Raw genomic sequence first — 115,343 nt, forward strand, 5'->3', positions numbered from 1 at the left:
AAAAATAAACATTAGCAACAATTTTGTCCACATGGCATAGTTTTTGACGGTTCAGCAACAATTTTGTCTACTATGCCAAAATAAATCAAATCATACCGCTTGTATATGTGCTTTTTAAAAGATATATAAAAATTAAGGGAGTTGTCTTACACAACTCCCTTTTACTCATTACACATTAAAGCGGAAATGCATCACATCGCCATCTTGAACGATATATTCTTTTCCTTCTAAACGCCATTTACCGGCTTCTTTCGCACCATTTTCACCTTTATATTGGACGAAATCATCGTAAGCAATGACTTCAGCACGGATAAAACCACGTTCAAAATCAGTATGGATCACGGCAGCAGCTTTCGGAGCGGTTGCACCAATAGACACTGTCCAAGCACGCACTTCTTTTACACCAGCAGTGAAATAGGTCTGTAAATTCAATAACTTATAACCTGCACGAATCACACGGTTTAAACCCGGCTCTTCAATGCCTAAATCTTGTAAAAACTCAACTTTTTCATCATCGTCTAGTTCTGCGATTTCTGCTTCAATCGCCGCACAAACTGGAACTACCACCGCATTTTCTTTTGCCGCAATTTCACGTACTTGATCTAAATATGGGTTATTTTCAAAGCCATCTTCATTCACGTTTGCGATATACATTGTTGGTTTTAAGGTTAAGAAGTTGTAACCTTTGATAGCGTGTAGCTCATCTTTGTCTAATTCAACGGAACGAATCATTCCGCCAGCTTCCAATGTCGGTAGAATTTTCTCCATAATGGAAAGCTCGAATTTAGCGTCTTTATCGCCACCTTTAGCACGTTTTTGTAAACGTTGAATCGCACGCTCACAGCTGTCTAAGTCTGCTAAAGCAAGCTCAGTGTTAATCACTTCAATATCATCAAGCGGGTTGATTTTGCCTGCAACGTGCACGATATCATCATTTTCAAAACAACGCACCACGTGACCAATCGCATCGGTTTCACGAATGTTGGCTAAGAATTTATTGCCTAAGCCTTCGCCTTTGCTCGCTCCTGCTACTAAGCCTGCGATGTCCACAAATTCCATCGTGGTTGGCAATACACGTTCTGGTTTTACAATTTCTGCTAACGCATCTAAGCGTGGATCAGGCATTGGTACCACGCCTGTGTTTGGTTCGATAGTACAGAACGGATAGTTTGCCGCTTCGATACCTGCTTTCGTTAATGCATTAAAAAGTGTTGATTTACCTACGTTTGGTAAGCCGACAATACCACATTTAAATCCCATAATTTTTCCTATAAATAAAATGTTATGTAGGGACACACTGCGTGTGTCCACTTATCCATTTCTCCGTATTATTTTGAGAAACATATATTTTTCGGACACACGCAGTGTGTCCCTACTGTAATTGTGAATAGATACTTATGCCTTAAACCCATTCAAGCGATTTGTCGCTTTCACAATGCCTTCTTTAAACAGCAATTCCACACAACGACTGGCTTCATCAACGGCTGCATCAATTAACGGCTGATCGGTTGGCGATGGTTTGCCGAGTACATAGCCTGCGACTAAATCTTTATGTCCGGGGTGTCCAATACCAATACGCACACGGTAGAAATTATTGCTATTGCCAAGTGCTGCGATAATATCTTTTAAGCCGTTATGCCCACCGTGTCCACCGCCTTGCTTGATTTTTGCTACACCAGGAGGTAAATCCAATTCATCGTGAGCGACTAAAATTTCTTCGGGTTTGATACGGTAAAAATTCGCCAAAGATCCGACCGCTTTCCCACTTAAATTCATAAAGGTGGTTGGTACAAGTAAACGCACTTCGCCTTGTGCTGTGTTGATCTTGGCGACTTTACCAAAATACTTCGCTTCCTCTTTTAAGGAAACGTTAAACATTCGAGCAAGTTCATTAATCAACCACTCGCCTGCATTGTGGCGGGTGTCTTCATATTTTGTGCCGGGGTTAGCCAGCCCAACGATCAATTTAATTTGCGACATAGTTTCTGCTTAATAAATAAAAGGCGGTATTGTAGGCAAAAAGGGCTAATTTCACAAGGAATAAGCCCCTTTTTATGAAAATATCCCGTTAAACTGTTGCAGAATAAACCTTAAACTTCGTCGATTTAGCTAACACTTGATGCTGACCAAAGGCTTTATCCAATAAATCAGGATAAGGCAAGAAAGCATTTGCTACAATACGTAGCTCACCGCCTTTATTGAGATGCTGTTTAGCCTGTAAAATCAATTCTTCTACCGCTCGGTAAGCTGTATCAACACCATCATGGAATGGCGGATTTGAGACGATCAAGTCAAAACGTCCATCAATGTGAGAAAAGACATCGCTTGCGACCACTTCGCCTTCAAGCTGATTTTCAGCAAGGGTGCGTTGGCTTGAGGCGATTGCCATAGCGTGAATATCGGACATGGTCAGCTTGATTTTCGGGAATTGTTGTTTTAAAAACGCCCCAATTACCCCTGCGCCACAGCCTAGATCTAACACTTTGCCTTTTAGCCGATCTGCTTTATCAAAGGTTGAAAGCAACAATTTTGAGCCGTTATCTAACTCCGCCGAGCTAAATACTGCAGGTAAAGCGAATATATTTAGCTCGTGCAAGCGGTAAGATTTCCAAAATTTTTTGCAATCAAATTCAGGCACTTGCGCTAATTTAAAATGATATAAACCACAGCGACGAGCAGAATCAATTTTGGCAATCTCGCCAAAGGGTTCAAGCAAGGTTTCGACAGAACGAATACCAACACGGTTTTCACCAATAATCAATACTTCTTGCCCAACAGGCGCAGTAGCCAACCATTGTAGCAGTTGAAATTGACACTCTTGTTTATTCTTTGTCCAATAAAAAACGGCTAAATCCGCAGATTGATGGCATTCCAAGCCAAACTCGACATTGGAATAATGGCGAGCATAATCAAAATAACTACTAAATACTGAGATAGATTTTGCCGATGGCGCAATCAAATCCGCAAAGCGATCTCGCACATCGCCAAATAACAATACATGCTTCTGTTCAAATTTTTCTAAGTGCCTTTCCAACACTTCACTTTCGAGTGATAACATAAATTTCCACGCTTTAATGCAAAATAATTTCTGCATTTTACCGATTTTTGTTACTATTCCCCAACTTTTTATGAGGAAAAATGATGAATCGGCGAGATTTGCTTTTAGCGGAAATGAATATTCCCCAATGGATGCTGACCAAACCGCAGGTGCTACAAGGCGATGCTCAAATTCGCTTAGATAGCGATGTAAAATTGGTGGTGATCTGCGAAGAAAACTATCAGCAGACAGGCTTATTTCAAGATATTCTGCGAGCATTGCAAGTAAATTACCAACAATATCAATGGCTTAGCTTTGAACAAGCAATGCGCCTGCAGTTTGAACATCAACCAATCTTTTGGTTAATTCAAGAAGAAGCACAAGCGGTACGATTTGCAAAAAAATTTACAAATCAGACCGCTTGGCATTGTTCTTCTTGGCAGTCACTCAGCAATTCAAAGCAAAAACGTCAATTTTGGCAACAGATGCAACCATTTTGTCAACATTTTGAGGATAATTCGTGATTTCCCCTATTTTAGAACCCGATTTCGACCGCTTGTTTGAGATTGAGCAGCAAGCCCATTTAGTGCCGTGGGCGAAAGGCACTTTATTAAATAGCCAAGGCGAACGTTATTTAAATTTGAAATTATCCGTTGAAAATCAAATTGTTGCCTTTGCGATTTGTCAGTTTGTATTAGATGAAGCAACGCTGTTTAATATCGCCGTTGATCCTGCTTATCAAGGTAAAGGCTATGGCAAACAGCTATTACAAGCGTTAGTTGAACAGCTAAAACAAAAACAAATCACGACATTATGGCTTGAAGTGCGGGTATCAAATACGAAAGCACTGCAACTTTATTCCGCCCTTGGCTTTAACGAAGTCACCATTCGCAAAAACTATTACCCAACGCAAGACGGTGGGCGAGAAGATGCGGTGGTAATGGCATTATATTTATAGTGAAAACACGAATACCGATTTATATCAACAGAGAATAATATGAACGAATTAACTACTTTTGAAGAACTTGATTTAAGCCCCGAGCTGTTACAGGCCTTGGAAAAGAAAGGCTACAAACGCCCGACAGCGATTCAACAAGAAGTCATTCCTCCTGCGTTAGAAGGGCGAGATGTGTTAGGCTCCGCCCCAACAGGAACAGGTAAGACAGCGGCATTTTTGTTGCCTGCGTTGCAACATTTGCTTGATCATCCACGCCGTAAACCTGGTCCGCCACGTATTTTGGTTCTAACCCCAACCCGTGAGCTTGCGATGCAAGTGGCTGAGCAAGCAGAAGAACTGGCTCAATTTACCAACTTGAAAATTGCTACAATCACAGGCGGTGTGGCGTATCAAAATCACGGGGAAGTGTTTAACACCAACCAAGATCTTGTGGTGGCGACTCCAGGACGTTTACAACAATATATCAACGAAGAGAATTTCGATTGTCGCTCTGTTGAAGTGCTGATTTTTGATGAAGCGGATCGTATGTTGCAAATGGGCTTTGGGCAAGATGCCGAAAAGATTGCGGCAGAAACCCGTTGGCGTAAATATACTTGGCTCTTTTCAGCGACTCTTGAAGGCGAATTGTTAGTGGATTTTGCTCAGCGGATTTTAAATGACCCTGTGCAGATCGATGCAGAACCAAGCCGCCGAGAGCGGAAGAAAATTCAGCAATGGTATTATCACGCCGACAGCCTTGAGCATAAAACTAAATTGTTGGCTCGTTTAATCAGCGAATTTGAGATTGAGCGAAGCATTGTGTTTGTCCGTCGCCGAGAAGCGGTACGTGAGTTGAGCGAAACCTTGCGTAAACGTGGTATTCGCTCAACCTACCTTGAAGGTGAAATGGCACAAACACAACGCAATCAAGCCATTGCTCGTTTAAAAGATGGCGTGGTGAATGTATTAGTCGCAACGGACGTGGCGGCACGGGGGATTGATATTGATGATGTCGATTTTGTGATTAACTTTGACTTGCCATACAGTGCCGATACCTATTTACACCGTATCGGGCGTACTGCTCGGGCTGGTAAAAAAGGCTCGGCAGTGTCGTTAGTGGAAGCTCACGACTACAAATTGCTCGGCAAAATCAAACGCTATACGGAAGAGCCGTTAAAGCCTCGAATTGTCGAAGGCTTAGAACCTCGCACCAAAGCCCCGAAAGATGGAGAAGTGAATACGGTGTCGAAAAAAGAAAAAGCGCGTATTCGTAAGAAGAAGGAAGAGAAAAAAGAGAGCTTGAAGAAGAAGGTCAAGGTTCGCCATAAAGATACGAAAAATATCGGGAAAAGACGTAAGCCTACTTCGGAAAAGGCAGAAAGTTAGAAGTCGTTAAAGTATCTATATCCTTATAACAAAAGACTTTATATCAAAAAATGGCTACTTAGGTAGCCATTTTATATTCGAGTAGCAGCATGAGCTTGAATTAAACTTAAAAAGGCTTCACCAAATCTTTCCAGTTTTCTCTCCCCAACGCCATTAATTGATAGCATTTCATCTTCTGTAGTAGGCATAAATTCTGCCATTTCTTGTAATGTTGCATCATTAAATACCACATAAGGCGGAATATTTTCTTTATCAGCAATCTGTTTACGTAAAAAACGCAAGCGAGCAAAGAGATCTTTATCATAACGCTTACTTGTTTGTTGCTTATGTACATAAGCTGTCGCAGAAAAGCTTAAGCGTGGATTAGCCAGGTTGAGCGGTTTTTCGCCACGTAAGATTGGGCGAGCCTCTTCAGTTAGTTGTAAAGCAGAGTGGTTTACAATGTTTTGGCGAATAAAGCCTAAATGAATTAACTGACGAGTAACACTGATCCAATATTCTTGAGACTTCTCTTTACCAATCCCATAAACAGAAAGTGTATCATGTTGATATTCTCGGATTTTTTGCTGGTTTAAACCACGAAGTACAGCAATGATATGATGTAATCCAAAGCGTTGCCCTGTACGATAAATGACAGACATTACTTTTTGAGCATCAATTAAACCATCATATTTTTTCGGTGGGTCAAGGCAAATATCACAGTTTTGGCACGCCGTTTGTCTTGTTTCGCCAAAATAGTTAAGTAGTACTAAACGGCGACAAGTTTGAGCTTCTGCAAAAGCGCCTATTGCCTGTAATTTATGCTGCTCAATTTGTCTCTGTTCAGTTTCAGGTTTTTCTAATAATACTTTATGTAACCAACCATAATCGGCAGGATCGTAAAATAAAACGGCTTCAGCGGGTAAATCATCTCGTCCTGCACGCCCTGTTTCTTGATAGTAGGATTCAATACTTCTTGGAAGATCAAAATGTACGACAAAGCGGACATTTGATTTGTTGATCCCCATTCCGAAAGCAACAGTGGCGACCACAATTTGAATGTTGTCGCATTGAAACGCATTTTGTACAGTTTCACGTTGTTGGACGGTCATACCCGCATGGTAACCCATTACAGAAAATCGACGAGCAGAGAGTTTTTCCGTCAGTTCTTCTACCTTTTTTCGGCTGTTGCAATAAACAATGCCACTTTTACCCTGTTGGCTACTGATAAATTTAATCAGTTGATCGACAGGTTTAAACTTCTCTTGTACGGTATAACGAATGTTAGGGCGATCAAAACTCCCTAAGTAAGTATGGGGATTATCCAACTTGAGATGATGAATAATATCAAAACGGGTTGTAGGATCTGCCGTAGCAGTTAGTGCTACAAGCGGTATGTTTGGGAAAGTTTTTCGCAAACCACCCAGTAAAGTATATTCTGGGCGAAAATCATGTCCCCATTGAGATACACAATGAGCTTCATCAACTGCAATTAAGCTAATTTTACATAAGGAAATAAACTGAAAGAAATTTGATGTCATCACCTTTTCAGGTGAAAGATAAAGTAATTTAAGCTGTCCAGAGATTGCTTTTTGTTCAACAGATTGTTGCTCTTCAAAGGTTTGCGTAGAGTTAATATAACCTGCTTCAACACCATTCGCTAAAAGTTGATCAACCTGATCTTTCATTAACGAAATTAATGGAGAAATAACGAGTGTAAGACCTTCCAAACAAAGAGCAGGAACTTGATAACAAAGGGATTTACCTCCCCCCGTTGTCATAATTACCAAACAATCTTTGCCCGACAAGATCGCGTCAATAACTTCGGATTGACCTTGTCGGAAAGATTGGTAGCCAAAGATGTTGTGTAATACTTCATTGGCTTTGGTAATGAGAGAGACTGACATTAGTTAAAAGAGACAGTTTCACCGTGACGAGCCACAGCCTCTTCTAAATGTGTCCAGAAAGAACGACCTTCCGCACTGACCCAATCATCATTTCGATAGGCAAAGTGGTAGCCACCAAGTTTACTTGCAAGCCAAAGTTCAAGCATCGCTTCTTGCTTATTAATGACAATTTGTGAATCATCATCAAAGGTGATCGTAAATACGGCACCTTGGGTTTCACAATCCACATCACATCCTTGCTCTTCTAATTGCTCTTCAATACGTTCCCATACTTGTTCAATAGCTTGGTGAAATTCAGCTAAATTCATAATAATCTCTTATTCAAATTAAAAGGTGAAGGCGTTATTTTGGATTCTTCTGAATGTTTTTTCAATCGAAATTTATTTTTGAAAGTGTTTACATCCAAGCGTTACTGCGGATCACTCCTACAGCAATTCCTTCTATTTCAATATAAGATTGGCTAGGATCGACGACAATCGCTTCTAATTCATCATTTTCAGGGTGAAGATAGATTAAATTGCCTTTTTTCTCTAAACGCTTAACGGTTACTTCGTCATCAACTCGAGCAACAACGACTTGTCCATTACGCACCGATTTTGTTTTATGCACAGCAAGTAAATCACCATCTAAGATGCCAATTTTTTCCATTGAGTTTCCATTAACTTTGAGTAAATAGTCTGCTGACGGTGTAAACATCGCTCCATTAACAGGATAATGTCTTTCAATATGTTCAATGGCTTCAATTGGTGTACCAGCAGCGACTTTGCCTATTAATGGTAATCCTTCTGCATCATTTGCTGCTTCATCTTCAACTAAGATACGAATACCACGAGAAGTGCCTGAAAGCATTTCAATATAGCCTTTACGAGCAAGGGCTTTTAAATGCTCTTCAGCAGCATTAGGCGATTTAAACCCAATATCTCGAGCAATTTCAACACGAGTTGGTGGCATACCTGTTGTTTCAATATAATTTTTAACGAAATCTAAGATTTCCTGCTGGCGAGCAGTTAAATGTTGTCTTTTCATAATTTCCCCACTGTCTTTATATACAGAAATTATTGACATTATATACAGTGAAATTTCATTTGCAACAAAATAATTTCAGATTTTTCTAAGAAATTTATGATAAACTGAGCATCGTTTTAATCCGATCATAATTATTAAAAGGATATAAAAATGTCTAGTCTATTAAACCTTTATCGTAAAGTGCTTAATTTGCCACTTTCTCTGCTTGTTAAATCTAGATCCATTCCGACAAATCCCGTGGATGAATTGGGATTGAATTTGGATCAACCTATTGTTTATGTCTTACCTTACACATCTCAATCGGATCTGCTCATTTTACAAAAAAATTGTGCGGTATTAGGTCTGCCAGATCCTTTATTAAATAATGAAATTCAAGGTCAATCTTTACCACGTTTCGTATTTTTGGATGAAGGGCGCCGTTTTTTCAAATCGAAAGGTGCAAAAACAGAAACAGAATCAGTATTCTACCGTTATCTAGATCTGAATCGTCAGGATGAAAATCTCAATATTCAGGTTATGCCTGTTTCAGTTTTATGGGGAAGAGCCCCTGGTAAGGAGAAAGGTTTACCTGTATTACGTTTGCTTGGCCCCTTCCAACGTTTAATTACGATGTTATGGTTTGGTCGAGATAATTTTATTCGTTTCTCACAAGCGGTCTCTTTACGCTATATGATTGCAAATTATGGATCGGATAACAATTTAGCGCAAAAATTAGCGCGTGTAGCGAAAATGCACTTTGCTAAACAACGTTATTCAGCAACAGGTCCACAATTACCTGATCGTCAAGCCATGTTCAATAAATTACTTCAATCTCCAGCTATTTTAGCGGCTATTGAAGACGAAGCGAAAAAGCCAAAGGGATCACCTGAAAAAGCGCGTAAAGAAGCAGAAAAAATTCTAGATGAAATTGCGGCTAATGTTCGTCATGATAGTTTGAGAACGGCTGATCGAGTACTTAGTTGGCTTTGGAATAAGCTCTACCAAGGAATTAATGTTCAGTATGCGGAACGTGTACGTAAATTAGCTTTAGAAGGTCACGAACTGGTTTATGTACCGTGTCATCGTAGCCACATGGACTATTTATTACTTTCCTACATTTTGTATCATCAAGGCTTAGTGCCGCCACATATTGCGGCAGGGATTAATCTTAACTTCTGGCCAGCGGGGCCTATTTTTAGAAGTTGGGGCGCTTTCTTTATCCGTCGTACTTTTAAAGGAAATCGTCTTTACTCTACGATTTTCAGAGAATATTTGGCCGAGCTCTTTTATCGTGGCTATTCGGTAGAATATTTTATTGAAGGCGGACGCTCACGTACAGGTCGTTTACTTGATCCGAAAACAGGTATGATGTCCATGACATTACAGGCTCTCCAACGTGGTTTAACAAGACCAATTAGTATTGTACCTGTGTATATTGGCTATGAGCATGTTTTAGAAGTCGACACTTATGAAAAAGAGCTTCGCGGTGCAGAAAAAGAAAAAGAAAATGCAGGGCTTGTACTTCGTGTCATTAAAAAATTACGTAATTTAGGGCAAGGTTTCGTTAATTTTGGTGAACCGATTCCATTAAATCATTACTTGAATCAACACTTTCCTGAATGGAAAGAACCCGTACAAGAAGATAGCCGACCTAAATGGTTAAATAGCGCTGTGGAATCTGTTTCTAAGCAAGTTATGGTGCATATCAATAATGCAGCGGCAGTAAATGCTAAAAACTTAATTGGTTCGGTATTATTAGCATCACGTCAGCGTTCACTTACCCGTGAGCAACTTATCGAACAAGTTGAAAGTTATATGCAGTTATTTAAGCATGTTCCTTACACAAATGATGTGACTTTGCCAACTGATTCCGCAGAGACAATGTTAGATCATGTAATTAAATTACCACGTTCAGGCGTGATTTCTGAAAAAGATAATTTTGGGGAAATTATTCGTTTAGAGCGTCAATCAGCTGTTCTGATGACTTATTATCGCAATAACATTCAACACTTGTTTGTATTGCCATCACTCGTTGCAAGTATTGTGTTACACCATGAAGCTGTAGCAAAAGATCTGATTATTCAAAGTGTTAATCGTATTTATCCGTTCTTACAAGCGGAGTTATTTATGCACTTTAAAACAGCAGATGTTCGTGGTCATATTGAAGCAATCTTAGCCGAATTTGTGGCTCAAAATCTGATTAAGAATGAAAGTGATATGTTTGTGATTAATCGCCAACGTATTCGTTCTTTACAGTTACATGCTTCGGGCGTACGTGAATTATTACAACGCTACTATATTAGCCTGAGTATTTTGATTGAACAGCCAGAAATGAGCCGTAATACCTTAGAAAAAGAAAGCCGTTCTATTGCACAACGTTTATCTGTTCTACATGGTATTAATGCACCGGAGTTTTTTGATAAAGCGCTTTTCTCAACATTCAGCAATACCTTAAAAGATCAAGGCTATTTCGATGAAGAAGGCAATACTGTAGTTGAAAAAGTAAAATCTACGGAAGAATTAATTCGAGGTTTGATTTCTATTGAAGTTCAGCACACTATCCAAGGAGCTATGGTTAAGTTGGATGAGACTGAAAAAGAAGAGAATACATCAGAATAAGAGTTAATATTTATCCAATTTCCTGCGGATCAATATCTACGCTAAACCAAACGTCATTGCGGAGATATTGATCCTTTTTTTCATCAAAGCGATCTAACAGCTGTTGGATCGTACTTCTTGTAGAATGTTGAAGCAGTAGCTGCCAGCGGTAGTGTCCTGCTTTTTTTGCCATTGGAGCATTAAACGGACCTAGCAGTTGGAAGCCTTGCCATTGGTTTTCGTTGATAATTTGTTGTAAACAAGCGGTTAGATCTTGCAAAAAATTTGCAACTTTGTCGTTGTCTCTGCCTGTGGCTCGGATCAGTACTTGCGATGAAAATGGCGGTAAGCTCATTATTTTTCGCATTGCTAACGCTTGTTTGGCAAAGGCGAGATAGCCGTCATTTAGTAGCGTAGTGAGCAGTGGGTGGTCGGGGTAATGGGTTTGGAGTACCACTTCGCCTTGCTTTTCCGCCCGTCCTGCTCGCCCTGAAACTTGCACATAAAGCTGTGCCAAGCGTTCTTCGGCTCGATAGTCGGTGGAAAACAGGCTACTATCCACATTGACAATCGCCACCAGTGTCACATTCGGGAAGTGATGCCCTTTCGCCAACATCTGTGTGCCGATCAAAATTTGGCTTTTGCCTGCTTGAATATCAGCGAGATGTTGCTCCAACGAACCTTTGCGGACGGTGCTGTCTCGGTCAATGCGAGTAATACGATATTGTGGAAAATGTTGAGCCAACACCTGCTCGAGCTGTTCCGTACCGATCCCTGTGGTAATCAGATTGACCGAACCGCAATGCCCACATTGGCGTGGAATGGCTTTTTGCGATGCACAGTGGTGGCAACGCAGTACCCGCTGTTTTTGGTGATAGGTAAACGGCTTGTCGCAAGACGGGCAGTCGGCGATCCAACCACATTCGTGGCAGAGTAGCACAGGGGCAAAACCACGACGGTTTAGGAACAACATCACTTGGTTGCCCTTTTCCAAATGGCTTTGCATCATCGCCAACAGCTTTTCCGATAAGCCCGAAAAGATTCGCTGTTTTTTTAGGTCGATCAGCGTCTGTGTGGAAAATTGAGCATTGCCAGCCCTTGCACTCAGTTGCAGTTCGGTAAATTTGCCGTTTTGCACATTTTGCAAACTTTCAAAACTTGGGGTAGCCGAGCCGAGAATAATCGGGATATTGTTATTTTTCGCCCGAAGCACCGCCAAATCCCGTGCGTGATAACGCCAGCCGTCTTGCTGTTTGAACGAGCTATCGTGTTCTTCATCAATAATAATTAAGCCAAGCTGATGAAATTGGCTGAATAACGCCGAACGCGTGCCGATCACAATGGCACTTTCGCCATTTTTCGCCCGTAGCCACGCATTGAGCCGTTGGCTGTCGTTGAGATTGGAGTGCAGAGCATCAATTTCCACATTAAAACGGGCTTGGAAACGCAAAATAGTTTGTGGCGTAAGACCGATTTCAGGCACGAGTACCAACACTTGCTTGCCCTGTTTCAGCACTTCTTCAATCACTTGTAGATAGACTTCCGTTTTGCCCGAGCCTGTTACACCATTGAGCAAAAACGCCCCGAAGCCTTGTTGATAATGCAAACGGCTGACCACAAGGGTTTGCTGTTTGTTTAGGGTTAAGCGGTTTTGGCTGTTGCAAATCGGCTTGTCACCCAGCTTTTCTTGCCACGATTGAACGGTAAAGGGCTGATAAAACGGCTCTACATAGCCTTTTTCAAGCAAGGCTTTCCACACCGCAGGGCTACAAGCGGTCGGTTTTTCAAAAAAATTTGCAATTTCAGCCAGTTGGCTCAATAGCTCTTGTTGCTTTTTGGCTTTTTGCACCACGCCGTTAGCAAGGGCTTTTCTGCCGTTTTCGCTCACCACAAAATAGTCAGGAGCGGTACGTTCACTGCTTTCCCCTTGTCGTAATTTAGTCGGCAAAGCGGTTTGTACCACTTCGCCCAAAGGGGCGTGATAGTAACGGCTTGCCCATTGCAACAGTTGCCAAATTTCATCATCGAATAGCGAATGTTCATCTAGCACTTGCTCTATCGGCTTGAGTTTTTCAGGGGGAATATCCGATGTTGTTGGAAAATCCACTACAATACCTAGCTTGCGTTGCCGCCCAAAAGGCACAACCACCCTAGCCCCTTTCGCCACATTATTAAATTGGGGCGGAAGCAGGTAATCAAAATAGCGTGCTAGTGGCACGGGCAGAGCAATGCGGATCAGTTTCATCTTAACGGTTAATTAAAATTTTTGGGTTTTGATTGTTATTTTTTAATAACTGAATTATCAATATTTTTACTAAAACTATCAATGGACAATAATAAAATGGATACCGCCAAACACGCCATTAAAATATAAGATTTCGCTTCTAATACTTCGCCGATAGCAAAAGAGATAAATAACATCACTAAAGGTTCTGCATAGCCTAATAAACCTAACACATTAATGGGTAACGTATTACTTGCTGCAATATATAAGATAAATGCCATTCCATTGACTAAACCTAATAACGCCAAATAAAAATAGAGATATTGGTTTTGACTTAAGATATAAGGTTGATCAACTTGGCTAATATAATAAATGGCAAAAGGGAGTAGTAATAGCAATTCAACAAAAAAAGTAGCGAGACTATTAATATTAAAATAACGGCGTAATGCTATATAAATAGGATAGCCAAAGCCTGCTACAAAGGTTGCCCACGAGATTGTGCCAGTTAAAAGGATATTAATCGTAACACCTAAAGTCGCAAAAATTAATGCCCACCATTTTAATCGGGTAAAATGTTCTTTAAAAATAATTTTACCTAATGCGACAGCGACTATTGGTAATAATAAATAGCCAATAGAGACTTGAATAGCTTGCCCGTTATTTGGTGCCCACAAAAAGAGCCAAAGTTGTACGCCAGTGTTTAAAGCGAGCAACAATAAAATAGCTATTAAGAATGGCTGTTTTTTTATTTTTAGATAGAGATCTTTAAAGGCTTTTTGTTGATGAAATAAAATAATCGCCAGTAAAATAAATGGCATTAATACCACAATACGAAAGCCGAAAATGCTATCGCTATCTAACGGGCGTAATAAAACCGCAAAATAATAGCCTGCCCCAAATAAGATATTCGCCGAGAGTGATAAGAGAATGCCTTTTAACATTTTAGCCACCCCGTTGTTTTCGGATCGCGACAATACCGTCAAAGAGTAATAATAAGATCGAAATAATCAAACAGCCCATTAAAATATAGGACGATTGATCTAATACTTCACCGATAATAAATGCAACCACTAACATTGATGCGGGTTCAATATAGCTTAATAATCCTAATACATTAATAGGTACAATACTGCTTGCCATAATGTAACTAATTAATGCGGTACCACTAACCACCCCTAATAACATTAACCAAGAGTAAAAATTCGGATTTTGTTCAGTAACAAATTCCATATCGGTATTTAGCATAAAATAGCTTGCAATAGGCAACATTAAGATAATTTCACACACAAAGCTTGATAAATGAGACATATCAAACTTTTTACGCAAACTAAAATAAACGGGGTAGCCAATTAATACCATTAAGGTTGCCCACGAAAGAGAACCTGTAGAGATTAAGGTAAATAAAACACCAATAGAGGCAAAAATAATCGACGCTATTTTTAAATAAGATAAGCTTTCTTTAAATAAAAAACGCCCAACGGCAACCATTGCAATTGGCATTAATAAATAACCGATAGAAACGTCAATGGCATAACCATTATTTGGAGCATATAAAAATAACCACATTTGCGAGCCTGTTACGGCGGTGGTAATTAATAAGACGAAAATTAAATGAGGTTGCTGTTTTAAGCGGATTAAATAGGCTTTAAATTCGTCCGTTTTTTTGAAAATAAAGAGAGCTGCAATCACAAAAGGCAAGCTCACCCACATTCTAAAGCCGTAAATTTCTTCACCAGAAAGCGGTTTTAAATGGGTAGATAAATAATAAAGTACACCGAATAACAGTGATGCGGTGATAGAAAATGTGATGCCTTTTATCATTTGGGTTTTGGGTAGAATTTGTTTCCCCTTGAAAATAAAATCATTAATTGTAGGGACACACTGCGTGTGTCCGCAAATATAGAAATGAAGCATTGATATGCGGACACACGCAGTGTGTCCCTACATTTTATTTTCAAAAGGAAAAATTAGTCCTGACGATACGTTTGCAAAAATTTCGCCAAACGTCCAATGGCCTCTTCCAACTGGTGAGTATGTGGTAGTGTTACCACACGGAAGTGGTCTGGTTTAGGCCAGTTAAAGCCAGATCCTTGAACAAGCAGCACTCTCTCCTGTTGTAAAAGATCGTAGATAAATTTCTGATCGTCTTTAATACCGTACATTTCCGTATCAATTTTCGGGAACATATACATAGCCCCCTTCGGTTTGACACAGCTGATACCCGGGATCTGCGTTAATAATTCATACGCTTTGTTGCGTTGTTCAAGCAAACGTCCACCCGGTAAAATAAATTCGTTAATGCTTTGATAACCGCCCAACGCTGTTTGAATGGCGTGTTGCATTGGCGTATTGGCACATAAACGCATTGATGTCAGCATATCCAAGCCTTCAATAAAGCCTTTCGCTTGGTTTTTCGGACCATTTAACACCATCCAACCTTGGCGGAAGCCCGCTACACGATAAGCTTTAGATAACCCATTATAAGTAACAGTGAGTAAGTCAGGGGCGAGCGCTGCCATATGGTGATGAACTGCACCATCGTAAACAATCTTCTCATAAATCTCATCAGAGAACACAATCAAGTTATGTTCACGAGCCACTTGTGCAATATCCAATAAAACTTGGCGACTATAAACCGCACCTGTTGGGTTATTTGGGTTAATCACCAAAATCGCCTTAGTTCTCGGGGTAATTTTTGATTTAATATCTTCAATATCAGGGAACCATTCGTTTTCTTCATCGCATAAATAATGTACCGCTTTACCGCCTGCAAGGGTTGCTGCCGCTGTCCAAAGTGGATAGTCTGGAGCAGGAATTAAAATTTCATCGCCATCATTTAATAGTGCTTGCATTGACATGGTAATGAGTTCAGATACACCATTACCGATATAAACATCGCCCACATCAAGCTCTAATAATCCTTTAAGTTGGTAGTATTGCACAATCGCTTTACGGGCAGAATATAAACCTTTGGAATCACAATAGCCTTGCGCAGTAGGCAAATTACGGATGACATCGACTAAAATTTCCGCAGGGGCATCAAAACCGAAAGGGGCAGGGTTGCCAATGTTGAGTTTTAAAATTTTATGCCCTTCTTCTTCAAGACGAAGAGCTTCTTTGTGAATTGGTCCACGAATATCATAACGAACGTGAGCTAATTTATCGGTTTTGGCAAAGCGTTCCATTGAGTCTTCCTAAATAGTAAATAGTTTGTTAAAAATTGCTCTACTCTACTCTGATTTTTTAGGAAAAAAAAGTAGAAATAGGCTAAAATGCAATTCTTTTTTTACAAGCGGTGAGATTTTTAGGATTTTTGGCAATGTCTCTGTTTAATCCATTACAGCAACAGCTTTTACAACAACTTCAACAAATGCCTTTGCAACAAGGTATCGTGCAGTTGCGAGCAGAGATAGCAGTAGATCTCGCCAATCATCAGCTTTTGGCGTGGCTCAAGGCGAAAAGCCTGTTTCCCCATTACTATTGGCAAAATCGAGACACGGCTCAAACCCTTGTGGCAGTAGGGGCGGTGCGAGCTTTTCATCAATTAGATGATGTAGAACAATTCCGCCAACAGAGCGATTTAATGATTGTCGGCGGCACGGAATTTGACGGACAGTGCCATTTCATTCTTCCCCGTCTGTTATTGGTAAAAGATGAAACCAAACTCACCGCTTGTTTAATAGTAGATTGCGACCATTTGGCTCAAGAGCAGGCGGAATGTATCGCATTGCTGGCTCAATTTGAGCAAGTGAGCGAATTATTACCTATTAAAAATCAATGGGTTAGAACACAATCTGCCTGTGAATTTGAACATTGGCAAGCCAACATTGCTTTAGCCATTGAACAAATTCAACAACAGCAGATGAATAAAGTGGTGCTTGCCAATGCCACTACAAAGACCTTTCAACAGCCGATTTCCCCTTATGATCTGCTTTTTGCGAGCCAACAGAAAAATCTCGGTTGCTACCATTTCTTGTGGTCGGAAGAGCGTGGGGAAGCCTTTATCGGCTCAAGCCCTGAACGGCTCTATTTGCGTCAAGGTCGCCACTTTTTCACCGAAGCCTTAGCTGGTACAGTGGCGGTGACCGCTGATCCTGAACAGACGGAGCAAAATGCCTTGTGGTTGCTCAACGATCAAAAAAATATCTACGAAAATTGGCTGGTGGTGGACGATATTTGTAGCCATCTTGCCGACTGTGCCGCCGATATTCAAGTGGGCGATGCGGAGATCAAGCGGTTGCATAATGTGCAACATTTACGCCGACAAATCCAAACGGTACTTGCCGAACAGGTGAGTGACGGCGATTGTCTCGCCCGTATTCACCCCACCGCCGCCGTTGCAGGATTGCCACGTCCAACGGCGAAGCAATTTATTCAACAGCACGAATGTTTTGAACGGGGTTGGTACGCAGGGGCTTTGGGCTATTTCACCCCCGAACAAGCGGAGTTTTGCGTAATGTTGCGTTCTGCGTTGATCAAGCAAAATCAGATTACGTTTTATGCAGGGGCAGGGATCGTGGAAAAATCCGATCCGCAATCGGAATGGCAAGAGATTGAGCGTAAGGCACAGGCAATGGCTGGGCTAATGAATTAGGGAGTGAAGATGATCAAACGCTATTTGTCGATTTTCTTATTGGGGCTATGTTTCGCTCTGCCCACATTCGCTAGCCTGTTCGGTTCACAACCGAAATTCTTGCCGAGTGAACAAGCCTTTGTGTTCAGCCCACAAAAGCAGGCGGAACGGCTGTTGCTAAACTGGCAGATCGCTGACGGCTATTATCTCTATAAAAAGGAGATCCGCATTACCGCCAATAATGCCAAATTGGGCGAGCCACAATTTCCCACCACAGAACGCTATCAAGATGAATTTTTCGGTGAAGTGGAAATTTACCGCAATCAGTTGCAGATCCCAATTCCGCTAGAACCGCAAGCACAGGGGCAGATAAGTGTGCGTTATCAAGGTTGCACCAAAGGCTTTTGCTATCCCCCTGAAGACGTTACGTTGGATTTACAAGCGGTGGCTTCGGCTACAAATGTTGCAAAAAATACAACGGAAAGCACCGCTTCTTCTACTACTCAGCCAAAAGCAGAACAAAATCAGCTTGCTCAAACCTTAGCGGAAAATCGTTTTTCGATCTTTTGGTTCTTTGTGTTAGGGCTAGGCTTGGCGTTTACCCCTTGCGTGCTGCCGATGTTACCGTTGCTGTCGGCGATAGTCATTGGCTCAAAGCAACGCCCGAACAGCGTTCGAGCCTTGTTGTTGAGCTTGAGTTATGTGCAAGGAATGGCTCTCACCTACACTTTGCTTGGCTTGCTTGTTTCTGCGATTGGTTTGCCGTTTCAAGTGGCATTGCAAAGTCCGCCAGTGTTGATTGGCTTGTCGGCGTTATTTGCAGTGCTGGCTCTCTCGATGTTTGGGCTGTTTAATTTGGAGCTTCCGCACAGTTGGCAACAAAAGCTGAACCAACTTAGCCAACAGCAACAGGGCGGTTCGCTGTTCAGCGTGTTTGTAATGGGAATGATCGCAGGTTTGGTGGCGTCCCCTTGTACATCAGCACCGCTCTCGGGGGCGTTGCTCTATGTGGCACAAAGTGGCGACTTGCTCACAGGGGGCGTGGCTCTCTATCTGTTGGCGTTGGGAATGGGTATTCCGTTGGTGCTAGTCACCCTGTTTGGCAACCGCATTTTACCGAAATCGGGAGATTGGTTGCTCAAAGTGAAAACCGTGTTTGGCTTTGTGATGTTAGCTCTGCCGGTGTTTTTGTTGAGCCGAGTGTTGCCAAGTGCCGAGCCGTTGATGTGGTCGGCGTTGGCGATAGCCTTTTTGATTTGGCTCAATGAGCAGTGCAACGGCTTGCGTGGTTGGAAAAAACTGTTTCGTCTGATTGTGTTGGCATTGTTGGTGTTGGCAAGTAAGCCTTGGCTAGATTTCGCTTGGCAATCATCAGCGGTAACGCAAACGCAGACAAACCATTTCACCCGAATTTCGTCCCTTGCAGAATTGGAGCAACAACTGACCGCTTCTAAAGGCAAAAAAGTGATGTTGGATCTCTATGCTGACTGGTGCGTTGCCTGTAAAGAGTTTGAAAAATATACCTTTACCGATCCGCAGGTAAAAGCGAAGTTTGCCGAAATGGTGGTGTTGCAAGTGGATATGACCCAAAACTCGCCAGATAACGATCAATTAATGAAACATTTTCAAATACTTGGCTTGCCGACCATTCTCTTTTTTGACGAGCAAGGCAAGGAATTGAGCCAATCTCGTGTCACGGGCTTTTTGCCAGCAAGCGATTTTCTACAGTGGTTAAATGGATTGAATCAATGAAACGGATCTTGATTACAGGTTGTTCGTCAGGGATTGGTTATGCCACCGCCCATTATCTCAAACAGAATGGCTGGAGCGTTGTGGCAAGCTGTCGCAAGGCAGAAGATGTGCAACGTTTACAATTTGAAGGCTTTGAATGTGTTGAGCTTGATGTCACAAATTCAGCCCAAATTGCTCAAGTGTTTGATTATCTTCAACAAAGCGGTGGCTTAGATGCGGTATTTTGCAACGCAGGCTACGGGCAACCGGGTACAGTTGAAGATATTCCAAGAGAAGCCTTGCGAGAGATTTTTGAAACTAACGTATTTGGGGCTTGGGAAGTGATGAACCACGCCCTTAAAATTTTCCGCCAACAAAATCGTGGGCGAATTTTAATCAATAGCAGTATTTTAGGCTTTGCGGCAATGCACTTTCGTGGAGCCTACAACAGCACCAAATATGCCCTAGAAGGAATGGCAGACACGCTTCGCCACGAGTTGCACGGCTCAAACATTTACGTCAGCTTGATTGAACCAGGTCCGATTCAGAGCAAATTTCGCCCTAATTCTGTGGTGAAACTTCATCAATATATTGATATGGAAAATTCCTTTCACCACGCCGCCTATCAAAAACAGCTTGAACGCTTGAACACCAAAGGCAACGCCAATCCGTTTACCTTACCTGCTATAGAATGTGCCAAAGCCTGTTTGCAAGCCTTAAACGCCAAACATCCAAAGGCTCGTTATCAAGTGACCTTTCCAACTAAACTTTTTTGGTGGCTAAGACGACTCCTTCCAACAGCATGGTTTGATTATTGCTGTCGGAAGGGTGGGGGATAATTACGCCAATCCAATAAAAAACGCCAATAAAATAGGGACAACTAAATTGATAATAAAGCCGAAGCTAATTGCCAATGGCACAATTTGAATCCCACCTGATTTTTGGATAATGGGTAAGGTTGCATCTAATGCCGTTGCGCCACCGAGTCCGACTGCGGTAGAAGGAAAGTGTCGCATAAAGAATGGGATCGCAAATAGACAGAAAATTTCTCGCGAGAGATCGTTAAAGAATGCAATGCTGCCATACATTGGCCCCCAAGCATCATTGACTAACACGCTAGAAAGAGAATACCAACCAAAGCCAGATGCAAAGGCAAGGGCTTTGATAACAGGTAAATCAAGCACATAGGCGCAAATGATTCCCCCAATCAGACCGCTTGTAATAAAGACAATGGAAGTCAAAATGCCTCTTTTATTTAAGAATACATCACGTAGCGGAATACCGCTGTTTCTTAGTTGAATCCCTATACAGAAAATCATCACTACCAATACATAAGTACTTGAGTGTAATGGAAAATCAATAATCCCTTTTGTCGTTAAGCCCAAAATGACCCCAATAAAAACCGCCGCACAGAGTTGCGCTGATTCTAGTAGCACTTTCCAACGCGATGGCAGTTCTTCTAAATTATGCTCCTGACGTTTAATTGGGTAGAGCTTATCAAAAATCACTAAGCCAATAATGTTGCATAGGTGCAAAATAGCACTGAGCCCAAAGGCGATAGCGCCAATTTGTGGTAGTTTGGTGGTCAGTTCATCTAGTTGCCCAAGGGAAATGCCCATAATCAACAAGATAAGATATAAGCAATAAAGGGTAATACGATTGACCCAGCCGAGTATCTTTTGATTGGTTGTTTTAAATAGATACCCTAAAAATAGTGGGACAAAGGCAATCATGAGTCCGTATAGCATAGTTTCTCCTTCTAAAATAATTTATAGAATGTAATAGATAATTTAATGAAGATAAACTGTTTTTATTTACAGTGCTTTGTTGTATTATTGTGGCTATATAAGCGGTTGGATTTTTCATATTTTTTGCAAATTAGGTGAGCGATGAATTACAACAAAAAAATCATTCATATTGATATGGATTGTTTTTATGCTTCTATTGAAATTCGCAACAATCCTGCTTTACAAGGTAAACCTGTTGCTGTCGGTGGAAAAGCAAATCAGCGTGGTGTACTAACGACCTGTAATTATGAAGCTCGCAAATTTGGGCTGCATAGCGCTATGGCAACATCTCAAGCGTTAAAACGTTGCCCAAATTTAATTTTGCTGCCTGTTAATATGCCGTTGTATAAGGAAGTCTCTGCGCAAATTCACCAAATTTTTCATCGTTATACCGATATTATTGAGCCATTATCTTTGGACGAAGCTTATCTTGATGTGACCGCTTGTGAGCAATACTCAGGCTCTGCAACTTGGATTGCACAGGCAATTCGCCATGACATTTGGCAAGAGTTAAAACTGACTGCATCAGCGGGCATTGCGCCGTTAAAATTTTTAGCCAAAATCGCTTCCGATCAAAATAAACCGAATGGGCAATTTGTGATTCGACCTGAAGATGTTGCTGATTTTGTCAAAACCTTGCCATTAAAGAAAATCCCTGGGGTTGGGAAGGTGACACAAGAAAAATTGGCACAATTAGGGTTTCAAACCTGTGGTGATATTCAACAAGCCGAACAACGTCTTATTTATCAGCAGTTTGGCAAATTTGGGCAACGGTTGTGGGATTTTAGTCATGGTATCGATCCAAGAGACGTTGAGACTGATCGCCCACGTAAATCGTTAGCGGTCGAAAATACGTTGCTTGAAGATATTGGCGAATTGTCTGATGCGGAAGAAATAGTGAGAGATCACTATCAAAAATTGTTATTTCGTTTACAACGGAATTGGGGAGATAAACCATTAAGTGATTTAAAGAAAATCGGCATTAAACTGAAATTTGATGATTTTACCCAAACAACCTTAGAACGCACCACTGACGGTATGGCAGAGCATCATTTTATGCAACTTTTAACGCAAATTTGGGAGAGAAGAAAAGGGCGGAAAGTACGTCTTATTGGGTTAAATGTTCATTTCCCTGAAGAAAAAATTACAAAACAGTTAAATTTATGGGAATAATTTTTGTCTAACGCTTGATTTTTATCAAATAATCATTATTTTAATCGCTCGGCATAGCCGAGTATAACAATTAACTTAATTAACTTTGGAGAATTATCTATATGATGCGTATTGCACTTTTCCTTGCGACAAACTTCGCTGTGATGATTGTACTTGGAATTATTTTAAGCGTAACAGGCATTGCAGGGAACAGCACTGGCGGGATTTTAATTATGTCTGTGCTTTTCGGTTTTGCAGGTTCATTAATTTCCTTATTTCTTTCAAAAACCATGGCGCTCAAATCTGTGGGAGCGGAAATTATTACTGAGCCACGTAATAATGCAGAGCGTTGGTTAGTAGAAACCGTTAAACGTCAATCACAACAAGCGGGCATTCCAATGCCAGATGTGGCAATTTATCACTCCGCAGATGTCAATGCGTTTGCAACAGGTGCAACAAAAAGTAATTCATTAGTTGCAGTGAGTACAGGCTTACTAAATACCATGACGCAAGATGAAGCAGAAGCGGTTGTGGCACACGAAGTAGCACATATTGCAAATGGTGATATGGTTACCATGACGTTATTACAAGGTGTTTTAAATACCTTTGTGATCTTCTTATCCCGTATGATTGCAACGGCTGTTTCAAGTACCCGTAATGATAATGGTGAAGAGAGCCAAAGTTCAGGAATTTATTTCTTAGTTTCGATGGTTCTTGAAGTGTTATTCGGCGTATTAGCAACAATGATTGCGATGTGGTTCTCACGTTACCGTGAATTCCGTGCTGATGCAGGATCCGCGCAGTTAGTGGGCAAAGAAAAAATGATTGCGGCGTTAGAGCGTTTACAACATGTTCATGCACCTGAAGAATTACCAGGTTCATTAAATGCAATGATGATCAACGGTAAAGCCAAAGAGTTCTTTATGAGCCACCCACCGTTAGAAAAACGTATTGCAGCGTTGAAAAGTTTATAATTTAAATTCAATCTTTTAACAATAAACGGACTCGATATTAGAGTCCGTTTTTTCTTCTATTCCCTTATTTTTATCTCAATATTTGAGCGTGATCTAGATCACGAAATCATGCTATTCATCGTAAAGATCATAGACCTTTTTGATTTTAGATCCATAATAACTTTTGTACAGTAAACCACACAATATGGAGGAAAATAGACGATGAAAAAAATGCTATTAATGAGTGGTTCAAAATATAAAAATACAGACTATTTAGTTCATACAATTCCTTGGCTAAAAGATTTTCTTGCTAACTATCAAGGAAAAAAAGTTGCTTTTGTACCTTATGCCGGTGTTCGGCAATCTTTTGATGACTATGAAAAGAAAGCCCAAAGTGCGCTTTCTGAACTCAATGTTGAAATTATTTCTGTACATCGTGGTATAAAACACGCTGATATTATTGCTCAAGCAGATGTCATTGCTGTGGGCGGTGGTAATACATTTTGTTTATTAAAACAAATGTATGAGCATCATTTAATTGAAGCTATTAGAGAAAAAGTGAATGGGGGAACACCTTATTTTGGTTGGAGTGCTGGTGCGAATGTGGCAAGTGCATCTATTATGACAACCAATGATATGCCGATTGTTTATCCGCCTTCTTTTACTGCCTTAAATCTTTTTCCTTATCAAATCAATCCACATTTTATCTCAGGTAAGATACAAGGGCATAATGGCGAAAGCCGAGAAGAGCGTTTATCTGAATTTTTAATTGCTAATCCGACCGCTTGTGTTTACGCCTTACCTGAAGGAACTGCGTTAAAAATTGAAGGTAATAAAGCAACGGTACTAGGCGAAAGTGCTATTTTGACCTTTGAAAAAGGAATGAAACAATCTGAATTTATTGCAGGCTCAACATTTATTTATTAGGAGGTAAGCATGGGTGAGTTAAAATCAATTGTTGCCATTTTAGGTATTATTGCAACTGTTTATTTATTGATTAAGAAGTATGAAACTCGCACTGTTTTAATTGGTGTAGGTTTATTGATGTCTATTTTGACATTAAATCTAATGGGTGCTTTAGATGCATTTGCTAAGAGCATGACTTCTGGCGGATTGATTATGGCAATCTGTTCAAGTATGGGCTTTGCTTATGTGATGAAGTATACGCAATGTGATACGCATTTAGTTCATTTACTGACTAAGCCATTGAGTGGGTTGAAATTTTTCTTAATCCCAATTGCGACGATTATTACCTTTTTTATTAATATTGCCATTCCTTCTGCAGCAGGCTGTGCAGCAGCAGTAGGGGCAACATTAATTCCTGTATTAAAAAGCTCAGGCGTTCGCCCATCAATGGCGGGTGCAGCGATTCTTGCAGGAACGTTTGGATCAATGATGAGCCCAGGATCATCCCATTCAGCCATGATCAGCGAAATGTCAGGTTTAACTATTACCCAAGTGAATCTTTCTCATGCACCTTATACGATTATTGCGGGCGCAATTGGTGCCGTGGTACTTACGTTATTAGCCATTGTATTTAAAGATTATGGGCAAGAACATCGTGATGCTTATATTGCTGAAAATAAAGCATCGGAAAATAGCTTTCAAAAAGTGAATATTTTGTATGCTTTCGCACCGCTTGTTCCGTTAATTATCTTGGTGATTGGAGGGACGTCATTACAACAAACACCTGGACTAGAGTGGACGAAAATGGGTGTGCCACAAGCGATGTTAATTGGTGCTATTTACAGTATTTTAGTGACTCGTAAATCGCCAGTAAAAATTACGGAAGAGTTTTTCAATGGTATGGGGAATTCTTATGCTAACGTGCTTGGCATTATCATTGCAGCAAGTGTTTTTGTTGCAGGGTTAAAATCCACAGGAGCGATTGATTCTGCGATTGAATTTTTGAAACACTCAAATGAATTTGTTCGTTGGGGGGCAACCATTGGACCATTCCTAATGGGCGTAATTACGGGTTCAGGTGATGCGGCTGCAATAGCCTTTAATACAGCGGTAACACCACACGCTGTTGAGCTTGGCTATACTCATGTCAATCTTGGTATGGGGGCAGCTATTGCAGGAGCAATTGGACGAACAGCATCACCAATTGCTGGAGTAACAATTGTCTGTGCGGGATTGGCTATGGTAAATCCTATTGAAATGGTTAAACGGACAGCACCAGGGATGATACTTGCAGTATTATTCCTTGCATTGTTTATGCTTTAACGGAGAAAACCACACATTTGTGTGGTTTTTTCTTTGAAAAACAAGGAGATAAATGATGAGTATTACATTAGAAAGATTGGTAGATTGGCGTAGAGAGTTCCACCGTTTCCCTGAAACAGGTTGGTCTGAATTTTGGACAACAAGCCGTATAGCAGATTATTTAGAGGAAATGGGCTTTGAAATTTTGATGGGCAAGCAAATTATCCATGAAGACTTTGTGAGAGGGCGTCAAAAAACAGTCGTTGAAAAAGGTTTAGCGAATGCCAAAGCCTATGGTGCAAATCCAAAATGGTTAGAAAAAATGGAAGGCTATACAGGTTGTGTGGCGGTATTTGATTCAGGTAAGCCTGGGAATACTGTCGCCTTACGCTTTGACATTGATTGTGTTAATGTGACAGAAACCAAAGATCCTAATCATTTGCCTAATAAATTAGGCTTTTGTTCCCTTAATGATGGTTTTATGCACGCTTGTGGGCATGATGCCCATATCACCATTGGGTTGGGGACAGCCCTTTGGATTGCTCAAAATCGAGATAAACTCACCGGTAAAGTAAAAATTGTTTTCCAACCAGCTGAAGAAGGTGTTCGTGGTGCTGCAGCTATTGCTGCAAGCGGTGTGATTGACGATGCAAATTACTTTGCAAGTTCCCATATCAGTTTTTGTGCTAGCTCAGGTACAGTCATTTCAGACTTACAAAATTTCCTATCTACAACCAAAATTGATATTCGCTACCAAGGCAAGCCAGCTCATGCAGGCGCAGCTCCACATCTAGGCAGAAATGCACTCCTTGCAGCTGCTCATGCAGTTACTCAACTTCATGGTATTTCACGTCATGGTGAAGGGATGACAAGGATTAATGTTGGTGTACTTAATGCGGGGGAGGGGCGAAATGTCATTCCTTCGAAAGCGACAATCCAATTAGAAGTTCGTGGTGAAAATAAAGCGATTAATCAATATATGGTCGATCAAGTGATGCAAATCGCCAAAGGTATTGCGCTGAGTTTTGATGTTGAATATGAAACTGAAATTGTTGGCGAAGCGGTAGATATGGTAAATGATCAGGAGCTTATCCAATTAATTGAAAAAATTGCTATGCAGCAACCGCAAATTCAGCATGTTGAGCCGACTTATGCGTTTAATGCGAGTGAAGATGCGACAATTTTAGGGCGTCGAGTACAAGATAATGGCGGTAAAGCGATCTATTTTATTCTTGGTGCAGATAGAACAGCGGGTCATCATGAAGCTGAATTTGATATAGATGAAAATCAACTGCTCACAGGCGTGAATATTTACACATCATTATTAGAAAATTTATTATAAAACCAAATAAAAAAGCAGGATTCATGGTTGAATCCTGCTTCCTTTTATACGTTTTGTGTTGGTTTTACTTCAATCTCTTTTTCTTCTTCTACATCACCGAGTAACCCTGCGTAGCGAATGGTTCTTGGGCTAGATTCTAGGGCAATTTTTAATGCCATGGTTAAAGGCACAGAGAGTAGCATACCGACAGTACCGAGTAGCCATCCCCAAAAGAGTAAGGATAAGAACACAACGAGTGTGGAGAGTCCTAAGGTTCTTCCCATCATTCTTGGTTCAAGGATATTGCCAATCACCATATTAATGGCGATAACGCCTACGGAAACCCCCATACCAATGGAAAAACCATTTAATAAGAAGGCTTGAACAACAATAGGCACTCCTGCAACAATGGAACCAATATTAGGGATATAGTTGAGTAGGAAACTTAATGTTGCCCATAATACCGCATATTGAACCCCTGTTATTTCAAGCAAAATCCAAATACAGATCCCTGTAAGTAAGCTGACAATCGTTTTTACACCTAAGTAGCTAATCACACCTTGTAAAATACGGTTAATTTGATTTTCTTCAGCTTGAATATCTTTGTTTCCACGTAATGCAACGGCGAGTTTATGTTTAGCGGTTGGCGCTTCAAAAAGCATAAAGACAACAACCAGTAAAAGTACAAAAATATTAGTGACAACACCTGAAAAACTCAGTAGCAAACGGCTAACGAAGTTCATGATAATACTTGGGTCGAACTGCTCTAAAATTTGTTCTTTTGAAATGGAAATCGGCAGATTCCATTTTTGAGCGAGTTGCACAACTGTCGTAATTCTTTCAGAGAGTAAAATTTTGTATTGTGGAATAGATGCCGTAAATTCTCTGACGGTACTATTAATTAAGCCTGCAAGGAAGAAGAAGGCGAGTACAAATAAAATAAAGAGTAAGGTTATTGCAAGCCATAATGGCACTTTGCGATCTGTCATAAATTTAATGACAGGCGAGCAGATAATGGCAATAAAAAGTGAAAGAAGAAAAGGAATCACAATTTCCACAGAAAGTTTGATTCCAGCAAGAATAACGATAATGGCTGCTGTTGCCACTAAAATTCGAGTTAAGGAGGAGCTTTGTTCCATAAAAATCCTTACAAGCGGTCAGATTACTCTCTTGTTTGCAAAAATCGACTGAAATCAGACCGCTTGTTAATTATTTAATTTTTGTATTCGCTATGATATTGTTTTTTCAAGCTTTCTAGGCGTTCAACAACCGTTTTAGCTTCTGTTAGATTACCTTGGCTTGCTAACGTTTTCGCTTGTGCAACGACATCGATCACTTCTTGCATACCTTGTTGATAGCCTTTAAATTTTTCTTGATCACCATCTAAGCTATTTGGCATTGTTTCTTGCGCTTTTTTAGATACTTCAATAAATTTATCTGCATTGTGCGTAAACTCTTCCACTGTTTGAGCATTCATCAGTAAATTAATTTGGCGTTTCATTTGGAACATTTCCATTGAGACACCGCTTGCCACCACATTCGCTGTAAAAACTAATAATACGATAGATAATAAATGTTTAATTTTTAACATTGTTCACTCCAAATAAATAAAAAAACGTGGGAAAATTCCCACGTCCTTATATCAGATTTCAAAAATTAAGCAAGATTAGCCTTGATATTTTTGGAAGACTAAACAAGCGTTTGTCCCACCGAAGCCAAAGCTGTTTGACATTACTGTTGTTAAGGCTTTGTCTTGACGCTCGGTTACGATATTTAAGCCTTGAGCTTGCTCATCTAATGTTTCGATATTAATGCTTGGAGCGATAAAGCCGTTATCTAACATTAATAATGAATAGATTGCTTCATGAGCTCCTGCTGCACCTAATGAGTGACCCGTCATTGATTTTGTTGAAGAGATTGCTGGTGTTTTGTCGCCAAAGACGTTTTTGATTGCACCTAACTCTTTCACATCGCCCACTGGCGTTGATGTACCGTGTACGTTGATGTATTCGATTTCGCCTTTAACCGTTGCCATTGCTTGTTTCATACAACGTTCAGCACCTTCACCGCTTGGCGCAACCATGTCATAACCATCAGATGTCGCTCCATAGCCAACGATTTCCGCATAAATTTTTGCACCACGAGCTAAAGCGTGTTCAAGTTCTTCTACAACAACAACAGCACCACCACCAGCGATAACGAAGCCATCACGGTTTGCATCATAAGCACGGCTTGCTTTGGTTGGGGTTTCGTTGTATTTAGTTGAAACCGCACCCATTGCGTCAAATTCGGTTGCACATTCCCAAGAAAGTTCTTCCGCACCACCTGCAAATACCACATCTTGTTTGCCTAATTGGATTAACTCCATTGCGTGACCGATACAGTGAGCAGAAGTTGCACAAGCAGAACTGATAGAGTAGTTTACGCCACGAATTTTATAAGGGGTTGCTAAACAAGCAGAAACACTTGAAGCCATTGTTTTGGTTACGGCATAAGGACCCACTGCTTTTACTCCACGCGGACTACGAACGGCATCACATGCAACTAGCTGACTATGGGCAGAACCAGTACCTGCTCCGATCACTAAACCTGTGCGATCATTTGAGACTTGTTCTTCAGTTAAACCAGAATCTTCAATCGCTTCTTTCATCGAAAGATAAGCATACGCCGCCGCATCGCCCATAAAACGATAAACCTTACGATCAATGAGTTCTGCAGGATTGAGTTTAATTGTACCAGCTACTTGGCTACGCATACCCACTTCTGCGAACTCAGGCACAAACTCAATCCCTGATTTGCCTTCTTTTAATGAAGCTAACACTTCTTCTTTGTTATTACCGATACTGGAAATAATGCCGATACCTGTGATGACGACTCTTTTCATTCTTTTTTCCTCTATGAATACTAATCACGAAAACTAAGCTATTTTACACTACTTTCGTCATAAGATTGTAAGATAAATATAAACAAGCGGTCAGATCCGAGCTGTTTTATACAAAAATCCCCTAATTCGCATAAAATTAGGGGATTTCTTATGTATATGTGTTAATTATGCCGCAAATGGATCACGTAAAATCATGGTTTCCACACGGTCTGGACCTGTCGAGAGAATATCTACAGGGACACCTAACACTTCTTCAACACGTTTGATGTAGTTGATTGCATTTTGCGGTAAGTCTTCCAGTTTGGTGACACGGAAGGTATTCTCTTTCCAACCAGGTAAAGTTTCGTAAATTGGCTCTACGCCTTCCCAATCGGCTGCTGCAAGCGGTGAGTATTCCACGATTTCGCCGTTTGGTAGTTTGTATGCTACACAAATTTTTAATTCATCAAAGCCGTCAAGTACGTCTAATTTAGTCATACAGAAGCCTGAAATAGAGTTGATTTGGATTGCACGGCGAACAGCTACTGCATCAAACCAACCACAACGGCGTGGGCGACCTGTTACTGCACCAAATTCGTTCCCTTTGCGTGCGATTTCTGCACCGACTTCGTCAAACAATTCGGTAGTGAATGGACCTGAACCAACACGAGTACAGTAGGCTTTGATGATACCTAACACATAATCAAGGTTACGTGGTCCAAAGCCTGAACCTGTCGCTACGCCACCTGCGGTGGTGTTTGAGCTAGTCACGAATGGGTAAGTTCCGTGATCGATATCTAACATTGTGCCTTGAGCACCCTCAAACAAAATGTTGTCGCCATTTGCACGGGCTTTGTGAAGTAGGGTAGTGATGTCAGCAACCATGCTAGTGATGACGTCAGCTACGGCAAACACTTCATCTAATGTTTTTTGATAGTCCACTGGTTCTACTTTGTAGTAGTGAACCAGCTGGAAATTGTAGTATTCAAGGATATTTTTGAGTTTTTCCGCAAAAGTTTCACGGTTGAACAAATCGCTGACACGCAAGCCACGGCGAGCGACTTTATCTTCATAAGCAGGTCCGATACCACGCCCAGTTGTACCAATTTTGTTTTTGCCTAAAGCCGCTTCACGAGCGTGATCCATTGCAACGTGGTAAGGTAGAATTAGTGGGCAAGCCTCTGAAATTTTTAAGCGATCACGCACATTAATGCCACGAGATTCTAATTCGCCCATTTCTTGCATTAACGCTGATGGCGAAAGCACCACACCGTTACCAATTAAACAGGTAACATTTTCACGTAAAATACCTGATGGAATAAGGCGAAGTACGGTTTTTTCACCATTAATAATTAAGGTATGACCTGCATTGTGCCCGCCTTGATAGCGAACCACATATTTTACGCGATCGGTTAATAAATCAACGATTTTTCCTTTACCTTCATCGCCCCATTGAGCGCCAAGGATGGTAACACTTTTACCCATAATAAATTGCCTCTTTAGTTAGGTTTAGTGAATGTAAAAGCGACAAGCGGTTAGATTTTGCTAAAATTTTGCAAATTAGGCTGTTGCTTTCTTTTGTGAACATAAAAAGACCCGATTTCACGGGTCTTTGGATATAGCTATTTTGTCGGTGCTTTCATAAAGCGGAAGAATTCACTGTCCGGTTTAAGTAGCATGATGTTGTTTGAGCCTGCAGCGAAGCTCTCTTCGTAAGCTTTTAAGCTACGTACAAAGCTATAAAATTCAGGCTCTTGTTTAAATGCATCTGCATAGATTTTAGCGGCATCCGCATCACCTTGACCTTTCAGCTCTTCAGCGGTTTTATTCGCATTGGCTAAAATTAAGATGACTTTTCTATCCACATCAGCACGGATAAATTCTGCTTTCTCTTCCCCTTGTGAACGGTGTTCACGAGCCACTGCAGCACGTTCTGCTTGCATACGTTGATAAATAGATGCAGAGACTTCATTTGGTAAGTTGATCTGTTTTACACGCACATCAACGACTTCAATCCCTAAACGTTCCGCTCCATCTTCACCATCATTTAAGGCTTTTTGAGCACCAGCCATTAATTCGCCACGAGATCCTGAAACAATGTCTTTAATGGTGCGAGAACCGATTTCAGAACGTAAACGGTCATTGACTTTACGTTGTAACAACGCAGATGCTTTTTGAGTATCACCGCCTGTTGAAGTATAAAATTGACCAAAATCGCTGATTTTCCATTTTACATAAGAATCCACAAGTAAGTCTTTTTTCTCAACAGTAACAAAGCGATCTTCTTGTCCATCAAGGGTTTGAATACGAGCATCTAAGGTTTTTAGCTGATCAATCACAGGCACTTTAAAGTGTAAGCCCGGTTCATAGATAATCACTTTGTTATCTGCATCACGATGGACTTTGTTAAAACGTAACATAATGCCACGTTGACCTTCTTGCACCACAATCACTGATTGAAAGAGAACAAATGCGATGACGGCTAGAACGGGTAACAATAATTTACGCATTATTAAAATCTCCCTTTACGCACAGGTTCACCTTGTTCTACGGTTGGCTGAACAGGTTGTGGCTGTTGAATCACAGGCTGACTCGGCTGAACCACTGGCGTTTGTACCGTTTCATTTGTCGGTTTAGCCATTAATTTATCAATCGGCAATACGGTTAAGTTATTACTGTTTGAACTATCAACCATCAACTTCGGTGTATTTTTCATCACCTTTTCCATCGTTTGAATATACAAACGATCACGAGTCACTTCAGGCGCTGCTTTATACTCAGGAAGTAATTTCACAAAACGTTCTACTTCACCGCGAGCATTTAACACGACCTGTTCTTTATAAGCGTTTGCTTGCTCTAAAATACGTTGAGCTTGACCACGAGCAATCGGTTCTTGACCTCTTGCATAGGCTTCTGCTTCACGGATTAAACGTTGCTCATCTTCTTGAGCTTTAATCGCATCGTCAAATGCTGCTTTCACCTCTTCAGGCGGACGGGCATATTGGAAGTTTACATCGGTAATGACTAAGCCCATATCGTAGTTTTTGATGATGTCACGCAAGGTGTTCCATGTTCTTTCACGCACAATGGCACGACCTGTGGTTAAAATATCGTCCATGGTCATATGACCAATTACATAGCGCAAAGCACTGTCTGTCGCTTGTTTTAAGCTGTCGTCAGGCTTAGTCACACTAAAGAGATATTTTGCAGGATCTTCAATACGATATTGCACGGTCATTTCGACAAGGACCATATTTTCATCTTGTGTAAGCATAGAACCGTTCGTTCTTAGCTCTAAAACTCGCTCAATATTGACAGGGGTTACATTGTCAATAAAGGTTGGTTTCCAGTTTAAACCCGGCAATACGATCTCGTTTAATTTACCAAAACGAGTGACGACACCACGTTCTGCCTCTTGGACAGTATAAAAACCAGAAGCCGCCCAAACGACCGTACCTAAGCCAAGAATCACGGGTAAAACTTTCCCAGCAGAAACAGATGGACGGTTATTTTGGTTTGAGCCATTCCCTTTATTTCCACCGCCCATTTTTTTCAATAGGCTATTAAATACTTCTTCTAAATCAGGCGGTTGCTGCTGATTTGATTGTTTATTCGGCTCTTGCTGTTGCCCTGAGCCTTGTTGTTCTTGCTCAGGCTTTTTTTGCCCTGGTTTACCCCAAGGATCTTGCTGATTGCCTGATTCGTTCCACGACATAACGTTCTCCAAAGTCAATTTTTCTTCGCAAATGTTAATAAAATGCAAGCGTTTGATTGTACCCATTTACAAAACTTTTGGCTAGGTTGAATATGTAAATTATTTCATATCTTGTTTAACTAATTTATAAATAAAATGAATCAGCAATGTGAGAGAACGATAGGCTTATTTCAAGGGAGAAAAGCTAAACTTGCAAAAGTTTACAAAAATCGCACCGCTTGTGGTGCGCAAACGTTTGCGTAAGTGTTAAAAATCCGTATAATGCACGCCAATTCTACCCTTTCCTTTAACTCACTTATATTTATTTTATATGCAAAACATCATCTATCCTGTTGATTCTAAACCGCCTTTTGGCTTGACTCTTTTACTTGCTACACAGCATTTATTAGCTGCTTTAGGGGGCATTATTGCTGTACCTCTCGTATTAGGTGCCGTGCTTAAATTACCAACGGAAGACACCATTGTCTTAGTGAATGCAGCACTACTCATTTCAGGCGTTGTAACCATTGTTCAATGTCAAGGAGTTGGGCCTATCGGCTTACGTTTACCAAGCGTGATGGGAACGAGCTTTACCTTTGTCGCAGCAGCAATTGCAATTGGCTTTGAACATGGCGTGGCTGGAATTTTAGGTTCTTCCCTTGTTGGCTCTTTAGTGATGATTATTGGTAGTTTCTTTATGCCTTATGTGCGTAAATTATTCCCACCGATCGTAACGGGCGTAGTTGTGATGATGATTGGCTTAAGCCTTGTTCCTGTGGCAGTGGATTGGTTTGCGGGCGGTCAGCGTGGTGATGCGCATTATGCTGACCCTGCTAATCTTGCCATGGCAACCTTTGTATTAATCGTTGTGGTGGGCTTAGTACAATGGGGTAAAGGCATTTTCTCTGCGGCGGCGATTGTCATCGGGATTATGGTTGGTTATGTCGTTGCACTAGCTTTAGGTTGGATCAACTTTGATAGCGTTAAAAATGCGGATATTGTTGCTGTTCCACAACCACTTCATTTCGGTTTATCTTTCCCATTGGCCGGTATTATTGGCATGAGCATTGCCTATCTTGTGACCATTGTGGAATCAAGTGGTAACTTCCTTGCATTAGGTAACGCAACTCAAACGGAAATTACCGGTAAACATTTGCGTGGCGGCGTATTATGCGATGGTTTAGGCTCTGCGTTAGCGGCGATTATGTCAACAACACCGTTCTCATCTTTCTCACAAAATATCGGTGTGATTTCTTTAACAGGCGTGGCGAGTCGTTATGTTGTGACCATTATGGGCGTATTACTTGTGCTTGCGGGTATTTTCCCTGTCTTTGGTGCGTTAATTGTTTCTATTCCAATGCCAGTATTAGGCGGTGCAGGCTTGATGATGTTTGCGATGATTATTGCTGCAGGTATTCAAATGCTTGATAAAGTAGAACGTAGCAAACGCAACGGCTTAATTATTGCGATTTCTATTGGCTGTGGTTTAGCCGTGACAACTCGCCCAGAGCTACTTGATAAATTACCAAGTTTCGTAAAAGAAATCTTTGGCTCTGGTATTACTGTCGGTTCATTATTAGCACTTATTTTGAATTTAGTGCTTCCACAAGATAAAGAAGAGCATAAATCTGAACATTAATTGATGTAATCGGCAAAATCTTGCTTGAAATTTTGTTGATTTATCCCTATCTTGTGCAACATCTTAACGTCTCAGCGAATCTGAGACGTTTCTCTTTTCATTTAATAAGGAAACCATTATGACAACTGTAATTCATACTACTGACGCAACCTTTGAGCAAGACGTATTAAAATCTGATGTGCCTGTCTTATTAGACTTTTGGGCACCTTGGTGTGGTCCATGCCGTGCGATTGGTCCGGTTTTAGATGATTTAGCGGCACAATTAGGTGATAAAGCACGTATCGTAAAAATGAACGTGGATGAAAACCAACAAGTACCAGCAGAGTTTGGTGTACGTAGCATCCCATATTTACTTATTTTCAAAAATGGTGAAGTGGTTGCTCAACAAGTTGGTGCACAAAACTTACCAGCATTTTTAGAAAAACTTGCTTAATCCAGGAACATAAAACAAAAAGTGAATTGAACAGCAATGTCAATTCACTTTTTTGTTTATACAAGCGGTATGATCTGTTAGAAATTTTACCAATAATATCGCTTAAAAGAGTTTACTTAGCCAACCCAATTTAGAGCCTAACACATTAAAATAGTTATAGTCTTTCAAATGTAATAGTTTTAGGGTATCAGGGCTTTTTTGAACAATAATGCGTTCTTCTGAGCTAAAAGGAAGTAAACGCTGACTATCGCAACTCACCACTAAATTTGGTTGATTATATTGCGCAAATCGCATCGAAATATGACTGTCTCCATCTACAACGAGAGGACGTGATGACAGACTATGTGGATTCATTGGTACTAATGCAATCGCATTAAGATTTGGCGTTAGAATTGGACCGCCTGCAGAAAGAGAATAAGCCGTAGAACCTGTTGGTGTTGCAATAATTAATCCATCAGAGCGTTGTGAAAAGGCGAATTTCCCATCAATACTGACTTCAAAATCAATGGTTCGAGCTATTTGGCTAGAGTGCACTACCACTTCATTAAGTGCATTATTGGTTTCAATGATTTTTCCATTTTGTTCAATTTTAACGTCTAATAAAAAACGATCTTCAATAAAAAATTCACCACGTTCTAAGCAACTGTGAAGCTGTTCAAAGGCAGTTTGTGGCGCAATATCTGTCAAAAAACCAAGATTTCCACGATTGATACCAATTAGCGGAACATGGTATTTGGCAAGTTGACGAGCCATGCCCAACATATTGCCATCTCCCCCAATGACAATAACTAAATCGGCCCACTCCCCAATATCAGAAATCGTGACTGCATTAGGAAGATTGAGTTGTTTTGCGATATTACTTTCAACAAGAACGTTATATTGTCTGTCTTTTAGCCAATTATAGACAGCTAAATGGGTTTCTAAAGCAATATCATGGCGAGGTTTGCCAACGATCGCAATGGTTTGAAATTTTCGTTGAATCATATAAATTTTGTATAACAGCTAGGGAGTGCATATGGTAGTACGCAATAGTGATTTTGTCATCTTTCCAAAACGTTATTTAAAGAGAAATTTTTTAAAGAAAAGGTAGCTTTTAAAAGCTACCTTTGTGTTGAGATTAGTAGAGTAGTTCAATGATTAACCATACCCAAGCAATACTTAAGGCAGGTCCGAGTAATCCAATGACGGTACCACCCAAACGAAATTCTGATTGTTGAATCAATCCTGTACTAAATGCAATCGCATTTGGCGGAGTAGATACAGGTAGAAATAAGGCACAAGATGCACTTAAACCGATTACAAGCGGTAAGATGATTGGGTTTGCATCGCTACCAAATACCGTTAAAAGTGATAATGCAACAGGAATTAAAATCGTCGTTGCTGCTGTGTTGCTCATAAAATTAGAGAGCAACACAGTAACAAAGCCAAATATGTGGGGTAGTGATCTATTTTACATAGATAAAGATAAAAAAATTTGGCGCTAAAAAATGCGGAGAGGCTAATAAAATCAAGGCTCTCCGCATTTTTGTTATGGGAAACTATGCAAAAAACAAAATGAGCAAAAATAGTGAAAAAATGAAAAAAATTGCACTATTTTTTGCATAGTAATGATCGGTTTTAAACTAGTTTTAAAAACATTTTAAAAATTTTGGTTTTGGTTTTTTTGCTCAAGCGAATGAATCAAGTCGTGTACTCGCTGTTTATCGTCATCTGTTAAGCCTTGGTTAGCATTAATCGAACATCCCGTAGTTGCCGTGGCGTAGTCTCCGCTTTGCACCACAACGTTTCCGCCGTAATTGATTATCTGCACTTTGTCGCTGTCATCATTGCAAGTGCTGTCTGCATGCTCTTCAAATAGTTTTAAAATACTTTTCTTGTCCATATCAACCTCTAAGCTACCAGTTTGAGTACGCCTACCATTTTTTCTTTTTCACTAACGGGCTTGGTAAGCAGTTCATAAATGCCAAATATCATATTTGCACGCCCTGTTGCATCCATTGTCTTGTTTGTCATTGCTAGAATCTCTTCTAGCGTTTCTATCGCTTCCTTGAATTTTTCTATATCCACAATCATTTCGCCTTCTAGCGGCTTTCTCGTTGCCTTATAAGGTGCTGATGGCTCTGTAATAGCGTTGCTTGCAGATTCCTCGCCTGTGGCAAGCCATAGCAGGCTTACGCCACAAGCTTTGGAAACCCTTACTAAATTTGTTCTTGATGGATCCGCTTCACCGCTTATCCATCTATTTAATGATGTAACAGCTACGCCAACGGTTCTAGCAAACTCGCTGTTGTTATTGTTGAAATTTTCTCTTAATAACTTTTGCATCCTTGTTGCAAAAGCATGGTCATTAATTTTTTCTTTGCTCATATTTAGTCCTTTATTGCGTAAAACTTAATTTGATGTAAGTTTTACGCTAGTGATACATTTTCTTTTACGGTAAAAGAAAGATTTAACTCATTGTTTTTATTGGTTTATTTGTGTAAACAATAAATTTTTATGAAAAATTTAAGTTTTACGTTTGATTTGCTTTAAGTTTTACGCTTTAATACGCTCACTTGATACAGCATTGGAGGTATAGCAAGTGAGCGTATTAGATAGCTTAAAAAAATCCGCCTTCGACTGGGAACGAGCGGACATAGTTTATGTTTTGAAAAAAAATGGTTGGACTTTGCGATCTCTAGCGAAAGCAAACAACGTGAGTTATAGCACATTGCGGTCAGCTTTAGATAAGTCTTACCCCAAAATGGAAGGCGTAATCGCACGAGCTATTGGGGTTGAGCCACAAGTGATTTGGGCAGAACGTTACGCAAAGCGTGATTTTAAACCAGTAGTTAATCAATCATAAGCGATCTGATTAGCGTAAGCAAAGGATAAATTATGAGTGATTTAACTTTAAAAACGCATTATTCGGCGACTGAGTTAGTTAATCTTAAACTTAAAAGTTTGCCAAGTGCAGTAAAAAATGTGATTGAAAAAGCTAAGCGTGAAAGCTGGCAATCACAAAAACGAACAGGCAGAGGCGGTGGATATGAATATGCCCTTAGCTCAATGCCGGAAGAAGTTCAAAAAGAGCTACGCACCAAATTGTTAAAACTGCTACCGACTGAAACGACAAAAGGTGAGTTAAGCATAAAACGACAAGAGCTCAATCTTGAAAAAGTTACAGACAACCAATTAAGTACATCTGATGGCAGAGCCAAAGTGGTTAGATGGTACTTAATGCAGGAACAAGTGCAGGGATTACCAAGAACAATAATGCTAGATAGTGTTATTGAGGCAATCAAAGCAAGAGAAATTCCTGATGAAATTGCTAAAGCCATTATCAATGGTAACGGCAAAAGTGGTGGAAAACTCAAGTTATCAAAACGCACTTTATATAGTTGGGTTCTAGCTTACGAAGCGGGTGAAACCTCTGCCGAAAAGTTGAAGCAGTTAATACCGCTAAAAAAAGAAAAAAGTGCCGTACCAGAGCGTTGCCCTTGGTTACAAGCCTTTTTAAGTTTTTACCAAACTTTCTCTAATGTTGCGATCACACAGGCTTACGCCCAGTTTGTTATGCAGTATGAGGGGGAAGATTTACCGAGCCTTCATCAAGTTCGGTATGCGCTTAAACAATTACCAAGTTATGTAACGCAACAAGGTAGAAAAACAGGTGCAGAAATGCGTGCCTTACAGCCATTTATCAGACGTGATGATCAGATTATGGGCTTGAACGAATGTTGGGTAGGCGATGGACACAGTTTTAAAGCGTACGTGAAGAATTTACAGGGTATGCCTTATGTGCCAGAAGTTACAGCGATTATTGATGTCCGTACACACCGAACCGTGGGCTGGTCAATCGCAGGCAGTGAGTCAGTAATGGCAGTCGGGGACGCATTTCGACACGGTGTAAAGAATGTGGGGTTGCCAAATATTTATTACTCGGATAACGGCGGTGGTCAAGCAAACAAGGTGTTAGACACCGAAGTAACAGGGATTTTTGACCGCTTGGGCGTGCATCACGAAACCGGTGAAGCAGGTAATCCACAAGGTCGTGGGATTATTGAAAGACTGTGGCAAAGCACGTTAATTCCATTAGCCAAAAGTTATGAAAGCTATGGCGGTAAAGATGGAGACGGCGCAACGAAACATCTTAACTATCGCAAGATTCGCAGTGCAATGAAAGCGAAAGCAAAAGATAAATTGCTAACGACGGAACAGAAGCGTTACCTCGGCAAAATCCCTGATTTTGCAGATTTTGTGGCAGATGTAACCGCTTGCTTTGAGGATTACAACAACCGACCACACCGCAGTTTGCCAAAAAATCCTGAAACGGGATTGCGTTTTAGCCCGAATGAGTTTTGGGAGTATTTAGCAAGACAAACGAACTGGCAAGCGAATTTAATTACGGAAGAAGAAAGCAAATTACTATTCCGACCTGAAGTTGAAAGAACCGTGGCGAGAGGGGAAATTAACTTCGATAACAAAATCTACTTCCACCTCGATCTTGCTGATTTTGACGGTAAGAAAGTACGAGTTTGTTATGACATTCACGACCCACAAACGGTACTAGTAAAACAGATGAGTGGCGAGATTATTTGCCAAGCCGTGTTAGACGGAAACAAAGTGGCGTACTTCCCTGAGTCAGTACGAGAAAGTGCAGCTCGTAAATCACTTGAAGCGAAAGTGAGACGTAAACAAGACGCTATCGACATTCTTAAAGCACAAGACAAACAAGTGTACACCATTGAACACGCACCTGATTTCAGTTTTATCACAACAGATAAAGCGAAAAATGCAAAAGCCGTTACTTATGCTTTTACGCAAGCAGAAAAAGACGAGCAAGATAAACAAAGAGCCTTTGGCTAGGAGTATTTTATGAAAGTAAAACGTTGCGAGATTTATATTATTGATAGCTGTTCAGCAATTACGAACGGTTCTCTTGCTTCTCTTTTGCAAGTTTGCGAATCCGCTCAATGTCAGCAAAGTCAGAATCGTGAGCAAAGAGATCAAACAACTCAATCAGTAGAACGCGCTCTGCGACCGTACATTCGCCGAGATTGCTCATCGTTGAATGGCGAGCTCTCTTCAAAGCATCTTGAAACTGCACTTTTGAAATTTGCCCCGTTGATATGGAAAGAAGCGATAGCTCTAGCAGCAGATACGTCATTGCTCGATGTTGAGCTTCCAGTAGATTGACACGCTCTTCAAGGCTAAGTTTAAACATAATTTACTCCTTATTTAAACCGTATTTAATGAATACCGCATTATAACGAGGTTAAAAATGAAAAACCAAGAATTAAAAATTTTTATGGAAAACCGTGGCTTACAACAAAAGCAAACGGCACAAATGTTAGACATCTCTATCGCTACCCTCAGCCTTTATCTAAAAGGCACTTATGCCGGTAACGTGCAACAGATTGACGAAAAAGTAGAAGCCTTAATCGCTCGTCATAAAGAAAAAGTAACGGAAGCAAAATACAGCACGGATTTTGTTAAAACCCTCACGGCTCGCCGTGGAATGGATGTAATCAAATACGCACACGTTGAAGGAGAATTAAACGTGATTTTCGGCGGGGCTGGTTTAGGCAAAACGCAAATGTTGAAACAGTATGCGAAAGAAAACAGCGGTGCGGTGTTGATTGAAGTTGATCCAAGTTGTGTGCCAAAAACATTACTAAAACGTATCGCAAAAGCCATCGGCACAACCGACACAGGCACAAATGACACGTTACTTGAAGCGATTACTGCAAAGCTAAAAGGCTCGGAACGTGTGTTACTCGTCGATGAAGCCGAGTTGTTATCTACTCGCTCCCTCGAATTTATCCGCCGCATCCACGATTTGACAGGTGTAGGCGTAGTGTTGGCAGGTATGCCGAGATTACTTATCAATCTTAAAGGTAAAAACAACGAACTGGCACAGTTATATAGCCGAGTAAGTTTTGCATTAGACCTCGGCAACCAGTTACTAGAAAGCGATTTAGCGTTATTAGCTGAAAGAGCTTTAGGAACAAGTGAATATAACGACACGCTACTAAAAGCGGCAAAAGGCAACGCAAGACGATTAAGTAAGTTGATGCGAGGTGTTGTGAGAACGGCAGAAATTAATGGTGCTGAAATCAATGCTGAGATGATTAAGCAATATGCAGGAATGTTAATCAATTAATTTGGAGATGACAATATGACTTGTTTTAAACATTGGACAAATAGAGTAACTGATGGCACAGGTGATTTATTTTGGCTTGGTCGTTTATTAATCAGTAAAAATGAACGAGATAATACTTTTTCTATTTCGGTTTTTGATAGTGATGGTGAGTTTTTAATGGATGAATCCTTTAAAACACGTGCTGATTGGAAGCGAGTATATCGTTCGGCAAGAAACATTATAAAGGATGAATGTATAGATTGCCGTAGTTTTGTGAACTAAGGAGCTAAAAATGGCAGTAAAGCAAATTTATGCAGCTTATGCCGGCGAAAGATACATTATGGACGGCACGGCAATAGAGGTTGCTTTGGGAATGAAAATCTCAGTAGAAACCGTTAGAAAACTCGCCACACCGAGTTATGCAGAGCGTACCGGAAAAGGTTTAAGCATTGTAAAACTCGGTCGTGAAGAAGTTGGAGATAGAAAATGAGTAAGGAATACAGCGAAGTAGCCGGCAGAGAAATGAACAAGGAAACCAAAGCAGTCTATGAAGCGGCGGTAAAACTTGAATTAGCAATGTTGGAATGTGAAGAGATGGATTTGGAAGTAACCGGTGTGGAATGGGGAGGAGGTTATCAACCACGAATTATTTTAAGAGAAAACTATAAAACAAAACGCTTTGTAAAAAGCGGTGCAGCACAAGTATTCGGTATGAAAACAAGAGCCGGTGTGCGTTACGACTTTTACCAAATGCAAGTGCGAGGCGTGAAGTGTATTTGGGAAGGCGAACGCAATTACCCGAATAAAGTTAAACATAAATACAAACATTAGGAGTTAAAAATGACAGAAATGGATAGACGTGAAAGCGTATTAGTAGGTAGTTATGCAGTCGTCCCACCTCTTCTCTGGGACGAAATTGAAGACGGCAAAGAATATGCCGTTATTGATACTACAGATGCAGGTGACTGGTGCGTAAAAATGCAAACAATCGACAAATCAAACCGCTATTACTTTGTTTTAGCACAGTCTGCACGAGTGTTTGATAACACAGTCGATGCTGGGGAGTTTATTGAAGCGTTGGAATATTTAGGAGGAAAAAATGCGAAAAATGGCAGCAATATTGATTAGTTTGATGTGTTTAGCTGGTTGTGAAAAATCTGGGCAATTAGAAAACGGTCTAAAGTTTTATAACTACAACCAAATTAGAGAGGTTTGTATTGATGGCGTTATCTACCTAATTTATGACAGCGATAGAGAAGGTGGGATTACCCCGAAAATTAACGCTGAACATTACCCTTACACTTGCCCGAAATTAAAACAATAGGAGTTAGAAATGAGCAAAGTAGAAATCGGTGGCGAGCTTTATTGGAAAGACGCAAACGGTAATTTAAAGCCAGATAGCTTAGTAAAAGAAGTCGATAAAGTGCGTGATGAATTAGTGCGCGGTTTTGCACAAAAAGCGATTGAGCAAAGCACGGCATTAGCAAAATTTAAGTGCTCAGTATTTGATGATATTGGTGCGTTTATCAGCCTCTCAGCTGAGAAATACGGTGTAAAAATCGGCGGAGCGAAAGGCAACGTAAGCCTATTTACTTATGACGGCGAGTACAAAATGCAGTTAGCTGTACAAGACCATATCCGCTTTGATGAACGTATCCACGCGGCTAAAGCCTTGATTGATGAATGTTTGCACGACTGGTCGGAAGGTGCAAAACCGGAACTAAAAGCATTAATTGAAAATGCGTTTGAAGTGGATAAAGAAGGCAACTTATCAACCGCTAAGATTTTATCGCTCCGCCGTGTAGAAATTGATGATGAGCGTTGGAATCAAGCAATGACTGCGATTTCAGATAGTGTGCAAGTTGTCGGCAGTAAAGATTATGTGCGTTTTTATAAGCGAAACCAAGACGGCAAATATGTGCCGATTGCATTAGATGTAGCGGCAGCTTAAAGCATATTTAAAGCCTCTTTAAACCAAATTTAAGGGGGCTTGATAATGTGTTTTAAACAGGAGAAACAAAATGACAATCACAGAAAATCAAGACCTTCGTCAGGAGATGGCGAACTGTATTGAGCTTTTGAAGAAGCGATTAAATACGTACGAGAAGGCGATTTTAAAGGCGCTGGTGTGCTTTGGGATAATGGCAGAAAGTTAGCGTTTGAACTCAAATCGAAGATTACAACGCAAGAATCGAAACAGCGATTTGATGAAATTCAGCAGGTGATTAATTAGGGGGATAAAAATGACTATTTCAACAGAGCAATGGAAAGAAATTAAGGAGGCACTAGATGGCATCGTGGGCAGAGTTAAATTCCGATACAAAGAACATCAACTTACCGTAGATGTTGTACAAGTTAAGCGAGCTTTGGAATTGTGTGTGTATGTTGATGGCAAAATTGATGGGGCTTGGTTAAGTGAAACGCACGAACTACGCCCTTATTTAGAAGAGGTTTGGTATCGTAAAGAACGCTCTCTTTTTAGTGCTAAACAAAAAAAAGAATACAGAGGCTTAGTGAGTAAAAAGCAACTAAACCAAAAAGCAGTAGCTTTTGTTCCTACATTTCCGTCCCCAACGGCTCTTATTTGCCAATATAAGAAACTCAAAGGGTTAGAGTTAGTAAAGATAATTTGATGAAACAGTTAAGTTAGGAGTAAGTAATGGAATTTAAATTTTACAAAGGTGATTTAACGCAAGAGCCGTTAAAAACAATTCACAAGAGTTGGCTTGATAGTCGTAAAAAAAGAAATGAGAAGCTAAAGGTCATTTTTGACACAATACCTTTTTATGATGCTTGGTTTGGGTCAGAAACAAGTATTTGGGGAATTGTTTGCAATGATGATAACCATGCTTTAAAAGAAGTTAAAGAAACTAAGGGTTATAAAGTGGAGGTTATTAATGGTAAAACAGTTATTAAACCCGATAAAAGATATAAATCTGGCAAAGAATTAGACAAGAAATTAACGGCTTGTTGGCATATTTTACAAGAAAGCCCCGACTTCTCTAGATATAGCTTAAAAGAATTAGGGTTATACACAATAGTGCATAAGATTGACAGAGCCTATTTTTCTGTTTCGGGAATCTGTAACGAATTTTACCTTACAAAAATCCCAGTTAGAAATGCTGAATGTGATGGAGATGAATTCCCCGAAATCCCACCGTTTCTAACTGAAATCAAAGAAAGTGAATTTTTAGCATTACAGGGGAAATAATATGAATAAATGTCCTAAATGTGGTGGTGTTGTAACCGAACGTAAAAGTCGAAGTAAAGGTGCGAAAGATCGTTACCGTTGCCATGGTGTAAAAGTTCGAAAAGTAGAACATAACGAACATTGTGTGATTGTTTCTGAATGGTTTGATAATCCTTGTGGATTATTTGGTATTAAAGATATAGAGGTAAAAGATGAAACTCTGTAAATGCCCCATTTGCCACAGCGATATTCATTTTGAGGGTTTAATCGAAGATGAATCTGGTCGTGAGTTATTAAATACGGTCATCAATATGGGGAGCGGTTGCGGTGCAGCGGTTGTGCCGTATTTAGGGCTTTTTAAACCTGAGAAATCCAGCTTATCCAACAGCCGAGCATTAAAACTGTTGAAAAGTTTATTAGAGATTTATCAGCCGTCTAATGTACTAGAGCTAGCTTTGTTAGATACGGTTGAGCAAGTACGCCGAAACCGGCGAGAATCCGGCAGAATTGAACCGCTTGCTAATCATAACTATCTGAAAAAAGTATATGAAAGCGTGAAAGTACAATTTGCCGTAGTGCGAAGTGATAAAGATTTCAAACAGCATAAGCACGAAAGCCCCGAACAGCAACAACGCAATGAGGAGGATAAGTTAAGAGGTGCGATTCAGTACGTTGAGAGAATGAACGCCTTAGGGCAATTAGACAACATCAAAAACACCGAAAGCTATCGTTTATGGAAAAAATGGAAAAAGGAACAGTGCAATGCAAGCACAGACTAGAAAACAAATGATTCAGAAAATACATATCGGCAAAGCTGAATTAAAAATGGATCGTGAATGCTACACTCGTTTTTTACTCGAAACTGTTGATAAACACAGTTGCAGCGCAATGACTGACGGCGAATTAATGCAAGTTCTACAAGCAATGAAAGCCAAGGGGTTTAAAGTAAAAAGCAAGCAACACGGCAAAAAGCCTGATGTCGGCAACGCACCGGTCAATCAAATTCGCAAACGTTATATGGATAAAATTGAAGCCTTCTTAACCGAAATGCAAAAGCCGTGGAATTATGCCCACGCTATTTGCAAAAAATCCTTCGGAATCAACCGCTTGCAATGGTGCACAGAGGAACAGCTACGGAAAATTGTGCAGATGTTAGCGGTCAGTGCCAAACGGCACGGACGGAGAGTAAAATAATGATGAAAGCCTACTTGCAAAAGTGGGCTTTGTTTTTGGAATTTTATAGCTTATGATATAAAAATTATCACTACCTGAGGTAAATAACATGAAAAATTATAAAGTAATATATAGACATCGCTTAGATTCAGCTAATGGTTGGACCAAGGAAGAACGCAAAGTAAAAGCAAATTCTAAAGCGGAAGCAGCAGAAAAAGCTATCGAACAGTTGAGAAAGTCATTAGGACAACCAAATCGTATCGTTGAAATCCTTAGTGTGGAGGAAATTTAAAGTGAAAAAGTTACTATTGCTGTCAATTATATCTTGTGTATTATCTATGCCTGCTTTCAGTATGACTGAAAAAGCTCAAAAAGAAGTTGCCGATATGATTGCTACTGGTGATTATCAAAAAATGCGAAATGTTGCTTATGGTATGGAGCAAGGAATGTTTGGGCACGATGAAAATCCTATCACAGCTTGTGCGTTACGTCGTGTGATTATTTTAGCTCACCAAGATAAAGTCGATGATAGTGATTATGCAAATGAAGCTATTGGATGTAAAAAAATCAAGCCGACAGAGAATCAACAGGCTTGGGAAATAGCACTAACAGTTCTAAAAAGTACATTATCTAAAAAATAATGTTAAAGACCGCCTAACAAGCGGTCTTTTTTTATCAAAATTTTGCAAAAAAGTTTTATAAACATTCACAGATTTAAAAATCGTCTGCGAGAATAAGTTTTCTTTTGGAGGTTTTATGAGTGAATTTGAACGTGTAGAAGCCTATCTCCCCGATGTGGTAAAAGAGATGGTTGAGCTGATTGGCATTGCTAAAACAGAACAAGTGATTAAACATTTTGGTGGCGTTGAGTTTTACTTTTCGGTAGGAAAAACGTATTATCCACGCCTAGTCAAAGTAATCGGCGAAGAATCAGCATTAAAGGTTCGCCAGTATTTTAATCGTGAACGGTTATATATTCCTCGTTGCGACACGGCATTACGAGTGTTACGCAATGAACGCTTTAAAGCTGAGTTTGCTACATTGAAAAAAGAGCAGAATTTAAGTAGCAATCTTGCAATGGTTGAACTTTGTCCGAAATATGGATTTTCTGAACGCTATGCGTGGAAAATTTTGCAAATGAACGCAGGTGGGTTGAAGCCAGCTCAAGCGTCTTTATTCTAACGTCACACTGAACTTTATCACTCCATTAAACACATTTTAAAACACCAAAATAACCTCTAGTTTTTAATTTAACTAGAGGTTTTTTTATGTCTAAAACACTTACCTTTCAAGAAATTTTTGACCGCATCATCGGACACGAAGGCGGTTATGTAAACCACCCTAAAGACCCCGGTGGCGAGACCAAATGGGGGATTACTAAACGCACTGCATTAGCGAATGGCTATGATGGTGCAATGAAAGAACTCACCCGAAATGGGGCTTATCTTATCTATAAAAAAGCATTCTGGGAGCGTTACCAGTGCGAACGCTTGCCTTCTGATGTGGCTTATCAATTCTTCGATGCTGTTGTTAATCACGGCTCAGGCAATGCCAGCCGTATGTTACAGCGTGCTGTTGGTGTGGCTGATGATGGTGTAATTGGTGAGATTACGCTTTCGGCAGTGGCAAAACTTAACAGCAACGACGTGTTGATGCGTTTTAATGCTGAACGCCTGAAGTTTTACACAAAACTCTCGACATTCGACACCTTTGGTAAAGGCTGGGTGAATCGAATTGCAGGAAACTTATCGTATGGCGCAGAAGATAACGGGGTGTAACGATGATTAAAGAATTACTTTCAACAGACGGCAAACTATCGACAACAAGCACGGTGCAACTGATGGGCGCACTCACGGTATTTGCGATTTTAATTTATGCGGCAATGACGCACCAACCTTACACAGAAAACCTGCTTAATTCGGTGTTGATGTATATCTTCGGCTCGACTACGGCAAAAGGTGTAGTAACAACAGTACAAAATTTAGTGAGTAAAGCGAATGTTGAGAAAATTAAAGAAGAAGATTAATCAACGCTGGTGTGCGTGGCATTTCAAGCGCAAAGACTCATATCGTGCAGAGCTACGTAACTTATTAAAAACAGCCGTAAAACAGGGAAATATTTGCCCTGTTGGTCGTGCAAAGCGAGGTCGTTATGCTTGATGAAAAACTGTTTCAAATGTTGATTTCTTTTGTGGTTGCTCCGTTGCTTGGCTTTGCTATTAAAGTGGTGTTTGACCGCATTAGCAGAAATGAACAGGCAGTCAAAGAATTAAAAGCAGAAATGGAAAGTAAGTATCAATCCAAAGAGCTTGCGCAAGAAGTGAATCGTGGCATTAAAGAAAAATTAGATGATGTTTTAGATTCGCTTAAAGAGATTAACCAAAAATTAGATAAAAAGGCAGATAAGTAATGAGCCGTAGAAAACAGAAACAAACAAATTCGGAAAAATTAGACCTTATCTTAGGTGGATTAAACGAGCTAAATGACAAGGTAGATAAGCAAAACGAAGAAATTGAGCGTTTGCACCGTGAAATCCAAGCAACGAATCGCTTGGTTAATGAAATCGCACAGAAAAATCGTAAACAAGCCATTATTGCTGGTGGTGTGGGCGGTGGTTTAGTTGCGGTCGGTTTTGAATTGCTACGAATGAAATTCGGAATGTAGGACGGTGCAATGGCTCACGATGTAGGAGTGCAAAATGCGGTTCGCCGTGCGTACGTGTTTGACCGTTTATCACTTGAAATGGCAGCCGAAAAAGCTGGCGTATCATTCGGTACGGCACGGCGTTGGAAAGCACAAGCGGAAAAGAATGGCGATAGCTGGGAGAAAGCTCGTGATGTGCAGGCAATGGCAAGCGGTGGCATTGAGAATATTGCCCAAGGTTTGCTCACTGGCTTTTTAATCAAGTACCGCACGTTAATGACAGAGCTTGAAGAAAACACGGATATGACCACAGCGGCAAAAGTTGAAGCGTTATCAGCACTTGCAGATTCTTTTGCAAAAATGACCGCTTCTAGCAAAAAACTCTTGCCTGAAACAAGTGCAATAGCAACGGCGATGCGGTCGATTGAGTTGATGGCAAATATCGTTAAAACCAAGAAGCCTCATTTACTCCCAGACTTTTTAGAAATGTTGGACGAACTCGAAGTGCAATTTAAAAAGGAGTTTAAGTAATGCCTAAAGAAAAACAGGCTGTCGTGCATAAGCATTACTATTTTCGCTGGATTGTACAGCTTGCCTGCATTATTGGTGCAGTTAAATTAATGCTAACCGGTAAAGATGGTTGGGGTTGGCTATTATTCATTGCTACTGCGGTGTAACTAACGTATGAAAGTCAAAGATTTTGAAAAAGAGTTAGAAGCTCTACGTCATCAGCTGCAACGTAATATCGAAGCCAGCTTTGAGGGTTGGGACGATACACCAAAAGCGATTAGCGAACGCCGTCAGAAAGTTTTAGACCCTGTAAATGGCTTTGAATATTTTGTGCAAGCCTATTTCCCGCATTATGTTCGCTCAGAGCATAAGTCGCAGTTACACCATTACTTATTTGAGAACTTACCGTTTTCGGTAAGTGATCTAAGTAAATCGGTGCGTCAAGCGATTGCAGCACCTCGTGGTGAGGCAAAATCAACGATTTGTACGCAATTATTCCCGCTGTGGTGTATGGTTTGCGACCTGAAACGCTACATCATTATTGCAATGGACACCCGTGAGCAGGCTTACGGAATGTTAGAGGCAATTAAAGTAGAAATTGAATCAAATCCTCGTTTAGCGGTTGATTTTCCTGAGTTGGGTGCAGGTAAGGTATGGCGTGCGGGAGCGATTATTACCAGTAAAAATCAGAAGGTTGAAGCCGTTGGTGCAGGGCAAAAATTGCGTGGTCGCCGACACGGTGCTTACCGCCCTGATTTGGTTGTCCTTGATGATATTGAGAATGACGAAATGGTACAAACACCTGAACAGCGTACTAAATTGCATAACTGGGTGTTAAATGCGGTACTGAAATTAGGTGCGGCTGGCGAGAAGTTCGATGTGATTTATGTTGGTACAATTCTGCATTACGATAGCGTACTTAATCGAATTTTAAGCACAAAAGGCTGGAAGAAAGCGCATTTTAAAGCGATTTTACGCTTTCCCGATAATATGGCGTTGTGGGACGAATGGGAAAACATCTATCTTTCTGAAGATGGCGATGACGACACAATGTCTGACTTGTTCTATCAACAGCATAAAGCCGAGATGGACAAAGGTGCTGTGGTGTCGTGGTTGGCACGTCCTATTCTCTATTTGATGAAAATCCGTGCTAGCGATGGGCATAGTTCTTTTGACTCCGAATATCAAAACGACCCTGTAAGCGGTGACGATGCGATTTTTGCCAACAGCTTGCAATACTGGACAGAGTTGCCTGATGACTTGATTTATTTTGGGGCGTTAGACCCATCTATGGGTAAAGCAGGGGCAAGCAGAGACCCTAGTGCGATTTTGGTTGGGGGGTATCACCGTGCAAGCGGTAAGTTATATGTGGTAGAAGCACAAATTAAAAAGCGTTTACCGGATTTGATTATTGAAGATGTTATTCGCTTACATACGCAATATAACTGTCATCGCTGGTTTGTGGAGACGGTGCAGTTCCAAGAGTTCTTAAAAACGGAATTAGTAAAGCGTTCTGCGGCACGTGGTAAACCAGTGCCGGCAACGGCAACCAAGCCGAACAGCGACAAGATGTTACGGATTGAGAGCTTGCAACCGCATATTGCCAACGGTTTGATTTTATTGCACCGCTCGCAATCCACCCTTGAGAGCCAGCTTAGACATTTTCCAAAAGCCGACCACGATGATGGTCCTGATGCCTTAGAGATGTTGTGGCGCAATGCGGTAAGTTCATCTGCGCCAGTGGAGTGGATTTCAGTTAAAGACGGGTTTGACGGTGGTAGTTTTGATGATGACGATGGTTTTAATTTTGGCTCTGGGAGCCGTTGGAGACATTAAAATGCCCCACTAAAGTGGGGCGTGAGATTACTTGCTTAAAGTGGTTTTGGCGCATTGCAGGCGGTATTGCAAACCGTCCCCGACTAATCGTAACAAATTAGACAGGTGGTAATTGGAGATTTGATCGCTTGTATTATCCACAATCTCTAATAAATGGCTCACGCTATACAAGGCTCCGCTTGCACAATCGAAGCTATCTAGCGTGTCTTGAACTTGAATAGGTGTGATATTCATATTGCCCCCTTATGCATTTAAGCCAAGTGAAAGTTGATTGTGTTGATTTTGCAAAAGGCGGTGTGTATTAGGCGAATTGGTTGCTCTGCGCTCTATTAAGCCTAATTCAAACATTTTCGCTAAACGTGTGCCAAGTGCTTTTTTGCCTAAATTAAGCAACTTACTAATTTCAGGGTTGCTCAAGCCCATTCCACGATAACGCAAGATTTCTTTTGCTTCAGGATAAGCAATAAAGAAGGCTTGATGAGCTCGCTCAATCAGCATTGTCGTTTGGTCTGGGTTATTGAGTAAAAATGGCGGAATTTGTGCCAGTAATTTGGCGTTTTGTTCCGCAAGGGCTTTGGCATTTTTCTCTTGCTCAATGAAATAACGGCGAGCTTGGCGACCGAGTTCGGAGCGTTCGAGCATACAGAGCTCTTTCGCCATATCAAGAGTTAGATGATATTCAATGCTAGGTCTACCAAAGAAACCTGTACTTTTCCCCGAAACTGGGGAAAAGTCTAAACCTTCTTGGAAACCGTAATTTGCAATACGATCTTTAATCCAAGTAGAGAAATCTTTGCCGACTTGTAAGCGAGTATGTAGCTCACGAGCATTAACAAGAAGTGTGGTTTGGTTGGCGATAACGCCGTTGAAGGTAGTGATTGGCATTTTGACATTCCTTTTGATGGAAATCCCTAAATAACATTTAGGGTGGTCGAGAGCTCAAAACTCGTGTCAAATCGAGCGGAATTATTCCCCTTTCGGGTGTTGTATTCTTCGCACTCTCGACCATTGATAAAAATTGTTACTTTTTGACCGCTTGTAAATTGCGGATACAAAAAAATCACACTGACGGGGTGAATTAACCGTTTGACATAAGGCTTTTGAGACCTTGAATAAAAGAGTAACTCTACTTTAAAAGTTAGTCAATAACCTATGCAAAAAAAAGTGTAAATTTTTAAACTTTCCTTGTTTTTGGTGAATAAGGAAGTGTGATAAGGAAAAGAAAATGAGCTGGTTAAATAAAATCACACAAGCAGTGCGAGAAGCATTTGGGCGAACAAATCAAGATGAGCCGTTGCAAACAGATGAAGCGCAAGTTATGGGTATGGGGCGGATTTTAGATGATCATCCTTCTCGTAAATTAACGCCTCGAAAGTTACAAGCAATTTTTGACGAGGCTGAAAATGGCAATATCCAAGAGCAAGCGCAGTTGTTTATGGATATAGAGGAGCAAGATGGGGCGATTAGTTCTACCCTTTCCACTCGTAAACGAGCTACGTTAAAACTAGATTGGTCAATTAAAGCGCCTGAAAATGCAAGCAAAACCGAAGAAGAAATGACACAATCGGTCGAAGCAATGTTTGCGCAAGTGGGTTATTTAGATGATCTTATTGTGGACTTGATGGACGCTTGTTTGCAAGGTTTTTCGGCAAACGAAATCCAGTGGCAAATGCGTGATGGTAAATGGTTTCCGGTGAAATTTATCCACCGCCCTGCCTCGTGGTTTAAGTTGGATAATTACGACAACCCTTTGTTGATTTCGCCTCAAAACCCAATGGGCGAACCGCTTATTCAGCATAAATGGATTGTTCACTCACATAAAAACCGCTCTTCGGCATTGGCTCGTAATGGTTTGGGGCGTACGTTGGCGTGGATTTATATGTTCAACTACTACGCCATTACCGACTTTGCAGAGTTTTTAGAGCTTTACGGCTTCCCTATTCGCATTGGTAAATATGGTGCTGGTGCGACCAAAGAAGAAAAACGCTCGCTTTTACGTGCTTTATCTGATATTGGACATAACGCCGCAGGGATTATGCCCGATACAATGGAAATCGAACTGCACAATGCGGCTTCGCAGTCTATTTCGAGCAATAACCCGTATTTGCAGATGACGGATTGGGCAGAGAAAATGTCTGCCAAAATGATTCTTGGGCAAACGCTCACGAGCGGTGCAGACGGTAAAACCTCCACCAATGCTCTTGGTAAAGTGCATAATGAGGTGCGTGAGGATTTATTAGCTTCAGACGCTAAACAACTTGAACAGACCATTAACCAGCAGTTAATTATGCCATTCTTGCTGATTAACTTTCCGAACATCGACCCAAGCCGTGTGCCTGTGTTCTCGTTTGATTTGCAAGAATATGAGGACATTAAGACCTTTGCCGAAGCGTTGCCGAACCTTGTGAATCACGGTATGCGAATTTCGGTAGCCTGGGCGCACGAGAAAACAGGTATTCCAATGGCGGGCGAAGATGAAGAGATTTTAAAACCGCTTCAAAGTGGTTTTAAAACAGTCGAAAATCCTGAAGATTTTGCAAAAAATCAAGGAAAAAAGACCGCTTTAAGTGAGGGTTGGAATGCTTGCCCCTGTGGCTGTGGTGGCAAACTGCACGCCCTTTCAGCAGAGAACAAAACAGGTATTGCCGAACAAGATGAATTGGATAATGCTCTTTCAATGGCTTTTGGAGATGTAGATTTTAATAAACAACTTGACCCAATTACTCGTGCATTAACGGCTAAGTTGATGGCGTGCAATTCGTATGAAGAAGCGTTTGCCGCACTCTCGGCAAGTTATCCAACATTAAGCAGTGAAGATCACGAGCGTTATTTAGCGAATGCACTCTTTTTGGCAGATTTGTTAGGAGCAAGCAATGCCGAACGCACCTAAATTTGTGATTGGTTTTGAGCCTACGCAGGCGATTGAATACCTGAAACAGCGTCGCCTTCTGGTAGGTAAAATCAAGAAAAAGAAAATCTATGACTCTGCATTAGCTCGTGCGGTTACGATTTCTAAAATGACTAATCTTGATATAACACAAGATATTTATGCCTCCCTTGAGCGAGCACTCAAGGAGGGCAAATCGTTAGCAAATTGGAAAAAAGAGCTAGTCGGCGAACTGGAGCGAAAAGGCTGGATTGCAGGACACGATAAACGTATTAGCAAAGGCATTGACGGCAAACTCATTGCTAACCCTCAAGATGGCGAGTATTTCGGCACACCTCGCCGTTTGAATACCATTTATCGGGTAAACACTCAGCAAGCCTATTCTGCTGCACGTTATCAACGCTATATGGATAATGTGGATAACCGCCCTTATTGGCAATATTCCGCAGTCGGCGACCAGCGCACACGCCCCGCTCATTTGGCATTAAATGGGCGAGTTTATCGCTATGACGATCCGTTTTGGAGCACATTTTATCCGCCGAATGGTTTTAACTGCCGATGTACGGTCATCGCATTAGGCGAGCGTGATTTGACTCGTAAAGGGCTAGAAGTTGGCTCAAGCGAGGGGAAACTGGTCAAAGCCAAACGTCCTAAAGACAAACAGAGCAATCAAGAAACTACGACAGGTTTTGTCTTGCCTGATGGTCGTATTTTGGCAACAGACAAAGGCTTTGATTACAACGTGGGGCGTTTGACCTACAAGCCGAATTTAGACCTGTATGCTGAATCACTTGCTCATCAATTTGCGAAATCGGAGATGAGTGGAGCGGAGTTTAAGTTAGGTTACGAGCGATTTGAAAAAGCCTATTTTGCTGAAAAAGCAAAACTAGGGTTTGAAAAAATGCAGAAAATTGATGATAAGCAAGAATTGATTTTGGTGCAAAATCTCACATCTGTGAATTTTCATTTTGCTGCTGGGCGTTTATCAGATGCAGACACAGCATTATTGAATACTGAAGTCTCGACAGTCTGGTTATCAGACCAAACATTGGTAAAGCAGTTTAATAGTCGTTTGGGGGATCCTAATTTTGATTTTGAAAGTTATCAGAATGTGCCTGATACAATATTTTCGGCTGATAATATCTACAAGACAAATGATGGACGAGTGATTCTTATTAAGAAAATCAATGGACAGATTTTTGAGGTTGTCTTTAAGTATTTGTCAAATACAAAAGAAAATTTTTTGCTGTCAGCACGATGGGCAAATGAGAAAAACTTACGTTCGGAAATAAAAAGGTATGAGATTGTGCGGTAGGACTCCCAGTCCCTACATTCAGAGTCCCCGTTCTATTTCAACCGCTCGCCCCGTGGATGGAAGGTTCACCACTTTCATATCACAATCCTAAGGCTTGAATATATTGTTTTAAAATTAATGTGTCAATAGGTATTGAATGATTGAAATTGAAATCAACAACGCCGAGCAGGTGCGAGATGTCTTGCAGAAAATTGCAAAAGCAACGCAACGCCGAACTGATTTGATGCGTAATATCGCTGGCACTATGGAGTCGGCGGTATTGCAAAACTTTGATGTAGGGGGACGCCCCGCTTGGCTTGGCATAAAACATCGTAAAGGTAAGCTACTTGTGGATACTGAAAATTTGATGAACAGCATCGAAAGTGCTTATGATAACGATAATGCCATTGTAGGGACAAATGTAGAATATGCGGCTATTCATCAATTCGGCGGTCAGGCTGGGCGAGGTCAAAAAGTTAAGATTGAAGCTCGTCCATTTTTGCAACTGACCGATGATGACGAGGTGGATATTTTGGAAGACGCACAAGACTATTTCGCTAGGCTAATCAAATGACTTAAAATAACGCTCTAAAATGCTCTCTAGGGCGTTTTATTTTATGTTGGTATAGATTTTAATTCATATTTTTTAAAATCGTTAAAACGGCTTTTAAAGCGTTTTAAAATGGGTTTGTCCTTTCTTTTATCTTTCCTCTCTTTTTTTATCTTTATTATTTCCACACTGAACCCAATCACCACACTTCATTTTTTCTATTCCACTATTCTGTAATCCTCAATATTAACTAGAGGAATTTTATGACACTCACCCCGATTGCACTGAGCTTTGAACTTACTGAAGGCGTGAACGGTCGTGTTCAACTTACGCCTTATGGACGCTTCTTTGCTTCAGATGGTCGAGAGGATACGGGAGGTTGGTATGTAGATGACTCCAACGGCTATTTTTTGGCTGATGAACTAAATAACCGCAAGGTAGAAGCAATGTTTGACTATGAGCATAAAACGCTCAGAGCCAAAGAATTTGCTGAACCAAACCCTGCGGCAGGTTGGTTTAAGAACACCGAATATATTTCAGGCAAGGGCTTATTTGTCGATGTTCAATGGACAGACAAAGCTCGTGAGCAAATTAAGTCTGGCGAATATCGTTACCTATCTCCGCTATTTGTGGCAGATGCTCAAGGCAAAGTCGTCAAGATTGTGAACGCAGCCTTAACCAATACGCCAGCGTGCCACGAAATTGCCGAAGTCTATGCATTATCAGCAGACTTTATCCAACTACAAAAAGAAGGAAACTCTCCAATGTTAAAACTTTTACAACAGCTTTTTGATGCGCCAAACGCTACGGAAGCTGAAATCACAGAAAAACTCAATGCGTTGTCGGCAGCTAAGACAGAATCACAAGTAGCATTAAGTGCCGTATATGACGAATTAAAAACACAGAAAACGCAAGTAGTGGCATTAAATGCACAGGTTAAGAACCCTGACCCGACAAAGTATGTTGCCTTATCGCAAATGCAAGCGGTGCAAGCTGAGTTAAATAAAGAACGTGCGGAACGTAATGCAGAAAAGGCAGAAGCGTTAATCACAACAGCACTTTCACAAGGCAAGTTATTGCCGGCTCAAAAAGAGTGGGCTGAAAACTTAGCTAAAGCAGACTTAAATGCGTTAAGCGCATATTTAAATGCTACGCCAGCAAATCCAGCTTTAGGTGGTAATCAATCTCAAGAACAGCCTAAAGGCGGTGTGGTAGCTCTCTCGGCGGAAGAAAAAGAAGCCGCTCGTATTATGGGTAAATCTGAAGCGGATTACATCAAAATCAAACAGAAACAAGAAGGTAAATAATAATGGCTATTGTTACAAATGCGTTAGTTCAAGCGTTATTCACAGGTTGGAAAGGCGACTTCCAAAAAGGCTTAGAGGGTGCGCCATCGCAATATACCAAGATTGCGACAGTCGTGAGTTCCGCAACGAAATCGAATACTTACGGTTGGTTAGGCAAGATGCCAAAACTGACAGAGTGGATTGGTAAGCGTGCAGTAAGCAAAATCAAAGAGCACGGCTATTCAATTACTAACAAAAAATGGGCAGATGGTGTTGAAGTTGATCGTGATGATATTGAAGACGATAACGTAGGAATTTATTCGCCACTCTTCGAGGAATTGGGGCGCTCGGCGATTGAACAGAAAGATGAAATTACATTTGGTGCATTAACAAATGGCTTTAGTTCATTATGTTATGACGGTCAAAACTTCTTCGATAAGTCGCACCCTGTGGCAGAAAATGTAGATGGTTCTGGCTCGGTTAAACAGGTAAGTAATATTACCGAAGATGATACGGCAAGCACTGCAACTCCTTGGTTCTTACTTGATACCTCTCGTGCGATTAAGCCGATTATCTTCCAAGAACGTCGTAAACCAAACGTGCGTGCTAAAACAAACTTAAATGAAGGTCGTGCTTACGATGAAGATGTGTTCGAATTTGGTGCAGACTCTCGTAACAATGTGGGTTATTCATTCTGGCAATTAGCACACGCCGGTAAATGTAAATTAACGGCTGAAAATTTATGGAAGGCAATTACCGCAATGCGTAGCGTAACTGGCGACGGCAATAAGAAATTATCAATTCGACCTACCGTGCTAGTAGTGCCTCCTGCATTGGAAAAAGAAGCAACTCGTTTACTTGAGCGTGAGCTTACAGCGGAAAATGGTGTAACGGTTGATAATGAATTTAAAGGCAAGTTAGAGCTTATCGTTGCTGATTATTTATAACATTGATAAGCGGGGTGTAAGCCCCGCTAAGGAATAGAAATGGCAAAAAAAGATAAACCTGAAGAAGATAAGGTTGAGGAGCAGAAAAATGACGCAACTCTTGAAGAAGATCATCATTTGGCTGATTCGCCTGCTGACGTTTCGGAAGTAGATGTAAATGAAACACCTGAAGAAACAGAGCAGGAAGATTTAGCGAAAGATGAAGTTTCTGATATTCCAGACCATATTGCCGTTGAAGATGGTGCTGTCGTCTCTAAAGGTGCAGTTTATAAACTCTCGCCCAAACACCCAACAGGCTCTTACTGGCGCAATGGAATCCATTTTACTGCAGGTGTAGAAGTTACCGTTGATGATAGCGAGTGGGGCGTTGAGCAAGTTGAAGAAATGGTTAATGACCCTTGGCTTGAATGTGTGCAGATTATTCCGATGACAAAAGAGGAATATGCAAAGTTGAAAAAGAAAGGCGGTAAGTAATGAGCTACGCATCAGTTGAGGACTTTGTGTTACGAGTCGGCGAAGGGCAAGCGATTGACTTAACCGACCGTGAACGTGAAGACCGAATTAATGAAGCCGTGCTAAATGTTGCGCTGGAAGATAGCAGTTCGGAAATTGATGCGTATTTATCAAGTCGTTACACGTTACCGTTGGCAAAAGTGCCTGCGAACCTCGTGCGTCTATGTTGCGATATTGCTCGTTATCGCTTGTGTAGTATGACCGATGTAACCATTAGCGATGATGTGCGTGAACGTTATGAGAAAGCGATTGATGAGTTGAAGTTGTTAGCAAAAGGGACTATTTCGCTTGGCATTGAGCAACAGCTAGATGCTGATCCAACAGGCGATATGGTTGTAATGTTTAACAATGGCAATACACGGGTGTTTAGTCGAGATGATTACCAAAATCGAAAAGGCTTTGATAGCTCGCCTTAGCCGAGGGCTCGGCAAACTGGTTTCAAGCGTGGAAAGCTACTCGGGTCAGTTAAATGACCCTAATCTGGCTATCCGTCGTTTGCCGATTGCCTTGACCTCGTATGGTGGGTCGAAAATTGCTAGTGCCAGTGTTGGAATGTCAAACGGCAAGCGTTTTAAGAATGCCGATACCTTTGTGGTGTTAGTCATCGCGCAATCCTATCGCAATGATGCCACAGGCAGACACGGAAGCGAACGTGTGGTGGGCGCAAATCAGTTAATAGAAGCGGTGAAATACCTCTTGATTAACCAAACACTCGGCAACTTGGTTGAGCCGATTAAACCGCTTCGAGTACGAACGCTTTGGAACAATCTTGAAGCGAAGAATGAGAAGCTCTCTGCTTATGCGGTGGAGTTTGAAATCAGTTACAACCAAGCTCCCTCGCTTGAGGATGGACGGTTCCCAGAGGGCTCAGATGACCCGACAAATGTTGAGTACATTTTTAAGCATTACCGTGGCGAGCTTAGTGAGCCTGAGCCTGTATTAAATACGATAGCGGGCGAAATTTACGACCCGACAAATAACGCCAAAGTAGGTTTTGAGGTAAATTTAAATGAAAGTTAAAGCAGTTGCAGGTGTGCGTGTGCCAATGGAGGACGCACCACATAAATATATTACTGATGCAGAAACCGTAGAAGTAGAAAACACGCTTTATTATCGCCGTCGTATTGCGGATGGCGACTTAATCAAGATAGATGAGCAAGCGGTCAAAAAAACGCAAAAATCTGCAAATGAAACCAGTGAGGTCAAATAATGGCAGAAACAAATATTGAATTTAATCAAATTTTAGGCAGTGAACGTATTCCAGGGGTCTATACGGAATATGATGCAACAGGTGCAGTTAATGCTTTGCCTGTCAATGCTCAAGAGGTCTTAATTATTGCACCTGCTACTGCCAAAATGACAGGTAATTATAGCCAACCTATGAAGGTTTATTCAGATGTGGAAGCAGCCAACGCATTTGGTGCTGGCTCTTGGGCACATCTAATGGTACGCCAAGCGTTAAAGAATAATAGCAATATGAACTTGACCGTAGTGGGACTTGCTGATCATTCTGCAGGCGTAGCGGCACAAGGCAGTATTACATTAGCAGGTACGGCTTCCACCGCTGGTGTCATTACTCTCATCATTGCAGGCGTTAAATATGCCATTTCTGCTGCTAAAAATGAGACAGCAACGGCTTTAGCAAGCCGCTTGAATGCTTATATTAATGCACAATCAGATAGTCCTGTTACAGCAAGTGTAAACGGTGCAGGAATTACCTTAAATGCTAAACATAAAGGCGAGCTAGGTAATGAGATTACACTCAACTACATCAATACAGCAACAGGTGTAACGATTACGCTTGAAGCAATGCAAAACGGTCAGCAAAACCCTGATATTACCGATGCTCTTACAAGCGTAGCAGGAACGCATTACAACATTATCATTAGCCCTTTTAGTGATGCAGATAATGCCAATGCACTTAAAGAACATTTAGAAGCTGTTTCATCTCCAACCGCTAAAAAGCCTGCGATTGGTGTGATGGGCTGGCGTGGTACGCTTTCTACAGGTACAACGCTAACGAGCAAACTTAATTCTGAACGCTTGACGGTTGCTTGGTATAAAGGTTCTATTGAATCTAATGCGATTATTGCTGCTGGCTATGGTGCAGTAATTGCTAGTGAGGAAGATCCAGCTCGTCCACTCAATACGTTACAAGTCAAAGGTTTGAGTTTGGTAGATGACGCACAAAAGCCAATGCGTGAGGAGTTTAAGCAAGCATTATTTAACGGCTTAACGCCATTGAATATTGTTAATAGTGAGGTGCAGATTATGCGTGCTATTACCACTTATACAAAAGCGGTAACAGGCGTAGATGACCCAAGCTATTTAGATTTAACGACTATCCGCTCATTAGACTACGGGCGTAAAGCATTAGAACAACGTTTGGCATTACGTTTCCCTCGTTCAAAATTGGTAGGTAAAGGCACACCAAATAAGGTGCGTTCTGAGGTGTTAGATGTGATGTATAAGCTGGAAGATGCCGAAATTTGGGAAAATATTGATGCTAATAAATCAGCACTCATTGTTGTGAAAGATAGCAAAGATGCAAACCGTATTAACCTTAAAATTCCTGCGGATGTTGTTAATGGCTTACACGTGATTGCTGCTCAAATTTCACTTATTTTATAGGAGGCTAAATGTCAGAGTATGTTGGTGCTATTGTGCTTGAGGTTGATAGCTTAGAGATCGAGGTAACCAAATGCGACCCTAAAGTAAATACAGGGCGAAAAGGCGTGAAAACATTTAATAGTTCTGGTCGAATGAAAGGGTTCATTCAGGGTATTGCCGAATACACACTCTCTATTACAGCCGTTAAACCTAAAACAGAAGATGGCACAATTATTGATGTTGATTGGGAAAACCTTACAAACGCCAAGATTACGATTTATCCATTGGGCGATGAAAGTAATCGCACTACATATCAAGGTTGTTTTTCAACTGAAGTAGGCGAAAGCTATACGGTAGATAACGAAGCCGTAATAGATATTCAACTCGGTGCATTAAGAAAGGTGATTGAGTAATGGAATTAACCAAAAGTGGCTTATTGCTTCTCGGCTTGCCATATAACGGCAAGCTCTATTTCGAAGCGAAAGTCCACGCAATGACGATTGGCGATGAATGTGAGGCTCTGGAAGCTATTGAAAATAGTAAGAAAGAAGCGTCATCAATAGATTCTAAAGTCGTGCAAAATATGCTGGTTGATTTGGCATATTTGAGTGCTCAGATTGAGATTGTTGGTATTCCTAAATCAGCGCTAACACCTCGCTTTTTGCTTGAAAACTTATCCACAGATGATTACGCCATTTTGTTCAGCTTAATTGATGATGTCAGAAAAAAGCGTATCGACGCTGGGGAAAGCCCAGAAACAGCGGACGACAAAGCAAGCACGAAACCAGCGTAAATGAAGCCTACACCCATTATCGCCGAGCGGTAATGGTGTTGTCTAAGTTTGGTTTTAGTGCAAAAGATGTATGGGCAATGACAACGGTGGAAATTAGTGCTTGGGTTGAAACTTACCAAGAAAGTCTAGGTATTAAGCCAAAAGAGGACAACACCGTCGTGTCTAAACGGATACCGCTTGCCGAAATCAAGAAGCAATATCAAAAGGGGCTTTAATGCCTCTTTTTTTATATTTTAAATAAAGTTTAAAGGACTTTTAAAAATGGCAGATTTTGATTTAAAGCTACAAATTAAAGCTGAAGATAAAGCCAGTCAGCAAATTGAAGCCGTTGCTAAAAAAGTAAAAAGAGCAAATGACGAGATTAAAAGCTCGACAAAACAAAGCGAATTCGCCCAACAAGAAGCGAAGCAAAGAACAGCGCAGGTGGCACAACAACACGCTACAAAAGCAGAAATGTTGGCAAAGCGTGTAGCGAGTGCACAACGCACGCTCGGTGTACGAGCTGAGCGTGATTTACAAGCCGAGCTTAGACGCACACGTCAAGCCTATGACATTTTGGCTAAAAGTGGTGTTGCTTCTGCTCGTGATCTTGCTAGAGCCAAAGAGCAGGTTATTAAAAAAGAGCGAGAGCTACGAGCGGAAATGGGTAAAACCCCAATGGGGCAACGATTAGCAGGCATTGGACAAAACGCAATGGGGCTGGTTGCAGGCGCAACTGCTGGTGCAATGGTAATGACAAACCCTGTGCGAAAATCTATGGGGTATGACCGAGATTTAGCAATGGTGGCAAATACAGCTTTTTCAGATCGTGATGCGGCTGGACGTATTGAGGGGAAAAAAGAACTCAATAAGGCGGTTCAAAATGCGGTTACCACAGGCGGTGGTACAAAAGAAGATGCACTAGCATCACTTAATGCACTTCTAGCCTCTGGGATGAAAGCAAATACAGCGATGAATCTTTTGCCAACATTACAAAAAGCAAGCACCGCAACAGGGGCAAGTGCGGAAGAATTAGCGGCGATTACCGTATCTGCTTTACAGAATGGTATTGCGGAAGCGGATATTGGCAAAGCGTTAGATATGGCAGTTGCTGCTGGACAAGCTGGACAGTTTGAATTGCGTGATATGGCGAAATGGTTGCCACAACAGATGGCAAAAGCGAATGCAATGGGGCTAACTGGGCTTGAGGGCTTTCAGACTTTATTAGTTGCCAATCAACAAGCACGAGTAACAGCAGGTACAAATGATGAAGCCGGTAATAATCTATCTAATCTCTTAGGCAAAATAACAGCAAAAGAGACCGCAGAACGTTTTTCAAAGATTGAATATAAAGATAAAAACGGGAAATTAAGGGAAATTAACTATCTCAAATCAATGGAAGCATATAAATCTCAAGGGAAAAATTCACTTGAGGCGTTTATGTCTATTATGGATCAGGTTGTAAGTGGTAATGATGGTTACAAGGCATTACAAGAAAAGTTAAAAACCGCAAAGAAAGAAGATCAACAAAAAATCTTAACTGAAATGGCAAAACTCTTTGAGGGTTCGGCAATCGCTGAAATTGTTTCTGATCAACAAGCCCTGATGGCATTGCTTGGTATTCGTAATAACGTGCAGTTGGGAAAAGAGGTAAACAGCCAAGTGCAAAATAGTCAAGGTGCGATTAATACCTCTTATGCCGTGATTGCTGATACTAATGCACATAAAGTCGAAGCGGTTAAATCTGCAGCGGAATTTGCACAAATGGAAAGCCTTAAAGGGTTTAATGATTTACTCGGCGATGCCAGCGTGAAACTGACAGAATATGCCAATAAATATCCTGAATTAACGACAGCAGTTGCAGGTGCAGCAACAGGTGTTGCTGCAATCGGAGCTGCGGCACTTGCAGCAGCAGGCTCAATTACTCTGCTTGGGAAAAATAAAAGTGTTGGCGGTGGTATAAGTGATATTTTGGATACGGCAACAAGCGGGAAAGGTGCGGGGAAATACTTAAAATGGGGTTCTCGCATTGCGGGTGTTGCTGGTGTTGCAACAATGTTGCACGGAGACCAAGCCCCAATGTCAGAAGAACGTAAAGCACAGTTAGCTGATTCTACATATCAAGCAGAACAGCTTTACAAGCATAAAAAAGAAGTGCTTGGTAGCCGTTTTCACTCATTTTTCCGAAGTGATGAAACGCTGTCACAATACCGTAAAGATGTAGCGGCTTATGAAGCCAACCAACAAGCAAGACCCGTTAGTGGTGGCTTATTTGGAGTGGCAAAACAAATTAGCCAACTGAATAGTCAGCAAAATGGGCTCAAAGGGCAAGTTGATTCAGCGACAGAAGTATTAAATAACTATCAAGCTGATTTTAAAGCCTTTGGCGATACCATTTCGGCAGGTTTGCAAGCAGGTTTAGCTTCGCAAACGCATACGCTTGATAACCGTATCACAGTAGAGCTTGATGGTAATGTTATCGCTGAGCAGGTGTCCCAGAAACAATTTAACTTTATGAACCGAGGGGTAGCGTGATGTGGATTGTGCCAATGCAAACAGCCTCTTACAAAGGTGTGAAGTTTGAGACGATCTCGGTCAATGATAGCTTTGACCGAGCGCTCGTAAGCCATAGCTATCCCTATGTAAATGGCGAAGATTTAGAAGATATGGGCTTAAATGCCCACAATGTTCAAATGCAAGCCATTTTTAATGGCGAAGGGTTTTACACAGACCTTAAAAAATTCCTTAACGTATTGCAACAGCAAGGTGCAGGCGTGCTTGTACACCCTATTTTAGGTCGAATGCCAAATATGGTGTGTGCTTCCGCATCAATTCGTTTTGATGCTGAAAACGTGAATTATTGTGCTTTGGACTTGAGTTTTAAAGAGGCTGGTGAACCTACGCCTATCTTTGTGTTCGAGTCTGCCATTTTAAGTAAGATTGATAACCTCATTGCTGAATTGGAAGCGGTTTTCGAAGCAGGAAGTGATTATTGGTCTGCCGTGATGAATGCGGCAAGTGCTGGTGCAAACTGGAAAGCGAGAGTGCTAGGCTTATGGGGTGGGTTGTACGCCACATTTGAAAGTGTGAGAACATTGTTCGGATTGGATAACAAGAAATACCATATTTCGGGCACAGCTTCTAAAACCAAGTTTAATACGCAAGCCAGTGAGGCAATGATGCAATTAAAAGAAATGGTAGAAATTGGGCTTGAGACAACCTCTCAGCGTTCTGCGCTTACCTTTCAGGCTCGCTTACGGAATATGACAGAGGCGGTGGCAAATATGAAAGCAATCCCACAGGCTATTTCCGAAGATGAAACGCTTAACCGTTCCAAAACGGTTAAACTGAAGCATAGTGATGTTGCCGAGTTATCTATGATGCTTGACCTTATTGCCTTTAGTAAATTTACCGAGTTTGCTGTGCTTCTAATTGAAGATGAACAAGATACGTTAATTACTTATGAACTTGAGGCATTAAATTATGCGGTAAGAATTGAGGCACTTGGTCTAATTAATAAAATTCGAGCTTCACAGCGAGCTGATATGGAAGTTGAGCCGAGTGCGAAAACCACAGCAATTTATGAAACGAGCGAAGCATTAATTGAATCGCTACGCCAAACTACGCACGATTTTTCGGCACTTGTTATTGCAGCAATCAACCGTAAACCGCCATTAATGGTGCGGAGTAGTCCGTTGAATGGCACTATTCATCAAATCGCTCACGCATTCTATGGCGATTACACCCGAGCAGATGAACTCTTATTACTGAATCCTACCATTCGTTTGCCGAATTTTATTAAAGAGGGAGACTTGCTAAATGCTTACGCCAAATAGAATTGAAGTAGAAATTGATGGTGCAGTACATCACCATTGGAAAAGTTATGATATAGATAGCGATTTTCTCATTCCTGCTGATGCTTTTAGTTTTGAGTTAGGTGTGGCAAGTGATAATAATGTTCTGCCAAACTTTGCAGGAAAATCGGCAAAAGTATTTATTAATGGTTCGTTGGTAATGACTGGCATTGTTGATACCACAGAGCATAATTTAAAGAAAGGGCAACGTACATATAATATCAATGGGCGTGATTACGCCTCTATCTTGTTAGATTGTTCAGCACCGATTACCAATGTGAAAGGTTTAACATTGATCGATGCAGTGAGAAAGATAGCTACACCTCTTGGTATTAAAAATATTGAGTTAAAAGCGGAAAGTAACCCAAAACTGGATAAAGTTGATATAGATATTGGCGAAACAGCGTGGGAAGCGATTAAGCGGTGTGCAAATTCCGCTGGTTTGCATCCTTGGTTTAGTGCTGATGGCATTCTGATTATCGGTGGCGCAGATTATTCCTCTCCACCCGTGGCAACGCTTTGTTGTATGAAAAATGGCGAGAAAAATAACTTTAGTGAAGCACAAGTTACTTTTGATGTGTCGCAACGATATAGCGAAGTAACCTTTTTAGGACAAACGCACGGCAAATTAGATGATGATAACAAAAACGACCTAAAGTGGGTTTGGAAAGACACGTCAATGCAAGTTTACAAACCCAAGACTGTCGTTTTAGGTGATGTTGAAAATTTAGAGGCTTTAAAAAAACACGCCAAGAAACAGTTATCAGACTGGAAATTAGATGAGTTTAGCTTAAAAATTATTGTGCCTGATCATAAAATGCAAGATGGCACATTATGGCAAACGGGACAACGAGTGCATATCATTATTGAAGAATATGAGATTGATGCCATTTTCTTTTTAATGGGACGGCGATTTATGTTATCTCGAACAGGTGGCACGCAAACCGAGCTTCGCTTCAAGCAAGATGGTGTTTGGACGCCCGATGCTTATCCTGATAAATCCGAGAAAGCTCGTCATCGTCGAGGTAAGAAAGGTAAAGATGATAATTCAACTTCTAAATCGAAAAGACGCAAAGGAAGAAAATCGAAAAGAGCTAAAAAAGCAAGAGCAGAAGAAATTGTGTTGGGGTTAGAAGAGTAATGCGACGACTTTCAAATAGAGTAAAAGGCATTGCACAAGAAGTGGGTAATGCGGTGCGTAATGCTTTCAGAGGTGTGCTTACGGTAGTCTCAACTAAAGATAACATCTCTAAAGCACAAGTAACAGGTTTAGCTGATGAGTTGCTTTCTGATGTGGAACTAATGCAACATTTTGGTTTTACGTCTGCTCCGCCAGCGGGTTCGCAAGTAGTGGTTTTGCCTGTTGGTGGTAAAACCACACACAGTATTATCATCGCCACAGAAAATGGGGCTTTTCGGGTTAAAAACTTAAAAAGTGGCGAAGTGGCAATCTATGATCAGTCAGGTTCAACTATCGTCTTAAAGGCGGGGCGAATGATTGAAGTAGATTGTGATGAGTTTGTGCTAAAATGTAAAAAATATAGCGTAAATGCAACACAAGAAGCAAAATTTAACACCCCAATACTTGAAACCTCGCAGAAGTTAATTGCGCAAGGGCAATTTACGGGCAATGGTGGATTAAGTGTTCAAGGTGGCGATGGTGCAACATTTTCTGGCGATATTACCCAAACCTCTGGTGGTTTTACAACAGATGGCGATGTAACTGCCAATGGGACTTCACTCAGAAGCCACTTACACACCGAACAAGGCGATGGTAAACCAACCTCTTCGCCTATCTAATTTTACAAGCGGTCGAATTTGCAAAAGTTTGTACAAATAAGACCGCTTATCCCTCACTGAACCCTATCACTCTCTTTCATTTCCTCAAACGCTCTAACATAGCAATATGGACAGAGAAATCAGCCCGCTCACGGGAGACTACACATCTAAACGAATCAGTACACTGCAAAATGCCGTGTATATCAGATTGACTACACCTTTAGGCTCTTGGTGGGCAGATGGGCGTGTAGGTTCTCTGCTCCATACTCTTCAACGTGAAAAAGATTTGCCAAATATTGGCAGATTGGCGCAGCAATATGCCGAAGAAGCATTACAACCGCTTATTAATGACGGTAGAGCTTCAGCTATCGAGGTCAGTTATGAACAACCAGCTGGTGGCATATTGCGTCTCTATATTTCAGTTACCGATAACAGGGGCAACACCTTTAAATTTGAACACCCTGTAAAACTTGTTTAAAAGGGCTTTAAATGGCGTTTATTACCCCAACTCTTGAAGAAATTCGAGCGGATATTTTAAGAGATATTCGCTCGCTCGACCCGACGGCAGATATTGAGGTCGATTCCGATTACTACGTGCGAGCTTCTGCACTTGCATCTTGTCTTTCGGGGCTCTACGCCCACCAAAAATGGATTGTGCGACAAGCCTTTCCTGATACCGCCGACTCCGATTATCTCGAAATGCACGCATCTCTTCGAAAGATTTATCGTAAAAATGCAACATACGCAAGTGGCACCTTAAAAGTGTTTGGACAAGTGGGGGCTATAGTAACCGAGAATTTACAGATTAAAAATAGTAATTTTTATTACGCTACAAGATCCAATGCTGTTATTAATGCTGATGGTTTTGCAATAGTAAAGGTAATTGCTCTAGCAACAGGCTCATCGAGTAATGTTAAATCGGAAAAAAAAGCAATATTTATGGCCGCACCAGTAGGTATATCAACAGAATGTCTTTTACTTGCAGATATAACTGGTGGGACAGAAGCAGAAAGTGATGCAGAGTTATTAACTAGATTATTAGAGCGTATTCGTCGCCCTCCTTCAGGGGGTAACAAAAATGACTTTCGTCAATGGGCAGAAAGTATTGATGGTGTGACCTCAGCATTTGTTTACCCCTTAAGACGAGGTGAAGGCACTGTGGATATTGCGATCACCTCTGGCGACACTGTGCCAAGCGATGAAATTGTGCAAGCTGTACAGGCTTATATCGACGCAGTCCGCCCTGTTACAGCGAAGTCGGTTTATGTGCTGAAACCAGTGGAAAAGCAAGTGGATTTTGAAATCAGAGTGCAACTTGATTCAGATACTACGCTGGACGTGGTGAAGGTGGAAATCGAAAACGCTTTGGCAAATTACTTCCTCTCCCTCAAACCCGCTGACACCTTAATTATCTCGCAAATTGAGGCGGTGATTAGTGATTTGGTTGGTGTGGTAGATCGTGAAATTGTACAACCGACCCGAAATCAGACGATTGATGCTTACCGTGAAATGGGCTGGTTTAGGTTAGGCAATGTGAATGTGGAGTTGATGTGATGGTAACGATTAACTCTAAACACGGCAAGGCATTGGGCGGTTTATTACCGCCTGTATCGTATGACCTAAACGGCAGGTGGCTGGCGTTATCCCTCGAAGTTGAAGGGCGGGAATTAGATCGCATTGATGCCCGTGCCAAGACCTTAACCGATGCCGTTGATGTATCAAGCGGCATTTTTATCGACGACTGGGAGCGAGTTTGCGGCTTAACGGCAAATAGCTCTCTGCCGCTTGAAATTCGAATTGAGCGAGTGATTGCGAAGTTAAATCAGCTTGGAGGGTTGTCGATTGGGTACATCACTCAAGTTGCTAAAGATTTGGGCTACTGCATAAAAATTAACGAACCTCAGCCATTTATTGCAGGGATTAGTCGAACTGGGGATATGCTTTGGCACAAAGATATTATGTGGACATTCTTTGTGGATGTTTGCAACCCGACAGATGACTACGAACGTTTTAGAGCTGGTATATCAAAAGCTGGCGATGCATTGATGGGGCGATATAGAGACCCTGTATTAGAAAGTTTATTGGAAGAAGTCAAACCTGCATTTAGTCGTGTGTGGGTCAGATATTTAGGAGATTTTTAGTGAAAAAAGTAATGAATCCAATCAATACTCCCACACAGCGTTTTAAAGATGGTAATCCTGCAACAGGCGAATATGGCACGATTGTGACTGCTGAATTTTTGAATAACGTCCAAGATTCGGTTATCAATACCCAACAAGAATTGCACAGTGTACTTACTGAAGCGGGAATCGAAGCAAATAATGAACAACTTGATCAGGTAGCTAAAGCAATCAAGAAAATTGCGGGCGATGCTACTCGTGATAATTTTAACGAATTAGCCAATCCTGATGGCTACAAACTCGTGGGTCGTTGTAAATCAGTTGCCGAATTACGCACTATCCGCCCGACAGAGCATGGTCAGCGGATTTTGGTCGATAGCTATTATGAAAATGGCACTACGGGTGGTGGTGAGTTTGTAGCTGACTTGAAAGATATGATTACGCCTGATAATGGTGGTTCGTGTATTGTTGTTGATAATAATGCGGGACGATGGAAACGGGTCATTAAAAATGGTTATGTCTCTGTGACTGATTTTGGGGCAATGGGCGATGGTTCCTCTGATGACACAACATCTCTGAATGCGGCTCATAGATCACATAATAACGTCTATTATCCTCAAGGCGTGTACAAAATAACCAACCCATTATTGCTGAAATCAAACACTAATATTAACGGTGCTGGTGTTGGATTAACAATCATAAAACATGGGGTAAGTCATGCATTTAAAAATTCGGCTTATAAAACAGGGGGAGGTGAAAAAAATATTACAATTAAAAATATCTCCTTTGATGCAGAATCAAAATTTGATGGTGGAATCAGCATGGTAGGAGTGTCTGATATATTGATTGATAATTGCGAATTCGGGTATATCAAACCTGAAGGAGTAACAGTAGGTATTGGTATAGGCGGTTTATCGAACAACATCACCGTATCTAATTGTAATTTTGATGTACAGGATTACGGGATTGTTTTTGATTCAACTAGCGAAAACAAAGTTATCGAAAATATCAGAATACGCGGCAATAAAATAAGAACAGTATGGGGTAGCGGTATATCGCTAAGCCGAAACATTAAAAGGGTTGTCGTAGCCAATAATAATATCTCCGTAGTAAGTCCCGACAATACTATCGGAATTGGTATTAAAATTTGGCAAGGCTCTAGTAAAAATGTAGCACCCGAAGATATTATTATTAGTGGCAACACTTTCTTAGGTACGCAAAACAGACAAAATATTCAAGCTGTCTCTGTTGCGAACTGGTCAAGTAATATACAAGTGTCAAATAACACCTTTAGAGAAGTGACTTATGCACTATTTAATAATTTTTCTGGAGGGGCATATAACATAGCATTTTCAAACAATTTAATTGTGGACAGCGATAATGGATTTTATAACGACAATTCGTCTGATGTTCAGCCAGTCATTGTAAGTAATATTTTTAAAAATATTACAAACTACGCCATCCGAACGTCATTATATAAAGGGATTATCTCCCTTAATAAAATTAATGATGTTGGTGCTAAGGCAGTGTACTTAAATTTACCTGCCGAAGAGGCAATTATTAGTAATAATAACTTTAATTCAATCGGTGAAGAAGTCATCTATTTTTCTGGGGGCGGAAATACAAATGAGCTATGTTCAATTACTGGGAACATCATGTCTTATGCATCTCAAAATGCGGATAATAATTTCCCAGTTATTAAGCTCAATAATCAAAGCCATATTATTTCTGGCAATTTAATTCGTAATGATGGAGAAGTTCGACCCTCATATATTATTGGAGGCGATACGAGCCAGGGCAATCGAGTTATCACTAATAATTTCATGTACGGAGCAAGACAAGGATACTTACAGTATTCTGCTGAATCAGATGTGTATGCTAATAATATTGAGCGAGGGGGTATTGGATAACTGATTTTACTTATGCATTAAGACAATAAATTAAAAAAGTAAACTAGAATCAGTTGGCTGGAATTGTAAGTTGGCTGTGATTTTAAATAAAAAGGAGATGTTGCGATAATGGAAAAAGAGCAAAATACTGGCAAGCAAGCAAGCAAGCAAAAGTGTAGCCTACATTAAACAGGCTCCGCTACCATTTATTGGGCAGAAGCGGATGTTTTTAAAGCATTTTGAGCAAGTGCTAAACAATATCCCAAATGATGGTGAGGGTTGGACGATTGTTGATGTGTTTGGTGGTAGTGGATTGCTTTCGCATACCGCCAAACGGCTCAAACCCAAAGCCCGTGTGATTTACAACGATTACGATAATTACAGCGAGCGTTTACAGCACATTGATGATATTAACCGGCTACGCCGTATTATCGCCGATTTAGTGGCTGCCACTCCTAAATACAAGCGGTTAGATAATGCCAAAAAATTGCAAATTATTGAAGCGATTGAAGCATTTCAAGGTTATAAAGACCTGCATATTTTATGCAGCTGGTTGGCGTTTAGCGGTCAACAAGTTAGCACTTTTGATGAGCTGTACAAACAAAATTTCTGGCATTGCGTCCGCCAAAGCGATTACCCAACCGCAGATGGCTATTTAGACGGTGTGGAGATTGTACGAGAGTCATTTCATCAACTTGTGCCATGCTTTACCGGGCAACCTAACACGCTGTTAGTGCTTGACCCACCGTATCTCTGCACACATCAAGAGAGCTACAAGCAAGAGCGTTATTTTGATTTGGTGGATTTCCTGCGGCTAATTCACCTAACAAAACCACCTTATGTGTGTTCTTTAGTTCGACCAAAAGCGAGTTTATCCGCTTTATTGATGCAATGGTCGAAGACAAATGGGACAACTGGCAGGCTTTTTATGATACGCAACGTGTCGTAGTACAAACCTCAGCAAGTTATAACGGCAAGTATGAGGATAATATGGTTTATAAATTCTAAATTCAAACGCCCTTTAATGATGATTTAAAGGGCGTTTGTTTTCAGTTTATTTTGCATAACTTTTGTGCTTACGGCTATGCAAAATGATTTGCAAAACTATGCAAAATAAATCGACAGCTTACAAATAGGATCATTAAAGATACAAAGCCTACATTTAAATGACTGATTTTTTCAACATAGTGTGAAGCAATATTTTGTTCTTCAATTGCTAAGCCTAATGCTAAACCGCCAGCCACGAGCATTAATGTATCCCAAGGTAGTTTACGAATATCATCACCATCTAGCACCCCAAGCATGGTTAATCCCACAATAGGAATACCTGCAGCAGCGGCAACAGGCATACCGATCCATTTAGATGTGAGCCAACAGAAGAGTGTAATACTTAAGATAGCAAGGACGATCCATTTTTGTGTTTTTTCTTCCTCTGAGTTGCTTTCAGGGATATTGGTTATAAAATCTAATTGAAGTTCAGCCTGTTCTTTGATGCGATAGCGTATAACAAGCACACGCCAAAAAGTATAAAGTAATACAAAAGCGATAGGTGTACCGATGAGCATCCATTCTAAGAAACTCACAGAATAGCCAGCATTTTCTAATGCGCCGACAGCAATGGCATTAGGGGGTGATCCGATGATTGTTCCCATACCACCAATAGATGCAGCTGCAGGAATACCTAATAATAGCGCTCGAGATAAATTCGCTTTCTTGTCTAAATTAACGAAAATAGGGCTAATTGTGGCAATCATCATTGCGGTGGTTGCTGTATTACTCATAAACATTGACATTAATGCCGTAATAAACATTAATCCCCATAATACATTTCTTGGATCTTTTCCAAATTTGGGGAGAAGATGTTTGAGTAATAAGCTATCTAGATTGGTTTTTTTCATCGCTTCAGCTAAAAAGAAACCGCCTAGAAATAGCCAAATGACGCTATCAGACCATGTCTGCAGATATTTCATGGCATTTTTTGCATCTTCTTGTCCCATAATTAAAACGAGAAAACCAATAATAAGAATACCTACAGAAAATGGTGGAATTGCCTCGGTTACCCACAGACAAATGGCAAAGAAAAGTAAAAAGAGTACTTGATTTTGGGTTTGTGTAAATGTTGAGTCTGAAAGCATATTTGCCATAATAAAGGCAAATAGAATTGAAAAAACAAAGAATAAAACTTTACGTTTTCTTGCTAGGGCAAGGGGATATTGGGTGAGCTTCTTCAATGAAGCATAACGGGAATCTGCCATGTTAGCCTCCAAGAAATAACTAATACAGCTTTATTTTACAAAAGAGATTAAAAATAAAATGTGCTCCCATTCAAATTGCTAAAAAAATAGCAACCAATCGGTTGCTATTTTGATTTATTTCAATTTTAACTTCTTGCCAACGACAATTTTATTTTCCTTAATATTGTTTAATTGACTTAATTTTTCAGGGGTAGTTTTATACATTCTCGCAATAGAGTAAAGTGTTTCATCTTGTTGTACCACATGGAAAGAGGCATTTGGATTAACAATTTTTTCACCTTTTTCTGTTTTGGTTGATTTTATCTCTTTAGCTTCTTTTGAACTCTCTTTTTTATTCGTCGTAGTACTTTTCGTTTTTTCTACTGCTGATTGTACTTTCTCTTTTGAAGATGTTTTGTCTTTGGTTGATTTATTGTCATCTGTTTTGGATTTCTTTTCAGTCTCTTTAGAGACTGATTTTTCTGATGTTTTTGTTACTTTCTCATCAGATTTTCTCTCAGTTTTTATCTCTTTATAAACGGCTTTATTGCCTTGATTTGGCAATTTACGACGATAATCTACCAAACCTTGGTAAATAGCTTGAGCAACTTGGCGGCGATAGGCTTTTGTTGCTAATTTTTGCTCTTCCGTTGCATTAGATAAAAAACCGGTTTCAACTAAAATAGAAGGAATATCAGGAGAGCGTAATACGCTCAGACTTGCATGCTGAGGTGAATTTTTAGCAAGTTGAGTGATGTTTCTCATTTTTCCTAATACCGTTTTCCCTAATTCGTAACCTGAACGTTGTGAATGTGAAAATTGGAGATCGAGTACAGTTTGGTTGAGATAACGTTCCTGATTATTTGATAATACTGAACCTGCGCCTCCGAGTAATTCAGATTGTTTTTCGTGATCTTCTAGCCATTTTCCTAACTCATCATTAGCTCTACGGTTCGATAAAACCCAAACAGATGCACCACGCAAATTATCAGAACTTGGCGATGAATCGGCATGGATAGAGACAAGATAGTTTGCTTTGTTTTTACGTGCAATTTCAGTCCGTTCAGGCAGTTGAATAAAATAATCCCCTTTACGTGTCATGACTGCTTTAAAATTAGGATCTGCATCTAATAAAGCTTTTAATTCTTTTGCAATCGCAAGGGTGACTTCTTTTTCCTTAATCCCTAAATTTTTACCAATAGCGCCTGGGTCTTTACCACCATGGCCAGCATCAATAGCGATAGTTAGTTTTGCTTGTACAGAAAAGCTTGTAAATAAGGTAACAAGGAAAAAATAGCGTAATAACTTTTGCATAACGTATCCCAAGCGGTCTAATTTTTTGAATAATTTACTAAAATTTGTTTTGCAGTTTCGGTTTGTGGTAATAAATGGAGATTTCTTCCATTATCAGCATAGTCAATTTGAATAATGAAATCTGCATCTGGGATCATACCTTCACCACGCGTTGCCCATTCAAGTAGACAAAGCGTTTGTGGACGGAAATAGTCTCGAATCCCCATAAATTCTAATTCTTCTGGATCACTTAAACGGTATAAGTCGAAATGATACAAAGAAAAAGGGGATAAGTTGTATTCTTCAACTAATGTATAAGTTGGGCTTTTCACATTTCCAGTATGCCCAAAGGCTTTGACAATACTACGAGTTAGCGTCGTTTTACCTGCACCAAGTTCTCCATTTAAATAAATCACAAACGATGCAGATGGCTCTTTCGCTAAATGATCTTTTAGCGTTAAAGCAAAAGTATGACCAAAGTTGAGCATTTCTTCTTCGGTCGCAAAATAAAATGAAAGCATAAATAGTTAATCTAAATTAATAAAGTGAGTACGATAAAATTTTAGTTCTTCAATAGATTCTTTTATATCATCTAGAGCTAAATGGGTATTTTTTTTATTAAATTGTTTGAGCATCTCAGGTTTCCAACGGCTTGCCAACTCTTTTAAGGTACTCACATCTAAATGACGATAATGGAAGTAATCGGCTAAATCAGGCATATACTTATAAAGAAAACGTTTATCCTGAGCAATACTATTTCCACAAATCGGTGAAGCGCCTTTGGGCACCCATTTTTTTAAGAAATCAATGGTTTGTAATTCAGCGGCTCGTTCGGTTAATTTACTTTGTTTAACTCGCTCAACAAGCCCATTCTCTGTATGAGTTTTGACACACCAATCACTCATTTTATTTAATAGCTCATCACTTTGGTGCACAGCCAATACTGGCCCTTCGGCAAGGATATTGAGATCTTTGTCGGTAACAATAGTGGCAATTTCAATGATACGTTCTTTTTCAGGATCAAGCCCCGTCATTTCGAGATCGATCCAAATTAAATTTTGTTTATCTTGTTGGCTCATCTGTTCTTTCCTTCATTTACAAAATATTGGCTTAATCTAACCGCTTGAGAGCATCTATAACGGGCTGAGGTACAAATTGCTCGACATTACCATTGTGTCGGTAAATTTCTCTGACCATTGTCGATGAAAGGTAACGCCACTCCACCGCTGGCGGTAGGAAAATGGTTTCTAAATGACCAGAGAGTTTTTGATTAAGCTGAGCAAGCTGAATTTCATACTCTATATCATCCGCCCCACGAATACCTCGTATAAGGCTGGTGGCATTGTGCTGTTTAGCAAAATCAACGAGCAATCCACTAAATCCAATCACTTCAACATTATTGAACATTTTGCAACTTTCTTTCACTAAGTTTACGCGTTGTTCGAGTGTAAAAAGTGGTTGTTTGGATGGATTGTAAGCTACGGCAACGATAGTTTTATCAAAAAGTTTGCTCGCACGCTGAATAATATCTAAATGTCCATTTGTAATGGGATCAAAAGTCCCTGCATAAATTACTGTTTGTTGCATATCATTTTTCTAAATAGGGAGAAAGCAATTCAAGATGACGAGAGAGCGCACCTTGGTTTTCTTTAAGTACTTCAAATCCTGCTTGGCTAATAGATTTTCCAAGTTCAGGATGTTCAAAAAAATAGTTAACCGCTTCAACAATCGCGGATACATCGCTTTTAATTTCAATTACCCCTTTGACTTCTCGTAATTTTGCAAAAATCTCAGGAAAGTTAAAAGTATGTACACCTGAAATGACTGGAAGTTCAAACGCGATTGGTTCTAATGGGTTATGCCCACCATGTTTGACTAAACTTCCACCAACAAAAGCAACTTGGGCAAGCCCATAAAGTAGCATCATTTCTCCCATGGTATCACCCAGTAAAACAGATGTTGTACGTTGGAGTGGTACTCCTGAAGAACGTGTCACATAGCTAACTTGCATTTTTTGTAATAAATTTTCGACATCATCAAATCGTTCAGGATGCCTTGGGACTAAAATAAGCACTAAATCAGGGTATGTTTTAACAAGTTGTTGATGTGCTTCAAGCAACATTTTCTCTTCACCTTCATGCGTACTTCCCGCTATCCATACTGGACGAGTAGTCAACTGAAGTTGTTGCTCCGCTTCTTTTACCTTTGCTCTCTGCAAGTCTGTAATTTCTAAGTCAAACTTCAGATTTCCAGTATTAACTAAGTGATTGGCATTAAAACCTAAATAAATATAGCGATCTGCACTGACTTTATCTTGCGCTAAAATCAGATCAATTTCGCTAAACATCGTTTGAAGGTAAGATTTTATCCAACCATAACGCTTTGCAGAACGCGGAGAAAGACGAGCATTAGCAATCACAAAGGGGATATTTCTTTGATGAATTTGCCTAATTAAATTTGGCCAAAGCTCAGTTTCAATGACAATGACCAGTTTAGGTTCCACGAAATCTAGGAATCGTTTAATTGCATCAGGTAAGTCATAAGGCAAGTAAAGATGGTGAACTGAATCTCCAAATGCCGCATCTACACGCGCAGAGCCTGTGGGGGTAACGGTTGTTACTGTAATCGCTAAGCTTGGATATTTTTCTTGAATAGCTTTAATCAGTGGCGTTGCTGCAATAACTTCTCCAACAGAAGCAGCGTGAACGACAATGCCTTGTTTTTGAGGCTTTATTTCGCCACTATAAAAGCCATAGCGTTCATTCAATCGTTTACGGTAATCTGGTGACTTCCCACCTTTTTTCCACATAAAAAAAAGTACTAAAGGCTGAATAAGATAGCCAAGAAAGGTGTAAATTAAACGCAACATAATATTCTCATATCTATTCAAACTCCAATTCTACGGCACTTTCACCTAGAAAGGATTTTAATTGTATTAGCATAGCTTCTTTTGGTGTAACCCGCCATTCAATACCACTTCGTAGTAAGACTCGTCCTTCAGGGCTTTCATAGTAAAAGTGAAGCGGTAGTGTTCCCTCTTTGTATGGCTCGATAATAGCGGTCAGATCTTTAACAAATTTTGCAGAAAGCTGTTCTTGTTTAATCGCCAACGCCAAACTTCTTGCATAACGGCTACGGGCTTCGTCAAGGGTAATCATCTCACGCACCGCCATTTTTAAGCCGCCACTGAAATCATCGTGTTGCACCGAACCTGTAGCGATAATAATCTGATCTTTTTGTAGCAGATCGCCATAGTTTTCAAGGGCTTCTGAAAAGAGCGTTAAATCCATTTTGCCCGAACGGTCTTCAATAGTGGCAATACCGAGACGATTACCTTTTTTGGTGGTCGCAATTCTGGCTCCCATAATCAAGCCTGCCACTGTGGTGGTTTGCCCACGATAAGTCGGCTGAACTTCATTTAATTTATTTGGAGCATAATGGGAAAGCTCTTTTAAAAAGCGTCCGACAGGATGTCCGCTCAAATATAAGCCTAAAGTTGCTTTTTCATTGTCCAAAATGGTTTGTTCCGTCCATTTCGGCGTGTTGGCATAGGCATTTTGCACTTCTTCGGGAGTTTCGGTTAACACACCGAACATATCGCTTTGCCCTAAGGCTTCCATTTTGCTATGTTGATCGGACGCTTTCAGGGCATCTTCTAAATTCTTCATTAACGCCGCACGGTGTGGACCGAGCTTGTCAAACGCCCCAGCCATAATTAAGCCTTCAAAGGTGCGGCGGTTTACTTTTCGCAAATCGACACGAGCGGTCAGATCGAACAGATCTTTGAAAATCCCGTCTTTGTTACGAGCGTCTAACATCGCATCTATCGGGCCTTCGCCCACGCCTTTGATTGCCCCTAAGCCATAGACAATTTCGCCTTTTTCATTGACGCTAAAACGGTGTTTTCCGCTGTTAATATCAGGCGGCACCACGGTTAAGCCCATATTGATACATTCATCATAAAAGCCAACGATTTTATCGGTGTTGTCCATCTCGGAAGTCATTACCGCCGCCATAAACTCCGCAGGATAGTGGGTTTTGAGCCATAAGGTTTGGTAAGAGACCAACGCATAAGCCGCCGAGTGCGATTTGTTAAAGCCATAGCCTGCGAATTTTTCCACCAAGTCGAAAATTTTCATCGCCAACTCGCCGTCAATACCTTGCTTTTTCGCTCCCTCTTCAAAAGTCGCCCGTTGAGCCGCCATTTCTTCAGGCTTTTTCTTACCCATTGCACGACGCAATAAGTCCGCTCCGCCCAACGTATAGCCTGCCAACACCTGTGCAATCTGCATTACCTGCTCTTGATAGACGATAATGCCGTAAGTCGGCTCTAAAATCGGTTGTAGAGACGGGTGCTGATATTGGGCATCAGGATACGCAATCTGCTCTTTGCCGTGTTTACGGTCGATAAAGTTCTGCACCATTCCCGATTCAAGCGGACCAGGACGGAACAGGGCTACCAACGCAATAATATCTTCAAAGTTACTCGGCTGAAGTCGTGAAATCAGATCTTTCATTCCACGGGACTCTAGCTGGAACACCGCTGTGGTTTTCGCCGCTTTCAGCAATTTGAATGCTTTTTCATCATCAAGGGGAATGCTCTCAATCCGTACAGGCTCTTTGCCCTCTCGCTCAAGGCGTTGATTGATCATTTCCAACGCCCATTTAATAATGGTGAGCGTCCGCAAGCCTAAGAAGTCAAACTTCACTAAGCCTGCATATTCCACATCATTTTTATCGAAATGGGTAACAGGGTGCAAGCCCTCACTGTCGCAATATAACGGTGAAAAATCGGTGATCGCCGTTGGGGCAATCACCACGCCCCCAGCGTGTTTTCCTGCATTTCGGGTAACGCCCTCGAGCTTACGAGCCATATCCACCAACGCTTTGACTTCTTCATCAGTATCGTAAAGTTCAGGCAATTTCGGCTCAACATCAAAGGCTTTCGCCAGCGTCATACCTGGATCAGGCGGAATGAGTTTGGAAATTCGATCCACAAAGCTGTAAGGGTGTCCTAACACACGCCCAACATCTCGGATTACCGCTTTCGCCGCCATTGTACCAAAGGTGATAATCTGCGAAACGGCTTGGCGACCATAGGTTTCAGAGACGTGTTCAATCACCCGATCTCGACCGTCCATACAGAAATCCACGTCAAAGTCAGGCATTGAGACACGTTCAGGGTTTAAAAAACGCTCAAAAAGAAGATCAAACTCAAGGGGATCTAAATCGGTAATTTTCAAGGCATACGCCACCAACGATCCTGCCCCCGAGCCACGTCCTGGACCAACAGGAATATCGTTATCTTTCGACCACTGGATAAACTCCATTACAATCAAGAAGTAACCTGGAAAGCCCATTTGGTTGATCACATCAAGTTCAACTTGCAATCTTTCATCATAAACTGACCGCTTGCTTGCTCGAACATCAGGATCAGGGAACAGAAACGCCAACCGTTCTTCCAAACCTTCACGGGCTTTTTTCACTAAAAAGTCTTCGGTTGAAAGCTCACCTGTCGGGAAATTCGGTAAAAAATACTCACCCAAGCGAATCGTCACATTACAGCGTTGAGCAATTAGCAAGGTATTGTCAAGGGCTTGGGGTAAGTCGGCAAACAGGCGACACATCTCTTCTTCGGAACGGAAGTATTGCTGTTCCGAATACTTTTGCGGACGTTTCGGATCGTCTAGGGTAAAGCTGTCGTGAATGGCGACACGGATTTCGTGGGCTTCAAAATCGTCCTGTTTTAAAAACATCACATCATTGACAGCCACCAGCGGAATGGCAAATTTTTGTGAGAAAGTGACCGCTTGTTGAATATAACGTTCTTCGTCAGCACGCCCTGTTCGACAAAGGGAAAGGTAATAATGGTTCGGGAAATGTTGCTGATAAAACGCGAGTAACTGTTCCGCTTCAAGCAAATTTTCTTTGAGTAACGCCTTGCCGACATCACCATTGCGACCGCCTGAAAGCAAAATAATGCCATCATTATGTTCCGCCAACCACGCTTTTTCCACAATCGGAAATTCGACATAGCCTTGTTGATAAGCCTTTGAAAGTAAAAGGGTAATGTTGTGATAGCCAGTATTGTTTTTTGCCAATAAAGTGAGTTCAAACAGCTCATCGCTGTCAGGCTCGGTACGCACCACCACGTCCGCTCCGACAATCGGCTTCACCCCAGCCCCTAACGCTTCACCATAAAACCGCACCAAACCGCAAAAGTTCGTAAAATCGGTCAATGCCATTGCCACCATATTGTTGGCAACGCAAGTTTTGACCAACGGCTTCACTTTGGCTAAGCCGTTAATCATCGAGAAATCACTGTGAACTTTTAGGTGAACAAAACGGGGTTGGGACATAGGATCCTTTTATTTCAAAATTAGTAGGGACACACTGCGTGTGTCCATTTTATGCGTAAAAACAATGTTTAACGGACACACGCAGTGTGTCCCTACAATCGTTCAAGATATATCTAATCTCGCTTCTTATTCAACAACCACCAAACCACAATCAGACAGAGTAGACTTGGAGTCAATGCCCCTATCGGCACAGGTAGCCAAGAAACGACAAGGCTTAAATTACCAAAGACAATGTTCGCTACATAGAAAACGAAGCCAGCTAAAATCCCAATCACGATTTTCGCTCCCATTGTACTGCTACGCAATGGACCGAAAATAAAGGAAATCGCCAGTAACATCATCACCGCCATTGAAATCGGTTGGAAGACTTTTCGCCAAAATGTGATCTCAAAACGTTTTGGATCTTGCCCTGTTTCTTTTAAGAATCCTACATAATCAGCCAGTCCACTGATCGACAATGATTCAGGTTTTAATGAAACAATACCTAATTTACTTGGCGTAATGCTTGTTTGCCAAGGTTGATCTGCTTCTTTGGTTTGCACAATATTATTTTCATGAATCTCAGATTTTTCTACTTTCTGTAATACCCATCCTTGTTCTGAATAGGTGGCTTTTTCAGCTTGCTTAATCGATTTTAATTCACGATTTTCAAATTGATAAATCAATAAGTTATTTAAATTGCGTTCATCTTGAATTTGGCGGATATAGATGAAATCTTTGCCATCTTTCGCCCAAAAACCACCTTGTGTCGCCAGCATTGAACCGCCACTTTGAGCAATAGAACGCATATTACGGGCATATTGCTCCGTTTGCGGCACGCCCCATTCGCCCATGATCATGGTTATAATCATCAGCGGAATAGCGGTTTTCATCACAGCTAAACCGATACGGAAACGAGAAAAGCCAGCTGATTGCATAACCACCAATTCGCTACGGCTTGCCAAGCCACCTAAGCCCATCAATGAGCCTAATAATGCGGCGATTGGGAAAAAGGTTTCAATATCTCGTGGAATCGTTAATAACGTGTAATATGCAGCGTGTAAGCCGTCATAATTTCCTTGTCCTACTGCTCTAAATTCTTCTACGAATTTAATAATTGCTCCAAGCCCAACTAACATAAAAAGTGTGAGCATAATGGCTGCTAGAATGGTTTTTCCGATATAACGCTCTAATACATTCATTAGCTTGCCACCTTTTTAGTTGAAAAACGATAACGTAGTGCTGAGAGCCATTTGCTGTCCCAACTATTTAATATGATGCCCAGAATTAAAAATGCCACAGAGACGGCGGGCATTAAGAGTGAAACATCTACTTTTCCTGAGCTGCCTGCTGATTTCAGTGAACTTTGTAATAGGAAATAGATTAAATAGAGCAATAAAGCAGGCAATAATTTCGCAAAACGCCCTTGACGTGGATTAACGCTACTCATCGGCACAGCAAGCAATGCCATTAACGGTACAGCAAAAATCAATGCCAAACGCCATTGTAATTCTGATTTTGCTTCAGGTGAGTTTTCGGCAATTAACTTTTTAAAATCTGCACGTTGTACTAATTTTTCATCGCTTTCTACATCTTGATACCCAAGATAAGCCGTGTAGCTATCAAAGTGAGAGATTCGGAAATCCGCACTTCGTGATGTTCCTTCATAGCGAGTGCTATTGGCTAAATTTAATAGTTGATCACCATTTGGTAGCCCTTGTAATTCGCCTGTTTCAGCAACGACTACTGATGGTTTATTTTTCTTTTGCTGATCAGGTTGGAATACATAAATATCATTAATTCTGTTATCTTGGATATTATCAATGAACAGGACATATCCCCCCGCTGACATAAATTGTCCAGCAGATAATGCGGCAAATCGTGGATTTGCTTTGGCTTCTGCTAACATTTCACTTTGTTTGTTAATTGCCCATGGTGTTAACCAAAAGACGTTATAGGTAGCAAGCGCTGTAGTAAAAAGTGATAAAAAAAGTGCTGATTTAACCAATAGTCCTTGTCCTACGCCACAAGCACGCATCACAGTAATTTCACTTTCCGCATAAAAACGCCCTAAAGTGAGCAAAAGAGCAATAAAAAGCGATAATGGCAACATCAGCTGTGCCATTGTCGGCATACCCAATCCGAGTAGGCTTAATACAAGATCTGTCGGTACTTTTCCGCTCACTGCCGAGCTTAATACTCGGACTAATTGTTGGCAGAAGAAGATCACTAACAGTATGAAAAGTATAGCAATTTGGCTCTTAAAAATTTCTTTCGTTAAATATCGACTTAAAATCACGACAAAGTTCTCATTTTAGCAATTTAATGCTTGCAATTTTTAAGCAAGTAGGTAGCTTTACGACCAGTATTTTGATTGCAAGTTCAAGCGGTTGGATTTTGGTAAAATTTTGCGAAAAACTCACCGCTTGTAAAATGTGTAATCATACCCTTTTATACAGAAAAAATCACGGGAGTAATGTATGGAATTTAGCGTTAAAAACGGTTCAGTCGAAAAACAACGCACAGGCTGTTTAGTTGTTGGGGTTTATGAACCACGCCGTTTATCCCCTGCGGCAGAGCAATTAGACAAACTAAGTGATGGTTATTTAAGCAGTCTTTTGCGTAAAGGCGATCTAGAAGGACGTGTCGGGCAGACGTTGCTGTTACACAATGTGCCAAATGTTCCTGCGGATCGAGTGCTGTTGGTCGGCTGTGGCAAAGAGCGTGAATTGACCGAACGTCAATACAAGCAAACTATTCAAAAAATGGTGCAAGTGATTAACGACACAGGCTCCACCGAAGCAACGTGCTTTTTAACGGAATTGCACGTCAAAGCCCGTTCGGTGTACTGGAACATTCGTTTTGCCATTGAAGCCATTCAAGAAAACGGCTATCACTACAATGAATTTAAAAGCGTCAAACCTGAAATCCGCCGTGAGTTACGCAAAATCACCTTTAACGTGGCAAATCGCAAAGATCTCACTGTGGCAGAACAAGCGGTCGAACACGGCAAAGCGATTGCAACAGGCGTGATCTTCGCCAAAAATGTGGCAAACTGTCCGCCAAATGTATGCAATCCGCAATATCTTGCCAAATTAGCCAAAGAATTAGCCGATAACTACGACAACATCACCACCACCGTGTTAGATGAAAAAGAGATGGCTGCACTTAATATGAACGCTTACCTTGCTGTCTCTCGTGGCTCGGCAAATCAAGCCTATCTGTCGGTGATCGAATATAAAGCTCACCCTAATCCAAATGCCAAGCCGATTGTGTTTGTCGGCAAAGGTTTAACCTTTGACACAGGCGGTATTTCGATCAAGCCTTCGGACGCAATGGACGAGATGAAATACGATATGGGCGGAGCGGCGTCCGTTTACGGCACAATGAAAGCAATCGCAGAAATGAAACTGCCGTTAAATGTGATCGGCGTATTGGCAGGCTGTGAAAATATGCCAGACGGCAACGCTTACCGACCGGGCGATATTTTAACCACAATGTCAGGCTTAACCGTTGAAGTGTTGAATACGGACGCTGAAGGGCGTTTGGTGCTATGCGATACTTTGACTTACGTGGAACGTTTCGATCCTGAACTCGTGATCGATGTCGCCACACTCACGGGGGCTTGTATGATTGCCTTAGGCAACCACAACAGCGGATTGATTTCGCCAAATAATGCTCTTGCCAACGACCTTTTAAACGCCGCCGAACAAGCGGACGATAAAGCGTGGCGTTTACCGATGGGCGAAGAGTATCAAGAGCAGTTAAAATCCAATTTTGCCGACCTAGCCAACATTGGTGGACGTTTAGGTGGAGCCATTACCGCTGGTGTGTTCCTGTCCAACTTCACCAAAAAATACCACTGGGCCCACCTTGATATTGCTGGCACCGCATGGAAATCAGGGGCTGCCAAAGGTGCCACAGGCAGACCTGTGCCGTTGTTGAGTCAGTTTTTGATTAATAAAGTGGGGAGTTAATATCCCAGCACGCAGAGTGTACTGGGTTAAGCATAATTGAGCAGCTCTGCTGCTCTTGATTACAGTGCCAGAGGCACTGCATATGCTTAACCTAGTACGGCTATGCCGTGCTAGGCAAAAAATTTATTTTCCGTAAATCCCCTTACTCCAAAGGCGTTATTCCGTTAGAATAACACCTTTTTACGCTTTCCTACGGGAAAGCCCTGACTTGTTATCAGAAAGAGAACCAACATGTTACAAAACAAACCAGAACTTTTATCTCCAGCTGGCTCACTGAAAAATATGCGTTACGCCTTTGCTTACGGGGCAGATGCGGTTTACGCAGGGCAGCCACGTTACAGCTTGCGTGTTCGCAACAATGAATTTAATCACGCTAACCTGAAAATCGGCATTGACGAAGCTCACGCTCTTGGCAAGAAATTTTATGTGGTGGTAAACATTGCACCGCACAACTCCAAGCTCAAAACCTTTATCAAAGATTTGCAAGTTGTAGTTGATATGAAACCTGACGCACTGATTATGTCTGATCCAGGCTTGATTATGTTGGTGCGTGAGCATTTTCCTGAAATGGATATTCACCTTTCGGTGCAAGCCAATGCGGTAAACTGGGCAACGGTTAAGTTCTGGAAACAGATGGGCTTGATCCGTGTGATTTTGTCTCGTGAGCTTTCCATTGAAGAGATTGCGGAAATCCGTGAGCAAGTGCCAGATATGGAAATCGAAATTTTCGTTCACGGTGCGTTATGTATGGCGTATTCGGGGCGTTGTTTGCTGTCGGGCTATATTAACAAGCGTGACCCAAATCAAGGCACTTGCACCAACGCTTGCCGTTGGGAATATCAAGTGGAAGAAGGCAAGGTTGATGATGTGGGCAATATCGTTTCAAAAATCGATCCTGAACAGCAGATTGAGATTAAAAATGTCGCACCAACCTTGGGCGAGGGCGATACCACCAGTAAAGTGTTCCTGCTTGCCGAGTCGCAAAAACCTGATGAACAAATGACCGCTTTTGAAGACGAACACGGCACTTACATTATGAACTCAAAAGATTTGCGTGCGGTGCAACACGTTGAGAAACTGGCTCAAATCGGCGTGCATTCGTTAAAAATTGAGGGACGGACAAAATCGTTCTATTACTGTGCAAGAACCGCTCAAGTTTACCGCAAAGCGATTGATGATGCTGCCGCAGGCAAGCCGTTTGACGAAAGTTTAATGGATACACTCGAGTCGCTCGCCCACCGTGGCTATACAGAGGGCTTCTTACGCCGTCATACCCACGATGAATATCAAAATTACGATTACGGCTATTCGATCTCCGAACGCCAGCAGTTTGTCGGCGAATTTACCGGCAGACGCAACGATTTAGGCATGGCGGAAGTGGCGGTCAAAAACAAATTCTTACTCGGCGATGAAGTCGAAATGATGACCCCAAAAGGCAATATCGTATTTAAAATCAAGCGTATGCTTAACCGCAAAAATGAAGAAGTCGAAGCGGGTTTAGGTGACGGGCATTTTGTCTTTTTAGATGTCCCTGCTGATGTGGAATTAGATTATGCGTTATTAATGCGTAATTTAGTCGATGCAGATACGCGTAATCCGCATAAGTAATTTGTAAAAAATTAGACTAAACCTACCGCTTGTAAAGCATTTGATTAGGGCAGACGATGTGTCTGCCCTTATTTTATCGCTTAAACAGCACCAATTCTCTCATTTGGAAACTGACTGAAACTTTTGCTTGAAGCGCTAGATCTGCCGTTTGGTAAGCGGTGACATTTGTGCCATTTATTGCAATTTGATAGCGGTAGAACTGCCCTAAGAACAGTTTTTCGGTGATGATGCCTTGCCCGTTCTCATCGGCTTTGAGCGTAATTTGTTCAGGGCGGAGTAGCCAGTGGTAGTCGCCGAGTGGGTACTCAATTTCAGGGAATTGGTAAGTGCCGATTGGGCTTGCTAAAAAGTGATTTTCTAATACTTTGCACGGCAAATAGTTTGTGCCGCCTAAAAAATCTGCGACAAAGGCATTGACAGGGGCGTGGTAGAGTTCGGTTGGGGTGCCGAATTGGACGATTTTGCCCTGATCCATTACCGCAATTTTATCGGCAAAAGCAAAGGCTTCTTCTTTGCTGTGGGTCACGAAAATCGCAGGGACTTTTTGGGTTTTCAAAATCTGTTTAATCTCTTGGATCATCGCATAGCGAGTTTGGCTGTCGATGTTTGAGAACGGTTCATCAAGCAGTAGCAATTCAGGTTCGCAAGCTAAAGCACGAGCAATGGCGACACGTTGTTGTTGTCCGCCCGAGAGTTCGTGGGGGAAGCGTCCTTCAAAGCCGTTGAGTTTGACCACCGATAACATCTGTTCGGTGCAACATTGTTGGTCGGATTTGCACATTTTGCACAAGCCAAATTGAATGTTTTGAGCCACCGTCAAATGTGGAAACAGGGCGTAATCTTGGAAAATCAGCCCGATTTGGCGTTGTTCTATCGGTTTTTTCTGCAAATCTTCCCCTGCTAGAAAAATTTGCCCTTCGCTAATTGGCAACAAGCCAGCAATCGCTTTGAGCAAGGTGGTTTTGCCACAACCGCTTGCCCCTAATAAGCAGACGATTTCATTTTCATTGACCGCAAGGTTGAGCGATTTCAACACCGCAGTTTGATCGAATTGACAGCTAAGATTTTGAATATCAAGTAATTTCATATTAACGTTCTTTTTGCGATTGAGAGATTAACGAACGGGTCAGCCAAATCACAGGGATCAGCCCCACCAACACCAATACAATGGCAGGCAAGGCGGCACGTTCTAATTGTTCGTCCGAAGTAAAGGTGAAAACGTGGGTGGCGAGGGTGTCGAAGTTGAACGGTCGCAACAACAGTGACGCATTCAGCTCTTTCATACTTTCAATAAAGACCATTAAACCTGCGGTAATAATTCCTTTAATAATCAAAGGGATATGTACACGTCTAAACATCGCAAAGCCTGTTTTGCCCATTGTTTGACTTGCCATATCAAGTGACGGTGAAATTTTGCCGAGCGATGTTTCAAGGCTGCCGATAGCCATGGCAGAAAAACGGATCACATAAGCCAACACGAGAGCAAATAGCGATCCCGAGAAGATCAAGCCAGCAGGCGGCAGCTCAAGGGATTTGAGCAGAGCGTGCAGTTGGTGATCGGCAAAGGTCAAAGGCGAGAGCAAGCCGATAGCCAATACCGTACCGGGAATGGCGTAGCCGAGCGATGAAAACTGCAACGACAAGCGGGTCGATTTCGCCCAAAATCTGCGATTAACCGACAGGCGATGTGCAAAGTGCAACAACAGGGCAAGGGCAACGGTCACGACAGAGGCAATGATCGACACTTTCAAGCTGTTTAAGGCAAACTGAACAAAGTCCAAATTCCACGACTGTTCAAAATAGTGGAACGCCCAAAAAATCAAGCGTCCAACAGGAATGAAAAACGCCAACGCCAACAAGCCCCAACACCAAAGCTGTGCCAACCACAATTTCCAGCCCGTAAGCTGTTTAAAAGACGTTTTCTTTTCATAGCCACGCTGATAGCTTTTCTGCTTGCGGCGGCTGTATTGTTCAAGGCTGATAAACAAAAAGATCATCAGCAACATAAAAATCGAAATACGGCTTGCCGTGCCGAGATCTTGAAAGCCAAGCCACGAGTCGTAAATGGCGGTGGTTAAAGTTGGTACGGCAAAGTAAGAAACCGTGCCGAAGTCGCCTAAGGTTTCCATTGCCACTAACGCCATACCGACTGCAATCGCAGGGCGGATAAGGGGAAAGGTGATTTTGCGGAAAATATCGGACGGAGAAGAGCCTAACATTCTGGCACTGTGGGTGAGATTTTCAGATTGTTCTAATAACGCCACACGAGCCAACAGGAAAATATAAGGGTAAAGCACTAACGCCAACACAAAGCAAGCACCGTACAGGGTGCGGATTTTCGGAAACCAGTAATCTTGCGGACTTTGCCAGCCGAAAATACCCCGAAGCATCTCTTGAAATGCCCCTGAATAGTCGAGTAAATCGGTGTAAAGATAAGCGATAAGGTAAGCAGGCATCGCCAACGGCAAGCAGAGCAACCACTGTAGAGTTTTCTGTCCAACAAATTGATAATTCGCCACAATCCAAGCGGACGGTAACGCAAAGAAAAGTGCAAGGGCAACAGTGCCAAGCACGAGTAAGGTTGAATTGAGCAGGTAAGTCCCGAGCATCGTATCCCACAGATGTTGCAGGTTTTCCATTTCACCGTCAAAGGCGTGATAGCCTATTGCAAGCAATGGCAACAGAATTAAGAGCGTTGCTGCAAGGGAAGAGAGTTGCCAAGTCAAGTGTCGGTTTGCCATAAAGTGCTAAAATCTCAATCCATTTAAAATAAAAATTCCCCTTTTAAATAAGGGGAGTATCTTTTGAATTTGTAGGGACACACTGAGTGTGTCCACTTTATAACGTTCGTATATAACGGACACACGCAGTGTGTCCCTACATTAGTTATATCAAACTAATTATTTCGCACCAAAATCATCAAATTTGACTTCATCAACTAATTTCAATGCTTTTTCGTAGTTTTTCGCAATATCTTCAAGTTTAATTGCGTCAGCAGAGTAATCGCCCCAGCCTTTTACTAACGCTGAACGTTCAACGCCTAGTTTAACTGGATATTCGTGGTTAAGTTCGGCATATAAACTTTGTGCTTTATCACCACTTAAAAATTCAATTAGCTTGATGGCATTGGCTTTATTTGGTGAGTGTTTAGCAAGCGCAACCGCACTGATATTCACGTGTGTACCAAATTGTCCATTCGGGAAGTTGATAACTGCTGACTCTGCCCACGCTTTTTGTTTTTCATCTTCAAGCATTTTACCATAGTAGTAGCTGTTACCTAAAGCGTAATCACAAATGCCTTCTTTGATTGCTTTCACTTGGTCACGGTCGCCACCTTGTGGTTTTTGTGCAAGATTTGCTTTTAAGCCTTCTAAGAACGATTTGGTTCTTTCCACGCCATAATGTTCAATCATTGCCGCAAAGAGTGATACGTTGTAAGAGTTTTTGCCTGAACGTACGCAGACTTTGCCTTTATATTCTGGTTTCGCTAAATCTAAATAGTCAAAACCAGCAGGTAATTTGCCCACACGATCTTTTGATGAATAAATCACACGTGCACGTGAAGTTAAACCGAACCATTCACCATTAGAATCACGGAATTGTGCAGGAATGTTTTTCTCTAAAGTTTTTGAATTTACTTTTTGAGCAAGCCCTGCTTTTACAATTTCCATTACACGACTAATATCAACGGTTAATAAAACATCCGCAGGACTTAATTCGCCTTCTTTTTTAACACGTTCAACTAAGCCTTTATCTGCAAAGATCACATTAACTTTAATGCCTGTTTGTTTTTCAAAGTCTTTTAACATCGGCTCGATTAAGTACGGCTGACGATAAGAGTAAACATTAACTTCATTTGAAGCTAAAGCAGAAGTAGAAATGATGCTAGATAATACAACTGTAAGAAGAGAAAGTGATTTTTTCATAAAAGATCCTCGAAAATAAAGGAAAATAACCTACAATCAATGTAGCTGTTTACAAAACTTGAACAGTTTAGATTTTTTACAAATTTGTGTCAATAAGAACTATTTTTATTTACATAAGGAGTTGTTATTGCTTTTTCTTCTTGATAAGAATTGACAAATAAACTACACACCCCGACAAAAATAAAGACATCTGCAAGGTTGAAAATCGGATAATGCCACGTTTTCCAAAAAAGATGTAAATAATCCACCACATAGCCACGAAAAGCACGGTCAATCCCATTTGCTAAACCGCCCCCGATAATTAATGCGTAGCCAACATTTTCCCATTGAGATTTGGCTTTATTTTGATAGAGCAAATATGTCAAAAAGCCCGAAATAAATAACGCTAATCCTAAGAAAAAATAGGTCTGCCAGCCCGATTGATCGGCTAAAAAGCTAAAGGCTGCCCCATAATTTCTTGCATAGGTTAAATTAAAAAATGGCAAGAGATTAATGCTTTCTGATAGCTCAAAACGTTCAACCACAAGCTGTTTAACACCTAAATCAATCAATATCGCAATCAGGCTTAACCATAGCCATTTTAATGCTGTTTTCATCTGAATTTTCCTTGAAAAAAGAGAGAAAACGGTCACTTTCTCTCATCTTTTTACCTTTACTTTTTCACTTTTGCTAACTGTTCCTGAACCAAAAGATAAAGTTGATCAGGATGAAATTCTTCGAGTTTCTTGCCATTCACGAAAAATTCAGGGGTTTTGAGAATTTTCAGCTTCTCAATATCTTTCGCATCACTTTCCAATGCTGCCGTCACACTCTCAGAATACATTTGTTGCTTCGCTAATTCAGGATCTAAACCTGCTTTTACCGCGGCGTCCCAAGCGGCTTGAGCATTTTCATCATCGTGCCATTCAGGTTGTGAATTTAGCACCGCTTCAAGCACCGCAGGATATTTATCTTGCAAACGTGCCGCTTCCAGAATACGCGCTGCCTTTTCCAAGCCTTTGTGGAACAAGGCATAACGCATTACCAGCCGAACATCTTTAGGGTTTTCAGCTAAAATCGCTTTGACATAAGGATAGATTGCTCGACAGGCTTCGCAGGACGGGTCAAAAAATTCCACAATCGTCACAGGGGCGTTTACTTCGCCAATTCTAGGGCTATAAGAGCGGATAAATTCCGCATTACTTTGCGTAGGCGTGCCATTAAATTCCGTGTAAGCATAGCCACCAAATGCTACCGCAACCGCCACAAGCGCGATAAGTACACTTTTTTTCATTGAGTTTCCTTTTTATTGATTAATAAGAGATTGCAGTGTAAAGTCTGTAGTTGCTACAAGGTCAAGGGATTTATAAAATGAAAATCAACGAATTAAGCAAAGCAAGCGGTGTGAATTTAGAGACAATTCGCTATTATGAAAAAGTCGGGATTTTGCCCGAGCCACAACGTTCCGCAAATGGCTATCGGGTGTATGGCTCGGCAGCACTTGAGTTGCTTCGGTTTATCCGCAACTGCCGAGCCTTAGGTTTTTCGTTGGACGAGATTAAATATCTCAACCAACTCAAATCGCTACCGCAAAAATCTTGCACCGCTGATCAGATGATTGTGCAACATTTGGCGAAAGTCGATGAGAAGATCGCTCAACTAATTGAAATTAAAGATTTTCTAAATCAATTAGTGAACGTAGAAGAACACGATGTCGAAAATTGTAAAGCGATTTCGGGATTGAAAGCGAAAATAGCGATTGAGCATCAGGGCGAATAGTCGCCCTGTTTATCAAGACTTCAGGCTTTTTATCGCATTTTGTGTCACCTGCCAGCCGCTGCGTAAGATCACCAAACTGAGCAATAAACTCGCCATAGGATCGACCCATTGCCAATTTAGCCAATACGCTGTCAAGCCTGAAATAATCGCAACCACAGAGCCAAGCAAATCTGCCATAACGTGCAAATATGCCGAACGCACATTGAGATTGTCGTGATCGGCTTTAAGCATTAAACGAGCCACAATCAGATTGACGGCTAAGCCGAGTGTCGCCACCCATATCATCGGCAACGCCTGCATTGATTGCGGTGTGTGCAATCGCTCAACCGATTCCCAAATGATATAGCCTGCAATCACCAATAACGAACTGCCGTTCAGCACTGCCAACCACTGCGACAGTTTCGGCTTTTTATCCGCAATCCATAACGCAAGAACCGCAAGCCCTAGCGATAAACTGTCGTTTGCCATATGCCCTGCATCTGCCATTAATGCCAAGCTGTTAAAAAGATAACCGCCGACAAACTCCACTAGCATAAATAAGCTGATCAATGCAAAACTGAACAACAAAATACGGCGATCTTGCGGAATATGGCTGTGATGATGCTCAGAATGAGAGCAAGATGTTGAATGTGAATGGGTATGTGAATGAGTGTGCATAAATCCTAATCTCCAATAATAAGGTGAGATTAGGATAAAGTCTGTAGTTGCTATAAGGTCAAGCAGATTTTATCAATAATGGTAAACATCAAAATCGGTAAAGGCTTTATCGCCTTTATAATCCAACTCAATCACTCGCTCCACCCTTGCCGAACGGGGGCCGTGTTGTAGCCATTCTCGCAATTTTGCGATCTGCTCGTCTGTGCCTGTGGCGATCACTTCGACACTGCCGTCATTGCAATTTCGTACCGAACCCACCACGCCGATTTTATTTGCCGTTTGCCAAGTGAAAAAACGAAAGCCAACACCTTGCACCAAGCCGTAGATAAAGAATTGTTTGGATTGCATAGTTCCCCCTTGCAAATTTTTGAGAAAATCCGACCGCTTGTTGTTTATATTAGCGAAATTCGGTTGTTCATTACAGCAAAAAAGCCGATAATAGCCGGCATTTTTTGAATTTCTAATGATAAATTTCGTGGGTTAAATGGTCGATTATCTTTTGTTAATTATCGGAACGGCGTTAATCAATAACTTCGTGTTGGTGAAGTTTTTGGGGCTTTGTCCGTTTATGGGTGTGTCTAAAAAAGTGGAAACCGCTATTGGTATGGGTATGGCAACGACTTTCGTTTTGACGGTGGCATCGCTTGCCGCTTATTTGGTGGAAAGCTATCTGCTTGTGCCGTTGCAGGCTCAATTTTTACGCACACTCGTGTTTATTTTGGTGATTGCGGTGATTGTGCAATTAACCGAAATGATCGTCCACAAAACTAGCCCGACTTTATACCGCTTGCTCGGCATTTATTTGCCGTTAATTACGACCAACTGTGCGGTGCTGGGCGTGGCGTTGTTGAACGTGAATTTATCGAATAACCTTGTACAGTCAGTGCTTTACGGCTTTGGGGCGGCGGCAGGGTTCTCTCTTGTTTTAGTGCTTTTTTCAGCTTTGCGTGAACGCCTTGTCGCCGCCGATGTGCCGAGAGCCTTTCAAGGTGCGTCTATTGCGTTGATTACCGCAGGCTTGATGTCGTTGGCCTTTATGGGCTTTACTGGGTTGGTGAAAATCTAATGTTCGATCACGCCATTGTTATTTATATATTGATTGCGATAGCACTTGTTGCCTTAATTTTTGGGGCGGTGTTGGGCTATTCGTCAATTAAGCTCAAGGTGGAAGCCGATCCGATTGTTGAGCAGATTGATGCGTTATTGCCACAAAGCCAGTGCGGTCAATGTGGCTATCCCGGCTGTAAACCTTATGCGGAAGCGGTGGCAAACGGCGATGAAATTACCAAATGTATTCCCGGTGGGCAGGCAATGGTGGTGAAAATTGCCGAATTGCTCGGTGTTGATGTGCCTGAAACATCGGGCGAACAGCCTGTGCCGAAAGTGGCGTATATTCACGAAGAATTGTGTATCGGCTGTACCAAATGTATCGCCGCTTGTCCTGTTGATGCGATTATCGGCACGAACAAAGCGATGCACACGGTGATTGCGGATTTTTGTACAGGGTGCGAACTTTGCGTTGCTCCTTGTCCGACAGACTGTATTGAGATGATAAAAATTAAACAAACTACGCAAAATTGGAACTGGAAATTTGATGCAAATTTGGTGATCCCGATTGTGAACACAACGGACGCTGAAAAGAAAATCGTAGTCGGGGGCGGTAATGCAAATTGATGTGTTAAGCCGTATCCGTGAAGGCAAATTGTGGGATTTTCCCGGCGGTATTCACCCCCCTGAAATGAAAAAGCAGTCGAACCAAAAGCCGATCCGCTCGCTCCATTTGCCGAAATTTTTCTATGTACCTGTGTTGCAACATTCGGGTGTCGCAGGGGACGTGATTGTGCAACAGGGCGATTTGGTGCTGAAAGGGCAGGCTCTGACCAAAGGCGACAACTATCGCCAGCTTCCTGTACATAGCCCAACGTCTGGCAAAGTGGTGGCAATTCAGCCACACGTTTCATCACACCCGTCTGGCTTGCCTGAATTGACCATTGTGATTGAAACGGACGGCGAAGATAAGTGGATCGAACGCCAGCCGATAGACGATTTTTTAAGCCTAACAAGCGATCAGATTATCCAAAAAGTTTACCAAGCTGGGATCGCAGGGTTGGGCGGTGCAGTGTTCCCGACATCGCATAAGCTCCATTTTGCTGATAAACGCTGTAAGTTATTGATTATTAACGGGGCAGAGTGCGAGCCTTATATCACTTGCGATGATCGTTTGATGCAAGATTATGCAGATGAAATGATCGAAGGTGTGCGAATTTTACGCTATGTACTTCGCCCTGAAGAAGTGGTGATCGCCATTGAAGATAACAAGCCAAAGGCGATCCAAGCAGTCGAAAAAGCCTTAAAAGGTGCAAATGATATTGGCGTGCGAGTGATCCCGACCAAATATCCGTCAGGGGCAAGCGATCAGTTGGTGCAAGTGCTAACGGGCTTGGAAATTCCGCAGGGCAAACGAACGATTGAGATGGGCATTGTAATGCACAATGTCGGCACAGCTTTTGCGGTGAAACGGGCGGTTATGGACGATGAGCCGTTGATTGAACGGGTGGTAACGCTGACAGGCGATAAAATTCGCAACAAAGGCAACGTGTGGGCAAGGCTCGGCACGCCGATTTTGCATTTGTTGGAACAGGTCGATTATCAAGCGGACGAACGTTTTCCGGTCTTTTTGGGCGGTCCGATGATGGGCTTTATTTTGCCGTCACTACAATCGCCGATCACCAAAACCGCAAACTGCATTATCGCGCCTGACCATTTTGAATATGCACCGCCACAGCCTGAACGCAGTTGTATCCGCTGTTCAAGCTGTTCCGATGCTTGTCCTGTGGGCTTATTGCCACAACAACTTTACTGGTTTGCTCGTGCCGAAGATCACGATAAATCAAAGACTTATCACTTAGACGCTTGCATTGAGTGTGGCGTTTGTGCCTACGTTTGCCCAAGCTACATTCCGTTGGTGCAATACTTCCGCCAAGAAAAAGCCAAGATCCAAGAAGTCGATCAAAAAGCTAAACAAGCAGAAGAAGCCAAACTCCGCTTTGAAGCAAGGGAAGCTCGCTTAAACAAAGAGAAAGAAGCCCGCACCGCCCGCATTCAACAAGCGGCAGAAAAACGCCGTGAAGAAGTGGCGAACAGTCAAGGGGAAGATCCTGTAAAAGCGGCTCTCGAACGCCTAAAAGCAAAAAAAGCCGACACCGTAGAGCCAGCTCAAACCGTTCAAGCCAAAGCCCAAATCAAAGCAAACGGCGAGCCTGATAACAGCGAGTTAATGGCACAACGCAGAGCAAGACGCTTGGCAAAACAGGCGGAAGAAGCACAACAAGCGGTCGCTTCTGAAGAAAATGTTGCAAAAGCAGAAACGGTTGAAGATCCGAGAAAAGCAGCGGTTGCGGCAGCGTTGGCTAGAGCTAAGGCGAAAAAAGAAGCTCAACAAGCGGTCGTTTCTGAAGAAAATGTTGCAAAAACAGAAACAGTTGAAGATCCAAGAAAAGCGGCTGTTGCTGCAGCGTTAGCCAGAGCGAAAGCGAAAAAAGAAGCACAACAAGCTGTCGTTTCTGAAGAAAATGTTGCAAAAGCTGAAACCGTTGAAGATCCGAGAAAAGCCGCTGTTGCTGCCGCATTAGCACGAGCGAAAGCGAAAAAAGAAGCACAGCAAGCGGTCGTTTCTGAAGAAAATATTGCAAAAGCTGAAACTGTCGAAGATCCGAGAAAGGCGGCGGTTGCAGCAGCGATTGCAAGAGCAAAGGCAAAAAAGGAAGCTCAACAAAAACAGTAGAGTAATGCTTGCGGTATAAGCGAAATGGAGAAGCAAATGAACGATTTAACCAATCAAGATTTATTTCATCGCATTGCGGTGTTGCTTAATACCGCACGCCACCGAGCTGTACAAGCGGTAAACACAACCATTGTTCATACTTATTTTGAGATTGGACGAATGATTGTGGAAGATGAGCAACAGGGAGAAAACCGAGCTGAATATGGAAAACAGCAGCTTAAATTTTTATCGCAAAATTTAACTAAGCAATTTGGAAAAGGTTTTTCCGAAAGAAATTTGAAGAATATGCGACAATTTTATTTAAGTTATTCTCAACAAAGATTATTACTTAATGATGTAAGCGGTGGTTCACACTTTCGGCAGACAGTGTCTGCCGAATTGAGCAATAAAAATACAAATCGCCAGACACTGTCTAGCGAATTTACGCTAAGTTGGTCGCACTACCAAAAACTAATGCGAATAGACGATCCTTACGAACGCCGTTTTTACGAAATTGAAGCGACTAAAAATAATTGGAGTTTGAGAGAGCTTGAGCGTCAATATGATACCGCTTTGTTTGCTCGTTTGGCGTTGAGTAAGGATAAAGATGAAATCAGAGCTTTAGCGTTAAAAGGGCAAATTATTGAAAAACCTGAAGATTTAATTAAAGATCCTTATATTTTGGAATTTCTCGGTTTGCCTGAACATCACAGCTATTCCGAAAATGAACTTGAGCAAAAGTTGATTGATAAGTTGGAACATTTCTTGTTAGAACTCGGGGCAGGCTTTACTTTTGTTGGCAGACAAGAGCGAATTACCTTTGATGAACAGCATTTTTACATTGATTTGGTCTTTTATAACCGCTTGTTGCGTTGCTTTGTGCTGATTGATCTGAAAATCGGCAAGCTCAAGCATCAAGATATTGGGCAAATGCAGATGTATGTCAATTATTATGATCGCAAAATTAAGCTAAGTGATGAAAATAAAACTATCGGCATTATTCTTTGCCAAGATAAAAGTCAGTCGGTGGTTGAGTTTACCTTGCCTGACGATAATCAGCAGATTTTTGCAAGCAAATATATGACGGTGTTGCCAAGTAAAGAGACGTTAATCCAGTTAATTGATGAAGAACGTTAAGGAACCCAAATGAACGAACTTATCCCCCCATTTCCGTGGTCGTTTCTGTTTATTCAAGACCTGATTGGTACCATTGTTTTTGCGATTTCGGGGGCGATTGCCGCTCGTCAGCATAAAATGGATATTTTTGGAATGTTCGTGTTGGCATTTGTGACGGGCGTGGGCGGCGGAACTTTGCGTGATGTGATGATTGGCAGTACCCCTGTGTTTTGGATGAAACAGCCGATTTATGTGTTGATGATCAGCATTGCGGTGATTTTGGTGGCGATTTTGAAAGATCAAATTGACCGTGATTATTGGAAAAAAGGCTTGCTGATTTTTGATGCGATTGGTTTGGGCGTGTTTACGGTAATTGGGGTGCAAAAAGGTTTGGATTTTGGGTTGCATCCGTTGATTTGTGTGGCGCTCGGCGGTGTGACGGGCTGTTTCGGGGGCTTAATTCGGGATATTTTACGCAACGAAGTGCCGATTATTTTACAAAAAGAAGTGTATGTGACGGCGAGTTTGGTCGGCGGAATTATTTTTATTCTGTTCCGTGATGCGGGCTTTGAGAGCAACTGGATTGATGTGGCAACGGTGACGACAGTCATTGCAATCCGAATGCTGACGATAAAATTCAACGTGAATTTGCCGAAGATTTAGACGATTTAAAATTAAGACGATAAAGGAAACATTTGATGTTTAAAATGATCAGTTCCCCCCATACCCATTCCAACAATCTCACGGCGAATTTTATGCTGTGGGTGATTGGGGCGATGTTGCCTGCGTTGGTGGTGCAGTGGTACTTTTTTGGTTATGGGGTGCTAATTCAAGCGGTGCTGGCGATTGGGCTGGCGGTGCTGATTGAAATTGCGGTGGCAAAATTACGCCGTAAACCGACCGCTTTCTATCTCGCCGATTTGTCGGGTATTTTGACTGCCTTGATTTTGGCGATGGCAATTCCGCCTTACGCACCTTACTGGGTGATTGTGATTGGCGTGTTGGTGTCGCTGTTGTTGGCGAAGCACGTTTACGGTGGTTTGGGGCAAAATTTGTTCAACCCTGCGATGATTGGCTATGCGTTGTTGTTGGTATCGTTCCCTGTGCAGATGACAGCGTGGCTGCCACCCCTTGCGTTGCTGAATGAACCACCAACCCTATCGGATAGTTTTTCGTTGATTTTTACTGATGTCACCACAGACGGCTTTAGCGTTCATCAGCTTATTCAAAGTGTGGACGGAGTGTCGTCAGCAACGGTGTTGGACGGCTCAAAACAGGCGATGAATACCATTAAAGATCCAAATTCGTTATTGGCTAAATTCGATAAGCTGTTTGCCGATGTGCTTGTAGGCGGTTGGGGGCAGGTCAATGTTGCCTTCTTAATCGGCGGTTTGTTGTTGATTTATAAGCGAATTATTCACTGGCAAATCCCTGTGGCGATGTTGGCAACCTTTGCTCTGTTTAGCTTTGGTACGGATTTAGCGTCTGACACGGCTCGTTGGTCGGTGCAGATGCAACTGTTTAGCGGTGCGATGATGTTCGGGGCGTTTTTTATTGCGACCGATCCCGTCACAGCTTCAATCACGCCAAAAGGCAAATTGATTTTCGGTGCGTTGGTTGGCTTGTTAGTCTATTTAATTCGCTATTACGGCAACTACCCAGACGGCGTGGCGTTTGCAGTGTTATTAGCAAATATCTGCGTGCCGTTGATTGACCATTATACTCAGCCCCGTTTATACGGTACAAAATTAGGACGATAAAATGAAAACATCTGTAATAACAACACGTTATGCTCTAATTTTAGGGGCGATAGCCTTGCTCTGTACCGCCGTTTCAACGGGAATTTATTTGCTCACCAAAAGCAGAATTGATGCCGTAACTGCCGAGCAACAGCGTCAATTACTGCTTGAAGTGGTGCCACAGGTGCATTTTGATAATGATTTATTGGCGACTTGCAAAGTGGTCAAACTGCCTGAAGTCCCGTTTTTAAATAAAATCTATATTGCAAAAAAAGGGCAAGATCTGACCGCTTACGCTATTCAAGGAACCGCTCCAGACGGTTATTCGGGCAACATTGTGCTGTTAATGGGCATTCAGCCTGACGGAACCGTGTTAGGCGTGCGAACCCTTGCCCATAAAGAAACGCCGGGCTTAGGCGATAAAATCGAAACCCGTATTGATGATTGGATTTACAGTTTCACCAACCGCAAATTCAGCTTAGACAACGAGAGCGAATGGGCAGTGAAAAAAGACGGCGGTACATTCGATCAATTTACCGGAGCAACCATTACGCCAAGAGCAGTAGTCAATAACGTTCGCCAAAGTGCGAAGTGGGTGATTACTGAGTTAGCGAAAAATCCAACAATAGTTGAACAATTTGGGGCTTGCCGCTAATGCAAAGTGAACGTCAAAAAATGGTTAGCTGTCAGCTGTATAATCCAGCCGATCCTGAATTGAAACAAGACAGAATAACCGCACAGGATTTGTGTTTTGAGCTTGCTCAACTTCGCCCGTCTCAACTTCCGCAAAGAGTGGCGTTGTTGCAGAAATTATTTCAGTGTGAGCAGGCGGATTTTCATATTGAAATGCCATTTCGCTGTGATTATGGCTATAACATTTCGTTAGGCAAAAATTTTTATAGTAACTATAACTGCACGATGTTGGATTGTGCCAAAATTACCATTGGCGATAATGTGATGTTTGCCCCAAATGTGTCGCTATTTACCGCAATGCACCCAATTGATGCGGAAAAACGCAATAGCGGTATTGAATTTGCAATGCCGATTACCATTGGCAATAATGTTTGGGTTGGCGGTAATGCCGTGATAATGCCTAATGTGACGATTGGAAATAATGTGGTTATCGGGGCTGGAAGTGTGGTGACGAAAGATATTCCCGATAATTGTGTTGCGGTGGGCAACCCTTGCCGTGTATTACGAGCGATTAACGAGCAAGATAAGATTTTTTATTTTAAAGAGAAACGGTTTGAATAAAATTATGGCAACAGAAAACCAAATCCCGATTACCCAAATCAACGACATAGACGAAACGCCAAAAGCTGTTGAGCCGTCTGTGTGGAAGAATTTATTTATGCAGGGCGTGTGGAAGAACAACTCTACCCTTGTGCAATTACTTGGCTTATGTCCGTTGTTGGCGGTCTCCAGTAATGTGACTAACGCTCTCGGTTTGGGTTTGGCGACCTTGTTGGTTTTAACCATTACCAACACGATCATCTCGCTGTTTCGTAAAGTGATCCCCCACGATATTCGTATTCCGATTTATGTGATGATTATTGCCACAGCGGTAACGACCATTCAGCTGTTGATGAACGCTTTTGCTTACCCTGTTTATCAATCGTTGGGGATTTTCGTACCGTTGATTGTAACCAACTGTATCGTGATTGGTCGGGCGGAAGCCTTTGCATCAAAAAATAGCGTAGCCCATTCAGCATTTGATGGCTTTGCAATGGGGCTAGGTATGGCATTGAGCCTTGTGCTATTAGGTGCAATTCGTGAAATTATCGGTAGTGGTACGCTGTTTGACGGCTTGGATTTGTTACTTGGTGATTGGGCAAAATCCGCGAGAATGGATCTGTTACACTTAGAAAGCGGTCTCTTGTTAGCGATTTTACCACCAGGTGCATTTATTGGCTTAGGGGTAATTTTGGCGGTGAAAAACATTATCGACCGTAAGAAATAAGATAAGCAACAGGATAAATAATGTCAGAACGTGAAACATATCGAGTAGGTTATCAGCACCAGTTCCAAACCGCCTTTTTGCACCCGAAGTATTGGGGCATTTGGTTGGGGATTTTCGGGCTGGTCGTGTTGGCTTATGTACCATTTCGCTGGCGAGATAGGCTTGCGACTTGGGTTGGAAAAATCGTGGCGAAAAAGCTCAAAGGCAAAAAGCAGTATCATCGAGCAGATACGAATTTACGCTACTGTTTCCCTGATTGGTCGGCAGACAAGCGGGCAGATGTGATCGAGAAAATGTTTATCACCGTGTCTCAAACAATGTTAGGCATTGGCGAGATTGCCTTGCGTTCTGTGGAGCATATCCAAAAACGGAGCGAATTTTCAGGCTTGGATATTGTGAAAGAAGCTAGAGCAAGCGGTAAAAACGTGATTTTGCTTGTGCCACATACTTGGGCGATAGACGCTTCGGGCATTATTATGCACACGCACGGAATGCCGATGGTGTCGATGTACAATCCGCATCATAACCCCCTTGTCGATTGGCTTTGGAACCGTACCCGTGAACGTTTTGGCGGTAAAATGCACACTCGTCAAAATGGGATTAAACCGTTTTTAAATGATGTGAGAAAGGGCAATCTTGGTTATTTTCTGCCTGATGAAGATTTTGGTGAAGAACTTAGCGTTTATGTGCCGTTTTTTGCCACTGAAAAAGCCACTTTGCCAGGACTGGCTAAAATGGCTCGTGTGGCAAATGCAGTGGTGATCCCGATGTTCCCAATTTACAACGCTGAAAAAGGCGTGTATCAAATTGAAATTCTACCCGCCCTTGAATTTGCAGGCGATGAACAACAATCCGCTCGTCAAATGAATGAAGTGATTGAGTATTTTGTCCCGAAAAATCCCGAGCAGTATGTGTGGATTTTGCGGATTTTGAAAACCCGTAGAGACGGGCAGGATATTTACAAGCGGTGAGATTGGCTTGTTTTTTCTCAAGGATAAAGGACGCCATGCTGGCGTCCGCCCAATCTTATCTTTACGCAAAAGCGATATTCAGTGGACGCCAGCGTGGCGTCCCTACCAATCACACTGAAAACGGATTTTATATAAATACGGACACACGCAGTGTGTCCCTACTTTTCAGCTATTAACTTAATATCACATAATGAAAACCAGCATCTACGACAACCCGATTTTCTTTGAACGCTATTTGAAACTGCGTGAAAACCCGATTAGCCTAAATGAAGTGGTGGAAAAGCCTACGATGTTTTCGCTATTGCCTGATCTCAATGGCAAAAAGGTACTGGATCTCGGCTGTGGCGCTGGCGGGCATTTATTGCATTATTTGGCGTTAGGGGCAAAGCAAGTGGTTGGGCTAGATCTCTCGCAAGCGATGATTGAGCAAGCCCGAGTAGATTTTGCAAAAAAAGACGTAAATCCGACCGCTTACCGCTTTTACTGTTTGCCAATGGAAGCTCTATCGACCATTGAAGAAGCCGATTTTGATGTGATTACCAGTTCCTTTGCATTTCACTATGTCAAAGATTTGCCTGAACTTCTGCAACAGATTTCTGCTAAGTTGGTGTTAAATGGGCTATTAATCTTTTCGCAAGAACACCCGATTGTTACCTGTTTTAAAGAAGGGGATCGTTGGGAAAAAGATGCTCGAAAACAGCAAGTGGCTTATCGTTTAAATTATTATCGTGATGAGGGGGAACGAAATCGCAACTGGTTTCAGCAATCCTTTAAAACCTACCATAGAACCACAGCCACGATTTTGAATAGCCTTATTCAAGGTGGTTTTAACCTTGAACAGGTGGAAGAGCCGATGCTTGCCGAGCAAACAGAATGGCATAACGAGTTTAAAGATCTTCGTCACCGCCCGCCGTTACTGTTCATAAAATCAGTGAAAAAATAAGGCTTTTTCTATCCACACAGCCTGTGGATAACTTTGTGGATTATTTTTTTTAAACAGGACAAAACCTTGATAATTCATAGGGTTTTCGGTTTCTCTTTACGATTGGTTATAAAATAACATTTCTTTTAAAATCAATATGTTATATTTTTTCTAGAGCTTAAGTACAAAAAAATTAAGATTTTTTAGCTTTTTTTGACTTGACAACATTAGCCTGTGCAAAACTTATCAAATTTGTATTTATTTCTTTACCAAAAATAATTATTTAAATCGCTAGACTTTCTGCTATGAAGGATTACAATTTATCCTAATTGATTTTGACATATTAATTATTTTCGGAGCAAATAATGGAAACGATCGTTATCATAGGTGGTGGTGCAGGTGGCTTAGAGCTTGCTACGTATCTTGGAAACAAATTGGGTAAAAAGAAAAAGGCGAATATTATTTTAGTCGATAAAAATATTAGCCATTTATGGAAGCCATTATTACATGAAGTAGCAACAGGATCTTTGGATGATGGTACGGATGCGTTAAGTTATCGTGCTCACGCTAAAAATCATCATTTTGAATTTCGTCAAGGTACATTAACCCAAGTCAAACCAGCAGAAAAAACGATCGTATTAGCACCTATCTATGATGAAGAAGGTGAGTTACTAGTCGCAGAGCGTAATATTGTCTATGATAAATTAGTTTTAGCGATTGGTAGCCGTTCAAATGATTTTGGCACGCCGGGTGTTGCGGAGCATTGCATTTTCTTAGACAGCTCAGAGCAGGCAAAATTATTCCATAAACGAATGATGGAACTCTTTTTGAAGTTCTCTAACAACAATGAGAAAGAAGTGCATATTGCAGTTGTTGGTGGCGGAGCAACAGGAATTGAGTTATCTGCAGAGCTTTATAATGCAGTAAAACATTTAAATTCTTATGGATATGGGAAATTAAATAATACGAGCTTAAAAGTGACTTTAATTGAAGCGGGTAACCGCTTATTGCCTGCGCTGTCAGAGCGAATTTCTACATCAGCGATTAAAGAGTTGCGGGAATTGGGCGTGGACGTTCGTACAAATACTGCTGTAGTAGAAGCAACAGCAAATGGTTTAATTACCAAAGAAGGTGAAACCATTAATGCCGATTTAATGGTCTGGGCAGCAGGCGTAAAAGCCCCTGATATCACCAAATCATTCGGCTTTGAAACCAATCGTATCAATCAAATCGCCATTAAAGATACACTACAAACCTTAACGGACGACAATGTGTATGTGATCGGCGACTGTGCATTCTTATTGCAAGCAGATGGCAAACCTGTTCCACCAAGAGCACAATCGGCTCATCAAATGGCGACAGTATGCGGAAAGAATATTGTTGCACAGTTAGAACATAAACCGCTCAAACCATTCGTATTTAACGATAAAGGCTCATTGGTTTCGTTCTCACGCTTTGGAACAATCGGTAGCTTAATGGGTAACTTAACCAAAGGCTCGATGTTTATCGAAGGTAAAATTGCTCGTATGGCGTATCTTTCTCTATACCGTATGCACCAAATGGCATTACACGGCTGTGTGAAAACAGGGTTGATTTTGTTGGTAGGGCGAATTAACCGCTTCTTAAGACCAACGATGAAGTTACATTAAAATACTAGGGCGAACATAGTTCGCCCTTTTGTTTATTTGGTTTGAATAGCAGGAAGATCAACCATTGGCCAACGAGGTTTCACACTCACCGACAAATCCGTTCTTTCGCCATTTTTCAAGCGTAAAAATCCTGCATAGGCAATCATTGCACCGTTGTCGGTACAAAATTGTGGGCGAGGGTAGAACACTTCACCGCCGATTTGTTGCATCAGTTGAGCTAAATCGTGGCGAAGTTGTTTATTTGCACTTACGCCACCTGCGATCACCAAACGCTTGTAGCCTGTCTGCTGCAAAGCTCGACGACATTTGATGATTAAGGTTTCGATCACAGCTTGCTGAAAAGCGTGAGCAATATCGCAACGGGTTTGTTGGTCAAGCTCGCCTTGTTCATTCAAGTTAGCGTTAATGGTGTTGGCAGCAAAGGTTTTTAAGCCTGAAAAGCTAAAATCCAATCCTGGGCGATCCGTCATTGGACGAGGGAAAACAAAGCGGTTTGGAATACCGTTTTCAGCTAGTTTTGCAAGGGCAGCACCGCCGGGGTAATCCAATCCAAGTAATTTCGCCGTTTTATCAAAGGCTTCACCTGCTGCATCATCAATCGACTCGCCAAGTAATTCATATTCGCCGACATTTTCAACCTTGACCAACTGAGTATGCCCGCCTGAGACAAGCAACGCAACAAAAGGAAATTCAGGGGCATTTTCTTCCAACATCGGCGCAAGCAGATGCCCTTCCATATGATGAACGCCTAAGGCTGGCACATTCCACGCATAAGCCAGTGAGCGAGCAATGGTTGAACCCACTAATAACGCCCCAACCAAGCCAGGCCCTGCTGTATAAGCCACGCCGTCAATATCGCAAGCGGTAAGATTGGCTTCTTTTAATGCCGCTTGAATAAGAGGCAAGGTTTTGCGGATATGATCCCGAGAGGCAAGCTCTGGCACTACACCGCCGTAGTCTGCGTGCATCTCAATTTGGCTATAAAGTTGATTGGCAACAAGCCCTTTGGTTTCATCATAGATAGCTACGCCCGTTTCATCGCATGATGTTTCAATTCCGAGAATTTTCATTACTTATATCAATTTTTAGTGAGTTGAAATTCTTTTTATTATAATAGAAGAATTTATATTTGGGTGAAAATGCAATGAAATGATTTTGACTATTGCATAATCAAGTAGATTTTTGTAAAATTCTGCCCGTTTTGCTCTCTTTATATAGAGCCTATAAAAAGAAATCATATCTTCTGCAAGCGGTATGATCATTACTTAAACTTACTAGAGGAATAATACTATTAAACCTGTAAAACGTGTTCAGACAAATCGCGCACATCGTCTTAACGAAGAAATTCGCGTAAAAGAGGTCCGTTTAACGGATCAAAATGGCGACCAACTTGGTATCGTGTCTATTCAAGAAGCATTAGCTAAAGCGGAAGAAGCTGAATTAGATTTAGTGGAAATTAGCCCAAATGCTGAACCGCCAGTTTGTCGTATTATGAATTACGGTAAGTTCATCTACGAAAAAGAGAAAGCCGCTAAAGAGCAGAAGAAAAAACAGAAAGTTGTACAGGTGAAGGAAATTAAATTCCGTCCTGGTACAGACGAAGGCGACTATCAGGTAAAACTACGCAGCCTGATTCGCTTTTTGGAAGACGGCGACAAAGCCAAAATCACTGTTCGCTTCCGTGGACGTGAAATGGCTCACCAAGAAATTGGTATGGATGTGCTAGAGCGTGTTAAAAACGATTTAGCCGAGATTGCAGTGGTAGAATCTGCCCCTGGTAAACTCGAAGGTCGCCAAGTTGTAATGGTACTTGCTCCGAAAAAGAAATAGTCCATTACCTTTAGAGGTAATTAGTGCTTCCAAGTAATACTGGTAACAGTATTCGCCTAATTGCTGGTTATTAACATAAACAATGCGGAGTTATTTTAACAATGCCTAAAATCAAAACAGTACGTGGTGCTGCGAAGCGTTTCAAAAAAACAGCTTCTGGCGGTTTCAAACGTAAACAATCTCACTTACGTCACATTTTGACTAAGAAAACAACTAAGCGTAAACGTCACTTACGTCATAAATCGATGGTTGCTAAGTCAGACCAAGTTTTAGTAGTAGCGTGCTTACCATACGCATAAGCGTAAATTAAGTACAACGTACGATTAGTTAATTTTTAGTTTAATAAATGTCAAAGCGTTAATTTACGCTTAAATAGTAGGAGATTTAATAATGGCTCGTGTAAAACGTGGTGTTATTGCAAGAGCACGCCATAAGAAAGTTCTTAAGGCTGCTAAAGGTTATTATGGTGCACGTTCACGCGTGTATCGCGTTGCTTTCCAAGCAGTAGTTAAAGCTGCACAATATGCTTACCGTGACCGCCGTCAACGTAAACGTCAATTCCGTCAATTATGGATTGCACGTATCAACGCGGCAGCTCGTCAAAACGGTTTATCATACAGCAAATTCATCAACGGCTTGAAAAAATCGTCTGTTGAAATCGATCGTAAGATCCTTGCTGATATCGCAGTATTTGACAAAGTGGCTTTCGCAGCATTAGTTGCTAAAGCAAAATCTGCACTTTAATTTTAAAGTTTAGATAAATTAGGACGCTTTTGGGCGTCCTTTTTTATTTTAGAAGCAAAGTGAATTGTTTTATATTTTGTCTGTCTAATACTCGCTTTTAATTAGGGAGAGCATTTTATGAAAAAATTGATTTTATGTATGATGCCATTGGTCATCACAGCTTGTTCAACACCTACTCAGCAAAGTACAGTGCCTATGGATATGAAAGCGGTGCAAGAATATCAACAGCGTGTTGCGACAGGAAAAACAGTCACAGCTAACTCATCAGAATCAGAAGAATGGGAGCTTAATCAGAGTGATAGAGAGCCTAAAGTGAAAGTTTATCGCTCTTATCCTTATCCGAGAGTTTATCCAACAATAGGTTATCATCATGGATGGGGGCGTGGTCATCACAGTGGAATTGGTGTTGGCTTAGGTGGTTTCTATTATTAGAAGAAAAATGGTGGGGCTTATAACCCCACCATATTTTATTTAGTTGGCGCTTTTTCTAAAATGGTTGTCAGTAATTCCCAATAAATCTGAACAGCAGGAATATGCACTTTTTCATCAGGTGAGTGTGCATTGAGAATGGTTGGACCGATTGAAACGACATCAATATTTGGATAAACCTTTTTAATTAATCCACATTCAAGCCCAGCATGAATGACCTTAATTTGCGATTCATACCCAAGAATGTCATCATAAATAGCTTTCGTTAGCGGTGTAATGACCGAGTTTGGATCTGGCTCCCAGCCAGGATAGCCCGTTGAGAATGAAACGGTCGCTCCCACTAATTCTGCAAGTGAAGTCAAACGAGAACGAACATCTGCTTTTCCATTTTCAATTAATGAGCGAACTAAAATTTTAGATCTGACTACATCATCTTCTGTGGTTAAAATCCCAATACTTAAAGAGGTCTCAACAACATTTTCAACCACATCACTATTACGAATCACACCATTTGGTAATACATTTAGGAATTGGATGACTTTTGCGGTACTTTCTTGAGAGAATACTTGCGATGGTCTTTCGGCACGTTCTACAATAAATTGAAGATTTGGCTCCGCATACTGCAACTCTTTTTTCAGAGCTTGCTCAAATTGTCTTAAACAAGCGGTAAGATTTTCAGTATTTTTTGCATCAAACGCTAATGTAACAATGGATTCTCGTGGAATCGCATTACGCACTGAGCCACCACGAATCGTTGCAATTTGAAACGAGAAGGTTGATTTTAAGGTTGCTAAGGTTCTTGCCATTAATTTAATCGCATTGGCTCGAGTTGTATGGATATCACAGCCTGAATGCCCGCCGTTTAAACCTTTTAAACTAATTTGCAATGCACCGTCAAAGGCATTGTTTTCATAATGAATAGGTAATTCGATACCTGCATCTTCACCGCCCGCACAGCCAATATAAATTTCGCCATTTTCTTCGGTGTCCGTATTGATGAGAATATCTGCTTTCATCCAATTTGGTTGTAAGCCAAGTACACCTTCCATACCTGCTTCTTCCGTCATGGTAAGTAAAGCTTCAATTTCAGGGTGAGTCAAATCATCGGAATCTAACACTGCCAAGCAAGATGCTAAACCGATTCCATTATCCGCCCCAAGTGTTGTACCTTTGGCTTTGACCCATTCGCCGTCAATATAAGGCTGAATAGGATCTTTTGTAAAATCGTGTTTTGTGCCTTCGTTGGCTTGTGGAACCATATCTAAGTGAGCTTGCAATGCAATAGTTTTACGATTTTCCATTCCTTTTGTTGCAGGCTTACGGATCAGAATATTTCCTACGGCATCACGTTCTACAAAGAATTGTTTCTCCTGCGCCCAGTTTACGATAAATTGAGCGATGTTCTCTTCGTGGTAGGATGGATGCGGGATGGCACAAATTTGGTCGAACCACTTCCAGAGTAAATTCGGTTTAAGTGTTTGAATTTCTGACATATTTATCTCCTTTTTGTGATCAAGCGGTGAGTTTCCTGTAAAATTTTGCAAAAATCATTCGATCAAATGACATTATTGTAAAATTCTTTTGGAAATGATAGCACGAAACGTCTTTTCAGGTTATCCTTACGCAATTTTTTTATTCGGTGGCAGAGCTACCACTTTTTTTAGGTGAACTTATGAGTGAGAAATACACAAACGAAAAATATGTTGTGACGTGGGATATGTTCCATATGCACGCGCGCAAATTAGCTGAACGCCTTTTACCTGCTTCACAATGGAAAGGCATTATTGCGGTAAGCCGTGGTGGTTTATTCCCTGCCGCTGTATTAGCCCGTGAATTAAGTATTCGTCACGTTGAAACGGTTTGTATCGCAAGTTACGACCACGACAGTCAAGGTGAATTAAGCGTATTGCATGCTGCTCAAGTCGCAAACGGCGGCGAAGGCTTTATCGTAGTGGACGATTTAGTCGATACTGGCAATACCGCCCGTGCAATCCGTGACATGTACCCAAACGCGAAATTTGTCACTGTCTTTGCAAAACCGATGGGCGCAAGTTTGGTAGATGACTATGTCGTTGATATTCCACAAGAAACATGGATTGAACAACCTTGGGATTTAGGTATTACCTTTGTTCCGCCACTTTCGAAAAAATAAAATATCGTGTTAGGGACGCTTTGCGTCCTTAATTTTTTGTTTAACCAAAAATGGATTGTAGGGACGCCACGCTTGGCGTCCTAATCGCATATTTGCGAATATCGATATTGGGACACGAAGCGTCGTGTCCCTACAAACACGTCGAATTGATATAGTCCAAAATTATTACAAAAACATTTCAACTATGACCTTAGGCAATTTATACATTATCTCTGCCCCAAGTGGTGCAGGAAAATCTTCTTTAATCAATGCATTACTGGCAGATTTGTCTCGTTCGCAAGTGCAACTTTCTATTTCCCACACCACTCGCAATCCACGCCCAGCGGAAGAAGACGGGGTACATTACTATTTCACCCAACATGATGAGTTTAAACGTTTAATCGAACAAGGGCATTTTTTAGAGTGGGCGGAAGTGTTCGGCAACTACTACGGTACGTCTCTACCAATGATCGAACGTAGTCTTGAGCAAGGCATTGATGTCTTTCTTGATATTGATTGGCAAGGGGCGAGACAAATTCGTGCCAAAGTACCAAATGTGAAAAGTGTGTTTATTTTACCTCCATCAAAAGCGGAGCTAGAGAAGCGTTTGATTGGACGAGGTCAAGACAGTGCTGAAACTATTGCGAAACGAATGAGCGAAGCGGTTTCCGAAATGAGCCATTACGACGAATTTGATTATGTGATTGTGAATGATGATTTCCAAGTCGCCTTAGCCGAGCTGAAAAGCATTTTAGCCGCAGAACGTTTAAAACAATCGGCTCAAGCGGTGCGTCATCAAGCGTTGATTGCACAGTTACTACAATCCTAGGCTTTCACCCTAGGTTAAGCATAGAACTATCCCTTCAGGATAGATTTTGAGTATAGCTTCGCATTCCAAAGGAATGCTTTTGTGCTTAACCGTGGGTATTCCTACGGTTTTTGCTCAACAAATTACACTCTCAAGCGGTCTCTTTTCTGTAAATTTTTGCAAAAAAATGAATGATCGTTCAGTTTAAAACTAGTCGAGATGGTACATTTTCTTTAAAATGTAACGATTATTTTTTCACAAGGATAACAGTATGAAACTTTCAAAATTAGCATTAACGCTAATGACAGCTATTGCATTAAGTGCATGTTCAACAACCAAAATGAGTCAAGATGGTACACTTGAACGAGCACAGGCTCAATATCAGCAATATCAAGATATTACAAAGCAATACCATATTAATGAACAATGGTGGTTGGGCTATAACGATAGCCAGTTAAATCGCTTAATTGAAATGGCGTTAGCAAATAATATTGATTTAGCGAAAGCGGCGATTGCCGTTAATAAAGCACTTTACAATGCAAATTTAGTCGGTGCAAATTTAGTGCCAACCTTTAGTGGATCTGGCTCAGCATCTGCATCTAAAGGGGTTGGCTCTACGAGTAATTTAAATTCAACGGGTGTTTCAACCATAGCAAGCCAAATTGGATTTAGTTTAAGTTATACGATTGATCTTTGGGGGCGCTTGAAAGACAGCGCAAGTGCTGCAGAATGGGAACATAAAGCTACCCAAGAGGATTTGCAGTCAACTCGTTTATCATTAATTAATTCTGTTGTGAGTAGTTATTACAACCTTGCTTATTATCAGGATGCAATTCGTGTCACGCAACAAAGTATCAACAATTACGAACAAATCAGTAAGATTTTAAACAATAAGCTTGCAGTAGGTGCAATTGATAGACTTAGTGCAGATCAAGCTGTCCAAGCAGTATTGTCTGCCAAAAATACATTGATTAGTTTACAATCAGCGCAAACAATTGCACAAAAAACATTACGAGACTTACTTAATTTAAAACCAAATGAACCGCTTGTAGTAAAATATCCAAGTATTTTGAAAGTGAAATTGCAAGGCGTAGATATGAATGTACCTGTTTCTACGATTGCAAATCGACCTGATGTTATTGCAAGCTTACAGCGTTTACAAAGCTCATTTAAAACATTAACGGCAACTGAAAATAGTTGGTTCCCTACAGTTACTCTTGGAGGAAGTTTATCAAGCAAAGCATCAAAATTGCATAATACCGTCGATAATCCTATTGCTGGCGGAACTATTTCATTTGATTTACCTTTCTTAGATTGGAATCGTGTGGAAAATAACATTAAGATTTCAGAAGAAGGTTATAAGCTAGCTCGTTTAAATTATGAACAAACATTAACAAAAGCATTGAATGAAATTGATACCTACTATTCAACTTATCAGTTATCGAGAAGTAGCTACTCAAATTTACAAAAGAAATATGAATACGATAAAAATATCAGCGGATATTATAAAAACCGTTATGATCAAGGCGTATCTGAGCTGCGTGAGTGGTTAAGTGCAATTAATACCGAACGTAGTTCTGAACTCTCTTTATTAGAAACGAAATACACCATTCTCAAAAATGAAAATGCGGTGTATCAAGCGATGGCAGGTAAATACAGAAAATAATCTGCATTCTTCACAAGCGGTGAGATCTTAGGAATATTTTGCAAAATATGCTAGGATCTCGCCGTTTTTCTTTTTTTAACCTATTTATTATTATGAAATTTATTATCAAACTTTTTCCTGAAATTATGATTAAAAGCGACTCGGTGCGTAAACGCTTTATCAAAATTTTGACATCGAACATTCGTAATGTGTTATTGCGTGAAACCGAAAATGTGGCGGTCATTCGCAACTGGGATTTTATCGAAGTACGAGCGAAAGTGGCGGAAGAAGCTCCGTTGGTGTTGGACTTACTGAAACGCACGCCGGGCATTCACCATATTCTTGAAGTGGAAGAAATGCCGTTTAGCACGATGCACGATATTTTTGAGCATACCCTTGCCAAAGTGAAAGATGAGCTAGAAGGCAAAACTTTCTGCGTGCGTGTTCGCCGTAAAGGAAAACACGATTTCCGTTCCCTTGATGTTGAGCGTTATGTGGGCGGCGGTTTAAATCAACATATTGCTTCCGCAAGTGTCAAACTGACGAACCCTGATGTCACAGTGCGTATTGATATTGACCACGACAAAATGTTGCTGATCAAAGCTCGTCACGAGGGGCTGGGCGGTTATCCTATCGGGACGCAGGAAGATGTACTGTCGCTGATTTCAGGGGGCTTTGACTCGGGCGTATCAAGCTATATGTTGATCCGCCGTGGCTCGCGTGTGCATTACTGTTTCTTCAATTTAGGCGGAGCCGCTCACGAAATCGGCGTAAAACAGATGGCATACCATATTTGGAGCCGTTACAGTTCGTCCCATAAAGTGCGTTTTGTGGCGATCAACTTTGAAAATGTGGTCGGCGAGATTTTGGAAAAAGTCGATAACGGGCAAATGGGCGTGGTGTTGAAGCGAATGATGGTACGAGCTGCCAGCAAAATCGCTGAACGTTTTGATATTCAAGCAATTGTCACGGGCGAAGCCTTAGGACAAGTGTCAAGCCAAACGCTCACTAACTTACGTTTGATTGATAAGGCTTCCGATACCCTTGTGTTGCGACCGCTGATTACCCACGACAAAGAGCAGATTATCACAATGGCAAAAGAGATCGGCACAGACGATATCGCCAAATCAATGCCTGAATTTTGTGGGGTGATCTCGAAAAATCCAACGGTGAAAGCGATTGAGAGCAAGATCCTTGAAGAAGAAGGCAATTTCAATTTTGATGTGTTAGATCAAGCGGTTCAAAACGCTCACTATTTGGATATTCGTGAAATCGCACAACAAACGGAAAAAGAAGTTGTTTCAGTCGAAACCACGTCTGAACTCGGCGAAAATGATGTGATTTTAGATATTCGTAGCCCTGAAGAAGTGGACGAAAAACCGTTTAGCCTTGATGGTGTGGAAGTGAAAGAACTGCCGTTCTATAAACTCTCGAACCATTTCGGTAGCTTAGATCAATCCAAAACCTATCTGCTCTATTGCCAACGTGGCGTAATGAGTAAACTGCAAGCCCTTTATTTGAAAGAGAATGGGTTTAGCAATGTGAAGGTATTCCGTTTCTAATGGAAAGTAAAAATGGGGAATAGACGATTCCCCATTTTGCAAAAAATAAGTTAAATCAGACCGCTTGTTAGAGATTTTTCTCTTTCCAATATCCAATCCACTCTTTTAAACCTTGCATATTTAACGCCAATGCGCCCGCTTGTGGCACAAAGTGCATCATATTTAGGCCATAATAATCAGGAGTAATACCACCACCTACATTTGCAGGTAAGACTTCAAACCCTTGTTTTTCAAAGAGAAATTTAGCACGTTGCATATGCCATTCATTTGTGACCAAAATGATCTTATTGATATTTTCTTTAGCTAACATCGCTTTGGTAAATTGGGCGTTTTGAATGGTAGTAAGCGCTTTATCTTCCTGCCATTTTGTTGGCGTATTAAAAAATTCAGCAAGTTCATTTGCCATAATTTTCGCTTCAGAATTGCCATTTGGGCTACTGCCACTGATTAAAATCGGCAAGCCGGTTTGTTTATGTAAATAAGCTGTGTAGCGTAAACGCTCTAAGCCTACTTGTGGTACAGCAAGTTTGCCATAAAGCTCTTTGCTATCGCGTAAGCCAGCCCCTAATAGTACGATCGCTTGCGCCTGTTTATAATCATCTAATGTGAGTTGATTTTCTTCAATTAAGCTGTCTTGTAATTTTTGTGCCGTATAGGGAATGCTGAAAATATAGAGTATTGCAATACCTAGTAATGCACTAAAATAGCCTAATTTTTTCCAACGAAGTGCAATAAAAAGTAAGCCAAAAATAACTAAAAGAATGACATTAAAAGGCGGTAAGATCATCGCTGTGATCAGTTTGGTTAATTCATACATAATTGTCACCGTAATAAAAATAGTCGTGCTATTATAAAGAGCATTGGGAAAAAATCTTACTCT

The 115,343-nt window shown here is 41.3% G+C and carries 124 protein-coding genes and 3 pseudogenes; 84 read left to right on the forward strand and 43 right to left on the reverse strand.

The features are described 5' to 3' along the window. Positions 1–168: 168 nt before the first annotated feature. The 3 genes from ychF to rsmC form a co-directional block, all read right to left on the reverse strand. Positions 169–1,260 carry a redox-regulated ATPase YchF gene (gene ychF, locus C5N92_RS06800; protein WP_111750096.1) on the reverse strand — a complete coding sequence of 364 codons (1,092 nt, stop codon included), beginning with the start codon at positions 1,258–1,260 and terminating at the stop codon, positions 169–171. A 135-nt stretch (positions 1,261–1,395) separates the two neighbouring features. After that, a complete protein-coding gene (gene pth, locus C5N92_RS06805) occupies positions 1,396–1,980 on the reverse strand; it encodes an aminoacyl-tRNA hydrolase (RefSeq protein ID WP_111750097.1) in 585 nt (194 codons plus the stop codon). A gap of 88 nt (positions 1,981–2,068) precedes the next feature. Further along, entirely contained in the window at positions 2,069–3,058 is a 990-nt protein-coding gene (gene rsmC / locus C5N92_RS06810) for a 16S rRNA (guanine(1207)-N(2))-methyltransferase RsmC (protein ID WP_111750098.1), read from the reverse strand. A gap of 83 nt (positions 3,059–3,141) precedes the next feature. Between rsmC and C5N92_RS06815 the strand changes: the two genes are divergently transcribed. The 3 genes from C5N92_RS06815 to srmB are packed head-to-tail and all read left to right on the forward strand — an operon-like array spanning position 3,142 to position 5,360. Next, positions 3,142–3,561 (forward strand): DNA polymerase III subunit psi, encoded by a 420-nt coding sequence (locus C5N92_RS06815; protein WP_111750099.1) that lies wholly within the window; start codon positions 3,142–3,144, stop codon positions 3,559–3,561. After that, on the forward strand, positions 3,558–3,995 hold the full coding sequence (rimI, locus tag C5N92_RS06820; RefSeq protein ID WP_111750100.1) for a ribosomal protein S18-alanine N-acetyltransferase: 438 nt from the start codon (positions 3,558–3,560) through the stop codon (positions 3,993–3,995). Before C5N92_RS06815 ends, rimI begins: the two co-directional genes overlap by 4 nt. 39 nt (positions 3,996–4,034) lie before the next feature. Then, complete coding sequence (gene srmB / locus C5N92_RS06825; RefSeq protein ID WP_111750101.1) at positions 4,035–5,360, forward strand: ATP-dependent RNA helicase SrmB; 1,326 nt, start codon at positions 4,035–4,037, stop codon at positions 5,358–5,360. A gap of 71 nt (positions 5,361–5,431) precedes the next feature. Here srmB and recQ read toward each other — a convergent pair whose 3' ends face one another. The 3 genes from recQ to lexA all read right to left on the reverse strand — a co-directional run bounded on the left by recQ (position 5,432) and on the right by lexA (position 8,272). Beyond that, entirely contained in the window at positions 5,432–7,246 is a 1,815-nt protein-coding gene (gene recQ / locus C5N92_RS06830) for an ATP-dependent DNA helicase RecQ (protein WP_111750102.1), read from the reverse strand. Continuing rightward, entirely contained in the window at positions 7,246–7,554 is a 309-nt protein-coding gene (gene cyaY / locus C5N92_RS06835; RefSeq protein WP_111750103.1) for an iron donor protein CyaY, read from the reverse strand. The genes recQ and cyaY overlap by 1 nt, the downstream gene beginning before the upstream one ends. Positions 7,555–7,642: 88 nt before the next feature. Further along, entirely contained in the window at positions 7,643–8,272 is a 630-nt protein-coding gene (gene lexA, locus C5N92_RS06840; RefSeq protein WP_111750104.1) for a transcriptional repressor LexA, read from the reverse strand. A 150-nt stretch (positions 8,273–8,422) separates the two neighbouring features. On the opposite strand from lexA, the gene plsB reads away from it, so the two are divergent. Beyond that, a complete protein-coding gene (gene plsB, locus C5N92_RS06845) occupies positions 8,423–10,870 on the forward strand; it encodes a glycerol-3-phosphate 1-O-acyltransferase PlsB (RefSeq protein WP_111750105.1) in 2,448 nt (815 codons plus the stop codon). Positions 10,871–10,880: 10 nt separating this feature from the next. Here plsB and priA read toward each other — a convergent pair whose 3' ends face one another. The 4 genes from priA to C5N92_RS06865 all read right to left on the reverse strand — a co-directional run bounded on the left by priA (position 10,881) and on the right by C5N92_RS06865 (position 16,258). Beyond that, positions 10,881–13,094, reverse strand: a complete 2,214-nt coding sequence (gene priA, locus C5N92_RS06850) for a primosomal protein N' (RefSeq protein ID WP_111750106.1) — start codon at positions 13,092–13,094, stop codon at positions 10,881–10,883. A 35-nt stretch (positions 13,095–13,129) separates the two neighbouring features. Next, entirely contained in the window at positions 13,130–14,014 is an 885-nt protein-coding gene (gene rarD / locus C5N92_RS06855) for an EamA family transporter RarD (RefSeq protein WP_111750107.1), read from the reverse strand. 1 nt (position 14,015) lies between these two features. After that, positions 14,016–14,894 carry an EamA family transporter RarD gene (rarD, locus tag C5N92_RS06860; RefSeq protein WP_111750108.1) on the reverse strand — a complete coding sequence of 293 codons (879 nt, stop codon included), beginning with the start codon at positions 14,892–14,894 and terminating at the stop codon, positions 14,016–14,018. Between the two features lie 146 nt (positions 14,895–15,040). Continuing rightward, entirely contained in the window at positions 15,041–16,258 is a 1,218-nt protein-coding gene (locus C5N92_RS06865; RefSeq protein WP_111750109.1) for a pyridoxal phosphate-dependent aminotransferase, read from the reverse strand. Positions 16,259–16,392: 134 nt separating this feature from the next. On the opposite strand from C5N92_RS06865, the gene C5N92_RS06870 reads away from it, so the two are divergent. The 3 genes from C5N92_RS06870 to C5N92_RS06880 are packed head-to-tail and all read left to right on the forward strand — an operon-like array spanning position 16,393 to position 20,216. Beyond that, positions 16,393–17,667: an isochorismate synthase gene (locus C5N92_RS06870; protein WP_111750110.1), complete on the forward strand. Its 1,275-nt coding sequence runs from the start codon at positions 16,393–16,395 to the stop codon at positions 17,665–17,667. A gap of 9 nt (positions 17,668–17,676) precedes the next feature. Beyond that, entirely contained in the window at positions 17,677–19,398 is a 1,722-nt protein-coding gene (locus C5N92_RS06875; RefSeq protein WP_111750111.1) for a protein-disulfide reductase DsbD, read from the forward strand. Further along, a complete protein-coding gene (locus C5N92_RS06880; protein ID WP_111750112.1) occupies positions 19,395–20,216 on the forward strand; it encodes an SDR family NAD(P)-dependent oxidoreductase in 822 nt (273 codons plus the stop codon). Before C5N92_RS06875 ends, C5N92_RS06880 begins: the two co-directional genes overlap by 4 nt. Here C5N92_RS06880 and C5N92_RS06885 read toward each other — a convergent pair whose 3' ends face one another. Next, positions 20,217–21,125 carry a LysO family transporter gene (locus tag C5N92_RS06885; RefSeq protein WP_111750113.1) on the reverse strand — a complete coding sequence of 303 codons (909 nt, stop codon included), beginning with the start codon at positions 21,123–21,125 and terminating at the stop codon, positions 20,217–20,219. 141 nt (positions 21,126–21,266) lie between these two features. On the opposite strand from C5N92_RS06885, the gene dinB reads away from it, so the two are divergent. The 5 genes from dinB (at position 21,267) to C5N92_RS06910 (ending at position 26,819) form a co-directional block, all read left to right on the forward strand. Next, positions 21,267–22,337 (forward strand): DNA polymerase IV, encoded by a 1,071-nt coding sequence (dinB, locus tag C5N92_RS06890; RefSeq protein WP_111750114.1) that lies wholly within the window; start codon positions 21,267–21,269, stop codon positions 22,335–22,337. A 101-nt stretch (positions 22,338–22,438) separates the two neighbouring features. Continuing rightward, entirely contained in the window at positions 22,439–23,290 is an 852-nt protein-coding gene (gene htpX / locus C5N92_RS06895) for a protease HtpX (protein WP_111750115.1), read from the forward strand. A gap of 201 nt (positions 23,291–23,491) precedes the next feature. After that, positions 23,492–24,196, forward strand: coding sequence for a dipeptidase PepE (gene pepE / locus C5N92_RS06900; RefSeq protein WP_111750116.1), 705 nt, complete (start codon positions 23,492–23,494; stop codon positions 24,194–24,196). A gap of 9 nt (positions 24,197–24,205) precedes the next feature. Further along, positions 24,206–25,498, forward strand: coding sequence for a C4-dicarboxylate transporter DcuC (dcuC, locus tag C5N92_RS06905; RefSeq protein ID WP_111750117.1), 1,293 nt, complete (start codon positions 24,206–24,208; stop codon positions 25,496–25,498). 55 nt (positions 25,499–25,553) lie between these two features. Further along, the gene (locus tag C5N92_RS06910) at positions 25,554–26,819 is read left to right on the forward strand and encodes a M20 family metallo-hydrolase (RefSeq protein ID WP_111750118.1); all 1,266 of its coding nucleotides are present in this window, start codon (positions 25,554–25,556) and stop codon (positions 26,817–26,819) included. Between the two features lie 44 nt (positions 26,820–26,863). On the opposite strand, the gene C5N92_RS06915 is transcribed toward C5N92_RS06910, so the two are convergent. The 6 genes from C5N92_RS06915 to hflK form a co-directional block, all read right to left on the reverse strand. Continuing rightward, entirely contained in the window at positions 26,864–27,937 is a 1,074-nt protein-coding gene (locus C5N92_RS06915) for an AI-2E family transporter (protein ID WP_111750119.1), read from the reverse strand. A gap of 74 nt (positions 27,938–28,011) precedes the next feature. After that, complete coding sequence (locus C5N92_RS06920; protein ID WP_111750120.1) at positions 28,012–28,389, reverse strand: cytochrome b562; 378 nt, start codon at positions 28,387–28,389, stop codon at positions 28,012–28,014. Between the two features lie 75 nt (positions 28,390–28,464). Further along, positions 28,465–29,682 carry a beta-ketoacyl-ACP synthase I gene (gene fabB, locus C5N92_RS06925; RefSeq protein WP_111750121.1) on the reverse strand — a complete coding sequence of 406 codons (1,218 nt, stop codon included), beginning with the start codon at positions 29,680–29,682 and terminating at the stop codon, positions 28,465–28,467. A gap of 165 nt (positions 29,683–29,847) precedes the next feature. After that, positions 29,848–31,146, reverse strand: coding sequence for an adenylosuccinate synthase (gene purA, locus C5N92_RS06930; protein ID WP_111750122.1), 1,299 nt, complete (start codon positions 31,144–31,146; stop codon positions 29,848–29,850). 137 nt (positions 31,147–31,283) lie between these two features. Beyond that, complete coding sequence (hflC, locus tag C5N92_RS06935) at positions 31,284–32,171, reverse strand: protease modulator HflC (protein ID WP_111750123.1); 888 nt, start codon at positions 32,169–32,171, stop codon at positions 31,284–31,286. 2 nt (positions 32,172–32,173) lie between these two features. Continuing rightward, positions 32,174–33,376: an FtsH protease activity modulator HflK gene (hflK, locus tag C5N92_RS06940; RefSeq protein WP_111750124.1), complete on the reverse strand. Its 1,203-nt coding sequence runs from the start codon at positions 33,374–33,376 to the stop codon at positions 32,174–32,176. Positions 33,377–33,686: 310 nt separating this feature from the next. Between hflK and C5N92_RS06945 the strand changes: the two genes are divergently transcribed. Together C5N92_RS06945 and trxA are read left to right on the forward strand one after the other, a co-directional pair. After that, positions 33,687–34,994: a nucleobase:cation symporter-2 family protein gene (locus C5N92_RS06945; protein ID WP_111750125.1), complete on the forward strand. Its 1,308-nt coding sequence runs from the start codon at positions 33,687–33,689 to the stop codon at positions 34,992–34,994. A gap of 118 nt (positions 34,995–35,112) precedes the next feature. Next, a complete protein-coding gene (gene trxA, locus C5N92_RS06950; RefSeq protein ID WP_111750126.1) occupies positions 35,113–35,427 on the forward strand; it encodes a thioredoxin in 315 nt (104 codons plus the stop codon). A 102-nt stretch (positions 35,428–35,529) separates the two neighbouring features. On the opposite strand, the gene C5N92_RS06955 is transcribed toward trxA, so the two are convergent. The 4 genes and pseudogenes from C5N92_RS06955 to C5N92_RS11380 form a co-directional block, all read right to left on the reverse strand. Then, entirely contained in the window at positions 35,530–36,411 is an 882-nt protein-coding gene (locus C5N92_RS06955) for an NAD(+) kinase (protein ID WP_369828934.1), read from the reverse strand. Positions 36,412–36,544: 133 nt separating this feature from the next. After that, positions 36,545–36,859 (reverse strand): annotated as a pseudogene (locus tag C5N92_RS06960) (anion permease); the annotation flags it as partial. 207 nt (positions 36,860–37,066) lie between these two features. Continuing rightward, positions 37,067–37,309: a hypothetical protein gene (locus C5N92_RS06970; RefSeq protein ID WP_111750128.1), complete on the reverse strand. Its 243-nt coding sequence runs from the start codon at positions 37,307–37,309 to the stop codon at positions 37,067–37,069. Between the two features lie 8 nt (positions 37,310–37,317). Next, positions 37,318–37,794, reverse strand: coding sequence for a helix-turn-helix domain-containing protein (locus tag C5N92_RS11380; RefSeq protein WP_238138422.1), 477 nt, complete (start codon positions 37,792–37,794; stop codon positions 37,318–37,320). 214 nt (positions 37,795–38,008) lie between these two features. Here C5N92_RS11380 and C5N92_RS06985 point away from each other — a divergent pair, with 214 nt between their 5' ends. Further along, positions 38,009–38,272: a helix-turn-helix domain-containing protein gene (locus C5N92_RS06985; RefSeq protein WP_111750129.1), complete on the forward strand. Its 264-nt coding sequence runs from the start codon at positions 38,009–38,011 to the stop codon at positions 38,270–38,272. Positions 38,273–38,304: 32 nt separating this feature from the next. After that, positions 38,305–40,275 carry a Mu transposase C-terminal domain-containing protein gene (locus C5N92_RS06990; RefSeq protein ID WP_111750130.1) on the forward strand — a complete coding sequence of 657 codons (1,971 nt, stop codon included), beginning with the start codon at positions 38,305–38,307 and terminating at the stop codon, positions 40,273–40,275. A 58-nt stretch (positions 40,276–40,333) separates the two neighbouring features. Here the strand turns inward: C5N92_RS06990 and C5N92_RS11180 are convergent, their stop codons facing one another. Next, entirely contained in the window at positions 40,334–40,633 is a 300-nt protein-coding gene (locus C5N92_RS11180) for a hypothetical protein (protein WP_133254060.1), read from the reverse strand. A gap of 57 nt (positions 40,634–40,690) precedes the next feature. Between C5N92_RS11180 and C5N92_RS07000 the strand changes: the two genes are divergently transcribed. The 23 genes from C5N92_RS07000 (at position 40,691) to terL (ending at position 50,902) form a co-directional block, all read left to right on the forward strand. Then, a complete protein-coding gene (locus tag C5N92_RS07000; RefSeq protein WP_111750132.1) occupies positions 40,691–41,572 on the forward strand; it encodes an AAA family ATPase in 882 nt (293 codons plus the stop codon). Between the two features lie 15 nt (positions 41,573–41,587). After that, complete coding sequence (locus C5N92_RS07005) at positions 41,588–41,833, forward strand: hypothetical protein (protein ID WP_111750133.1); 246 nt, start codon at positions 41,588–41,590, stop codon at positions 41,831–41,833. Positions 41,834–41,843: 10 nt separating this feature from the next. After that, positions 41,844–42,041, forward strand: a complete 198-nt coding sequence (locus C5N92_RS07010; RefSeq protein ID WP_111750134.1) for a hypothetical protein — start codon at positions 41,844–41,846, stop codon at positions 42,039–42,041. Then, positions 42,038–42,382: a hypothetical protein gene (locus C5N92_RS07015; RefSeq protein WP_111750135.1), complete on the forward strand. Its 345-nt coding sequence runs from the start codon at positions 42,038–42,040 to the stop codon at positions 42,380–42,382. The genes C5N92_RS07010 and C5N92_RS07015 overlap by 4 nt, the downstream gene beginning before the upstream one ends. A gap of 9 nt (positions 42,383–42,391) precedes the next feature. Beyond that, positions 42,392–42,679 (forward strand): hypothetical protein, encoded by a 288-nt coding sequence (locus C5N92_RS07020; RefSeq protein ID WP_111750136.1) that lies wholly within the window; start codon positions 42,392–42,394, stop codon positions 42,677–42,679. Next, the gene (locus C5N92_RS07025; RefSeq protein WP_111750137.1) at positions 42,651–42,875 is read left to right on the forward strand and encodes a hypothetical protein; all 225 of its coding nucleotides are present in this window, start codon (positions 42,651–42,653) and stop codon (positions 42,873–42,875) included. Before C5N92_RS07020 ends, C5N92_RS07025 begins: the two co-directional genes overlap by 29 nt. A gap of 9 nt (positions 42,876–42,884) precedes the next feature. Further along, on the forward strand, positions 42,885–43,502 hold the full coding sequence (locus C5N92_RS07030; RefSeq protein WP_111750138.1) for a DUF3164 family protein: 618 nt from the start codon (positions 42,885–42,887) through the stop codon (positions 43,500–43,502). Positions 43,503–43,572: 70 nt separating this feature from the next. After that, positions 43,573–43,707 (forward strand): hypothetical protein, encoded by a 135-nt coding sequence (locus C5N92_RS11425; protein WP_255409114.1) that lies wholly within the window; start codon positions 43,573–43,575, stop codon positions 43,705–43,707. A gap of 87 nt (positions 43,708–43,794) precedes the next feature. Then, positions 43,795–44,184: a hypothetical protein gene (locus tag C5N92_RS07040; RefSeq protein WP_111750139.1), complete on the forward strand. Its 390-nt coding sequence runs from the start codon at positions 43,795–43,797 to the stop codon at positions 44,182–44,184. A 26-nt stretch (positions 44,185–44,210) separates the two neighbouring features. Continuing rightward, positions 44,211–44,762: a DUF5420 family protein gene (locus C5N92_RS07045; RefSeq protein ID WP_111750140.1), complete on the forward strand. Its 552-nt coding sequence runs from the start codon at positions 44,211–44,213 to the stop codon at positions 44,760–44,762. Position 44,763: 1 nt separating this feature from the next. Continuing rightward, on the forward strand, positions 44,764–44,967 hold the full coding sequence (locus C5N92_RS07050) for a hypothetical protein (RefSeq protein WP_111750141.1): 204 nt from the start codon (positions 44,764–44,766) through the stop codon (positions 44,965–44,967). Continuing rightward, positions 44,954–45,520 carry a hypothetical protein gene (locus tag C5N92_RS07055; protein WP_111750142.1) on the forward strand — a complete coding sequence of 189 codons (567 nt, stop codon included), beginning with the start codon at positions 44,954–44,956 and terminating at the stop codon, positions 45,518–45,520. Before C5N92_RS07050 ends, C5N92_RS07055 begins: the two co-directional genes overlap by 14 nt. Next, a complete protein-coding gene (locus tag C5N92_RS07060; protein ID WP_111750143.1) occupies positions 45,504–45,935 on the forward strand; it encodes a gp16 family protein in 432 nt (143 codons plus the stop codon). The genes C5N92_RS07055 and C5N92_RS07060 overlap by 17 nt, the downstream gene beginning before the upstream one ends. 88 nt (positions 45,936–46,023) lie before the next feature. Continuing rightward, positions 46,024–46,206, forward strand: coding sequence for a hypothetical protein (locus tag C5N92_RS07065; RefSeq protein WP_111750144.1), 183 nt, complete (start codon positions 46,024–46,026; stop codon positions 46,204–46,206). Position 46,207: 1 nt separating this feature from the next. Next, positions 46,208–46,555, forward strand: a complete 348-nt coding sequence (locus C5N92_RS07070) for a hypothetical protein (RefSeq protein WP_111750145.1) — start codon at positions 46,208–46,210, stop codon at positions 46,553–46,555. 115 nt (positions 46,556–46,670) lie between these two features. Beyond that, positions 46,671–47,096, forward strand: coding sequence for a Mor transcription activator family protein (locus tag C5N92_RS07075; RefSeq protein ID WP_111750146.1), 426 nt, complete (start codon positions 46,671–46,673; stop codon positions 47,094–47,096). Positions 47,097–47,182: 86 nt separating this feature from the next. Then, positions 47,183–47,692, forward strand: a complete 510-nt coding sequence (locus C5N92_RS07080) for a glycoside hydrolase family 108 protein (protein WP_111750147.1) — start codon at positions 47,183–47,185, stop codon at positions 47,690–47,692. 2 nt (positions 47,693–47,694) lie between these two features. Further along, positions 47,695–47,940, forward strand: a complete 246-nt coding sequence (locus tag C5N92_RS07085) for a DUF2644 domain-containing protein (RefSeq protein ID WP_111750148.1) — start codon at positions 47,695–47,697, stop codon at positions 47,938–47,940. A 125-nt stretch (positions 47,941–48,065) separates the two neighbouring features. Then, positions 48,066–48,323: a hypothetical protein gene (locus C5N92_RS07090; RefSeq protein WP_111750149.1), complete on the forward strand. Its 258-nt coding sequence runs from the start codon at positions 48,066–48,068 to the stop codon at positions 48,321–48,323. Then, positions 48,323–48,577, forward strand: coding sequence for a hypothetical protein (locus C5N92_RS07095; RefSeq protein ID WP_111750150.1), 255 nt, complete (start codon positions 48,323–48,325; stop codon positions 48,575–48,577). The genes C5N92_RS07090 and C5N92_RS07095 overlap by 1 nt, the downstream gene beginning before the upstream one ends. A 9-nt stretch (positions 48,578–48,586) precedes the next feature. Then, positions 48,587–49,087, forward strand: coding sequence for a DUF1804 family protein (locus C5N92_RS07100; RefSeq protein ID WP_111750151.1), 501 nt, complete (start codon positions 48,587–48,589; stop codon positions 49,085–49,087). Next, the gene (locus tag C5N92_RS11255) at positions 49,087–49,233 is read left to right on the forward strand and encodes a hypothetical protein (RefSeq protein ID WP_165827752.1); all 147 of its coding nucleotides are present in this window, start codon (positions 49,087–49,089) and stop codon (positions 49,231–49,233) included. The genes C5N92_RS07100 and C5N92_RS11255 overlap by 1 nt, the downstream gene beginning before the upstream one ends. 7 nt (positions 49,234–49,240) lie before the next feature. Further along, positions 49,241–50,902, forward strand: coding sequence for a phage terminase large subunit (gene terL / locus C5N92_RS07105; RefSeq protein WP_111750152.1), 1,662 nt, complete (start codon positions 49,241–49,243; stop codon positions 50,900–50,902). Between the two features lie 27 nt (positions 50,903–50,929). On the opposite strand, the gene C5N92_RS07110 is transcribed toward terL, so the two are convergent. Together C5N92_RS07110 and C5N92_RS07115 are read right to left on the reverse strand one after the other, a co-directional pair. Further along, positions 50,930–51,136 (reverse strand): hypothetical protein, encoded by a 207-nt coding sequence (locus tag C5N92_RS07110; RefSeq protein ID WP_111750153.1) that lies wholly within the window; start codon positions 51,134–51,136, stop codon positions 50,930–50,932. Positions 51,137–51,145: 9 nt separating this feature from the next. Then, complete coding sequence (locus tag C5N92_RS07115; RefSeq protein ID WP_111750154.1) at positions 51,146–51,787, reverse strand: antA/AntB antirepressor family protein; 642 nt, start codon at positions 51,785–51,787, stop codon at positions 51,146–51,148. Between the two features lie 340 nt (positions 51,788–52,127). Here C5N92_RS07115 and C5N92_RS07120 point away from each other — a divergent pair, with 340 nt between their 5' ends. From C5N92_RS07120 to C5N92_RS07225, 22 genes and pseudogenes are all read left to right on the forward strand, one after another. Next, positions 52,128–53,792, forward strand: coding sequence for a DUF935 domain-containing protein (locus C5N92_RS07120; RefSeq protein ID WP_111750155.1), 1,665 nt, complete (start codon positions 52,128–52,130; stop codon positions 53,790–53,792). Beyond that, positions 53,776–55,104 carry a phage minor head protein gene (locus C5N92_RS07125; RefSeq protein ID WP_111750156.1) on the forward strand — a complete coding sequence of 443 codons (1,329 nt, stop codon included), beginning with the start codon at positions 53,776–53,778 and terminating at the stop codon, positions 55,102–55,104. Before C5N92_RS07120 ends, C5N92_RS07125 begins: the two co-directional genes overlap by 17 nt. Before the next feature lie 136 nt (positions 55,105–55,240). Further along, on the forward strand, positions 55,241–55,657 hold the full coding sequence (locus C5N92_RS07130; protein WP_111750157.1) for a phage virion morphogenesis protein: 417 nt from the start codon (positions 55,241–55,243) through the stop codon (positions 55,655–55,657). Positions 55,658–55,896: 239 nt separating this feature from the next. Next, positions 55,897–56,940, forward strand: coding sequence for a phage protease (locus C5N92_RS07135; RefSeq protein WP_111750158.1), 1,044 nt, complete (start codon positions 55,897–55,899; stop codon positions 56,938–56,940). A 2-nt stretch (positions 56,941–56,942) separates the two neighbouring features. After that, positions 56,943–57,866 (forward strand): Mu-like prophage major head subunit gpT family protein, encoded by a 924-nt coding sequence (locus C5N92_RS07140; RefSeq protein WP_111750159.1) that lies wholly within the window; start codon positions 56,943–56,945, stop codon positions 57,864–57,866. 39 nt (positions 57,867–57,905) lie between these two features. Continuing rightward, the gene (locus C5N92_RS07145; protein ID WP_111750160.1) at positions 57,906–58,340 is read left to right on the forward strand and encodes a hypothetical protein; all 435 of its coding nucleotides are present in this window, start codon (positions 57,906–57,908) and stop codon (positions 58,338–58,340) included. Continuing rightward, complete coding sequence (locus C5N92_RS07150) at positions 58,340–58,795, forward strand: gp436 family protein (protein ID WP_111750161.1); 456 nt, start codon at positions 58,340–58,342, stop codon at positions 58,793–58,795. Before C5N92_RS07145 ends, C5N92_RS07150 begins: the two co-directional genes overlap by 1 nt. Beyond that, positions 58,728–59,399, forward strand: coding sequence for a phage protein Gp37 (locus C5N92_RS07155; protein ID WP_238138424.1), 672 nt, complete (start codon positions 58,728–58,730; stop codon positions 59,397–59,399). Before C5N92_RS07150 ends, C5N92_RS07155 begins: the two co-directional genes overlap by 68 nt. After that, positions 59,389–59,589: a DUF2635 domain-containing protein gene (locus tag C5N92_RS07160; protein ID WP_111750163.1), complete on the forward strand. Its 201-nt coding sequence runs from the start codon at positions 59,389–59,391 to the stop codon at positions 59,587–59,589. The genes C5N92_RS07155 and C5N92_RS07160 overlap by 11 nt, the downstream gene beginning before the upstream one ends. Then, on the forward strand, positions 59,589–61,010 hold the full coding sequence (locus tag C5N92_RS07165; protein ID WP_111750164.1) for a phage tail sheath subtilisin-like domain-containing protein: 1,422 nt from the start codon (positions 59,589–59,591) through the stop codon (positions 61,008–61,010). The genes C5N92_RS07160 and C5N92_RS07165 overlap by 1 nt, the downstream gene beginning before the upstream one ends. 8 nt (positions 61,011–61,018) lie before the next feature. Next, positions 61,019–61,402 carry a phage tail protein gene (locus C5N92_RS07170; RefSeq protein WP_111750165.1) on the forward strand — a complete coding sequence of 128 codons (384 nt, stop codon included), beginning with the start codon at positions 61,019–61,021 and terminating at the stop codon, positions 61,400–61,402. Further along, positions 61,402–61,782 (forward strand): hypothetical protein, encoded by a 381-nt coding sequence (locus C5N92_RS07175; protein WP_111750166.1) that lies wholly within the window; start codon positions 61,402–61,404, stop codon positions 61,780–61,782. The genes C5N92_RS07170 and C5N92_RS07175 overlap by 1 nt, the downstream gene beginning before the upstream one ends. Before the next feature lie 38 nt (positions 61,783–61,820). Beyond that, positions 61,821–61,997 carry a hypothetical protein gene (locus C5N92_RS07180; RefSeq protein WP_165827751.1) on the forward strand — a complete coding sequence of 59 codons (177 nt, stop codon included), beginning with the start codon at positions 61,821–61,823 and terminating at the stop codon, positions 61,995–61,997. Between the two features lie 46 nt (positions 61,998–62,043). Beyond that, positions 62,044–64,296: a phage tail tape measure protein gene (locus C5N92_RS07185; protein WP_111750168.1), complete on the forward strand. Its 2,253-nt coding sequence runs from the start codon at positions 62,044–62,046 to the stop codon at positions 64,294–64,296. A gap of 14 nt (positions 64,297–64,310) precedes the next feature. Further along, positions 64,311–65,597 carry a DNA circularization protein gene (locus C5N92_RS07190; protein WP_238138426.1) on the forward strand — a complete coding sequence of 429 codons (1,287 nt, stop codon included), beginning with the start codon at positions 64,311–64,313 and terminating at the stop codon, positions 65,595–65,597. Continuing rightward, positions 65,581–66,756 (forward strand): phage baseplate assembly protein, encoded by a 1,176-nt coding sequence (locus C5N92_RS07195; RefSeq protein WP_111750170.1) that lies wholly within the window; start codon positions 65,581–65,583, stop codon positions 66,754–66,756. Before C5N92_RS07190 ends, C5N92_RS07195 begins: the two co-directional genes overlap by 17 nt. Then, positions 66,756–67,415, forward strand: coding sequence for a phage baseplate assembly protein V (locus C5N92_RS07200; RefSeq protein WP_111750171.1), 660 nt, complete (start codon positions 66,756–66,758; stop codon positions 67,413–67,415). The genes C5N92_RS07195 and C5N92_RS07200 overlap by 1 nt, the downstream gene beginning before the upstream one ends. Before the next feature lie 106 nt (positions 67,416–67,521). Next, entirely contained in the window at positions 67,522–67,872 is a 351-nt protein-coding gene (locus C5N92_RS07205; protein ID WP_111750172.1) for a phage GP46 family protein, read from the forward strand. Positions 67,873–67,883: 11 nt separating this feature from the next. Next, on the forward strand, positions 67,884–68,948 hold the full coding sequence (locus tag C5N92_RS07210) for a baseplate J/gp47 family protein (RefSeq protein ID WP_111750173.1): 1,065 nt from the start codon (positions 67,884–67,886) through the stop codon (positions 68,946–68,948). Next, on the forward strand, positions 68,948–69,535 hold the full coding sequence (locus tag C5N92_RS07215) for a YmfQ family protein (protein WP_111750174.1): 588 nt from the start codon (positions 68,948–68,950) through the stop codon (positions 69,533–69,535). Before C5N92_RS07210 ends, C5N92_RS07215 begins: the two co-directional genes overlap by 1 nt. Beyond that, a complete protein-coding gene (locus tag C5N92_RS07220; RefSeq protein WP_112087441.1) occupies positions 69,535–71,424 on the forward strand; it encodes a glycosyl hydrolase family 28-related protein in 1,890 nt (629 codons plus the stop codon). Before C5N92_RS07215 ends, C5N92_RS07220 begins: the two co-directional genes overlap by 1 nt. Before the next feature lie 202 nt (positions 71,425–71,626). Continuing rightward, positions 71,627–72,411: pseudogene (locus C5N92_RS07225) on the forward strand (hypothetical protein). A 77-nt stretch (positions 72,412–72,488) separates the two neighbouring features. Here C5N92_RS07225 and C5N92_RS07230 read toward each other — a convergent pair. The 9 genes and pseudogenes from C5N92_RS07230 to lptF form a co-directional block, all read right to left on the reverse strand. Continuing rightward, positions 72,489–73,547 (reverse strand): annotated as a pseudogene (locus tag C5N92_RS07230) (SLC13 family permease); the annotation flags it as partial. Positions 73,548–73,772: 225 nt separating this feature from the next. Then, the gene (locus tag C5N92_RS07235; RefSeq protein WP_111750176.1) at positions 73,773–74,951 is read right to left on the reverse strand and encodes an N-acetylmuramoyl-L-alanine amidase; all 1,179 of its coding nucleotides are present in this window, start codon (positions 74,949–74,951) and stop codon (positions 73,773–73,775) included. A gap of 17 nt (positions 74,952–74,968) precedes the next feature. Then, a complete protein-coding gene (gene tsaE / locus C5N92_RS07240) occupies positions 74,969–75,451 on the reverse strand; it encodes a tRNA (adenosine(37)-N6)-threonylcarbamoyltransferase complex ATPase subunit type 1 TsaE (protein WP_111750177.1) in 483 nt (160 codons plus the stop codon). A 6-nt stretch (positions 75,452–75,457) separates the two neighbouring features. Beyond that, on the reverse strand, positions 75,458–76,009 hold the full coding sequence (gene orn, locus C5N92_RS07245; protein ID WP_111750178.1) for an oligoribonuclease: 552 nt from the start codon (positions 76,007–76,009) through the stop codon (positions 75,458–75,460). 31 nt (positions 76,010–76,040) lie between these two features. Beyond that, positions 76,041–76,517, reverse strand: coding sequence for a pantetheine-phosphate adenylyltransferase (gene coaD, locus C5N92_RS07250; protein ID WP_111750179.1), 477 nt, complete (start codon positions 76,515–76,517; stop codon positions 76,041–76,043). Position 76,518: 1 nt separating this feature from the next. Then, on the reverse strand, positions 76,519–77,799 hold the full coding sequence (gene waaA, locus C5N92_RS07255) for a lipid IV(A) 3-deoxy-D-manno-octulosonic acid transferase (protein ID WP_111750180.1): 1,281 nt from the start codon (positions 77,797–77,799) through the stop codon (positions 76,519–76,521). Positions 77,800–77,812: 13 nt separating this feature from the next. Beyond that, positions 77,813–81,289, reverse strand: coding sequence for a DNA polymerase III subunit alpha (dnaE, locus tag C5N92_RS07260; RefSeq protein WP_111750181.1), 3,477 nt, complete (start codon positions 81,287–81,289; stop codon positions 77,813–77,815). A gap of 113 nt (positions 81,290–81,402) precedes the next feature. Continuing rightward, positions 81,403–82,470, reverse strand: a complete 1,068-nt coding sequence (gene lptG, locus C5N92_RS07265) for an LPS export ABC transporter permease LptG (protein WP_111750182.1) — start codon at positions 82,468–82,470, stop codon at positions 81,403–81,405. Next, entirely contained in the window at positions 82,470–83,567 is a 1,098-nt protein-coding gene (lptF, locus tag C5N92_RS07270) for an LPS export ABC transporter permease LptF (protein WP_111750183.1), read from the reverse strand. The genes lptG and lptF overlap by 1 nt, the downstream gene beginning before the upstream one ends. A gap of 181 nt (positions 83,568–83,748) precedes the next feature. Between lptF and pepA the strand changes: the two genes are divergently transcribed. Both pepA and trhP read left to right on the forward strand, forming a co-directional pair. After that, a complete protein-coding gene (gene pepA / locus C5N92_RS07275; RefSeq protein WP_111750184.1) occupies positions 83,749–85,245 on the forward strand; it encodes a leucyl aminopeptidase in 1,497 nt (498 codons plus the stop codon). Positions 85,246–85,476: 231 nt separating this feature from the next. Continuing rightward, a complete protein-coding gene (gene trhP / locus C5N92_RS07280; protein ID WP_111750185.1) occupies positions 85,477–86,853 on the forward strand; it encodes a prephenate-dependent tRNA uridine(34) hydroxylase TrhP in 1,377 nt (458 codons plus the stop codon). A 73-nt stretch (positions 86,854–86,926) separates the two neighbouring features. Here trhP and C5N92_RS07285 read toward each other — a convergent pair whose 3' ends face one another. From C5N92_RS07285 to C5N92_RS07305, 5 genes are all read right to left on the reverse strand, one after another. Then, the gene (locus C5N92_RS07285; RefSeq protein WP_111750186.1) at positions 86,927–87,940 is read right to left on the reverse strand and encodes an ABC transporter ATP-binding protein; all 1,014 of its coding nucleotides are present in this window, start codon (positions 87,938–87,940) and stop codon (positions 86,927–86,929) included. Between the two features lies 1 nt (position 87,941). Then, on the reverse strand, positions 87,942–89,594 hold the full coding sequence (locus C5N92_RS07290; protein WP_111750187.1) for an ABC transporter permease: 1,653 nt from the start codon (positions 89,592–89,594) through the stop codon (positions 87,942–87,944). Positions 89,595–89,753: 159 nt separating this feature from the next. Next, positions 89,754–90,779 (reverse strand): Fe(3+) ABC transporter substrate-binding protein, encoded by a 1,026-nt coding sequence (locus C5N92_RS07295; protein ID WP_111750188.1) that lies wholly within the window; start codon positions 90,777–90,779, stop codon positions 89,754–89,756. 89 nt (positions 90,780–90,868) lie between these two features. Then, positions 90,869–91,375, reverse strand: a complete 507-nt coding sequence (lspA, locus tag C5N92_RS07300) for a signal peptidase II (RefSeq protein ID WP_111750189.1) — start codon at positions 91,373–91,375, stop codon at positions 90,869–90,871. A gap of 56 nt (positions 91,376–91,431) precedes the next feature. Further along, positions 91,432–92,052 carry a DsbA family protein gene (locus C5N92_RS07305; RefSeq protein WP_111750190.1) on the reverse strand — a complete coding sequence of 207 codons (621 nt, stop codon included), beginning with the start codon at positions 92,050–92,052 and terminating at the stop codon, positions 91,432–91,434. 77 nt (positions 92,053–92,129) lie between these two features. Between C5N92_RS07305 and C5N92_RS07310 the strand changes: the two genes are divergently transcribed. After that, positions 92,130–92,537 (forward strand): MerR family transcriptional regulator, encoded by a 408-nt coding sequence (locus C5N92_RS07310; protein ID WP_111750191.1) that lies wholly within the window; start codon positions 92,130–92,132, stop codon positions 92,535–92,537. Positions 92,538–92,549: 12 nt separating this feature from the next. Here C5N92_RS07310 and C5N92_RS07315 read toward each other — a convergent pair whose 3' ends face one another. After that, complete coding sequence (locus C5N92_RS07315) at positions 92,550–93,194, reverse strand: cation diffusion facilitator family transporter (RefSeq protein WP_111750192.1); 645 nt, start codon at positions 93,192–93,194, stop codon at positions 92,550–92,552. Positions 93,195–93,266: 72 nt separating this feature from the next. Next, positions 93,267–93,542, reverse strand: coding sequence for an acylphosphatase (locus C5N92_RS07320; RefSeq protein ID WP_111750193.1), 276 nt, complete (start codon positions 93,540–93,542; stop codon positions 93,267–93,269). Between the two features lie 136 nt (positions 93,543–93,678). On the opposite strand from C5N92_RS07320, the gene rsxA reads away from it, so the two are divergent. The 12 genes from rsxA (at position 93,679) to C5N92_RS07380 (ending at position 105,314) form a co-directional block, all read left to right on the forward strand. Then, a complete protein-coding gene (gene rsxA / locus C5N92_RS07325; RefSeq protein WP_111750194.1) occupies positions 93,679–94,260 on the forward strand; it encodes an electron transport complex subunit RsxA in 582 nt (193 codons plus the stop codon). After that, entirely contained in the window at positions 94,260–94,868 is a 609-nt protein-coding gene (gene rsxB / locus C5N92_RS07330) for an electron transport complex subunit RsxB (RefSeq protein ID WP_111750195.1), read from the forward strand. Before rsxA ends, rsxB begins: the two co-directional genes overlap by 1 nt. Beyond that, positions 94,858–96,978, forward strand: a complete 2,121-nt coding sequence (gene rsxC / locus C5N92_RS07335; protein ID WP_111750196.1) for an electron transport complex subunit RsxC — start codon at positions 94,858–94,860, stop codon at positions 96,976–96,978. The genes rsxB and rsxC overlap by 11 nt, the downstream gene beginning before the upstream one ends. Positions 96,979–97,014: 36 nt before the next feature. Beyond that, positions 97,015–98,094, forward strand: coding sequence for a PDDEXK nuclease domain-containing protein (locus C5N92_RS07340; protein WP_111750197.1), 1,080 nt, complete (start codon positions 97,015–97,017; stop codon positions 98,092–98,094). Positions 98,095–98,103: 9 nt separating this feature from the next. Continuing rightward, positions 98,104–98,736, forward strand: coding sequence for a trimeric intracellular cation channel family protein (locus C5N92_RS07345; protein ID WP_111750198.1), 633 nt, complete (start codon positions 98,104–98,106; stop codon positions 98,734–98,736). Positions 98,737–98,828: 92 nt separating this feature from the next. Continuing rightward, a complete protein-coding gene (gene rsxD / locus C5N92_RS07350; protein ID WP_369828946.1) occupies positions 98,829–99,833 on the forward strand; it encodes an electron transport complex subunit RsxD in 1,005 nt (334 codons plus the stop codon). 1 nt (position 99,834) lies between these two features. Next, positions 99,835–100,467 (forward strand): electron transport complex subunit RsxG, encoded by a 633-nt coding sequence (gene rsxG / locus C5N92_RS07355; protein WP_111750200.1) that lies wholly within the window; start codon positions 99,835–99,837, stop codon positions 100,465–100,467. After that, positions 100,467–101,066 (forward strand): sugar O-acetyltransferase, encoded by a 600-nt coding sequence (locus C5N92_RS07360; RefSeq protein WP_111750201.1) that lies wholly within the window; start codon positions 100,467–100,469, stop codon positions 101,064–101,066. Before rsxG ends, C5N92_RS07360 begins: the two co-directional genes overlap by 1 nt. Positions 101,067–101,070: 4 nt before the next feature. After that, positions 101,071–101,772: an electron transport complex subunit E gene (locus C5N92_RS07365; protein WP_111750335.1), complete on the forward strand. Its 702-nt coding sequence runs from the start codon at positions 101,071–101,073 to the stop codon at positions 101,770–101,772. A gap of 20 nt (positions 101,773–101,792) precedes the next feature. Beyond that, complete coding sequence (gene lpxM, locus C5N92_RS07370) at positions 101,793–102,743, forward strand: lauroyl-Kdo(2)-lipid IV(A) myristoyltransferase (protein WP_111750202.1); 951 nt, start codon at positions 101,793–101,795, stop codon at positions 102,741–102,743. Positions 102,744–102,933: 190 nt separating this feature from the next. After that, positions 102,934–103,686, forward strand: a complete 753-nt coding sequence (locus C5N92_RS07375) for a class I SAM-dependent methyltransferase (protein ID WP_111750203.1) — start codon at positions 102,934–102,936, stop codon at positions 103,684–103,686. 344 nt (positions 103,687–104,030) lie between these two features. Then, positions 104,031–105,314 carry an NAD(P)/FAD-dependent oxidoreductase gene (locus C5N92_RS07380; protein WP_111750204.1) on the forward strand — a complete coding sequence of 428 codons (1,284 nt, stop codon included), beginning with the start codon at positions 104,031–104,033 and terminating at the stop codon, positions 105,312–105,314. A 32-nt stretch (positions 105,315–105,346) separates the two neighbouring features. Here C5N92_RS07380 and tsaD read toward each other — a convergent pair whose 3' ends face one another. Continuing rightward, the gene (tsaD, locus tag C5N92_RS07385) at positions 105,347–106,384 is read right to left on the reverse strand and encodes a tRNA (adenosine(37)-N6)-threonylcarbamoyltransferase complex transferase subunit TsaD (RefSeq protein ID WP_111750205.1); all 1,038 of its coding nucleotides are present in this window, start codon (positions 106,382–106,384) and stop codon (positions 105,347–105,349) included. A gap of 220 nt (positions 106,385–106,604) precedes the next feature. On the opposite strand from tsaD, the gene infC reads away from it, so the two are divergent. From infC to C5N92_RS07405, 4 genes are all read left to right on the forward strand, one after another. After that, a complete protein-coding gene (gene infC, locus C5N92_RS07390) occupies positions 106,605–107,144 on the forward strand; it encodes a translation initiation factor IF-3 (protein WP_111750206.1) in 540 nt (179 codons plus the stop codon). Positions 107,145–107,245: 101 nt separating this feature from the next. After that, complete coding sequence (gene rpmI / locus C5N92_RS07395) at positions 107,246–107,443, forward strand: 50S ribosomal protein L35 (RefSeq protein WP_111750207.1); 198 nt, start codon at positions 107,246–107,248, stop codon at positions 107,441–107,443. A 91-nt stretch (positions 107,444–107,534) separates the two neighbouring features. Continuing rightward, positions 107,535–107,888: a 50S ribosomal protein L20 gene (gene rplT / locus C5N92_RS07400; protein ID WP_111750208.1), complete on the forward strand. Its 354-nt coding sequence runs from the start codon at positions 107,535–107,537 to the stop codon at positions 107,886–107,888. 117 nt (positions 107,889–108,005) lie between these two features. Continuing rightward, entirely contained in the window at positions 108,006–108,320 is a 315-nt protein-coding gene (locus C5N92_RS07405; protein WP_111750209.1) for a hypothetical protein, read from the forward strand. Between the two features lie 35 nt (positions 108,321–108,355). Here C5N92_RS07405 and C5N92_RS07410 read toward each other — a convergent pair whose 3' ends face one another. After that, positions 108,356–109,810, reverse strand: coding sequence for an aminoacyl-histidine dipeptidase (locus C5N92_RS07410; protein ID WP_111750210.1), 1,455 nt, complete (start codon positions 109,808–109,810; stop codon positions 108,356–108,358). Between the two features lie 179 nt (positions 109,811–109,989). On the opposite strand from C5N92_RS07410, the gene gpt reads away from it, so the two are divergent. The 4 genes from gpt (at position 109,990) to thiI (ending at position 114,463) form a co-directional block, all read left to right on the forward strand. Then, positions 109,990–110,469 (forward strand): xanthine phosphoribosyltransferase, encoded by a 480-nt coding sequence (gene gpt, locus C5N92_RS07415; protein WP_111750211.1) that lies wholly within the window; start codon positions 109,990–109,992, stop codon positions 110,467–110,469. Between the two features lie 184 nt (positions 110,470–110,653). Continuing rightward, entirely contained in the window at positions 110,654–111,277 is a 624-nt protein-coding gene (gene gmk / locus C5N92_RS07420; protein ID WP_111750212.1) for a guanylate kinase, read from the forward strand. Positions 111,278–111,527: 250 nt separating this feature from the next. Beyond that, on the forward strand, positions 111,528–112,922 hold the full coding sequence (gene tdeA, locus C5N92_RS07425) for a toxin/drug exporter TdeA (RefSeq protein WP_111750213.1): 1,395 nt from the start codon (positions 111,528–111,530) through the stop codon (positions 112,920–112,922). 92 nt (positions 112,923–113,014) lie between these two features. Further along, positions 113,015–114,463: a tRNA uracil 4-sulfurtransferase ThiI gene (gene thiI, locus C5N92_RS07430; RefSeq protein WP_111750336.1), complete on the forward strand. Its 1,449-nt coding sequence runs from the start codon at positions 113,015–113,017 to the stop codon at positions 114,461–114,463. A 67-nt stretch (positions 114,464–114,530) separates the two neighbouring features. Here thiI and C5N92_RS07435 read toward each other — a convergent pair whose 3' ends face one another. Then, on the reverse strand, positions 114,531–115,280 hold the full coding sequence (locus tag C5N92_RS07435) for a YdcF family protein (RefSeq protein WP_111750214.1): 750 nt from the start codon (positions 115,278–115,280) through the stop codon (positions 114,531–114,533). Positions 115,281–115,343: the final 63 nt, after the last annotated feature.

It is taken from the genome of Glaesserella australis (assembly GCF_003260095.1).
Classification (GTDB): Bacteria; Pseudomonadota; Gammaproteobacteria; order Enterobacterales; family Pasteurellaceae; genus Glaesserella; species Glaesserella australis.

Coding starts and splice junctions, on each gene's coding strand:
- C5N92_RS07010 (WP_111750134.1), top strand. CDS start 41,844: ATGGCAGTAAAGCAAATTTATGCAGCTTATGCCGGCGAAAGATACATT.
- recQ (WP_111750102.1), bottom strand. CDS start 7,246: ATGTCAGTCTCTCTCATTACCAAAGCCAATGAAGTATTACACAACATC.
- rsxG (WP_111750200.1), top strand. CDS start 99,835: ATGAAAACATCTGTAATAACAACACGTTATGCTCTAATTTTAGGGGCG.
- C5N92_RS11380 (WP_238138422.1), bottom strand. CDS start 37,794: ATGAGCAAAGAAAAAATTAATGACCATGCTTTTGCAACAAGGATGCAA.
- C5N92_RS07060 (WP_111750143.1), top strand. CDS start 45,504: ATGCAAGCACAGACTAGAAAACAAATGATTCAGAAAATACATATCGGC.
- C5N92_RS07405 (WP_111750209.1), top strand. CDS start 108,006: ATGAAAAAATTGATTTTATGTATGATGCCATTGGTCATCACAGCTTGT.
- dnaE (WP_111750181.1), bottom strand. CDS start 81,289: ATGTCCCAACCCCGTTTTGTTCACCTAAAAGTTCACAGTGATTTCTCG.
- trhP (WP_111750185.1), top strand. CDS start 85,477: ATGTTACAAAACAAACCAGAACTTTTATCTCCAGCTGGCTCACTGAAA.
- C5N92_RS07435 (WP_111750214.1), bottom strand. CDS start 115,280: ATGTATGAATTAACCAAACTGATCACAGCGATGATCTTACCGCCTTTT.
- tsaE (WP_111750177.1), bottom strand. CDS start 75,451: ATGCTTTCATTTTATTTTGCGACCGAAGAAGAAATGCTCAACTTTGGT.
- C5N92_RS11425 (WP_255409114.1), top strand. CDS start 43,573: ATGACAATCACAGAAAATCAAGACCTTCGTCAGGAGATGGCGAACTGT.
- srmB (WP_111750101.1), top strand. CDS start 4,035: ATGAACGAATTAACTACTTTTGAAGAACTTGATTTAAGCCCCGAGCTG.
- C5N92_RS07205 (WP_111750172.1), top strand. CDS start 67,522: ATGGACAGAGAAATCAGCCCGCTCACGGGAGACTACACATCTAAACGA.
- C5N92_RS07065 (WP_111750144.1), top strand. CDS start 46,024: ATGAAAAATTATAAAGTAATATATAGACATCGCTTAGATTCAGCTAAT.
- plsB (WP_111750105.1), top strand. CDS start 8,423: ATGTCTAGTCTATTAAACCTTTATCGTAAAGTGCTTAATTTGCCACTT.
- C5N92_RS07125 (WP_111750156.1), top strand. CDS start 53,776: ATGCCGAACGCACCTAAATTTGTGATTGGTTTTGAGCCTACGCAGGCG.
- C5N92_RS07025 (WP_111750137.1), top strand. CDS start 42,651: ATGCGAAAAATGGCAGCAATATTGATTAGTTTGATGTGTTTAGCTGGT.
- C5N92_RS07120 (WP_111750155.1), top strand. CDS start 52,128: ATGAGCTGGTTAAATAAAATCACACAAGCAGTGCGAGAAGCATTTGGG.
- C5N92_RS07090 (WP_111750149.1), top strand. CDS start 48,066: ATGCTTGATGAAAAACTGTTTCAAATGTTGATTTCTTTTGTGGTTGCT.
- lexA (WP_111750104.1), bottom strand. CDS start 8,272: ATGAAAAGACAACATTTAACTGCTCGCCAGCAGGAAATCTTAGATTTC.
- C5N92_RS06815 (WP_111750099.1), top strand. CDS start 3,142: ATGAATCGGCGAGATTTGCTTTTAGCGGAAATGAATATTCCCCAATGG.
- waaA (WP_111750180.1), bottom strand. CDS start 77,799: ATGTTGCGTTTAATTTACACCTTTCTTGGCTATCTTATTCAGCCTTTA.
- C5N92_RS06910 (WP_111750118.1), top strand. CDS start 25,554: ATGAGTATTACATTAGAAAGATTGGTAGATTGGCGTAGAGAGTTCCAC.
- C5N92_RS07375 (WP_111750203.1), top strand. CDS start 102,934: ATGAAAACCAGCATCTACGACAACCCGATTTTCTTTGAACGCTATTTG.
- rarD (WP_111750107.1), bottom strand. CDS start 14,014: ATGTTAAAAGGCATTCTCTTATCACTCTCGGCGAATATCTTATTTGGG.
- C5N92_RS06865 (WP_111750109.1), bottom strand. CDS start 16,258: ATGGAACGCTTTGCCAAAACCGATAAATTAGCTCACGTTCGTTATGAT.
- rsxD (WP_369828946.1), top strand. CDS start 98,829: ATGCTGTGGGTGATTGGGGCGATGTTGCCTGCGTTGGTGGTGCAGTGG.
- C5N92_RS07235 (WP_111750176.1), bottom strand. CDS start 74,951: ATGCAAAAGTTATTACGCTATTTTTTCCTTGTTACCTTATTTACAAGC.
- cyaY (WP_111750103.1), bottom strand. CDS start 7,554: ATGAATTTAGCTGAATTTCACCAAGCTATTGAACAAGTATGGGAACGT.
- C5N92_RS07340 (WP_111750197.1), top strand. CDS start 97,015: ATGAACGATTTAACCAATCAAGATTTATTTCATCGCATTGCGGTGTTG.
- C5N92_RS06870 (WP_111750110.1), top strand. CDS start 16,393: ATGTCTCTGTTTAATCCATTACAGCAACAGCTTTTACAACAACTTCAA.
- C5N92_RS07310 (WP_111750191.1), top strand. CDS start 92,130: ATGAAAATCAACGAATTAAGCAAAGCAAGCGGTGTGAATTTAGAGACA.
- C5N92_RS07135 (WP_111750158.1), top strand. CDS start 55,897: ATGACACTCACCCCGATTGCACTGAGCTTTGAACTTACTGAAGGCGTG.
- C5N92_RS07345 (WP_111750198.1), top strand. CDS start 98,104: ATGAACGAACTTATCCCCCCATTTCCGTGGTCGTTTCTGTTTATTCAA.
- C5N92_RS07185 (WP_111750168.1), top strand. CDS start 62,044: ATGGCAGATTTTGATTTAAAGCTACAAATTAAAGCTGAAGATAAAGCC.
- tsaD (WP_111750205.1), bottom strand. CDS start 106,384: ATGAAAATTCTCGGAATTGAAACATCATGCGATGAAACGGGCGTAGCT.
- thiI (WP_111750336.1), top strand. CDS start 113,015: ATGAAATTTATTATCAAACTTTTTCCTGAAATTATGATTAAAAGCGAC.
- C5N92_RS07360 (WP_111750201.1), top strand. CDS start 100,467: ATGCAAAGTGAACGTCAAAAAATGGTTAGCTGTCAGCTGTATAATCCA.
- C5N92_RS06885 (WP_111750113.1), bottom strand. CDS start 21,125: ATGCTATACGGACTCATGATTGCCTTTGTCCCACTATTTTTAGGGTAT.
- C5N92_RS07030 (WP_111750138.1), top strand. CDS start 42,885: ATGAGCAAAGTAGAAATCGGTGGCGAGCTTTATTGGAAAGACGCAAAC.
- C5N92_RS07085 (WP_111750148.1), top strand. CDS start 47,695: ATGATTAAAGAATTACTTTCAACAGACGGCAAACTATCGACAACAAGC.
- rsxA (WP_111750194.1), top strand. CDS start 93,679: ATGGTCGATTATCTTTTGTTAATTATCGGAACGGCGTTAATCAATAAC.
- C5N92_RS07215 (WP_111750174.1), top strand. CDS start 68,948: ATGGTAACGATTAACTCTAAACACGGCAAGGCATTGGGCGGTTTATTA.
- C5N92_RS07115 (WP_111750154.1), bottom strand. CDS start 51,787: ATGCCAATCACTACCTTCAACGGCGTTATCGCCAACCAAACCACACTT.
- C5N92_RS07380 (WP_111750204.1), top strand. CDS start 104,031: ATGGAAACGATCGTTATCATAGGTGGTGGTGCAGGTGGCTTAGAGCTT.
- C5N92_RS07040 (WP_111750139.1), top strand. CDS start 43,795: ATGACTATTTCAACAGAGCAATGGAAAGAAATTAAGGAGGCACTAGAT.
- C5N92_RS06990 (WP_111750130.1), top strand. CDS start 38,305: ATGAGTGATTTAACTTTAAAAACGCATTATTCGGCGACTGAGTTAGTT.
- C5N92_RS07365 (WP_111750335.1), top strand. CDS start 101,071: ATGGCAACAGAAAACCAAATCCCGATTACCCAAATCAACGACATAGAC.
- C5N92_RS07000 (WP_111750132.1), top strand. CDS start 40,691: ATGAAAAACCAAGAATTAAAAATTTTTATGGAAAACCGTGGCTTACAA.
- terL (WP_111750152.1), top strand. CDS start 49,241: ATGAAAGTCAAAGATTTTGAAAAAGAGTTAGAAGCTCTACGTCATCAG.
- C5N92_RS11255 (WP_165827752.1), top strand. CDS start 49,087: ATGCCTAAAGAAAAACAGGCTGTCGTGCATAAGCATTACTATTTTCGC.
- gpt (WP_111750211.1), top strand. CDS start 109,990: ATGAGTGAGAAATACACAAACGAAAAATATGTTGTGACGTGGGATATG.
- rsxB (WP_111750195.1), top strand. CDS start 94,260: ATGTTCGATCACGCCATTGTTATTTATATATTGATTGCGATAGCACTT.
- C5N92_RS06955 (WP_369828934.1), bottom strand. CDS start 36,411: ATGATTCAACGAAAATTTCAAACCATTGCGATCGTTGGCAAACCTCGC.
- C5N92_RS07145 (WP_111750160.1), top strand. CDS start 57,906: ATGGCAAAAAAAGATAAACCTGAAGAAGATAAGGTTGAGGAGCAGAAA.
- htpX (WP_111750115.1), top strand. CDS start 22,439: ATGATGCGTATTGCACTTTTCCTTGCGACAAACTTCGCTGTGATGATT.
- C5N92_RS07170 (WP_111750165.1), top strand. CDS start 61,019: ATGTCAGAGTATGTTGGTGCTATTGTGCTTGAGGTTGATAGCTTAGAG.
- lpxM (WP_111750202.1), top strand. CDS start 101,793: ATGTCAGAACGTGAAACATATCGAGTAGGTTATCAGCACCAGTTCCAA.
- C5N92_RS06915 (WP_111750119.1), bottom strand. CDS start 27,937: ATGGAACAAAGCTCCTCCTTAACTCGAATTTTAGTGGCAACAGCAGCC.
- C5N92_RS06970 (WP_111750128.1), bottom strand. CDS start 37,309: ATGGACAAGAAAAGTATTTTAAAACTATTTGAAGAGCATGCAGACAGC.
- C5N92_RS06920 (WP_111750120.1), bottom strand. CDS start 28,389: ATGTTAAAAATTAAACATTTATTATCTATCGTATTATTAGTTTTTACA.
- C5N92_RS07410 (WP_111750210.1), bottom strand. CDS start 109,810: ATGTCAGAAATTCAAACACTTAAACCGAATTTACTCTGGAAGTGGTTC.
- lptG (WP_111750182.1), bottom strand. CDS start 82,470: ATGAATGTATTAGAGCGTTATATCGGAAAAACCATTCTAGCAGCCATT.
- hflC (WP_111750123.1), bottom strand. CDS start 32,171: ATGCGTAAATTATTGTTACCCGTTCTAGCCGTCATCGCATTTGTTCTC.
- purA (WP_111750122.1), bottom strand. CDS start 31,146: ATGGGTAAAAGTGTTACCATCCTTGGCGCTCAATGGGGCGATGAAGGT.
- C5N92_RS07190 (WP_238138426.1), top strand. CDS start 64,311: ATGCAAACAGCCTCTTACAAAGGTGTGAAGTTTGAGACGATCTCGGTC.
- C5N92_RS07175 (WP_111750166.1), top strand. CDS start 61,402: ATGGAATTAACCAAAAGTGGCTTATTGCTTCTCGGCTTGCCATATAAC.
- dinB (WP_111750114.1), top strand. CDS start 21,267: ATGAATTACAACAAAAAAATCATTCATATTGATATGGATTGTTTTTAT.
- pepE (WP_111750116.1), top strand. CDS start 23,492: ATGAAAAAAATGCTATTAATGAGTGGTTCAAAATATAAAAATACAGAC.
- C5N92_RS07295 (WP_111750188.1), bottom strand. CDS start 90,779: ATGAAAAAATCACTTTCTCTTCTTACAGTTGTATTATCTAGCATCATT.
- C5N92_RS07165 (WP_111750164.1), top strand. CDS start 59,589: ATGGCAGAAACAAATATTGAATTTAATCAAATTTTAGGCAGTGAACGT.
- C5N92_RS07210 (WP_111750173.1), top strand. CDS start 67,884: ATGGCGTTTATTACCCCAACTCTTGAAGAAATTCGAGCGGATATTTTA.
- lspA (WP_111750189.1), bottom strand. CDS start 91,375: ATGAAAACAGCATTAAAATGGCTATGGTTAAGCCTGATTGCGATATTG.
- fabB (WP_111750121.1), bottom strand. CDS start 29,682: ATGAAAAGAGTCGTCATCACAGGTATCGGCATTATTTCCAGTATCGGT.
- C5N92_RS07195 (WP_111750170.1), top strand. CDS start 65,581: ATGCTTACGCCAAATAGAATTGAAGTAGAAATTGATGGTGCAGTACAT.
- C5N92_RS07045 (WP_111750140.1), top strand. CDS start 44,211: ATGGAATTTAAATTTTACAAAGGTGATTTAACGCAAGAGCCGTTAAAA.
- C5N92_RS07155 (WP_238138424.1), top strand. CDS start 58,728: ATGGCAATACACGGGTGTTTAGTCGAGATGATTACCAAAATCGAAAAG.
- tdeA (WP_111750213.1), top strand. CDS start 111,528: ATGAAACTTTCAAAATTAGCATTAACGCTAATGACAGCTATTGCATTA.
- C5N92_RS07050 (WP_111750141.1), top strand. CDS start 44,764: ATGAATAAATGTCCTAAATGTGGTGGTGTTGTAACCGAACGTAAAAGT.
- rsxC (WP_111750196.1), top strand. CDS start 94,858: ATGCAAATTGATGTGTTAAGCCGTATCCGTGAAGGCAAATTGTGGGAT.
- ychF (WP_111750096.1), bottom strand. CDS start 1,260: ATGGGATTTAAATGTGGTATTGTCGGCTTACCAAACGTAGGTAAATCA.
- trxA (WP_111750126.1), top strand. CDS start 35,113: ATGACAACTGTAATTCATACTACTGACGCAACCTTTGAGCAAGACGTA.
- C5N92_RS07140 (WP_111750159.1), top strand. CDS start 56,943: ATGGCTATTGTTACAAATGCGTTAGTTCAAGCGTTATTCACAGGTTGG.
- rarD (WP_111750108.1), bottom strand. CDS start 14,894: ATGATAAAAGGCATCACATTTTCTATCACCGCATCACTGTTATTCGGT.
- C5N92_RS07110 (WP_111750153.1), bottom strand. CDS start 51,136: ATGAATATCACACCTATTCAAGTTCAAGACACGCTAGATAGCTTCGAT.
- C5N92_RS07285 (WP_111750186.1), bottom strand. CDS start 87,940: ATGAAATTACTTGATATTCAAAATCTTAGCTGTCAATTCGATCAAACT.
- C5N92_RS07100 (WP_111750151.1), top strand. CDS start 48,587: ATGGCTCACGATGTAGGAGTGCAAAATGCGGTTCGCCGTGCGTACGTG.
- pepA (WP_111750184.1), top strand. CDS start 83,749: ATGGAATTTAGCGTTAAAAACGGTTCAGTCGAAAAACAACGCACAGGC.
- C5N92_RS07160 (WP_111750163.1), top strand. CDS start 59,389: ATGAAAGTTAAAGCAGTTGCAGGTGTGCGTGTGCCAATGGAGGACGCA.
- C5N92_RS06880 (WP_111750112.1), top strand. CDS start 19,395: ATGAAACGGATCTTGATTACAGGTTGTTCGTCAGGGATTGGTTATGCC.
- C5N92_RS07150 (WP_111750161.1), top strand. CDS start 58,340: ATGAGCTACGCATCAGTTGAGGACTTTGTGTTACGAGTCGGCGAAGGG.
- hflK (WP_111750124.1), bottom strand. CDS start 33,376: ATGTCGTGGAACGAATCAGGCAATCAGCAAGATCCTTGGGGTAAACCA.
- C5N92_RS07200 (WP_111750171.1), top strand. CDS start 66,756: ATGCGACGACTTTCAAATAGAGTAAAAGGCATTGCACAAGAAGTGGGT.
- rplT (WP_111750208.1), top strand. CDS start 107,535: ATGGCTCGTGTAAAACGTGGTGTTATTGCAAGAGCACGCCATAAGAAA.
- coaD (WP_111750179.1), bottom strand. CDS start 76,517: ATGCAACAAACAGTAATTTATGCAGGGACTTTTGATCCCATTACAAAT.
- rsmC (WP_111750098.1), bottom strand. CDS start 3,058: ATGTTATCACTCGAAAGTGAAGTGTTGGAAAGGCACTTAGAAAAATTT.
- C5N92_RS07320 (WP_111750193.1), bottom strand. CDS start 93,542: ATGCAATCCAAACAATTCTTTATCTACGGCTTGGTGCAAGGTGTTGGC.
- gmk (WP_111750212.1), top strand. CDS start 110,654: ATGACCTTAGGCAATTTATACATTATCTCTGCCCCAAGTGGTGCAGGA.
- C5N92_RS07075 (WP_111750146.1), top strand. CDS start 46,671: ATGAGTGAATTTGAACGTGTAGAAGCCTATCTCCCCGATGTGGTAAAA.
- priA (WP_111750106.1), bottom strand. CDS start 13,094: ATGAAACTGATCCGCATTGCTCTGCCCGTGCCACTAGCACGCTATTTT.
- C5N92_RS07015 (WP_111750135.1), top strand. CDS start 42,038: ATGAGTAAGGAATACAGCGAAGTAGCCGGCAGAGAAATGAACAAGGAA.
- C5N92_RS06875 (WP_111750111.1), top strand. CDS start 17,677: ATGATCAAACGCTATTTGTCGATTTTCTTATTGGGGCTATGTTTCGCT.
- pth (WP_111750097.1), bottom strand. CDS start 1,980: ATGTCGCAAATTAAATTGATCGTTGGGCTGGCTAACCCCGGCACAAAA.
- orn (WP_111750178.1), bottom strand. CDS start 76,009: ATGAGCCAACAAGATAAACAAAATTTAATTTGGATCGATCTCGAAATG.
- C5N92_RS06945 (WP_111750125.1), top strand. CDS start 33,687: ATGCAAAACATCATCTATCCTGTTGATTCTAAACCGCCTTTTGGCTTG.
- C5N92_RS07020 (WP_111750136.1), top strand. CDS start 42,392: ATGACAGAAATGGATAGACGTGAAAGCGTATTAGTAGGTAGTTATGCA.
- C5N92_RS07315 (WP_111750192.1), bottom strand. CDS start 93,194: ATGCACACTCATTCACATACCCATTCACATTCAACATCTTGCTCTCAT.
- C5N92_RS07005 (WP_111750133.1), top strand. CDS start 41,588: ATGACTTGTTTTAAACATTGGACAAATAGAGTAACTGATGGCACAGGT.
- rpmI (WP_111750207.1), top strand. CDS start 107,246: ATGCCTAAAATCAAAACAGTACGTGGTGCTGCGAAGCGTTTCAAAAAA.
- C5N92_RS07305 (WP_111750190.1), bottom strand. CDS start 92,052: ATGAAAAAAAGTGTACTTATCGCGCTTGTGGCGGTTGCGGTAGCATTT.
- C5N92_RS11180 (WP_133254060.1), bottom strand. CDS start 40,633: ATGTTTAAACTTAGCCTTGAAGAGCGTGTCAATCTACTGGAAGCTCAA.
- C5N92_RS07130 (WP_111750157.1), top strand. CDS start 55,241: ATGATTGAAATTGAAATCAACAACGCCGAGCAGGTGCGAGATGTCTTG.
- dcuC (WP_111750117.1), top strand. CDS start 24,206: ATGGGTGAGTTAAAATCAATTGTTGCCATTTTAGGTATTATTGCAACT.
- C5N92_RS07290 (WP_111750187.1), bottom strand. CDS start 89,594: ATGGCAAACCGACACTTGACTTGGCAACTCTCTTCCCTTGCAGCAACG.
- C5N92_RS07080 (WP_111750147.1), top strand. CDS start 47,183: ATGTCTAAAACACTTACCTTTCAAGAAATTTTTGACCGCATCATCGGA.
- C5N92_RS07095 (WP_111750150.1), top strand. CDS start 48,323: ATGAGCCGTAGAAAACAGAAACAAACAAATTCGGAAAAATTAGACCTT.
- C5N92_RS07055 (WP_111750142.1), top strand. CDS start 44,954: ATGAAACTCTGTAAATGCCCCATTTGCCACAGCGATATTCATTTTGAG.